Raw genomic sequence first — 96,370 nt, forward strand, 5'->3', positions numbered from 1 at the left:
CTAATGTAAAAAATGACGCATTCCAGTTAGTATCATTACCAAACCTAACTCATTTGCAGCAGCAATAGAATCTTTATCTCGCATACTACCTCCAGGTTGAATAATCGCAGTTATTCCCGCTGCTGCTGCTGTTTTTACCGAATCATCAAAAGGGAAAAAAGCATCACTAGCTAATACTCCTCCAATAGCCTTTTCTCCTGCTTGCTCCAAAGCAATTTTTACTGCCCCAACTCGATTCATTTGACCAGCACCAATACCAGCAGTTGCTAAATTTTTAGTCACAACAATAGCATTAGATTTAACGTGCTTTACCACCTTCCAAGCAAACATTAATTCCTCCATTTGTTCCGGAGTCGGTTGTTTTTCAGTAACAACTTTCCAATCACTTGAACTTTCTACTGCATCATCAGCAGCTTGTACTAAAAAACCACCAGCAATTACCTTTATAGTTTCCGACGGACTCTGTTTTAAATCTGGCGAAATTAACACTCTTAATTTAGATTTTTTCTGAAAAATTTCCTCCGCTTCTGGTTCGCATCCCGGAGCAACTACACACTCTAAAAATGTCTTAGTCATAGCAGTCGCAGTAGGAGCATCAATAGACTTATTCAAAGCAACAATTCCCCCAAAAGCAGAAACCGAATCTCCAGCAAAAGCTTTTTCATAAGCCTCCAAAAGAGTTTCACTAATTGCAATTCCACAAGGATTTGTATGTTTAAGAATTGCCACAGTCGGAGCATCAGAAAATTCCGTAATAATACGTCTCGCTGCCTCTAAATCTACCAAATTGTTATAACTTAATTCTTTACCTTGAAGAATTTTACTTGCCGCCCACCCACTAGCATTAATTCCGCTTTGATACCAAGTAGCAGATTGATGAGGATTTTCTCCATAACGCAGAGATTTAATATTTTTACCAGAGAGGAAAAATGTTTCTTTTTCCTGTTCAGAAGTTGTTTCTTGCTCTTGTAAATAAGTAGCGATCGCCTGGTCGTAAGTTGCTGTATGTTTAAATCCTGCTAATGCACATTTTTGACGAAATTCTAATGATATTTCACCATTATTTTTCCGTAGTTCTTCCAAGTATGAATTATATTGATTAGGGTTACATAAAACTGTTAGATGAGCAAAATTTTTAGCTGATGCTCTTAACATTGCTGGTCCGCCAATATCAATTTTTTCAATTGCTTCTGCTAGGGTAACTCCTGGTTGAGAAATTGTTTGTTCAAACGGGTATAAATTAACTACAACTAAATCAATGGGTCGAATATTATTAGCATTTAAGTCTTCAATATCTTGCTCTAAATCTCTTCTTGCTAATATACCTCCATGAATTCGAGGATGTAAGGTTTTAACCCTACCTCCAAGAATTTCTGGAAATCCCGTATAGTCAGATACTTTTGTCACAGAAATTCCTGCTTCTTTCAGAGTTTTAGCAGTACCGCCACTACTAATTATTTCATAGTCAAATTCTGTAACTAGAGTTTTTGCTAAATCAATCAGACCTGTTTTATCTGATGTACTGAGTAATGCTAAACGTGCCATTAATTTCAAATCCTGATATAGATTAAGTGACAGTCTATATTTTAAGAATCAAAATTAAGATATTGAAACTCTGCGGATTCTTTTAATATTTTTGAGCATTCAGCGGTCAGCTATCAGCTTTCAGCTTCCTAATAATTACTTAGTATGTTACAGGATAAATTAGTATCAAGAGGTTTCATATACTCCTTAAAAATACTTTTTCAGCAAACCCTAATTAGGTCTAAAAAATTGCTTCATTTCTGAAAGCTCGAAATAAAAATACTTCAACGAAATAGAATTTTAGGATAAAGTGAAAAATTGTGATAAGGTAAAAGTAATTGTGGTTGCTCGCCCATTAAGTTGATTTTTTTGTTGAAAAAAAAATGGTTTACATTAACATTAACTCTAGCAGCTATTGGACCTCTGACCTTAACTGAGACCTTAGCACAAAGCCAGGATAAGTCATTCCCCAGAGGAAAAGTAGCTTTGCAAGTGGCTGACCAAGGGACATTTATGGATCGCTGTAGAGACTGCCAGTCAACTGTGGTTCCTATTCCTGATACTGTGACATTGCGAGATGAATATAATGTTGGTCATGCTCACTTCACAGTTGTTCCTGTCAGTGGTGGGAAAATTGCTCTTAAGGCTGACATTGGACAATATGTCGCTCGGTTTGACTACTCCCCGGAGGTCAGTCACGGGGATTCTAAGCAGATACTACGCAACAGGATAAATCCGTGTTGCTTCGTTTTTTCTTAGCTGACCAAAGATAAACTCTCTGGGGACAAGTCAAAGTGCCCCTACACAGTTGGCCTAAGTCTAAACTTAGCCTTCTGCTTACTTTTGTGATTATATTTGCAGCCCCGTTACAGTCTGCATTAATTAACCAATTATTACTACTTCTATACAAACCACGCTTTATTCTTTTTCCTGACGGTTTCCAATCATCGGGTTTTTCACCATAAATAGGCAGATAGTCACCATCTAAAAACGAAGCAATACTTGTATAACTTTCTTCGGTTTCTATCAATATTATTCCATATTCATCACACAACTGAGCTATTCTTTCTTTGAGTCTAGCTGTGGGAATTGGTACAAATTCTGAATTACTTTTATGACCTAATTTTATTTCATTTTTCTGACCTTTATTCCAACCAAATACAATTTTACCAATAGAATTTTTGTGCGCAATGATTAATGACTATTCTGGCTGCTTTATTTATACCGTCACGAATTTGGCGGTTACGCTTTTCTGTAATAGCAGCTAGTTTATTTGACCAAAATCCAGTCGGTTTATTTTCTTTAATAGTTGATACCTGTTTGTTGTACCAACGATTCATTGATTTGAGATGTTTACCATCTACAACCCGCGCTTGTACCTACATTAGATACACAGGTCAACCAATTATTTACACCATGGTCTATTCCTAATACATTTTCTTGATTTAATAGAGGTTTAACTACTATTTCTTTTTCATAGACAAATTCCAAATAAAAATATCTGTTCCTCGGTAATATCCTCAGTTCTTTAATAGAAGCAAAGTTGAGATTACTCGGCATTGGAATTAAAAAGCAATCTAGACCAAACCAGCGCTTACAGGTATTTCCTAGTGGGACTCTAATTTTATTATCTTTAAGCTTTAATGCTTGTTTGGGGTAACTAACTGTAGCCATTCCCCCTTTTTTTCTGTAGTTAGGAATCCTTGGTCTGTCTGAGATTTTACCTTCATTGTAGGCTTTCATTAGACCATAATAAGAGCGTATGGGATTCAGCTACAGTTCTCAATATTTGTTGTGCCGCTTGTGAATATAAAACTTTATAGTGATTGTTCTTTTTGTAGACCTTTTCCAAGTCAAACTTGCCGAGAGTTTTGTGAGACTTAAAAAATAATTGCCGACCATAATATATTCCCATGTTAGTAAGCTTGTGAGACTGTTCACACAAGAATGTTAAAATAGCAATTAATTCGGGATTTTTACCTACTAAAACTTGCTGACAAGAGTACATTTGAAACGGTGGTTGGATGGCTTTATAAACGGTTGTTGGATGGCTTACCCCTGAGTAATAATAACACAGGACCACTTTAGTTGTCTAGTCTAAACGACTCGGTTGTTTTCATCCCCCGGTTCAAACACGGGGGCCTTCAACGTGGCTTTTCGGTCAAATAAAATACATCGGATTAAAATCCGACTCCTCGCCTTTCATCCATCGCTTAAAAGACGATGGCTTTCATGCTCCCATGTTATTTAGGTAATGGTTGTATTGTGGATGGTGCAACTCGTGACTTTCTAGTTATTAGGAAAGACGATCCAAATAACCCTAATGTTCAGTTCACTCCAGAGTTACTGCCTAATGGCAACTACGCTCTCAAGTCTAACTCAGGTCAATATTTAGCTAGGTGTAATGGTTGTTCTCCCACTGCTGCTGCTAGGGGTGTCACGCAGGATACCGTGACAGTTCATGTTGAGAATCCAACGAGTAAACTTCATGCACAATGGAACATAATTTCTATTCCTCCTGAATATTAGAATGTAGCGAGGGATAGTATCTTTTGATTGATATATAGCAGAAGGCTTTGGTTATCGAAACATAGAAGATTTACTCTCAAAGCTATAGCAACTGCTATATTTCATTTTCAAAAGCTCAAAAAAATCCTGAAATTCAGGTTGTAAGTATTGAAAATTTCTGGTACTGTAATGTTATTGGGGGTAGCTCGGCTATACGCATGACTTTTTATTCAACACAAAATATACTTTATTTATAGTAAATAGAATAATTATCAATTAATTAGCTATCAAAAAACTTTCTTCATTTTTCAAAGCTCAAAAAAAATCCTGAAATTCAGGTTGTAAGTATTGAAAATTTCTGGTACTGTAGTGTTAGTGGGTGAAACTCGCCTATATGCATGACTTTTTATTCAACATAATAATATGTACTTTGTTAATAGTTAATAGGAAAATCATTAATTATTAATAATCCATTGACAAATTAAACTGCAATCATAATTCCTTTCCCTAATTAACTATTTGCAAAAGCTTAGCCGTTATGCAATCCTGCTTTGATAGACTTTTTTAGGGTCTCTTCTAACTGAATAATATTAATTTTTAGCATTCTACACGATAAATAAATTTACGCAATTCAAGATATGAAATCAACAATTTTATCTCCCCATTCCCTATTTCCTATTACCTGAATTATTCCCGAAGTCTAATGAATATCAAATCTATTTAATTAGTTCTAATTAATTAGTTCTAATGAACCAAATTGTGAGAGTCTAAAACTTAAATTTCTACTAATGTAAACTTCATAAACGATAATGGTCAATTACTTCCTTAATTCTATTCGGAGCAGGAATACCTGATACAATAATTTCAATATCCCCTGTTCCCGCGCTAGCTATTTTGATAGTACCAGTATTGAACAAACGTTCCATCATACTCTGTTGAACTTGAATATTACGGATATGAGCGTGCATTACTTCATTAGTGTATCTACTAAGTAGACCTTGCTGTAAAATTGTACGCTTGTCAGTCACTATTAATGTTGTATTTTTACTTTTAATCCACCATACCAATAAGAATATAAGTCCTATTCCAAACAATAAAATCAAACACAAATAAGCAATAAATAAAAGTGGATTACTTCTCCACATACTCGGGTTAATTCGGCAACTTTCTACTTCCATCTACTAACTCCTTCAAAATTAAAAAGTCAAAAGTATAGCAATGTGCGCTGGCATATTTACAAATTACAAAAACTGTCTAATAGCTAAAAATCTTATATTATTCCAACGGAGATGCTGCGCAAACGGTTTTTTATTGCGCCAGATGAGCTGTTACCTTCCGGAGCTTTTGCTTGAGCACAGCGCTATAAGATTTTGTAGCCCAAAAACTTTTGAGAAGTTAAAAGTCAAAAGTCATGCATTAAGATTTTGTAGTTAAGTTTAAGGATGGGGTTTGTTAAGCGATCGCCACTAATAAAAAGTTTCTATAACTGGAAAAATCTAGTTATTTTCAAAGAAGCGACCGCTATTATTTATAAATCAAATTATCAGCTAGTTAGTCATATAAATCAGGACAAATATCTTTACCCCACGCTGGTAAACCTGCCTTTTTATCTTTCAATTTACGGTTAGGTAAATCAATTATACTAGGCATTTTATTCAACAAATCAAATCAAACAATATTGCATGGTTTTGAGTTTCTATCTGTAAAGGAATTTGCATTACCATCAAGCTTTAAATAAAACACCAATTTGCGATTAACATCACTGCAAAATCCAATAATTACAACTTTTAATAGGAGCTAAAAAACTATTAGTATTGGGTTAATTTTATTCAAATAAAGCAGGTACTTGAGAGTAATCTTTAATAGGACGAATTACTTTAGAAAAATGATTTGGAATGAAGTGGGAGCATCTTGCTCCCATGCCAAGCACTCCTTTAGAAAGCTCTATCTAAGGCTCTCCAATAGATAGTTTGCCCATTCTAAAGCTTTAGTTGAACTAGAGGGGTGACTTACCATAACAGTTACCCGACCACTTTGAGAGACTTCAGAACAATCAATGATTGCGGTAATTTCTGAGTTCTCTCCACTAACAAAAGCTGTGTTATTTACATTAATTGTATTACTAGGGGTTGGCAATTGTGCCTGTCCTAAAACATTCGCACTTTTCTCCAAACACTGAGATTGACTTAAGCCAAGATAATCAAACCTAAATGACAAGGCAGGTCCTGCATAAGCAACTGCTAATGTTGCTATGTAGATAGACAAAGTACTTGAAGCTACAGATATAGTCTTTACAATTTTAGAACCAAACCTCATATCACTCATAATGAAACTCCTCAAAACTCAATCAAATATCAATTAAATTGTTAGCTAGTTAATCGTACAATTCAGGACAAAACTCTTTACCCCACCCAGGTAAACCTGCCTTTGGATCTTCCAATTGACGGTTAAGTAAATCAATTATACTAGGCATTTTATTTAACAAATCAAATACAATAATGTTGCAAGGTTTTGAATTTTTATCTGTAAAGGAATTCGCATTAGCATCAAGCTTTAAATAAAAACTTGGATCGCGATTAACATCACTGCCAAATCCAATAATCACAATTTTTAATTCGTCTTGACTGTTAAGTTTGCCACAAGTTTCTTGAATAGAGTTAACAAAGGTATCGCGGTCGTCAAGTTCCCCATCTGTATAGATAATTATAAATCCTCCTTCATTTGGCATTCGTGTCCCAAACCATTGTCCGACAATTTGTTGAAAAGTAGGAGCTAAAAAAGTGTTACTATCAGGTTGATTTTCTTCAAATAGAGCAGGTACTTGAGAGTCATCTTGAATAGGACGAATTACTGTAGAAGAACGATTAGGACTAAAAAATGTTACAGTAATTTCATCGCAAATTCTTTCACCATTCATACCTTCTTGATTAAGAATATTATAAACATGACCTTCTATAACTTCTGCAATAGCTTTCCAACGACGTTCGTTATTGAATAAAGAGTCTCTTCGCACCATTGAACCGCTTTGGTCAATTAACATATAAACTTTACGGTCATAAATTTTTTTGTTAGGCATAATACTTCTCCTTTTTGTATTTGTAACTATTTGCTTTGTTTCTTCTGTGGGAGTAGAAACTTCAGAAGTTTCAACAACATTATAAGTCTTCCCACTGCTATATTTTTGGACGTAAGTAGACGAGTTCTTTGCCCTATGCTTTTCCTCATCATTTTTTTCTGTTCTAGGTAGTTGTTTAACTACACTTTGTAGTAATTTGATTACTACATCTTGCAGAAATTTCAACATGAAAAATTGGCTAAATTTATCTCTATTTTATTGTTGGTTGTTTTGCTAGCTCCCTTCATCTTTACTTTTCTCCTCTAAATTTTCTGAACTTTTGAAGTTTACCATTGGTTCGACCAGAGATTTCAACCATTTAAACTGTGCTGAAACTAACTCTATCATCACAGATAAAGACAGTTTAACCTTGGATTTTGCTTGAGGAATTTCTATCCAACCATCGGTATCTACAAGTTTTGATAAACCACGCCATATTTGAGCTTCTATCAGAATTTCCATTTTTTTAAATCCTGTAACTACTAACAGAGGAGCTATTTCTGATGGCAATTTAGAATTGTTAATTTCCTCTGCAAGTTGCTCTCTTAATTCTGGTATATTAGGGCCGATTTTCTTGATAGAATCTGCTGCTTTACTTGCTGGAGTTTCTTCTGTTTTCTCTGCAGAAATAACTTCTAATAGTTTTGAAAAAGAAACATAGAAACCGTAATTGACAAAACTGGAATAAATATTATCCTCATTGGGAGAATATTCCACATCTGGAGGCAAATAAATTTCTTTAGGTTTAATCGAATCTAGTTCCAATGTATTGTAAATTTTGCCAAAGTCTAGAGAATTAATAGCTTTTCCCTCAAAAAAATTACTGACTATTTCCTCTGGCAAATTTAACTCTACTGCCAACTTTTGTTGATTCTGAAAATTGCTTTTTTCCAGACTACTTCTGACTCGCTCAACATCTTCTGGATTGACCTGTAACAAGTCTGGATTTTTTAACAACTCCACATACAAACTAATATCTTTAGTTAGTTCCTTACATTTTTCATCCACCAAAGCACGAGCAACTAACTGACGTAAAATCAGTTCATTATCATCAGTATCTTTGTCTACAAATGCCAGATCGATTCTAATTTGCCGACCAATAATATCCAGACGTTTCTCTGGTTCAAGACCAGTTATTAATAGCAACAAAGAGGACTCCGGGAGTCTTTCTAAAACTACTGATGGAGAGCTACTTTCAATTAAAGAAATAGAATTTTTTGACAGAGGAGGTATTTCTTCTTTAACTATTCCATCTGCAATGACTTTTATCCAACGGTAATCTTTATCTTGGTCATAACCCCGACTTTGAACATAAATCTCCATAGTTTTTTTACCCTCCGTAAGTTATCTCTAGTCTGATTAATAAAGAAAATTCAGTGTTTCAAGTCTCCCTATTCCACTGAGATACTGATAACTGAAATTACCCTCCATAGCTTATCTCCAGTCTGATTAAATTAGCCATCATAAAAATCTTCTTTCCTCAAGAGCGAGAATATTTTTTAGGTGGGGAATGAGGTATTTATTCTTTAACTCCTCCATCTGCAATAACTTTTATCCAACGGTAATCTTTATCTTGGTCATAACCCCGACTTTGAACATAAATCTCCATAATTTTTTGACCAGAAAAAAAAGCATAAAATCTTCCCTTTAAAGGGGATAAAAAAAATAAAATTCAGTGTTTCAAGCCTCCCTATTCCACTGATAACAGATAACTGATAACTGAAATTACCCTCCATAACTTATACCAATTCACTTTAAAGATGTCACAAATAGTTTCAGAATTTAGATGTGAAATAATTTCCTGAAATTACTGTGGCATTAAAATTTTAACTTCCGCGAAAGTGAGGAATGCTGCTTAAACAAACTTCCCCTTGTTCACTACTCCCTACTCCCTAAATTTTTGATTTTTTCACAGAGAGAGGAGGTATTTCTTCTTTAACTATTCCATCTGCAATAACTTTTATCCAACGGTAATCTTTATCTTGGTCATAACCCCGATTTGAGCATAAATCTCCATCGCTGTTTTTACCGAAAAATTATGGGTATGCGCCTCCCCTTTTAAGGAGATAAAAAAAAGAGAATTACGTATTTTCTTGCCTCCTTATTGCAGAGGTACTGATAACTGATAACTGATAACTGATAACTGATAACTGAAATTACCCTCCGTAACTTATCTATATTCTGATTAAATTAGCCATAATAAAAATCTTCTTTTCTCCAGAGCGAGAATATTTTTTCGGTGGGGAATGAGGTATTTATTCTTTAACTCCTCCATCTGAATATAAATCTCCATAGTTGTTTCTACCAATGGATAATGGATAATTGATAATGAGGTAATTAGGGTTTGCTGAAAAAGTATGAGTGGTAAGGGTAGTAAAAGCTTGCACTTTTTAAGGGAAAAAAAATGATGAAACTTTTACTTTGAAAGGCTTTTATATTTAATCAGCAAGTCCTAATTATGGTTTGCGTATGGAAAGTCTTTTTGCTGAGGTAGGAGACAGGAGACAGGAGACAGGAGAAATGGGAATTTAGAAGAAGTAGGAGTAAGAATTGTAAGAGTGATTTTTCAGCCCAACTTTTGCCTAAAATACGCTCCTTTTTGAGCATGAAGAGCTGAAAACCAGGTACTTTTTTCGACCCCAAAAAGGCACTTGTCTTTATATGTCAATGCTTTTATATTTAATCAGCAAGCCCTAATTATTCATTATTCATTATTCATTATTCATTAATTTATACCTCTAACAATTCATTTCCCTGTAAGATAGTAAAACCATCCGTAGTTTTCCTAGTTTTGACAAATTGTTTAATAGCTTGCTCGAACATACTTTCTTGCTGAAACACACCACGGACAGCACTTAAAATAGGCGATCGCTTATAAATTTGCTGATCGTTATGTCGCTTTAATAAAAAGCTCAACAAATATCGGAGTAAATGGTCATTATCTTTAGGGTTGTAAGTATCCATACTGCTATTCTTTTTAAATACAAACTGGGGTTTATTAAAGTCTTCAATAAAGTAGCGGGAAAAAAACAAACATCCCACTGTTTGTATTGGCGTAGTAACTACAGCGATATTATTACTCCGACTGGGGTCGCTGAGAAACTTCAGCAAAGGTGAATACTTATCTTTTATACATCCTAAAAGTTTTTTAGCAGATTCTGAAGTTTGAACGTAAGTTTCACATTTTACAGGAGCTAAAATTACTAATTTAGGCTCCTTTAATCTTGTATAAGCAGCTTTAAATAAATCCAAAATTTCTTCTGGATGATTTTTAGCATCATGCCACCTGCCACTTCTGCCTTCTAGTAAATCCCAATTTTTACTATTTAAAGGATCGAGTTTATGAGGTTCAATCATTGCTGGAGTATCTATAGAAATAATTACTGCGGCAGATTTTTTCAGCAAACCTTTCAAATATTCTCTACCCACAGGATTATCTTTTAAAACATAACTTCCTGGATAATCTCGAAAACTCAATTTAAGTAATTGCCGTTCTGTTTTAGACAGATAAAATGCAAATTCTGGTAAAGATTCTGGTCCTGCAACTGCAGATGTTCCTGCTATTCCTCCAGTACCTTCTGTAGCGATAATTTCATCTCCCATACTCTGGAGGTCTTGGAGATTTTTTTGCAGAATTTCTTCAGTAGCAGAATCTGGTTTAAACTCAAAATTTACCTCTTGAATCTTACTAAACTGTTCGTAAATTGAGGTTAAAAGTGTAGTTTTACCAACACCACTTGCTCCTAACATTGTAGTAACAATTTCAGGCATAGCCATAATTTTATTCCTCCTAATTAATTTGAATTAGCTGTTAGCTTTTCACAAACAACTACCAGCTTTTTGAACTTGGATTAAAATTCCATGCTTCTATAAATAAGATAGTTTAAAATGAGGTTTAAATCCCCTTCGAAACGTAAAAAAAAACTTACTCCTACTGATTGCTGACTGCTTCTTTAATTACTAGACCTCTTGCAAAAGTTCTAATTAAATAAATTTAAGATATGAAATCAAGAATTTCATCCTCACTATTCCCTATTTCCTATTCCCTATTCCCTGACTTCTGGCAGAATCTGGTTTAAACTCAAAATTTACCTCTTTAATTTTACTAAACTGTTCGTATATTGAAGTTAAAAGTGTAGTTTTACCAACACCACTTGCTCCTAACATTGTAGTCACAATTTCTGGAATAGCCATAATTTTAGTCCTCCTAATTAATTTTAATTAACTGTTAGCTTTTAACAAACAGCTACCAGCTTTTTGAACTTGGATTAAAATCCCATGCTTCTATAAATCAGATAGTTTAAAATGAGGTTTAAATCCCCTTATAAAAGTAAAAAAAACTTACTCCTACTGATTACTGACTGCTTCTTTAATTACTAGAAATCTTGCAAAAGTTCTAATTAAATCAATAATTTCATCCCCACTATTCCCTATTACCGAATAATTAAGGTAAAAATCCTCTCATGAGCAAGGAGAAACAAGAAAAAATTTTCCTTTTATTCAATCCTTTTCCTTTTAGGGATAGGTAATTATCAATTATCCATTATCAATTATCAATTATTGAACTATTCCCTATTCCCTGACTTCTGCAAGAAGTCTATTGTAAGAATTGTAGTTTTTCTATCTTATTTATTTCAACAGTTTCTTTAACCAAGTCCTGCCATTCTTGTCGATAGCGACTATCTGGATCTTGTCCATATTCTTTCGGCCAAATAAAATCTTTATACTTATAAATAAAGGTTTGCCATTCCTCTTTTGCATTTTCAGAACGCAACACGCGGTCTATAAAATCTTCTACTTCATAAAAAGCAGTTTTTCCTGGTTCTGCGAAGATATTATCTAAATTATTTTCACACCGATAAACAGCTTCCCCATGCAATTCTTTTAAATAGTCAGATATTTCCTTAGCCATTTTTTTTCTAGTCTCTGGATTTTCTTTTTCTACACGAGATATTTGCACTTCGTTCCGATTAGGGTTGAGATTGTTTAAAAGGGGACGAATCATATAACGAAGATTTGCTTTGTAAGACATTTCAAATTTATAAAGACTCGTAAAAGGTTGTTTGAGATTTATAAGTCCGTCATCTATTTCTGCAACCATAACTTTGAGAAACTTACTTCCCTCAAGACCCCTTAAAGCTGGAATATCACCCAAATTTGCCTTTTCTATCAGCACATTTGTCAGACGGACTTTGATTCGTTCCACAGAATTATTTAAACCAGTATCCATGGCTTCAAAATGTTGAGTTAAATGAGTCCGAATATCATTTAAACACCTGTTAAAAGTGCTTTGCCAATCCCCAATATCTGCTTTTTTTCCCATTATATCCTCAATTTCAGGTAATCCCGAATCTTCCTGACATTGTTGAATAACGGCTTCAGCTTGTTCTTTAAAACCATCATCTTCAGAATTTTTTGATTCTTGTTCCGCATCTATTTCATAAAGAAAATCTTCTAAAGCAGATGCTAAATCTATCCAAAGTTTGTTAAAGAGTCGCAAAAACTTACCCATCTCATTGATATCTGCTTCCTGGGATTTTTGCATCCAATCTTGACTTGCTTTATTCAATTCATCACTAATATTTTTGTGCAGTTGATTTAGACTTTCTTGATAAGTTCTGGCATATTTATCATCCAGACTTTTAATATTACTTGCCAAATAATCTAATACCATATCTAAAACTCCATTAGCTGCTGTATCATTAGAACAATCAGCAATCCTACATTCAACCACATTAATATGTTTATCTCGGTAAGTAGATTGATGTTTTTGACAAGCATCTATATTGTCATTATTCCCACTAACATGATTGAGAATCATAAAAGAACGATTCTCTAAATTATTTAATGCTTGATAGGCAGTTTTATACAAATCCGTATCTCGTCTTTCCCACCCATAACGCAAAGGATCGGGGCGACGAATAAACAAAACTAAATCAACTTCTTGCCCTAATGTTTCTAATATTAATTGTTCATCTCCTAACCTTGTATCTCCCAAACCAGGAATGTCAACTAAGGCAACTTTACCAACATCTTGATTAGGAAATTTACAGTAAATTTTCACTTCTCTAACTGGCAAATGATCGAAGGTTTTGAGTTTGCCATTATTATCTCTAGGTTGAGAAACATACTTATCAATTTCTGCTTTAGAAACTCTTTGCGTTGTAGGAGAATTAGGCTTTAATAAATTTCTGTAATGAGACAAATTTTCGTGATAATCTCCCTTCAGATGTTCATACATTGACTCCCCAGTAGAATTACTACCATCAAAATTAGTATTAGGCAGTGGTTTAGCAAAATCATCAAGAGTTTCTGGTACTACCCCTAAACCTAATTCCTGATAGTAAGGTCCGATTACTTCCTGGATAAAAGAATTTTCTGAATGTAATATAACTTCAGCATAAGTTTCTCCTTCGTGATGATAAATAGTGCTGCGAACTGCCGTGCAAGCACCCCCTTTCCGAGCAGGAATTACATCATCCTCCAAACCACTAATTCTTTGTAAAAATGTACTTTTTCCTTGCCCCATCAATCCAACCACACCAATATTTAAAGTATTACGAGAAAGACGCTTCCTTAAAAACTCTAATTGGCTTAAATGTTCTGTAATATTTCCCCTAAGATTGAGAAAATCAAGACCACTTAAAAAATCTTTTGCTTGAGGATTATTTACGCTTCCAATTAAACGAATGCGACGCTCTTCAATATTGAATAAATTACTTGCTAGTTCCCCTAAATGTTCCTCAACATTTTTGATTTTCGCAACTAAAGGAACTCGTTGTTGAATAATTTCAGCGATTTTTTTCGATCTTGTTGACATAGTGTTAATTTCCTTTTCTTTAGCTAAACTTATTTTTTCTTGCATTTGTTCTTGAATATATTCAATCCATTCATAGTCAAATATTTGGGCATAAATAGGATTAGCAACTTTTAAAATTTTGCTCGACTGGGTAGTTTTTTTTGTAAGCATTAAGCCGTCAGCCATCAGCTATCAGCTAACCTCCTATGGTCGTAACTGCGTTAACAGCTATTGCTTTTAATTTAGGATAAAAGCTTTATTAATTGTGTTACTACAAAAGTTTGCTCCATTACCTTTAAAGTCAGTTGTTAATTTAAACACTGTCCTATATGAGAGAATCTTGTTGCTGATAGCTGACAGCTAATAGCTGTTTGTGCAGCATTTTGCAGGAAATGCCTACGCTTTTTTAATAACCAAACCAGAAGTTAACAAATCCCAATGACTATTATCTATTTCTGCAAAATTAATTCCACCATCCCTTAAAATTTTACCGAATAATTAAGGTTTAAAGCCTCTCCTTTAAAGGAGAAACAAGAAAATATTTTCCTTTTATTCAATCCTCTCTTTGAAAAGAAGAGGTAATTATCCATTATCAATTATCAATTATTGAAGATAGTTACCCAAACTATCAATATCTGCAATCCTCCAAAAATAATTTTCAATCTCTGTAAAATGAGACTGCAAATCATCATTTTTCCATTTTGCAACTATTTCATTCTTCACTATTTGTTCTATATACTTTTCCCAACTTACTGCTGCATCTTTTTCCCCTTGAATAACAACCAAATGACAGATAAATTGAGTTAAAAAAGGTTGCTCTCCCGTCCATTGGAGAATAAGCTCAATAACCAGTTTTGGCTCAGTGGTAATTTCCTCTATTCCACCCCAGAGTTCTTGACAATTTCCAACTAGAGGCTCAATTTCCAGATAATTACCTATATTAAAAGCTACACCTTTATCCGTTAAAATTTCGGAAGGTTTTGCTACTCCCAGAATCACAAAATTTAACTTTCTGAAAATACTATTATCAACTTCACTAGATATAGCATTTCTCAAAAAGCGTGAGATACAGTTGTTTTTGTTTTTTCTATCCCCTGTTTCTCGAATTACTACTCCCTACTCCCTACTCCCTACTCCCTACTCCCTACTCCCTACTTCCTACTTCCTACTTCCTACTCCCTAAAACAAACGAATTTTGCGCCTCACCAATATGAGAATTGCTATAAGCTCTTAATAACTCCCATAAACTCATTTTGTAATCCCCAATTAATCAGAGATTGAATTTCATCTAAAAAATCACTAGATGACTGTCAATTTTAGATAAAATTTCCCCTTTAAGAAAGTCACAAAACCTTTTACCCGGTGGAGAATTATATTTACCAAAAAATAGGGTCTAAAGTCTCCCCTTTTAAGGGGATGAAAAAAATATTCGATTCAGTATTTTCAATTCACTTTGCTTTCCTAGGTCATGCTGCGCAAACAGACAGAGGTACTGATAACTGATAACTGATAACTGATAACTGAAATGACTTTCCCAATATTTTTCCAACTTAAATAAAACAGAATTTTCGTGACTATCCAAAACTAAAAGCTCATCTATCTTCTTACAAACTTCATCTAGAACACTGTACCAAAATGAACCATCAGAACTAACCACACCAAACCCTTGCAAATTAATTTGAACACATACTATTCCTTCATCTGTTAAAAGTTTAGCAGTTCTAACCATCAAGCTAGACTTTCCCATTTGTCGGGGAGCTAAAATAGAACAAACTCGATTATGAGTATGAACATTTTTAGCAAAATCAAATAATTCCCGATCTATAGAACGCTTGACATAAGTTTCAGCTTCGTAAGGCAAAGTTCCACCTTGAATCTGAGTAAAAACTGCTCCCCTCAGAACCAGTCATAAAAAATTTACCTCACCATTTATAAATCTAAATTTTCCTCAAAAAACCTTCTATATAACTCACAACTTACTTCTTCTTGATTACCCCTATATTTAATTAAACCAATTTGTTCTAATTGAAATTTTGCAAAAGCATCTTTACACTTTTCACCACGCATAATTTTCTGAAAACAAACCATAAGTTGCTTATTTTCAGGAGCTTGTAATTTCTCTAAATGAGATAACAAATAATCACTAAAAGCTCCACTAATTTTTGACGCCTCCCCTTCTAACTCCTCCAAACTAATATTAGTTTGACTGATTTTATAAAGCGCCCTTTGAACCAAACTAGGATGACCCCCAATTAATTTCATCAAACAATTTATATTGTTTTCATCCCAACTTAAACCATAAATTTTAGCCAAACTTAAAATACATTCTGGTGTAAATTCTAAAAGTTCTATAGGAGTACCTACATTCTGCAATGGAGACCCCTTAAACTTAGCATCTAGATATGGTTCAGTTGAATAAGCAATTACCACACTAGGCCAAATAACTTTTTTACTTGAAACCAACTTCATTTTTTCTTCATTCCAAGTTCTTAATACCAGCAAAAAATCAGTTTGAGTCCGTTTACCTAATATTGAATCAATACCATCTATTAATAAAGTTTTTCCTGTTGCCGCAAATTTTGGTACTTCAGCAATCTTTTAAAGATATATTCTTCCAGATAATCTGTACAATTTTTGCCAGAAGCTTTGTGTTTATTCCAAGCAATTTCTAAGTCTGGCGGTTTCAGACCTGGAATTAACTTAGTAAAACCTGTTACCGAATAATTAAGGTTAAAAGCCTCTCCTTTAAAGGAGAAACAAGAAAAAATTTTCCTTTGAGTCAATACTATCCCTTTTCAAGGATAGGTAATAATTAATTATTAATTATTAATTATTAATTATTAATTATTAATTTTTGAAGACCTCTTCTGTAAACCTCCGAAACAGCTTTTCTGAGTCATTCAAAGTATCATCTCCAAAAGCATCTGTTGCCAAATCTATACGAGCAACAACTTCCTTTTTTTCCTTTTCTAAAAAATGACTAATTCTATCTAACAAAGAAGATTTTCCCATTCCCTTTGCTGCTTTTACTCTAATAAAAGGAACAGATTGATTTACCGAAATATTGTGGTTTAAAGCCTCCCTTTGAAGGGGATAATAAATAAAAATTTTCCTTTAAGTCAATCCTCTTCTTTTCAAGGAAAGGTAATTCTAAATTCTAAATTATAAATTCTAAATTCTTGAAATCTCTTGCTAAAGTTAATTCTCGCTGGCACTTTTCATCAGCATCTCGTTTGATATATAAAATAGAATCCAAAGGAACTATCCCCGTTGGTAAAGTACCTTGATAAACAAAAGACTTCAAAATAATTGTATTCGCTAGTTTCTTTCCTCGTTCACCATTTGTTGGAGGAGTTGAATTTCTTTTAATCTCAATCAAGTTAGATTTTTGAAATTTTTTTAACCTTTTTTCTGCATAATTATTATCAATTTTCAGGGAAGTATAACTCCTCAAAAGTTCGGCAAAACCAGCATAACTAAGGTTACCTTTCCATCCAAGAAGTATAAGGTAGCGAGCCAAAATTTCAAATTCTTTTTGCTCTTGTTTGTCTAACTGTGAAAGAAGTAAATGGTGGGAGTTCATCAAAACTTACTCCTATACTTAAGTTTTTCCGTATCATAGGTACTACGCAAATACCTTAGGACATCCTTCTTTTCCCTATTACCTTACAATCTAAATTTATTGTCCTAACCAAAAGACGTAGTGCTATAAATCTACTATGGCATCTATAACTCCAAGATAAGTAACTCAAATTTAAGTTTTAATACCTTGTTAATAAGTCAGTAGGTATACGAGAAAATTTATAAAGATGATGCAAATTATTGAGACTCAGTGGTCTACAAAATAAAAAAAGAACTCTTAAGCAGCTTTGGAAAAAGGATATGTGTCAATCTAGTGCAGGATGGCAGAAATAACTAACCAGTTATAAAATCCTAAAAACCTTACCAATCAATACTTTTGACTTTTAACTTTTAACTTTTGACTTTTGACTTCCGCGTAGCGGTACTAGTAGCTTCTTTAATCGTCAAATAATACGATCAGAATTGTGATACAATAAGTATATTGGGGGCTACTCGCCTATACGCATGATTTTTTATTCAACAAAAGTAGGATGTTCTAAAGCCTAATATGCAAATATCCTGGTTTGATCGACTAAAAACAATCCTCAGTTACTTATTAACCACAGGAATTATTATTACCACTCTGTTTTCTCTAGGAGGTTATTGGCAAAAAGGTATCATTTTCGAGCTAATTTCTCATTTTAAAGTTCAATATTTTGTAATTAGTTTAATTTTATTGTGTTGCTTAGGTATAACAGGCAAAAAGAGATTATTGTTAGTAGGTCTATTTTGCACAATTATTAACCTCACCCCAATTTTGCCTTGGTATATTTATCAAAAAGGTATTAGCCAAGAAACTCCTAACTTGCGAATTTTAGTTTATAACCTTTATGGAGGTAGAAATTCTCAATATTCACAAGTTACCAAAATGGTAAGACAAGAAAATCCAGATATAGCAATTTTTTTAGAACCTACTAATAAATGGTTTCAAAATCTACAAACATTATCTGATATTTTACCTAATTCAATTGCCTCTCAGTCTACCGATGGAATTCCTCCCCATGGAATTGTTGCAGTTTACAGCAAATTTCCTCTCAATAATTACTCAATAGAATTTTTTGCTCCCAACAGACCTACTATTATTACTGAATTCAAAATTAATCAAAAAGTCATTAATTTAATAGCAACCCATACTACTGTTCCTATATTTAGAAGCACTTTTAAACAACGCAATCAAATTTTAGAAGCACTTAGTAAATATATTCAACAATTAAATAATCCAGTTATTCTTGCAGGAGATTTGAATATAACCATGTGGTCTCCTTATTATCAAAAATTAGAACAAGAAACTGGATTAAGAAATAGTCGTTTAGGTTTTGGTATTATCCCTACTTGGCCTGCAAAATTTAATAACTCTGTATTTTTGTATATTTTATCTAGATTTTTCAAATTCCCATAGATCATTGTTTAATCAGTTCAGAAATTAAAGTCGTAAATGTTGAAACAAGAGCTAATTTAAGTTCTGAATTAGGTTCTGATCATCTCCCCTTAATTACAGATTTACTGATTAGCAAACCAGGAAATTAATAATATCATGCCCGGATAATTAGTTATCAAAAAAACTATCCTTTCACTAGCGATCGCAAATCTCTTTTTATCAAAATAACATGAATCTAAAACCCCGCCTTGACTGGCGCAATATTTTTGGAGAGTTGCTCAAAATTCCCGTTACAAAAATAACTTCTGAGTTCTGAGTTCTGACTTCTGACTTCGTTAACCCTACTCTCTAATCATTTATTTAGGGTTTGCTGATTAAATCTTAAATAATTACCAGATAAAGGTTTTAGCCTTTTTAGGTATTGAAAAAGTACATGGTTTTCAGCTCTTCATGCTCATGCATGGAGCGCATTTTAGCGCATAGTTGGGCAAAAAATTCTCCCCTACTCCCCTACTCCCCTACTCCCCTACTCCCCGCTCCCCTACTCCTTAAAAAAGACTTTTTCAGCAGACCCTAAGTAGGGCTTCCTGATTAAATCTAAAAGTATTTACAGATAAAGGTTTTATACTTTTTGGGGTGGAAAAAAGTGCCTGGTTTTCAGCTCTTCACGCTCAAAAAGTTAGTATTTTAGGCGCATCGTTGAACAGAAAAATCAAGAGAGAATTCTTACTCCTACCTTCTCGCTCATTCCCTTTTCTCCTGTCTCCAGTATAGCTGTCTCCTGTCTCCTACCCTCACCTATAAGACTTTTTCAGCAAACCCTAGTTATTCAACCGGACATGATATAAGGTTCAGTTTTCTGCTCCGTTTCCAATGAATTTTTCCTACAATACATCAAAGCTTATATTCAATATCTAAATCTAAATTTTTATTGATTTCATAGCAAATTAGCATTAGTTAAACCAGAATAAAAAGCTATTAACTTACCATCTTAAGTCAGTATAGCCTCTTTCATTTTGTCTCGCTCATTTTGTATTAAATTAAGTATAAGTAGCGGTCTTTGTAGATTAATTCTTAATAACTAAGGATATATGCTAACTAATATCACTACTTTGACAAGACTAACTATAATCTACCTCTAGAAATAAAATAAATTTAGCTAAAAAAAAATATCAATGTTAATTTTCAAAACTAACTCAAAGAAAGTAAGTATATTTTAGTTAACCAATATCTTATGTTTTTCTTTCAGAGAGAATTTATTACCGAATAATTAAGATTTAAAGCCTCTCGTTTAAAGGAGAAAAAAGAAAAATTTTCCCTACCGCTTCAATCCTCTACTTGAAAAGAAGAGGTAATTATTAGTTGTTAAACTTAGTTCCACTATCAAACTAATATCAAATAAATCAATTTTTTGACTTATAGTCTTCAATTTGTTGTGCATTAATCTCAACAGCAGATACATCAATAGTACCAGGAGGAGTCAACCTACTAAAACTACCCCCTTCAACCTTAAGTGGTTCCCCACAACTAGGACATTGAAATTGAGTCTGATTTAAAGCAGTAAATTCATAACTACAAACAGGACATTTATCTATAATTAAATTACGATTTAACCACCAACGTAACCCAATAAATGCAATTATAGGTGCAATCAATATAAAACCAATTAATATCAGAACAGAATTAACTAACCATCCTAAACCTATAGACCCTAAAAGCCAAACAACAGCTAAAATAATTATCCAATTACCAATATTGGCCAGTATTAATTGAAATACTTTTGAATTGCCTTGATTCACTTCATTATCTCCTTAAATATCCATCCTTACTTATATCGTGACATACTCCCACACTCAGCTGGCGCTATAGTGTCGGCTTCTCGTTTCCCTGCCCTGCCATTGCATCGGGCTCCACGAGCTTTAAGAACGGAATGCCCTACCGCCCTATTTTTGATATTTATCGCTGCATTCCAGTCGCGGTCTATGACAATACCGCAATGCGGACAACAATGAGTTCGTATGTTTAATTCTTTGGGGACTTTTTCCCCACAATTTGAGCAATCTTGGCTAGTATTTTTGGGGTTCACTCCTATAGTTTTCTGTCCAGCATTTCCGGCTTTGACAGTTAAAATAGACAGGAATTGACCCCATCCTGCATCGTTAATTGATTTACTCAAATGAGTCTTTGCTAGCCCTTTAATGTTTAAGTTTTCGTGGGCGATAATTTCAGCTTTTAATAACAATTCATTGGCTGTTTTAAAATGAAAATCTTTACGTTTATCGGCAATCTTTTTATGTTGTTTGGCTACAGCTAAAAGAGCTTTTAACCATCTTTTACTACCTTTCTTTTTACGGGATAAGCGTTTTTGTAGAATCTTTAATCGCTGCTGAAATTTTCGATAGTATTGAGGGATGGGGACAGATTCTCCTTCACTTGTTACTAAAAATTCCTTTAGCCCCATATCGATTCCCAGAGTGTTTTTTAATGTAGGTTCAACTTCAGTTGTTAAAGCTGGAACTGATTTGTCTTCTAGGGATAAAGTTACATAATAACCATCTGCTTTACGACTAATTGTCACTGTTTTAATTTGAAAAGCATTAGGTAACGGTCGATGTTGAATCAACTTTATATTGCCTATTTTTGGCAAGTTTATCTTGTTTTCTTCTATGCAGTCTTGCTTGATTTGAGGATAAGTAAAACTGCGATAACGTCCTTTTCCCTTAAACCTTGGCTTTCCTAATTTATGTCCATTTTTATCTACTTTCAACCATCTGTCAAAGGCAAGTTTTACTCGTTTTATGCAATCTTGCAGGACCTGAGAATGAATTAGCTTGTACTCAGGAAATTTGTCTTTGGTATTGACCAAATCTTTTTTTTGAGAGTAATAATCTGGATTATCTCTTAGTTGAGGAATTGGCATCACCAAGGGGCAGGCGTTAACTGGACAACGGTTTTCTTGCCACCATGAGAACCTTTCACCCAAGCGATAGTTGTACTGCCGACGCAACAATTCCAACCACATTTCTATTGTGGCTAACTGTTCTTTGTTTGGCCTTAATTTATATTGGTAGGCAGTCCGCATGGTGGAAAATTTCCGGGGTGATAGCTAGATAATAATACAAATTTTTCAACCAGGGCGAAAGCTTCTGCTGGGATATTTAAAAATTGAATGGGCATCGAACCTATTCAACTTGCCACCTATTCATCTCACACCAAATCTGCATATTATGGTATGAGGCTTCTCGGCGATTCAGCTAAAAGTTGTTTTACCCTTTCAGTAAAGGCAACCCTACCAAACACTTTTATGCTTTCTTCTCGCAACCAATTACCATCACACCTCCGGTCCTCTCCCTTCAACATCTCAATACAAGCATTAGCAACTGCTTCTGGGTCTCTATAGGGTACGCGCCATCCTAATTTTCCATCCTGTAAAGGGTCTGCCGATCCATCCGCATCACCTGATAAAACTGGTATTCCACAGGCCATTGCCTCTAAATACACAATACCAAACCCTTCCTGAGAAGGCATCACATAAGCATCAGCTACTTGATAATGTTTGACCAAATCTTCTGTAGGCACAAACCCAGCAAATATAACTTGTTTCTCCACCCCTAAATCTTGAGCTAACTTGGCTAACCGGGGTTGGTCGTCTCCTCTTCCAATGACTAAATACTTTACTTCTGGGAATATTTGTAGTATCATGGGTATGGCGCGAATTGTAACATCAACACCTTTATAGGGGTCTCCTGACCAAAGTCTAGCTACAGTCATTAATACTTTTGCTCCGTCCAGGTTGTAACGCTCAATCAAATCTTGAGGTTTAGGCTGAGGAATAAAAATATTCTCATCTACCATACAAGGTAACAACTCAAACTTTTCTTGGTCTATATGATTATTTTCACAACAGCGATCGCGACTATAACGACTAATAGTTAAAATATTAGCTGCTTGTTTTAATGCCTGTTGATATTTATTTGGTAGTGGTTCCCACACTTCTTTACCATAAGTGAAAACTGTGTAGGGAATGCCGAGAGGTACACACAAAATTTGAACTAATGGAGCTAAATTAATATGACCACAAAAAACTTGTTTAGGTCGTTTTTTTAGTAAACACCATAATAATGTTGTTGCTAACCTTAATCTCCCTAACCAAACAGACTGACTTTTCAAATAATAGAAATTTAGATTCTTCGACTGATAGGGATTTTCACAATCTTTACCATCTCTTAGTAACAAGATATCTGATTCTAGAAAAAGTCATCAGATTTTTCAGAATTTGTTAAGTCTTGGTAAGCCTGAAAAATATCTCTAACATAAGATTGAATGCCGCCTTCACGAGATAAAATTTCCAGAAAAACGAATATATTTCCTTTTTTTATCAATTTTTTTATCCAATTTTATCTCCAATTGTTTAGATTCTTAAGAAAATTCACAAAGAGTTTGATACTCTCCATCCACTCATTCCTTAGTTATATCTTAAACTATTTATTCGTCAACTTCATTACCAAAAAAAAATGTCTAAAGCCTCCCCTTTTAAGGGGATAAAATCAAGAGAATATCCTTATCCTTATGTCAAGCCTCTGGGTTTCCTAGGTCATGCTGCGCAAACAGCCAGAGGTACTGATAACTGATAACTGATAACTGATAACTGATAACTGAAATTACCTAGTTTTACCTGCATTAAAGTCAGTAAAAACATACGCATTTAACCATAACTCATCAATTCTATCTTTACAAAAAAGTAAAGTATACTTTCTATTCCTTGAAATTCTGGTTGATAGTGAAATAGTTGAACTGAATTTTTTCAAATTTATTAATTAACTCTCTACGAGTAAGAGCTTCTTTACCAGAAAAAGGTTTTTCGGGAATAAAAATAATAATCAAATTACTTGGTTCTGGTTGAGCAGAATAAAAACATTTAAAGGGTCTATAACTCATACATAAATTATCAGGGAATGATTTTTCGGCTTTCATAAGTAAAAATCTATCTCTAAAGTGTTTATGATTTTCGATTAAAATAGGAAAGTTTTTATAATTTAGAAAAGCAGAAAATTCCATCATCGTATACTCTAAATTTTCAGGAAAAATAACTCCACATTATTAAATTTATTGTTACTAACATACCCTTCTAGAAAATGGGTTGTTTGTACTCTTGAATCTATCATTTTTTTTCGAGCTAAAATGGAATACGAAGAATAGTGTATATTGTTTATAAATATAATAATAACCAAGACTACAATGCCTAATACCTTATATCTATGCCTATTAATAAAAACTTTTGAAGAGATATTTGCTAAATATAAAGTGGCAATAAAATCTACTGGAGCGGTATAATAATTCTTGAAAATATTAAGTTTAATATAGGCTAAAAAATATAATAAATTACCAATTGCCAAAGTATCCCATATCAAGTTGAGACGATATTTTCCTAAAATTAACCCACGGATACGACCAATGAATACCAAAAGAAAGATTAATAAGATTGGATTCGCTTTTAGATAATTAACAAAAGTAGATAATCTACTATCTCTTGCGTGTGCGCTAGCATAAGAAGTTCCAACTTGACCATAAGTATTTGAGATGTATAAATACATAAATACTAAGGAGAGAATAATTAAACCTAAATCGAGCCAATTATTTTTGACAAATCCAAATATTCTTTCCTGTAACTTATGCCAAAGTTTATCATTAAATGCTGTTATTATTAATCTGCTACCAGCAAAGCCTAGTATTAACAGAAAAATAGGTTCTTTATAATAAAGTAAAAATTGAGTAGCAATAAAAATCCCAAAAATATAAAATAATGATTTGTGTTTCTCCAGTTTCTCCAAACAAAAAATGAAAATTGCCAACCAGAAAATTATGTTTCTTTCAGGAAAAATGAGACCAAAAAAGAAGTAACAAAGCTAGGTATTATTAATATCAGAGTAGCCAAAATAATTTTATGGCTCAATTTAATTTGCGGTAAGATTGACAAACAAAGAAGAATTGTAACCAGTAATTGAAATATTGAAAAAGAATGATATGCTAGAGGAGTTTTGTTGAAAAGACTAATGATATTATATTCCTGAAGTCCTAAAGGCCAATATCTACCCTCTCTCGGCCAAATTGGCATTTTATAAAACCTACCTAGTAACGAAAAAAATGTAAATTGAGAATTATCATGGTAGGCAAATTCAGCTTTATTAAATATCAGATAAATATATATACCTACAAATATTAAGAAACAGATGCTTCCTAGATACAGAAAGTAATTTTTACTGAAGTTTTGAGAAATATTATTTCTCTGATTAAAAATAGGATTAACTTGTTTTAATGAAGTCGAATTATTAGAGTGAAAAATAACAGCAAAAACAATCACGATAGTCAGATAAATTATCCAAACACTTAGAAACTCTCTATGACTATTACGTTGTAAATAACTTACAATTTCCGAAAAGTTAGTCTCATTCATATTAATAACTACAAATAACTTTCAACTTGGAAATTATTCAAACAGTAGAAAACTATGATTAGACAATATCAAACAAAGAAAGGTTCGTGGCTATAATACTTCTACTGCTTGCTTAACCCAACGCCATGATAGTCATTATTGATTTGAGTTACTATAGCTATAGCTCTGAATCCCATACCATTTAAATACATTTTGAGACGTAGTGGTTTAACTTCAGGGTGATATACTTTGGGGGTAGGAAATTCAACAAATTTATGCCCACAATCGTGATAACTATAAGATTGTTTTTGCCGTGATGTTAACCATTTTTCTTATGACGAGAAGATTGGCATTTAGCTAAATCGTCGAGAAGCCTAGCGCCATAATCTCTGATTTGGCGCGAGATGAATAGGCGGTAAATTAATGGGCTTCAATGCCCCATTAATCTACAAATATTGCTTTTTGCTCAAGACTCAAAAGTTTATGTTATCATAACGCTGAAGTTATCGCCCATGTAGACGCGGAGCGACGTGCCGGAGGCAAACTTAAATATTAAAGGGCTAGCAAAGACCGGTTTGAGTAAATCAATTAATGATGCGATTTGAGGGTCAATTCCTGTCTATTCTTGCTGTCAAAGCCGTTAGCGCAGCTCCTCCGGAGAAGGCAAATGCTGGAGGTGAAAACTATAGCTGTAAATCCTCAAAATACCAGCCAAGATTGCTCGAATTGCGGTGAAAAAGTCCCGAAAGAATTATCTTAAAGAACTCATTCTTGCGCACACTGCGGTATCGTCATAGACCGCGACTTGTTTGCGTAGCATTCCGTAGGAAATGTGGCAATAAATATAAAAAATAGGGCGGCGGGGCATCCCGTTCTTAAAGCTCGTGGAGTCCGATGCAGTGGCAGGACTGCGAAACGAGAAGCCCACACTATAGCGTCAGCTTAGTGTGGGAGTATGTCACATATCCAAGTCTTACAACTTAGATATCTGAAGTCTTAGAATAGACCAAAAGTCAAAGATTTTTCAATTGGTAAAGTAGCACCAATACCCAACCACAGAGTTACTGCTGTACCAAACAAGAAAACAGCAGTAGCTACTGGACGACGGAAAGGGTTTTGGAACTTATTGACACTTTCAATGAAAGGAACCAACATTAATCCCAGAGGAATAGAAGCCATTGCTACAATACCCAACAACTTATTAGGTACAGTACGCAAAATTTGAAACACTGGCCAGAAATACCATTCAGGCAGAATTTCTAGAGGTGTAGCAAATGGGTCTGCTGGTTCGCCAACCATAGCAGGGTCTAGTACCGCTAGACCTACACACAAAGCAAATGTACCAACAATTACTACTGGAAAGATATAGAGTAAGTCATTAGGCCAAGCAGGTTCACCATAATAATTGTGACCCATACCTTTAGCCAACTTAGCTCTTAATTGAGGATCGCTCAGATCCGGCTTTTTTAAAGTAGACATAATCTTTTTTTTTCTCCGTAATCACCGAGAGCTAGTATTTGATTATTTTTGACACTCTCACCTGAAAATCAAGGTCAGTATCTGTTTTGATTTTGGTCGCGATTCATATCCCGGTAAATCGGAGATTATACCGGGAGTCCTCTCTAGCCATTTTTAGATAGCTTAACTTACAAAGGTCCAGAGATGCCTTGCTTACGAATCATCAAGAAATGCAGTAGCATAAAGACTGCAATTAACCAAGGTAGTACAAAAGTATGAAGACTGTAGAAGCGAGTTAAAGTTGCTTGACCAACACTTGTACTACCACGCATTAGTTCTACAATGAATGGACCAACAAATGGAATTGCATCAGGTACGCCAGACACAATTTTTACAGCCCAATAACCAATTTGGTCCCAAGGTAGAGAATAACCTGTAACACCAAAACTAACAGTAATTACAGCCATCACTACACCTGTTACCCAAGTAAGTTCGCGAGGCTTCTTGAAACCGCCTGTGAGATAAACTCGGAAAACATGAAGAATCATCATCAGCACCATCATACTGGCAGACCAACGATGGATAGAACGAATTAGCCAACCGAAGTTAACCTCAGTCATAATATATTGAACTGATGCCAGTGCTTCTGTTACTGTTGGCTTGTAGTAGAAAGTCATAGCAAACCCAGTAGCAAACTGGATGAGGAAGCAAACCAAAGTAATACCACCCAAGCAGTAAAAAATATTTACATGGGGTGGAACATATTTGCTAGAAATATCGTCAGATATCGCTTGAATTTCTAAGCGCTCATCGAACCACTTATAAGTTGCTGAATCAGTTACCTGTTTTGTGAACATGAAGCCAAAAATCCTAGATGAATATTGCTGTTTTTTAATTTATGTTTTGGGGTAGTTAGGAAGATATACTTACCTCAAACTTTTGACCAGCAATATAAGTATGATACCAACTGGCAAAGGAATTCAGAGACAAGTCTACTATAACTTAGGAAATATATATTCATTACTTGCCTACCCTCCAGTTATAAAATTTAACATAACTTGTGGATAATTTTCATCTAGGTGTCAGCTTTCTATAAAGTTTGGAATATTAAGTATTTTTCACATATACTATAAATTTTACCCAATAATGCTATATGGCAATAAGTGTTATATATATGAAAAAAGATTTATCCAAATTGTATTTCTCTTAATATTACCAGTGATTCTGAGTTGTGGACTTTGGACATCATCTGCATCAGCATTAACAGAGGAACAGAGTTTATTAGGCGAAGCTTGGCGGATAGTTAACTTGGCTTATGTTGATGATTCTTTCAATCATCAGAATTGGTGGTTTGTACGTCAAAAATTGATTAAGAAACCCCTAAAGAACAGAGACGATACTTATAGTGCCATTCAGGAAATGTTGGCCAGTCTGGAAGACCCCTTCACCAGACTTCTCAAACCAGAACAATACAATAATTTGCAGGTTAATACTTCTGGAGAATTAACAGGAGTAGGTCTACAAATCGCTTTGGAACCTCAAACAGGAGAACTAATAGTCATCTCTCCCTTGGAGGGTTCTCCTGCTGAAGCTGCTGGTATTCAACCTCGCGATCGCGTCCTCAAAATTGATGGCCAAGCAACTTCAGGATTTACTCTGGATGAAGCTGCAAATAGAATGCGAGGTCCAGTTGGCTCTTCAGTAGTATTGACAATTTTGACAGAAAGCAACAACCAACCTGAAGACATCACCCTAATTAGGGATACTATTGAAATTAACCCAGTCTATGCTGAATTAAAGTCTAGCCCGGAAACAGGAAAAATTGGTTATATTCGTCTGAGTCAATTTAATGCAAATGCGGCGACAGAAGTCAGCCAGGCAGTAGAAAGTTTTGAGCAGCAGGGGGTTATTGGTTATGTGCTTGATTTACGCAATAATCCAGGTGGACTATTACAAGCTGGCATAGAAATTGCTCGTCTATGGTTGGATGATGGTACTATTGTTTACACGGTCAACAGACAAAGATTTCTTGATAGTTTTTATGCTGAGGGACTAGCCATAACTGATTCTCCGTTAGTTGTATTAACTAATCAGGGAACTGCTAGTGCTAGTGAAATTCTTGCAGGTGCTCTTCAGGATAATGGTCGTGCTTTGTTAGTAGGAGAAAGAACTTTTGGCAAAGGGTTAATTCAGTCTTTGTTTGATTTGTCTGATGGTTCGGGATTGGCTGTGACGGTGGCCAAGTATGAAACACCAAACCATACAGATATCAATAAACAGGGAATTATGCCTGATATTGTGGTGGAACAAGACCCGATTTTGCCTTACCAAGTTACCACAGAAGATGACAAACAATATCAAGCTGCAGTGGAACTTCTCACATCTCAAATTGCATTAACGAATGCAGTTTAATTAGACTTTTTATCCATATCTAATTAAGGTTTGTGTTTCTAGATAGTATTCAATAAATATAACCTACATTCGGAACTGCAAAATGTAGGAAAAAATAGTTTAACGGGGCGATCGCTATTACAGCGGTTTTCATTTAAGTAGACTACAAAATTCTTTTTGCTTAGGGAGTAGGCAGTAGAGAGTAGAAAAATGCTTTGGCCACTGTACTCTATCTATTTGAAAACCGCTATAATTTAGGTATGAATACAATTTAGGACAGATTTTAGACTAATGTGGTACAACTGACGGGTCAATATTTTGTGCTTGTTCATATCCTACTCTCTGCTCTGTACGGACGTTATTGCAGCTTGTTTTGAGAGGCGATCGCCCTTAGTTTACTTTTAGATGAATGACTAATGTTTCTCTCTTCATTTTTCAACTGGTTGATAGATTTGCCGTTTTATGATAGCGGAGTTTTTATCTCAACGTTGGTTGAAGACCCGCGCTCTCCCGAAGGGGAGCGTCGGGATGTTTGCGCAGCATTCCGCAGGAAAAACCAATCAATTTTGCGGCGCATGTCAATAGTGTGTTAAACTTAAAATATGGCTGCTGGGCTAGCAGTGTCAGTCTGTGGAGCGACTGTAAGACCGAAAAGAGGCTCGACCTTGGAGGCTAGTGCATTGTTAGCGCAGCTCCTCTGTCAAGAGGCAGCAGAAAGGCCTAAGAGCGCGATGGTTAGGAATCCCGCGCTGTCTCGTAGAGCAGCGTCGGGAGGATGTCAAAGTAAGATACCAATACTTAAATTTGAGCAATACTATTGTGAAACGCTGTCCACCTAATTTGTTGAATAAAAAATCATGCAAGGATACGAAAAACAGAAACATTTTAAAGTGTATCGCGATTTTTTGGGGAGTGCAAGGGCAAAAATCTTGGCGACGCGGTTTTTTTTTAGAGCTTCACAGAATGAATTTTTCCTCTCTTTTAACCTCAGCGTACACTGAATCTTAATATAGAAGAAGAGGACAATTATGCTGTTTGCGCAGCATGAACTAGGAAAGGAAAAATTCTGCTTTGTCTAGGTTTTAAGCTTTTTGATAAACTGTAGCTGTTTTGCATTTAAACCATATATCCAATTTTTGTCAAAGGGAATATAGAATCTAAATGATTCAAAGAACAAAAGGAAAATAGCAGACCGGAAAAATACTAGAATGACAAGCAAACCACCCGGAAACCCACATTGTTAATGCAGATGTTTGTATTATCCCAGTCACGATCAGCGCTCCGACACCACCAGGGATAGTCATTCCAACTGCCACCACAGAGCACTCGTAACTCATTATTTTCGCTACTTTCCCAAGTACTGTCATCAGTGGACACACCTTCATAGCTATTATGCCAAATATCCTGACACCACTCGTCTACATTCCCATGCATATCATATAAACCAAAAGCATTGGGAGGAAAACTTCCCACATCAGTAGTATGTTCTCGATATAGACCTTTAGGCGCATTGCTATAAGTATACTTGCCATTGTAGTTAACTAAATCAGTCGTAATAGTAGGGCCAAAATAAAAAGGAGTAGTCGTACCAGCGCGACAAGCATATTCCCACTGATTCTCACTAGGTAGTCTATAGGTTTTCCTAGTCTTCTCAGATAGCCTTTGACAAAATTCTGTAGCGTTATGCCATGTTACTCTTTCTACTGGGCGATTTCCTCCTTTAAAGTGAGAAGGATTTTCCCCCATAATGACTAAATATTGGTCTTGAGTAATGGGGTATTTACTCATACAAAAAGGTTGAAGAGTTACTTGACGCTGGGGACTTTCTTTATCAGTTCTTCCAGCTTCGTTTTTCGGTGAACCTATGAGAAAACCACCACCAGGAATATAAACCATTTCTAATTTAATACCATTACCTAAATCTTCTATTTTTTGCCTAGCATTTCTCTGGGTGCGCTTGATGATTTTGCCAGAGTTGTTGACCGTCACAACCTCAAAAGTAAACGTTTCTCCTTTTGCTGCTTCTTTTGTAAATATTGGAAATATTTTTGGTTTATAAATAGAGTTGATTTTTTTTTGAGATTTAGGGTTAACAACCGATAATATCTCTCCTACATTTTGAAACCTTTTCTTAGTCGCTCCCATAATCATTCGATCTAACAGTTTAGCAACTTCATCACTTACGGTAAACTTTAAATATTCTCGCCACACCCATTCACCTTCACTCACATCAAATAAATCAAAAGGTTCTACCTGAGTTAATAAATGAATACAAGTTACACCCAAACTATAAATATCACTAGCAAAAGTTGCTTTTCCTAATGCTTGCTCTGGGGCAGCATATCCTGCCGAACCAATTACAGTTCCTGTCACAGCTAAAGCAGTCTTTGTTGCATATTTAGCTGCCCCAAAATCTACTAATAATAATTGGTTATCTTTCCTTCTCCTAATTATATTCTCTGGTTTAATATCTCGATGAATTACCTGTCGAGAATGAATAAATTCCAATACGGGCAATAAACTTTTTAATAACTCCCAAATTTGCCTTTCATCAAAAGTTCCTGACAACTCTAACTCCTGTTTTAAATTTTGCCCGTCGATAAATTCTTGCACTAAATACTGTCGGTTATCCTGAGTAAAATATGCCAAAAGTTCGGGTATTTGTGGATGTCTACCTAAACTATCTAAACGTTCAGCTTCTTGGGCAAATAATAAGGCGGCTTTTTCTAGGTTTTTGGTTCCTTGAGCTTGAGGAAAAAATTGTTTAATTACACAAAAAGGTTTTGATGGTCTGTACTCATCTACAGCTTGAAAAGTTCTGCCAAAACCACCTTGCCCAATAATTTTTAGAGCGCGATAACGTTCGACTAAAATTAATTTTTCACCGCAGCTTTGACAAAATTTTGTTTCTGGTGGGTTGGTTTTTAAACAATCTGGGTTTAGGCATTGGGTCATGGTTGCTCTCCTGATTTTATCTAAGTGTTGCGAGAAGACCCGCGCTCTGCGGTTACGGGAGCGTCGTATGGGAATCGCAATCAATGCTGATATTTCAAAGACTTTGTGTTAAACTGTGGAAAGTTAATTAGCTAGTAGTAAATGGTCGAGAAAGCATACAAATTTAGAGTCTACCCAACACCAGAACAAGAAAACTTGTTGCGGAGGACTTTAGGCTGTGTACGCCTCATCTACAACAAAGCTTTAGCTGCGAGGACTCAAGCTTGGCATGAGAACAAAGAACGGGTAGGATATACTCAAACCTCAGCCATGCTTACGAATTGGAAGAAACAGGAAGATTTAGATTTTCTGAGTGAAGTTAGTAGTGTCCCATTGCAACAAGGCTTGAGGCATTTACAAACTGCATTCACTAACTTTTTTAGTGGGCGTGCTAAATACCCTAATTTTAAGAAAAAGCGGAATGGTGGTAGTGCAGAGTTCACAAAATCCGCATTTAAGTGGAAAGATGGTCAAGTCTACCTAGCTAAATGTGCTGAACCATTACCGATCAGATGGAGTAGGCAACTTCCACAAAACTGTGTACCAACGACAATTACCGTAAAACTTGACCCAAGTGGTAGATGGTCAGTGTCTTTGAGAGTCAATGACCCTAGAGATTTAAAACTGAACCCAGTAACCAAGCAAGTTGGTATTGATTTAGGAATTACCAGTTTAGTTACTACCAGTGATGGAGAAAAAATTGCTAACCCAAAAAAACTCAACAAGTTACACAAAAAATTAAGGTTAGCTCAGAAGTCTCTAAAGAGAAAAACCAAGGGGTCTAATAACTATCAAAAGGCCAGGCTGAAAGTAGCGAGAATACATGCAAAAATCAAAGATTCAAGACTTGACTTTACTCACAAGCTGACTACTCAACTGATTCGTGAAAATCAAACGATAGTAGTTGAAGATTTAGCTGTAAAAAACATGGTTAAGAATCACAAGTTAGCCAGAGCTATCAGTGATGCTAACTGGGGAGAGCTGGTAGGACAATTAGAGTACAAGGCTGAGTGGTACGGAAGACAATTGATAAAAATCGACCGATATTTTCCTAGTTCTAAGCGTTGCTCTAATTGTGGTCATACAGTAGAAAAGTTACCTCTAAATATTAGAGAGTGGGATTGTCCAGAGTGTGGTAATCACCATGACCGCGATATCAACGCTTCGATAAACATTTTGGCTGCGGGACTCGCAGTGTCAGTCTGTGGAGCGACCGTAAGACCTGAAGGGAGTAAGTCTCGGAAGGCAGGTGCTAAGAAACAGAAAGCCCCTAACAGCAATGCTAGGGAATCCCACGCTGTCTCGTAGAGCAGCGTCGGGAGGATGCCAACTTCTTAGTTTCTACTTCTTTCTACTTCAATAGAATTCCCGATAGGTAGTAAGGATAATAAAAAGTATGGAGATATCTGTTTTATTTGTAGGTAGGGTAAAGATTTTCTCACCCTAACATTAAAAATCATCTTGGTTTTGTAATTTGGAGTAAAAATGTGAATCAAGGAGATAGCTTCCTCAAAAAAAATCGCCACTTGCTGAGGCGAGAATGAAAGAGGGAAAAACAGGAAACTAAAAACCAGGTAAACAAACAATACGAAAACCAGCCCGGGAATTACGTTCATAGGTATAGAAGCTATGGCGACAGGCACTCCGACAACTCCTAGTAAGGTTGCACCAACAACCACCACGAATCACTCTTTTATTACTATTCCCTGGACTTTCCCAAGTACTTCCGTCAGTAGGAGAACTATCATAGTTATCGTGCCAAATATCTAGACACCACTCCCAGACATTTCCATGCATATCATATAAACCAAAAGCATTGGCAGGAAAAATTCCTACTTCGGTTGTTTTTTGTCGATACTCACTTTGAGGAGCTTTGCCATAAGTATAGTTGCCATTGTAGTTGGCTAACTCAGACGTTATAGTTTCTCCAAAATAGAAAGGAGTAGTTGTCCCGGCGCGACAAGCATATTCCCACTGACTCTCACTGGGCAGTCTATAAATTTTTCCAGTTTTTTCAGATAGCTTTTGACAGAACTCTTTGGCGTTATGCCATGTTACTCTTTCTACTGGGCGGTTTTCTCCTTTAAAGTCAGAAGGATTTTTTCCCATAATGGCTAAATATTGGTTTTGAGTAATGGGGTATTTACTCATATAAAAAGGTTTTAGGATTACTTGATGCTGAGGGCTTTCTGCATCATATCTGTGTAGTTCATTTTTCGGGGAACCCATGAGAAAACTTCCGCTAGGAATATAAACCATTTCTAATTTAATACCATTACCTAAATCTTCTATTTTTTGTCTGGCATTACCAGGAGTACGGTTGATTATTTTGCCAATATTATTTACAGTTACTACTTCAAAAGTAAATATTTCTCCTATTTCTGTTTCTGGTATTGATTCTGGAAATGTTTGTGGTGGAGGGGTCTGGTTAATAACGGGTGGTACTGTTAAATTTTGAGATTTTTGTGGTGGAGGGGTCAACTTTTTTTCCGTTGGATAAGTCTGATTAATAAGGGAGGATATTTCCCCAGGATTTTGAAATCTTTTGTTAGTTGTACCCACCTCCTAATAATATTTTCTGGTTTAATATCTCGATGAATTACCTGTTGAGAATGAATAAATTCCAATACGGGCAATAAACTTTTTAACAACTCCAAAATTTGTCTTTCATCAAAAGCTCCTGACTCTTTTAATTCCTGTTGTAAATTTTGCCCGTCGATAAATTCTTGTACTAAATATTGTCGATTATCTTGAGTGAAATATGCCAAAAGTTCGGGAATTTGTGGATGTCTACCTAAAGTATCTAAACGTTCAGCTTCTTGAGCAAATAATAGAGCAGCTTTTGATAAATTTTTCGGTTCTTGTAATTGGGGTAAAAATTGTTTAATTACACAAAAAGGTTTTGAGGGTTTAAATTCATCCACAGCTTGAAAAGTTCGACCAAAACCACCCCTTCCAATAATTTTTAGGGCCCGATAACGTTCGACTAAAACTAATTTTTCATGGCAACTCTGACAGAATTTGGTTTCTGGTGGGTTTAATTTTAAACAATCAGGATTTAGGCATTGAGTCATTTCAGTTAGCCTCCTCCGGAGGAACTTCGTTAACAGTTATCAGTTAGCCTCCTATGGTCGGAACTGCGTTATCAGTTATCAGTAGTTCGTGCAATAGGGAGGCTTGAAATACTGAAGTTTATTATTTTCATCCCTTTAAAAGGGGAAGTCTGAGACCTTATTTTTGGGTCATAGTTTATAATCTGATTTTATCTTCTTAGTTTTTCGCGATTGTAAATATTTAGCTTCTGCCATAGCTCTAAGTATTTCTTTTCCAAAATAATACTTTCAGATAGATAAATTTGAGCTATAAAAGTTGCTGGTCTATTTCAAGCAAATTTTTCTATTGTTTCTAGGGTTTTGATAATTTTTTCACTGAATTAATGACAGAAAAAATTGGTAGAATGTCAAAAAATCTGACATTTGCTCTAGTAGCTACTAATTTTTATCTAGTTCAATCTTCGGTATTTTCATGCTTTAGTTCAGCCAGCTATATAGCTAATGTGTGGTAGAAAATTTTCATCTTAAATTTCAAATATTGCTTCAACATAAGTCAAAGCTTTTAGAACTTGATTTTTTCCCAAATATCGGTCAATCAAGAAAATAATTTATGATTTTTTTAGCTTGGTTCGATAATATTTTGTTTTTTAAATAAGAGAATTTTCACAAAAGTTTTTATAAGTTTCACTGTAAATTTCAAATATTACTTTAACATAAATCAAAGCTTTTAGAACTTGACTTTTTCCCAAATATCGGTCAATCAAGAAAACAATTTATGATTTTTTTAGCTTGGTTAGACAATGTTTTGTTTTTCAGAGAAGAGAATTTTTACAAACGTTTTTTAGAGCTTTCACTCCGGCAAATATAATCTAATTCCTTCGGGTTAAATAGTTAAATATTAGCCAAATTATAGCTCTATTTCAAGATTAGCTTTCCTCTACTGAAATGACCGATAATTATATTGATATTCTCTATATTATTCTGGCAAAAAAATCAACATAACCTTTTGATTTTCAGTTTGCATTTGCACCAATAACTATCACCAATTTTCACTTAATTTTTTCTAAAACATCAGTGAATAAAGAAAACGATTTATATTTCTTGAGCTTGGTTCAATAATGTTTCGTTTCTCAGGGAAGAGAATTTTTACAAAAGTTTTTTATAGCCTTCACTCTGACGAATATCATCTAATGGTGATTCAGGTTCAATAGTTAAATCTGGGGAAAATTCTAGTTCTATTTTAATTTCTGATTTTGGTTGGTTATCTTTGCTTGCTGGTTGCCAAGAATTATAATTGAATCCTCTATTGTCTCCCGGTAAAAAATTAACATAAGTTTTGACTCTAAGTCTACCTTTTTGCCAACCACTATCACCAGGTTTTAAGAGTTGACATTCTATTTCTTCACTCACTGATTCCCATTTGCTACTATTTAATCCTATATGTACTTTCTTATCCACAATAAACCCTCCATTTAATCTGGCAAAAATTACCAAAAATCGATTATTGCCATTCTGCTGCGGTGAATAAATTGTGGCTTTTATTGGCTCTAAACACAATTCTTTAAATCTGCAAACTGTAAATGTATCTTTGCCAAATAATAAAACATCATCGTCATTTTTAAGTAATTGAAAATTATCACTCATATTAACTAACTCATCTAAACTAGCAATCGTTACTATATCAACTTAACTACTTACACTTATTTTTAGTGATACTTTTATACTTTATTTAAAATTTAACTTTCTCTTCTTGATAACTAATACCAAATCTGGTTATTATAGACTGATTATAAGGTAAGGCATAACATAGATATCTATCACCAACTTTTCTAAATCCGATTTAGTATAAAGTATTCTCTCTTAGATAACTAAAACCTTCTTCCTTCTTACTTTTTCCTTCTTACTTTTTCCTTCTTACTTCTTACTTCTTCCTTCTTCCTTCCTTATGAAAATATTAATAGTAGGTAACGGCGGTAGAGAACACGCGATCGCCTGGAAATTATCCCACTCTCCCCAAGTTCAACAAATATTTTGTACCCCAGGTAACGGCGGTACTGCCACTCTGCAAAAATGCCAAAATATACCCATCCCTGTTGAAGACTTCCCAGCCCTCAAACAACTTATTGCTGACCAAAATATTTCCCTAGTAGTTGTCGGCCCAGAAGTACCCTTAGCCCTGGGCATTACTGACTATCTACAACAACCAAACCTCAAAATATTTGGCCCCACCAAAGCAGGCGCAGTCCTCGAAGCTAGTAAATCATGGGCTAAAGATTTTATGGCCGAAGCAAATATTCCCACGGCCAAATCAGCCACCTTTACCAACGCCGAAACGGCCAAAGCTTACATCAAAGAAGTTCCCATAGTGGTCAAAGCAGATGGTCTAGCTGCTGGAAAAGGAGTTACCGTTGCCACTACAATTGAAATGGCTCATCATGCCATAGATGCCATCTTTCCAGGAGAATTCGAGAAAGATACCCATTCTGTGGTAGTCGAAGAATTTCTCACAGGTCAAGAAGTATCGGTTTTAGCCCTCACTGATGGATTAAGTATTCGTCCCCTATTACCAGCTCAAGACCATAAACAAGTAGGTGAAGGAGATACTGGACTCAATACTGGAGGTATGGGCGCTTATGCTCCCACTCCTATCATTATGCCGGAACTAATGACTAGAATTCAACAAGAAGTTCTAGAACCAACTTTGACTAATTTGCAAAAACGTGGTATTGACTACCGAGGCATTGTTTATGCTGGATTAATGATTAGTCCTCAAGGAGAGCCAAAAGTATTAGAATTTAACTGTCGGTTCGGCGACCCAGAAACTCAACCTATTCTCTCTCTGCTAGAAACTCCATTGGAAGAGTTATTGTTGGCCTGTTGTGAACAGCGTTTAGCTGAGTTGCCCCCGATAAATTGGAAACCAGGAGTAGCAGTGTGCGTAGTTTTAGCCTCCGGGGGTTATCCAGAAGCTTATGAAAAAGGTAAAGTAATTTCTGGAATAGAAAAAGCTGAAGCTACTGGAGTAACTGTATTTCATGCAGGAACTAAATTACAGGAACAACAGTTAGTGACCGATGGTGGCCGTGTATTGGGAGTAACAGCAATAGGGTCTGATTTTTCTGAAGCTAGGGCAAAAGTTTACAATGCTGTAGATTCTATAGAGTTTGACCGAATGTATTATCGGCGGGATATTGGTAGTCGAGTTTTTGGGTTTGTTCATTAATGGATAATTGATAATTACCTCGGGTTTTAACCGTTACGGAATTGAAGATCAGGAAATATTATTTCTTCTCTTGGTCCATTGGATATGGCGAGGGGACCCGAAGAGTGACAGAGCCGCTTTCCTAGCGGAATGAAGGGCGCAAACGTGGTCCGCCATCCCTCGACGGCTTTTTTCCCCTTAAAAGGGGAAGCTTTAAACCATAATTATTTAATTATTAATTATTCGGTAAATCGGGTGCATCTCCATTTTGAATAAAGCCAAAAATTTATCGCTTTTAGGCAACAGGCAACAGGGAATATATAGGGTCTGCTGAAAAAATTGGTTGGTGGGGGTAGGACACGGGGACACGGAGACACGGAGACGCGGAGACGGGTTGATTTGGGCGGGAACAGGCAACGGTTTCGGCCATCTTATGTGAAGAAATTTTCTTGAATTTCAGTATTTTGAGGTAAATAAGAACCATAAACGTAGGAGATAAACTTAATATAAAAAGTTCAATTAGCTCTATTACCGCAAGCTATTGTGACTTTTAGCTTTATGAGCGCTAGTCCGATATAGGAAAAAAGTATTTTTGCAAATATTGAGATGCACCCGGCAAATCAAAATATAAATAAAATAAATCTAAGCTTTCAAGAATTCTTAGTTATCCTAATTAATAATATAGTCAAAAATGCCTACTAAATTTTGACTTTTAAATTTAAACTTTTGACTTTTGACTTTTAAATTTAAACTTTTGACTTTTGACTTTTAAATTTAAACTTTTGACTTTTGACTTTTGACTTAAAAATGCTTGCCCTCCTAAAAAAATCGGAGAAATTATCGCTAACTGGTGGTCTGAGTTTACCCTCCAGACCAAACTCATGGCAGTTGTCACCCTCATGGTGTCTTTGCTAATGAGTAGTTTTTCTTTCTGGGCGGTAAATACTATTCAACAGGATGCTCGTCTCAATGATACTCGCTATGGTCGAGACCTGGGACTATTATTGGCTGCAAATGTCGCTCCTCTAGTGGCAGAAGGCGATCGCAACGAAGTAGCGCGTTTTTCTCGACTTTTCTACAGCAGCACCTCTAGTGTACGTTATATGCTCTACGCCGATGAGGAAGGAAAAATTTTCCTTGGTCTGCCTTTCTCAGAATCAGAGGTAAAAACGTCCCTGACTTTACGCCGTCGCATTCAACTACCAGAAGATTTTATGGCCAATGTAGAGGCAGGAAATTTGTCTGTCCTACCAATGGTGCGACAACATTTAACTCCGAATGGAGAATTAACGGATGTTTTTGTACCTTTAATTCAAGAAGGTAAATATTTAGGAGTTTTGGCAATAGGAATTAATCCTAATCCTACTGCTGTTATTTCTTCAAATCTTACGAGAGATGTTACTTTGGCAGTGTTTGTTTCGATTTGGGCAATGGTAATTTTAGGGGCAGTATTTAATGCTTTGATTATTACTAAACCGATTAAGGAATTATCAGAAGGTGTGAGAAATATTGCTCAGGGAAATTTTAAGCAAAGGATTGATTTACCATTTGGAGGAGAATTGGGGGAATTGATTTTTAGCTTTAATGAAATGGCAGAGCAGTTAGAAAGTTATAAGAAGCAAAATATTGAAGAATTAACAGCAGAAAAAGCTAAGTTAGAGACTTTGGTTTCGACTATTGCTGATGGTGCTTTATTGTTGGATGCTAATCTACAACTTATGTTAGTTAATTCTACTGCTAGGCGAATTTTTAGTTGGGAAGGAAAGGATGTTGTGGGTGCAAATGTTATTGATTATTTGCCTGTAGCTGTACAAATGGAAATTAGTAGACCGCTTTATCAAATAGCTGGAGGAGAAATAGAAGGTGGTGAATATTGCTGCACTTTGGATGAGCCAAATAAACGTACAATTAGAGTGTTATTAACAACGGTTTTATTACATAGAGCACCAGGTAAAGAGTCTCTTTGTCAAAGTTGTATTTATGATGCAGATGATACTTGTAATTCTACTGAACGCCCTGAAGTTATTGAATGTACTCTTTATGAGCATCAATTAGAAAAAGGTTTAAATTCTCAGTACCGAGATAGTCTGAAAGGAATTGCGATGACTGTGCAGGATATTACTCGTGAAGTAGAGTTAAATGAGGCAAAAAGTCAGTTTATTAGTAATGTATCTCATGAGTTAAGAACTCCTCTATTTAATATTAAATCTTTCATCGAAACTTTGCATGAATATGGGGAAGATTTAAGTGAAGTAGAAAGAAGGGAATTTCTGGAAACTGCTAATCATGAAACAGACCGTTTGACTCGTTTGGTTAATGATGTTTTAGACCTGAGTCGTCTAGAATCTTGTCATATTTATCATCTAGATGCTGTTGATATTGCTCTACCTATAGAACAAACTTTGAGAACTTATCAACTCAATGCTAAAGATAAGGAAATAGAGTTAAATTATGAGATAGAATCTAACTTGCCTTCTGTAGTGGGTCATTACGATTTATTGTTACAAGTATTTGCTAATTTAGTGGGCAATGCTATGAAGTTTACTGAAGCAGGGGGAAGAATTATGATTCGAGCATATACATTAGAATCTGACTCAGAAGTTTGCAATATTGAAGCTCAACAAATTGAAGAGGGGGGATGGATAGTTTCTCCTCCTCCTCCTCGACCAATAGATTTACATTTACCCTCAGAACCAAGTTGTCAAAAGTTTGTCAGAATTGAAGTTTCAGATACAGGAAGTGGCATTGAACCTGAAGACCAAGAGGCTATTTTTGAGAGGTTTTTCCGAGTAGAAAATCGAGTTCATACTTTGGAAGGAACTGGTTTGGGTTTGTCTATTGTGAGGAATATTATGGATAAGCATCATAGTAAGGTTCAGTTAGTTAGTGAATTAGGTGTGGGTACAACTTTCTGGTTTGATTTACCTGTATTTGAGCAAAATATAGTATCACAAGAAAGTCAATTAGTAGATGTAACTCAACTTTAGAAGAAGGAAGAAGGAAGAAGGAAGAAGGAAGAAGTAAGAGGGAAGAAGTAAGAGGGAAGAAGTAAGAGGGAAGAAGTAAGAGGGAAGAAGTAAGAGGGAAGAAGTAAGAGGGAAGAAGTAAGAGGGAAGAAGTAAGAGGGAAGAAGTAAGAGGGAAGAAGTAAGAGGGAAGAAGTAAGAGGGAAGAAGTAAGAGGGAAGAAGTAAGAGGGAAGAAGTAAGAGGGAATAGGGAAAAATATTACGTTGTATGAGTTTTAAGTTTTGGATATTTTCTAACCTTTCCTTCGACTGCCATACCAGTTTTTGAGTCAGATATAGTATCATAAAAAAATTAATTATTAGATGTAACTAAACTTTAGAATAATTCAAAAGTAAAAAGTCAAAATCTTACGTTTTATGAGTTTAAAACTTTGGAGATGTTCTAACCTTTATTTCCACTGCCATACCAGTTTTTGAGTCAGATATAGTATCAGAAAAAATTAATTATTAGATGTAACTAAACTTTAGAACTAGGGAACAGGAACCAGAGTTTTAAACTTTTTATATGTTGGGCGATCGCTTCCTCGGAAATAGCTGCGGGGAATTTCAAAAAGAAATTATCAAACTGATAAGAACTAAACTTAACAATAACCACCAAATAGTATTTCTTTGAAGCCAAAATTTGACAGTTCCAAACCAACTAATATGATTAAAATTAGTAGGAGGTACAAGGGGTTCAGACTGGTCATGGTAAAGGGTACAATTTTTAGCATAGGGACGTTGAGGAAAATTACAGGTATCATCAAAATGGTAGATACAGCTATTACACAAATATTCTTCTGTTTGAGTGTGATAAATAGGAATTCCTGGATGACCAAAAGCTTTAAGAGAAACTCCACAATGGGGACAAGCGATCGCCTGACTATCAATTGGTTGATGACAACGAGGACAATTTGACATTTTGATTATGCTAGATATGTTAAATTCAACAACTTTTTTCATCTACAGTTTAAATTTGTAGCTTAATTCTAAGTTAGTTGCTCGTTGATACCTATAAATATGGAAATAGGAAAAAATATGAATAATACTGAAAATCTACTTAAACAACTTTTAATGATAGGCATTGGTACAACTTCCCTGGTGGCCGAAAAAATACAGGAAGTCACTAACCAATGGGTTAAAGATGGTACTATCAACCCAGACCAAGCTAAAACTTTCGTTGATGATATAATGCAGCAACTTAGGTCAGAGCAAGGAAACTGGGAAACTCAGATGCAGCGACAAATGCGGAATGTCATGCAGGATATAGGTGTTCCTCGTCAATCGGAATTGGACGAACTCCGGGGTCGTTTGGACCGTTTGGAGCGTCAGATCCGAGATTTAGAAAATCGCAATTGGCGTTAGATGAATTTAGAATTTAGAATTTAGAATTTAGAATTCAGAATTCAGAATTTAGATTTGCAGCAGTGATTAAGTTTGAGAGGCGTGAGTTAGAATTTAGAATTTAGAATTCAGAATTCAGAATTTAGAATTTAGAATTTAGATTTGCAGCAGTGATTAAATTTGAGAGGGGTGAGAATGTCCTAACTTCCCTGATGAGTGCTATGTCATTTAACAATATCTGGAATCTTAGTTAGAGTTAAACTTTCATATTAATTTTTGGTTTTTGACTTAATTATATGGAAGATTGATTTTAGTATCAAATATTATAGTTATTAACTTTTCAGTTGTTACGTTCTGTTTTTTCTGTTTGATTTTTTTCAAAAATACAAATTAGAGAAAATGGGAGGTTGTTTAGAATGTTTATAAAGTTAGCTGCGAGATTGGAAAAATTACAACTGACGCTAGTGTAGCTGCAAAATATAGTAGTTATAATTTAAACTTCAACTGATAATTTTTGACTTTTAACTTAAATTAGGAGGATTAATTTTGCGAGGAATTATTATTAGTCTGGCAGTAGTAATATTCTGTGGTTTAGTTTTGATTGTTGCTCAAATCACAGGTTCGGAAAAAGGAGCAGTTGCTTCTCAAAATACACCAGGTACTATAAATTCTACTGAAGTTCAGGAACAAGTGGCAGAAAATATTATGACTGAAAATAACGAAGAAACTATTACTACTGAATCTGGTCTTCAGTATGTGGTCTTGAAAGAAGGAGATGGCGCTACTCCTAAAAAAGGTCAAACAGTTGTGGTTCACTATACTGGAACTTTAGAGGATGGTTCTAAGTTTGATAGTTCTCGCGATCGCAATCAACCTTTCCAATTTCCAGTTGGTGTAGGTCGAGTTATTAAAGGTTGGGATGAAGGGGTCGCTAGTATGAAAGTAGGTGAACGTCGTAAGTTTATTATTCCACCAGAATTAGGGTATGGTGCTAGTGGTGCTGGTGGGGTTATACCTCCTAATGCTACTCTGATTTTTGATGTGGAATTATTGAGAATTGCTGGATAAATTCAGCATTCAGCATTCAGCATTCAGCAATTATAATTATTAAAAGGGGATAGAGACTTGTTCTCTATTCCCTTTATATATTCTTTAATTCCTAAAAATTATATGTCAAATCTCACAGTTAAAGACTTAGAAATATTGCAAGGTACTCTTGATAAATTAGATTTAGATTATCAATTAGAATTAGATGAAGGAAAGATATTAGTCATGGGTCCGTCAGATATTATTTCTAGTGAAGTTGGTGTTCAGTTAATTAGATTATTAGGTAATTGGGTTTACCCACGTCGTCTCGGACGTTTGTTTGATTCTAGTGGTGCTTTTATTCTTCCAGATACTAATTTAAAGGTTCCTGATGTTTCTTTTGTTCGTGCCCAACGTTTGAAAAAAAGTGTTCGTTATTTTGGGGAATTAGTGCCTGATTTAGTAGTAGAAATTAAGTCTCAAGGTGACAGAATTAAACCTTTAAAAAAGAAAATAAAGAAGTATTTGGAATTAGGAGCGGAAGTAGGAATATTGATAGACCCTTTAATCAGTTATCAGTTATCAGTTATCAGTTATCAGTTGAAGATTTTTTCTAGTTTTATCAAAATAACAAAGTCAGAATTTAACTTCTAACTTCTGATTTCCTTAATAATTAGCTTGATATGTCTAAATTCAATTTATCTTACACTCAATTTTTTCGACACAAATTTAACCGACTGATTTCGATTAGTTTATTTATACTAACGTTAACTATTATATTGTCTTGGAGTTGGATATTACCTAGTTATACTCAGACACCTACTCCTAATATTAAAAGTCGGGAAGTTATTATTCAAGAAATTAAAGATTATGCCGAACGTCATGTTGAAAATGATAAGGCGATGGATAGTAGGTTAATGATTGATTTATATGAGAAAAATTCTGTGGGTTTAACTACTCCAGAAATTACTAAAATTTATGAGGAAGAATACACAAAACTGAAAGAGGCAAAAGATAGTAATCTCTGGGAAAAAATAAATGACGATCTATTTTATGGGTTGGGATGGTTTGCTGCTTTAGCACTTTTGATTCTGTTAGTTTTTAAGCAAGCTATAGACAATTGGGTAACTCATTTCATTAATAGCTTTGGGAAATGGTTATACAATCAAATTTCTGGTTTTGAATTGTTTTGGAATTTCTCTCTAAAACGCTATAAAAAAGGTCTCATTAATAAACACGAACCACTAAAAATTCCTTTTCGTCCTCATAGTTCTTTAAGTCTGCAAGAAGTTTATGTGGATTTGCAATTCTTGGAAAAAGCTAATAATGAACCAATTAATTTTTCTGAGATTAAAAATATAATCGTTTGGCTATTAAGGGGCAACCTGGAGCTGGAAAAACACTTTTATTAAAATATCTTGTTCTCTCTTGGGCGAGGGAAAAATTAAATAGTTCCTCTAATGAGTATGTGCCGATTTTATTGGAGTTATATCGCCTCAATGAAATAGAAATTTCTGGCCTCAACATCGAAGTCTTAAAACAGAAATTAGTAGAAGCTTTAGATAGGGATGATTTTCCTAAAGCTAATTCTTTTGTCGAACAAAGTCTGGAAAAAGGCAAATTATTTCTGTTATTTGATGGATTAGATGAAGTGAAAAGTTTGATTCGTACTCAAGTTGTACAAGCTATTAATGACTTATTAGATAAGTACGATAAATGTCGAGCGATTATTACTTGTCGGGCAGCAGTTTATCACAATGATTTTGCTGAGTCGGTGGATAAAACTTTAGATATTAAAGAATTTAGCGACAGACAAATGCGACTTTTTTTAGAAGCATGGAAATCTGAAATGCCACCGGAAAAATCTATCGATCAACTCATACAAACTTTGAGGGATAGACCGTTAATTATGGAATTAGCTAGAAATCCTTTAATGTTGACTATTGTTGCTCATCTTTATACTCAACCTGCTTTTGTTTTGCCTCAGTCTCGGTCAGATTTTTATCAAGAATCTACTCATATTTTATTGAATCAATGGCAGAATAATTTTAATCAATATAAGGAGAGCGCTCATAAGCGGAGAGTACTACAACATTTAGCTTTATTTGCTCAGGATAATGCTAGTAAACAACAAAAGGATGACTTAAGTTTGGATTATCAAATTGTCTTGGAACAAATTCAAAAAGTTTTACCAGATTTGAATCTCAATCCTGAAACAGATACTCAACCAATATTAAGATAAATTGTGGAACGTAGTGGATTATTATTGGAAATTGAGAGGGGAGATAAATATCAGTTTGCTCATTTAACTTTGCAAGAATATTTTGCAGCAACAGCTTTGAGAGATAGAGAAAATGAGTTAATAGAAAGGTTTAAAAATGACCCGGAACGTTGGCGAGAAACGGTGAAACTTTGGTGTGGGTTTGCGGGGAATAGTACAAATTTAATAGAGGTTATCTATCAGGAAGATTCTCCGACAGCTTTTGAATGTTTAGCGGATGCTCAAGAAGTTTCTCCTATTTTAGCAGAGAGAATTATTGAAGAATTTAAGGATAAATTGGCAGAAGCAAATTCTGATGAAAATTTAGCTAGAGCTTTTGGAGCAGTTGCTTCTGATGTTCGGGATAGAGGTAGGGGAAAAGTTGTTTTTGAGTTTCTAGAAAATGCTTTGAATAATTCTGAATCTCTGGAAGTTCGTCAAGCATCTGTTAAAGCATTATCTAAAACAAATTTGCCACAAGCAGCGGATATTTTGTTTAGGTATTATGACGATATTAATTTCGTGGATGCTCGTCAAGCAATTATTAATATGGGAGATATTGCAGTTTCTTTATTAAGGGGTTTGGCAGAGAAAGGTTCGGAAACGGCAATGAAGAATTTAGTGAAAATTGGTACTCCCTATGCTAGAGAAATTTTGGAAGGTTTATTAAATCATTCTGATGAAAGTATTCAGATATTAGCCGCTTTAAATATTGCCGAATTTACGAGTCTAAATAATTAGGTGTTTTAGGAGCGAGAAATATGGCAAAATTTGACGATGAGTTTAATTTAAAAGATTGGGAATGGATAGCAGTTCCTTTTCCGCCGTCGGAAAGAGAGAGTATGGCAAGGGTAGCTTGGTCTATTTGTTGTAGATGTACTCCTAAAGAAATTTCTCGATATAATAATCTCGATCCAAGAATAGTAATTCCTTTGTGCGCGATAGTATTGCTTGATAAAAAATATTTTTTACAGTTAAAAAAGTTTGCCAAAGAAAAAGAAATTGGTAACTATAGATTCACACAAGAATTCATTAATCTAGCAATTAATTCGATTGATCCTAGCAAAAAGTGGCTATCTCTATTTAAAACTTTAGACATAGAGTTACAATCTTCCTTGCTATATGGTCTCATAAAATACCGTTCTCCAGTTCGTGATGACTGGCGTAATATCTTTCTAGATATACAACCTATTCTAAACATAGAAATTGAACTTTTACTAAAATTGTCTTTAATAATATATTTAACAACATTACATTTATTTATAGTATCATTTTTACCTATTTTGCGTGTGGAATATCTTTATTTAAGTTCTATACTTATAGTTCCTTTGATTGAAGATGAAGAACTCAGTTTCTTAACATATATTATCCTAACTATAAATTTGTTATATGCTCTAGATTTACGATTTATTTTTTCTAATAAAATAACTTTATTAATTTCGGTGCTCATGTCAGTGCTTTGCTCAATTTTATGGATTATTTTATGGATTGACGAACAAAAACAACAACGCAAAGACACTAACCCGCTAAAAAATATTTTAAAATCTGATAGTTTAGCAAATTTGATAAATTTAACTCAGAGGAGAATCAGAAAGTAAATATTACTATTGGGAAATGAAAATTACTACTATGAAGATATTGTTTGATTTAACTAACTTTCCCAAAATATTGAATAAGTGATCGCTCTTTAAATCTCACTCTTTATTTATTCCTAAAATCTAACTTTCTTTGATATATAGAAATAGCGATCGCCCTCAAAACTATACTATCTTTAGTTGAATAAAAAGTCATGCGTATAGGCGAACAACCCCTTATATGTTTTATATTATCACAAAAATTGTGAGGATGGAACCGAAAATTCTTTGACGCGGCGATTTTTTAGAAGCTTCATAAAATGAAAACATTGGTGCTTTTCCACGCTAGTAGGGATGGATGGAAAAATTTAATCAGGGAAAAACAACCTTTTCTTGGAGCTTCACGAGATGAAAATATTTTTGGTATTGCTCCGGGAAAAAAAATGGATTGAGCGATCGCTCTCTAACATTTCATCCTTTAAAAATTGCTAATTTATATAGAAAGCTGATAACTGATAACTGATAACTGAAGAGGCGATCGCCCTCGAAACTATACTATTTATAGTTGAATAAAAAGTCATGCGTATAGGCAAACAACCCCTTATAGTACTTACTATATCATAAAAATTGCGAGGATAGAACTGAAAATCTTTTGACGCGGCGATTTTTTAGGAGCTTCATAGAATGAAATATTTTGTGGTTTTCCACTCTAGGAGGGATGAATGGAAAGATTTAATCAGAGAGAAACAACCATTCCTGAGTGCTTCACAAGATGAAAATATTTCTGATATTGCTCCTGGAAATAATTCCTCAATATTTGATTGTCTTTGAGCATGGAAATTACGTTGAATAAAAAGTCATACTTATAGGCGAACAAGCGCTTATAGATTTTATGATATCAGAATTTTTGTGAGGCAGCAACCGAAAATCCTTTGAGGCGCCGATTTTTTGTGCGCTTCATAGAATGAAAGTGTTGGCAATTTTCCACTGAGGAGGGATGGATGGAAAAATTTAATGATGGGAAAAATGGATTGAGCGATCGCTAATAGATGACTGCCGAAAGCTGATTATAGGAGCTTCACAAGATGAAAACATTGATGGCATTGCTATTGGGAAAATTCTGAAATATTGAAAAGTCTCTATAGACTGGGAAATTTAGTTGAATAAAAAGTCATGCGTATATACGAACAACCCCTTATAGTTTTTATGATATCAGAATTTTTGTGAGGCAGCAACCGAAAATCCTTTGACGCGGCGATTTTTTCAGAAGCTTCAGAGAATGAAAATGTTTTTACCTTTCCACTGAGGAGTTACTAGATAAAAAAGAGCGATCACTTTCTAAGATTCACACTTTTTATTTGACGCGCTGAATTTTTTTGAGCTTCAGAGAATGAAAATATTGGTGGTTTTTCAATGAGCAGAGATGGATGAAAAGATTTAATCAGGGAAAAACAACCGTTTATTGGAGCTTCACAAGATGAAATTATTTCTGATATTGCTCCTGGGAAAATTCCTGAATATTCGATTGTCTCTGAGCGTGGAAATTACGTTGAATAAAAAGTCATGCGTATATACGAACAACCCCTTATATGTTTTATATTATCACAAAAATTGTGGGGATGGAACCGAAAATCCTTTGGCGCGGCGATTTTTTATGAGCTTCATAAAATGAAAATATTGGTGCTTTTCCACGCTAGTAGGGATGGATGGAAACATTTAATCAGGGAACAACAACCTTTGTGAGAGCTTCACAAGATGAAAACATTTCTGGTATTGCTCCTGAGAAAATTCCTGAGACTGATAACTGGTAACTGAAGAGGCGATCGCTTTCCAATCTTTCATTCTTTTAGTGCACTCTAACTTTCCTCATAACTGATAACTGATTTATCTGTTCCCTGTTCCCTGTTCCCTGTTCCCTCTTATTGCCAAATTTCTAAACTTAGTAAACTGGGGGTCAAACAATAACTTAACCGTACCAGTTGGCCCATTCCGATGCTTAGTAATAATCACCTCAGCAATACCCTGGTCTGGAGTATCTGGGGAATAATACTCATCCCGATAAAGCATAATAACTAAATCCGCATCTTGTTCAATAGAGTTATGAACAACAATCTCATTCGCCACAAAATTATGTAAACCAGGCACAGTTAAGTCAAAAACCTCTGCCTCACCATCTGGTCTTATTTCCACAATTTCATCCCAATTAACATCAATTTGAGTAGGTTTTTCCCACTCAGGAGACTTAACTACAGACCCTAAATTTCCACCATATTTTTGCCCAAAATCTACTTGAGACAGAAATTGCCCACAATACAATATTGAATATTTAAGCATTTTTTGGTTCAAAATAGCAAGAGAATCCCCAATATTCAGAGTATTTAACTGTTTCCAACCCCCCATAGAAAAGAAAGGATGATTAGCCGTTGCCCTAATCAATTTTCCTGAAGAAGTTTGCAAAGAAAATATAGGTTTAACCCCAGTAGAAAAAACCCTACTAACAATAGCCGACTCAAATTTCCTAGTATTTTCATTCAACGCCAAAACAGCAAAATTAGACTTACCAACCAGACGATAAATAGGAATTTGTTTACCATCAGCTAAACAAATTAAAGTATCCCCAGTCAAACAACCAGACTCTCTTAAGTCAGACATCATAGGTCTTTTATTAGTTCGAGACTCCACACTTCTACTAAGTTGAGACAAAGCAATAATCGGTACCGAAAGTTCTCGCGCCAAACCCTTCAAACTCCGAGTAATTCTTGCCAACTCCAACACTCGATTATCAGTATTACTCCCCTCCATTAACTGTAAATAATCTAATAAAATTAATCCTAACGCCCCACCTTGTTCGCTTTGTAATTGTCTGACTTTTGAACGAATTTCATTAACAGTAATATTAGGAGTATCATCAATAAAAATTGGCATCTCAGCAAGATTACCAATAGCGGAAGTTAAAGGTTCCCATTCACTCTGACTAATTCGCCCAGACCGCAATCTATTACTTTCAATTCTTGCTTCACTTGCTAATAGTCTTAATACCAATTGTTCCTTAGACATTTCTAGGCTAAAAATTGCTACTGGTAATTTGAGATTAGCTGCAATACTATGACCAATATTTACAGCGAAGCTAGTATTGTGAAGGCAAATATCATTAGCTACAAAATTATGAGTTTCTGGTATGGTCAGATCGTATACTTGTTTTTCTCCTACTGGTTCTATAGAAACAATTTCATCCCAGTAAATATCGCTATTTTCTAAATGCTCTGTGCAGAAATGCTCTGGTCTGACTAAATTTAATCTGTCTGAGTAAAAATCCAGATTTTCTGATGGAAGATTTCTCATATCTGTCAGAATATTTTTCCCATAGATAGTATCAGTAGTAGTTAAATTATCGGCATTTTTATCTGACTTTCTTTTGACAGTTCTACTTTGGAGCAACTGATTTTGAGATTCGACAAATTTTTCCACCAGACAGACCAATTTCTTCCAGAAAATTCCTGTATTTTCTAATTGCCCGCTCCAGGAATTCTCTGGTCTGACTAAATTTAATCTGTCTGAGTAAAAATCCAGATTTTCTGATGGAAGATTTCTCATATCTGTCAGAATATTTTTCCCATAGATAGTATCAGTATCTGCCAGAAAATTTCTTCCACATATAGTATTAGTAGTAGTTAAATTCTCTGAATTTTTAGGAGAGGTTCTTTTCCTAGCTCTACTATTTACCGACTGACTTTTAGATTCAGCAAATTTTTCCATCATACTCACCAATTTCTTCCAGAAAATTCCTGTATTTTCTAATTGCCCGCTCCAGGAATTCTCTGGTCTGACTAAATTTAATCTGTCTGAGTAAAAATCCAGATTTTCTGATGGAAGATTTCTCATATCTGTCAGAATATTTTTCCCATAGATAGTATCAGTAGTAGTTAAATTATCGGCATTTTTATCTGACTTTCTTTTGACAGTTCTACTTTGGAGCAACTGATTTTGAGATTCGACAAATTTTTCCACCAGACAGACCAATTTCTTCCAGAAAATTCCTGTATTTTCTAATTGCCCGCTCCAGGAATTCTCTGGTCTGACTAAATTTAATCTGTCTGAGTAAAAATCCAGATTTTCTGATGGAAAATTTCCTATATCTACCAGAATATTTTTCCCATAGATAGTATCAGTATCTGCCAGAAAATTTCTTCCACATATAGTATTAGTAGTAGTTAAATTCTCTGAATTTTTAGGAGAGGTTCTTTTCCTAGCTCTACTATTTACCGACTGACTTTTAGATTCAGCAAATTTTTCCATCATACTCACCAATTTCTTCCAGAAAATTCCTGTATTTTCTAATTGCCCGCTCCAGGAATTCTCTGGTCTGACTAAATTTAATCTGTCTGAGTAAAAATCCAGATTTTCTGATGGAAGATTTCTCATATCTGTCAGAATATTTTTCCCATAGATAGTATCAGTAGTAGTTAAATTATCGGCATTTTTATCTGACTTTCTTTTGACAGTTCTACTTTGGAGCAACTGATTTTGAGATTCGACAAATTTTTCCACCAGACAGACCAATTTCTTCCAGAAAATTCCTGTATTTTCTAATTGCCCGCTCCAGGAATTCTCTGGTCTGACTAAATTTAATCTGTCTGAGTAAAAATCCAGATTTTCTGATGGAAAATTTCCTATATCTACCAGAATATTTTTCCCATAGATAGTATCAGTAGTAGTTAAATTATCGGCATTTTTATCTGACTTTCTTTTGACAGTTCTACTTTGGAGCAACTGATTTTGAGATTCGACAAAATTTTCCACCAGACAGACCAATTTCTTCCAGAAAATTCCTGTATTTTCTAATTGCCCGCTCCAGGAATTCTCTGGTCTGACTAAATTTAATCTGTCCGAGTAAAAATCCAGATTTTCTGATGGAAGATTTCTCATATCTGTCAGAATATTTTTCCCATAGATAGTATCAGTAGTAGTTAAATTATCGGCATTTTCATCTGACTTTCTTTTGACAGTTCTACTTTGGAGCAACTGATTTTGAGATTCGACAAAATTTTCCACCAGACAGACCAATTTCTTCCAGAAAATTCCTGTATTTTCTAATTGCCCGCTCCAGGAATTCTCTGGTCTGACTAAATTTAATCTGTCCGAGTAAAAATCCAGATTTTCTGATGGAAAATTTCCTATATCTACCAGAAGATTCTTCACACAAATAGTATCAGTAGTAGTTAAATTATCGGATTTTTCTTTGGTCTTGACTTTTCCATTTCTACCCTCTGCTCTAAGACATCTATATTTGGCAAACTTTTCCATTACAACAAGAACTTTATCCCAAAAAATCTGAGTATTTTTTAGTTGCTCAACCCAGAAATTATCCTGTCTGAGTACATTTAATCTGTAGGAATGTAAATCTAGATTTATAGATGGAAAATTTTTCATATCTGCCAGAATATTTTTCCCGCAGAAAGTCTTAGTAGTAGTGAAATTATCGAAATTTTCCTCGGTCTTGACTTTTCCATTTCTACCCTTTGCCTCAATAAATTTAGATTCGCCAAACTTTTCCATCACATCAACACTTTCATTCCAGAAAATCTGAGTATTTTCTAATTCCTCAACCCAGGCATTTTCGTTTCTGAGTAAATCCAAACTTTCTGATGGAACACTACCAATATTTGCCAGAAAGTTTTGTCGAAATAAGGCATCAGTAGTAGTTAAATGCTCGATTTTTTTCTCTGTATTGACTTTTCTATTTTTGCCCTGTTCCGAAATCATTATAGATGCAGCAAATTTTTCCATCACAACAAGAACTTTATCCCAGAAAACCTCTGTATTTTCTAATTTATCAACCCCAAAATTCTCCTGTCTGACTAAATTTAATCTGCTAGAGAGTAAATCTAAGTTTTCTAATGGAAAATTACCAATATCTACCACCAAATTTTTGACTGATACTTTATCCGTAATAATTAAATGCCACAAATTTTTCTTCGTCTTTCCTTTTCTATTTTTACCCTCTTCAACCTTTTCAATAGCAGCAATAATTCCAAATCTGAGTAAAAGATGTTGTACTTGCCTAACCAACTTTTCACTCACCACATAATAACCAAAACATACTCCCCTGCTCTCCAATATTTTTACCCATCCATCCTGGGAAAATAAATATCTAATGAATAAAGCTAATTGTGACTTTTCTAATTTAAAGACAATAGGAAAAAGACATAAATTCTCAGAATCAATCAGAGAAACAAACTGATTTTCTGGAAGAGTTTCATCACCAAAAATATCTAACCGACGGGGTACAGCTATTTTTTCTCCTACCTGCAATTTTGCCAAAGGTTTCCAACCGTTTACCGTTAGAAAAGGATGAGTAATTGTCGTCTCTACAAATCTTCCTGATTTTGTCGTTACTCTAAAAACTGGCTTAATTCCATCATCAATAAAAGCAGAAGGTTTAGTAATCTGAAACTTCCAATTTTTGCCTAGAGTTAATAACTCCGTTTCTTGCCTTTGATAAACTTCTGTCAAAGTAATTAAACTGCCATCTTTTTGCAAAACTAAAGTATCATAAGCAGCACATTTTCCCATTGACGGACGACCAGCAACAATAATTAAATCCGAACGTTGAAAACCTCCAGTCATCGCATCCAAATCGTAAAAACCACAAGCAAGACCAGGTAAAGCAATTCCCTCATTTCTATCTTCAATTTCCTGAAAAGTATTGATTAAAGTCTCAGAAATAGGAACTAAATCTTGTTGTGGTTTATCCTGAGTCAGAGCAAATATTTTTTGTTCAGCTTGGTCAAGAATAGTTTTTAATTCAGTAGCTGTTTGAAACCCTAAATCAAAGATTTCATTTCCCGCTTGAATTAATTTTCTGCGGATATATTTATCAACAACTAAAGCAGCATATTGGTCGATATTAACTGCCGAAACAGTTCGTTCTAATAGTTGAACTATTTTTACTTGCCCGCCAATTTTTTCTAATTGATTATAGTCAGTAAGCCAACTGGTAACAGTCATTAAATCCGTAGGTTTGCCCTGATTATAAAGTTGCCACATTGCCTTATAAAGAATTTGATGAGCTTCAATGGCAAAAAACTCTGGACGCAATAACTCTGTTACTCGACTAATAGCTTCTGGATCGAGGAGAATACCACCTAAAATAGCTTCTTCCGCTTCAATATTTTGGGGAGGTAGGCGATCGCTAGACATCTATGATTTACCTACAATTATTTAAAATTTATTTGAAAAGGGAATAGGGAGTAGGGACTGGAGTTTAAATTACTCTGGTAGAAAAATCCATACTCAATCCAATTGCTGAATATTACAGTTGGACTAAAGTCAAAAGTCAAAGACTGTAGATCAAAAGATACTTACGCATTTTCGAGTCATAAAATCTAGATTTAGTGTGGCACTAGAGTATTTTTTTGCATAACTTCTAATTTCTTTTTAACTTTTAACTTTTGACTTTTGACTTTTGACTTTAATTAGCTACCTACTACTTGAATCTCTACTTCAGCAGTTACCTCGGGATGAAGTTTAATTTGAGCTTTGTAGAATCCAACTTTACTAATTTCTGGCAAAGTCACGCCACGTCTATCAATTTCTTGACTCGTATTTTCCTTAATTACATCCACTAATTCTCTATCAGTAACGGTACCAAAAATCGCATCATTTTCACCAACTTGTTTGGCAATTTTAAAGCGACCAACTGTTTCCAAAGCTGTCTTTTGAGCTTCTGCTGCTTGCTTCAATTCTATTTGTCTTTGTCGTTCTTGTTCTTTACGGCGTTCTACTTGTTTAAGAACACCTGGAGTAGTACGAAAAGCAATTTTCTGAGGAATCAAATAGTTACGAGCATAACCAGGAGCTACTTCTACCACATCTCCCGATACTCCTAATTTTTTGACATCTTGATTTAGGACTACCTGCAATTTTTTGGCCATGATTTTAATTGGAAAATTTTTACTACAAACTTTAATTATATAGCAGTTCTCATAAGTCGTGAGGTATATCATTCCTTTTCTTTAGGAAATAGGGAACTAGAAAAGAAAAAATATAGGTGTACCTCCAAAGCTTGAGAAACTCTATATCTTCAATAATTTAGAATGCGCGAATTAAGAATGCGCGAATTAAGAATTACCTCTCCTTTAAAACGGAATTGATTGACTAATCATGAAATTTTTTCTTCTCTTGGTCGATTGGATATGGCGAGGAGACCTGCTCTTATCAGAGCCGCTCCGAATTGCGCCATCCCACCCTACGGGAAGCTCCGCTACGACCGCTTTTTATCCCCTTAAAAGGGGAGGCTTTATACCACAATTTTTCGGTAATTAAAAAAAAACAACAGAAAGCCAGAAGAGATAATTTACAAAATGAATCAATTCATTTAAGCTACAGTCTTAGCTGATAGTAACTAGGGAAAATAACTAGAATTAACAATTAAGTCCTAATTCTTCTTACTTAACCAGAAAATGTTTAGCCTGAATCAAGCTAAAAATTATCAGATTTATTGAGTATAATTTTTTTTTAATCAAGTCAAAATGAAACCAAAATTATTCAAAATTATTTTAGGAACAATCCTGACCAGCTTGTTAATAGTTTTTACTTCCTGTCAACAAGTTCCTACTGCTCAAATTATTACTATTAGGAGTGCTTACAATACTGGTTGGGTAGAAGAGTTATTTCAAACTTCTGTCGTTAATATAGGTTTAGAAAAACTGGGTTATCAGATAGAAAAGCCAAAAGAAATTGATTATCCGGCGCTTTATATTTCCATAGCTAATGGAGACTTAGACTATAGTGTTGTTTACTATCAACCAGGACACAAACAATTCTTTGAAAATGCTGGTGGTGAAGAAAAGTTAGAGGGAGTAGGAATTTTAACTGCTAATGGCATCCAAGGATATCAAATCGATAAAAAAACCGCGGATAAATATAACATTACTAACATTGAACAATTAAAAGATCCAGAAATAGCCAAGCTTTTTGACTCAGATAAAGATGGTCAGGCAAATTTAGTTGGTTGTAATCCTGGTTGGGGTTGTGAATTAGCCATAGACCATCACATTGAAGATTATGGACTAGAAGATACTGTAGAACATAATCGAGGCCAATATACAGTACTTTTGGCAGATGCTGTTACTCGTTATCAGAGAGGTGAATCTATTCTTTATTATGCCTATAATCCTCACTGGATATCTGCAGTTTTAAAACCAGGAGAAGATGTAGTTTGGTTAGAAGTTCCTTTTACTTCTTTACCAGAACCTATGGAAAATTTTACTGAAAAAGATACATCAGTAGATGGTAAAAATCTTGGTCTTCCTAAAAGCGATCAGGGTATTGTTGCTAATAAAAAATTCCTAGAAAATAATCCAGTTGCTCAAAAATGGTTTGAATTAGTTGAGATTTCAGTTGCTGATATGAATAAGGAAAGTTTACGCATCAAAAATGGAGAAGATAAACCAGAAGATATTTTTCGTCATGCTCAAGAATGGGTAAAAAATCATCAGCAAAAATATGATAGTTGGTTGGAATTAGCAAGACAAGAAGCTAGTTCAACAATTAATAATTAATAATTAATTATTAATTATTACCTCTTCTTTTCCAGGAGATGATTGACTAGAAGTTAAAAGCAGTGACAATAGGTTCCAGGACGGTTCCAGACGCACCGATGGTAAAACGGACTGTGCAAATGTTTCGGGTAAACTTCGTGGTAGTCATACCCTGGATAACTTCGTTCATTCTGAATTCTGTTTGCGGACCATGACAAACGGAAATTCTAAATTCTTAACCGTCAACATTAGTACCTCATAACTTCAGAACTTGCTGTAAATATTTAGTATTGAGAGTAGTAAAATACTATTAATGAATAATGAAAATTTTCTCAATCAAACAACAATGAAACAAAAACATATCAAAATTATTTTGGGAACCATCCTGACAAGCTTATTAGTAATTTTTACTTCCTGTCAACAAGTGCCCACTTCTTCTGAAAATGTCACTATTCGTAGTGCAAATAGTACCTGGATACAAGAATTATTTCAAACCGAAGTAGTAAATATAGGTTTAGAAAAACTCGGCTATCAAGTTGAAAGACCAAAACAAATTGAATATCCAGCAATTTATATTTCTCTTGCCAATGGAGATTTAGAATATAGCACTGTTTACTATGAACCACAACACAATGAATTCTTTGAAAATGCTGGTGGTGAAGAAAAGTTAGAGAAAGTTGGAAAATTAACTCCCGATGGAATACAAAGATATGAAATAGACAAAAAAACAGCCGATAAATATAATATTACTAACATTGAACAATTAAAAGATCCAGAAATAGCCAAACTTTTTGATTCCGATGGAGATGGCAAAGCAAATTTAGTTGGTTGTAATCCTGGTTGGTCTTGTGAATTAGTTATCAATCATCATCTTAAAGCTTATGAATTAGAAGATACTGTAGAACATAATCAAGGACAATATGAAATTCTCTTGGCAGACGCAATGACTCGTTATGAACAAGGAAAACCAATTCTTTATTATGCTTACGAACCTCATTGGATATCGACAGTTTTAAAACCAAATGAAAATGTAGTTTCGCTGGAAGTTCCTTTCACTTCCTTACCAAAATCTATGGGAAATTTTAGTGAAAAAGATACATCAGCAGATGGAAAAAATCTTGGCTTTCCCTTGCTCCAACAGCGCATAGTAGCTAATCAAAAATTCCTAGAAGCTAACCCAGTTGCGAAACGATGGTTTGAGTTAGTTGAAATTCCAATTGTGGATATGAATGCTGAAAGTTTACGCATCAAAGAGGGTGAAGATACACCAGAAGATATTTTGCGCCATGCTCAAGAATGGATAAAAAATAATCAACAAAGATATGATAGTTGGTTAGAAACAGCAAGACAAGGGAAGGAACAAGAAATAAACTAAAAAAAAGGGTTTCAGTATTTCAATAAATCTGAAAAGCCATAAATCAAAGCTGAGACTATAGCAATTTCATTTGAGTTGTGTAAAAAATGTCGCTTTTAGGTAGTAAATTAAAAGGCTTTGTAGGGTTTTTTACTATTACTAAATTGCCAAATCTTGTTTGATACTAAATCTGGCGATCGACATAACCAATATTTATGAAGGTAAGGCCCTTATGCTAAGGACATCTATGCTTAAGGGTTAGAGAATAATTTTAAAAAATTCCTTTTGAAAACCGGATTTTGTATGACATCTCATTTGAAAATACTATAGACTAAAATAATTAATACCATTTCTCTAGTAAGCTACATTTTATATTAAATATGACAATCGTCGATCAAATTAAGGTCTGAGACATAATTATTCAGCGCATTTTTATACAAAAATTGTATAGGCAAAAACTCAGAAAAATAAAATTTTAAATCCTTTGTTATTTCTATAGCACTAGGTTAATTAGGGTTTGCGTATGGAAAATCTTTTTGCTGTGGTAGGAGTCAGGAGTCAGGAGTCAGGAGTCAGGAGAAACGGGGAATGAGCGAGGAGGTAGTCGGAAGAATTATAAGAGTGATTTTTCTGCCATAGTCAGCCCAAAATCCTAAATTTTTGGTCATTCCAGCTTAAAAAGTAGCACTTTTTTTCGACTTAAAAAGGCTAAAACCTTTACCTGTAAAAGCTTTGATATTTAATCAGCAAGCCCTAATTACTTAGGACAATAAATTTGGGCTGAAAGGGAACAGGGAATAGGTAAATTTCCTAACCTTAATACCTAACACTGTAGTAATTTAAAGATAAGTTTTTCATGAAAAATTGACTCAAAAAACATGAGCAACTTCTGAATATACAAGAATTAATAACTAAATTAATAACGCATTTTAATCCACACTACGAATTTAAGTTCATAAGCAAAATTAATTACACATCCTATTGACTTCCTATCCCCAGTTAAGTGTTCCCTCTCTCAACTAGGAAATTTACTTTACACAACTACTTATAAATCAATGAAACAAAAATTCCTCAAAATTATTTTAGGAACTATCCTGAGCAGCTTATTAATAATTTTCACTTCCTGTCAAAAATCTCCTCCTGAAATAGTTAGCATTCGTAGCGCTCATAGTAACTGGATAGTAACTGGATAGAAGAGTTATTTCAAACTAATATTGTCAATATAGGTCTAGAAAAACTCGGCTACACAATCGAAAAACCTAAAGAAATTGGATGCCCCGCTATTTATATTAATAAATATAGACTGTTTCAGCCAGCTTTTAGGCGTAAATATAAATTATGATTCAATTAGTAAAGCTTTGATTTCCAACTAAAAGGAATAGCGGATGGCTGAGAGCTGATAGCTGGATGCTTACAAAAAATAAGCCGAGGTGAAATTTAAAACATTGAGTTCTCAGCTTATTTATAAATAAGTATAAAGAAGGTAAAAAACGGAATTCAATAGATTTTAAAATTCTGAAAAAGGATGATACTAATTTATAAAACGCTATAATTTTGTAATCAATCGAGTCGTAAACTACCAGATATTAAATATTTTTCAATCAATCAAACCACAATGAAACAAAAATATCTCTAAACTGTTTTAGGAACAATCCTCACCAGCTTATTAATAATTTTTACTTCCTGTCAACAAGTTCCTGATTCTGAAACAGTTACTATTCGGAGTGCTAATAGTACCTGGATATAAGAGTTATTCCAAACCGAAGTAGTGAATATAAGTTTAGAAAAACTCGGCTATAAAGTTGAAAGACCAAAACAAATTGAATACCCAGCAATTTACATTCCTCTTGCCCATGGAGATTTAGAATATAGCACTGTTTATTATGAACCACAACACAATGAATTCTTTGAAAATGCTGCTGGTGAAAAAAATTTAGAGAAAGTTGGAAGATTAACTCCTGATGGAATCCAAAGATCTGAAATTGACAAAAAAACCGCCGATAAATATAAAATTACTAACTTTTAACAATTAAAAAATCCAGAAATAGCTAAACTTTTTGATTCTGATGGAGATGGCAAAGCAAATTTAGTTGGTTGTAATCCTGGTTGGTCTTGTGAATTAGCGATCGATCATCATCTTAAAGCTTATGAATTAGAAAATACTGTAGAAAATAATCAAGGACAATATGAAATTTTTTTGGCAGATGCAATGACTCTTTATAAGCAAGGAAAACCAATTATTTATTTTGCCTACGAACCTCATTGGATATCTACAAAATTCAAACCAAATAAAGATGTAGTTTGGTTAGAAGTACCTTTCACTTCCTTACCTCCATCCATGGGAAATTTGAGTGAAAAAGATACGTCTCTAGATGGAAAAAATTTTGGCTTTCAGATAATGCAACAGCGTATAGTAGCTAATAAAAAATTCTTAAAAAATAATCCACTTGCTAAACGATGGTTTGAATTAGTACAAATTCCAGTTGCTGATATGAGTGAGGAAAGTTTACGTATTAAAGAGGGAGAAGAAAAACCAGAATATATTATGCATCATGGTCAAGAATGGATAAAAAATAATCAAGAAAAATATGATAATTGGTTGGAAAAAGCAAGACAAGAGACTGATTCATTAGACATCTCCAATAAATAATAAAAAATAAAATTAATTAACCGACAGAAATTATTGATTATTTCTGCCTACTCCCTACTTCCTCTTTTCTGAAGATGTCTATTTTAAACAATTAATAATTAATAATTATTACCTCTCCTTTAAAACGGATAGGATTAACTCAAAGGATTTTTTTTTATCCCCTTAAAAGAGGAGGCTTTCAACCACAATTTTTCGGTAAATAGAATTTAAGTAAAACACTATCCGTAATATAATTAATATAATGGTATATAGTAGTCAAAAACTATAACGTTTTATAATATGCAGTGTTAAAGTCGCAAAAACCCCTAAATGATGATTAACTGAACTAAAATTTCAGTATTCCTCTGTTCCTGTGAATCAGGATTTATAAAAAAACACTAGATATAGTAATCAAAAACTATAACGTTTTATATATGTAGCGTTAAAGTCGCAAAAATCCCTAAATAATGATTCACCGAACTTGAGTAGAGCTTTCCTCTTCTCCCGTAAATCAAAATTGAGAAAAAAACACTAGATATAGTAATCAAAAACTATAACGTTTTATATATGTAGCGTTAAAGTCGCAAAAATCTCTCAATAATGATTAACTAAACTTGAGTTAAATCTTTCTCTGTTCCTATGAGTCAAAATTGAGAAAAAACACTAGATATAGTAATCAAAAACTATAACGTTTTATATATGTAGCGTTAAAGTCACAAAAATCCCTAAATAATGATTAACTAAACTACAATAGAGTATTCCTCTGTTCCTGTGAGTCAAAATTGAGAAAAACACTAGATATAGTAATCAAAAACTATAACGTTTTATATATGTAGCGTTAAAGTCGCAAAAATCTCTCAATAATGATTAACTAAACTTGAGTTAAATCTTTCTCTGTTCCTATGAGTCAAAATTGAGAAAAAACACTAGATATAGTAATCAAAAACTATAACGTTTTATATATGTAGCGTTAAAGTCACAAAAATCCCTAAATAATGATTAACTAAACTACAATAGAGTATTCCTCTGTTCCTGTGAGTCAAAATTGAGAAAAAACACTAGATATAGTAATCAAAAACTATAACGTTTTATATATGTAGCGTTAAAGTCACAAAAATCCCTAAATAATTATTCACCGAACTTGAGTAGAGCTTTCCTCTTCTCCTGTGAGTCAAAATTGAGAAAAAAACACTAGATATAGTAATCAAAAACTATAACGTTTTATATATGTAGCGTTAAAGTCGCAAAAATCCCTAAATAATGATTAACTAAACTACAATAGAGTATTCCTCTGTTCCTGTGAGTCAAAATTGAGAAAAACACTAGATATAGTAATCAAAAACTATAACGTTTTATATATGTAGCGTTAAAGTCGCAAAAATCCCTAAATAATGATTAACTAAACTACAATAGAGTATTCCTCTGTTCCTGTGAGTCAAAATTGAGAAAAAACACTAGATATAGTAATCAAAAACTATAACGTTTTATATATGTAGCGTTAAAGTCGCAAAAATCCCTAAATAATTATTCACCGAACTTGAGTAGAGCTTTCCTCTTCTCCTGTGCAAATATAAAAAAAACCAAGAAGAAATATTCAATGTCTAGGCCAGAATCTAATCCTTCCCCAGAACAACCAGAAAAAATCCATTTACCTCGCACCAGCGAGTCAGAAACCCTCAAAAAAATTCGTCATACCACATCCCATGTCATGGCCATGGCAGTACAAAAGCTGTTTCCCAAGGCACAAGTAACAATTGGTCCTTGGATAGAAAATGGCTTTTACTACGACTTTGATACCCCAGAACCATTTACAGAAGCTGACCTAAAAGCCATCAAAAAAGAGATGGTCAAAATCATTAAACGGGATTTACCCGTAATTAGAGAAGAAGTCAGTCGCGAAGAAGCCAAACGTCGAATTGAACAAATTAAAGAACCATATAAATTAGAAATCCTCGAAGACTTAGAAGACCCAATTACTATCTATCATCTCGGTGAAGAATGGTGGGATTTATGTGCTGGCCCTCATATTGAAAGTACAAAGCAACTTAATCCCAAAGCAATTGATTTAGAAACTGTTGCTGGTGCTTATTGGCGCGGAGATGAAACCAAAGCCCAATTACAACGTATCTATGGTACTGCTTGGGAAACTCCAGAACAACTAGCCGAACATAAAAGACGTAAAGAAGAAGCTCTCAAAAGAAACCATCGTAAACTAGGTAAAGAATTAGGACTATTTATGTTTTCCGACCTTGTAGGACCGGGATTACCTCTCTGGACTCCCAAAGGTACAATGTTAAAGAATTCACTGAAAGACTTTCTCCAACAAGAACAACAGAAACGGGGTTATTTACCTGTAGATACTCCCCATATTGCCAGAGTCGATTTATTCAAAACTTCCGGACATTGGCAAAAGTATAAAGAGGATATGTTCCCGATGATGGCTGAGGATGAACAAGCAGCAGCTATAGAACAGGGTTTTGTTATCAAACCGATGAACTGTCCTTTTCATATCCAAATCTATCAAAATGAATTACGTTCTTATCGGGAGTTACCAATACGACTTGCCGAGTTTGGCACTGTTTACCGCCATGAAAAGTCTGGGGAATTAGGTGGTTTAACACGAGTCCGGGGTTTCACTCAAGATGATTCTCATTTGTTTGTGACACCCGAACAACTTGATTCCGAGTTTCTCAGTGTGGTAGATTTGACTCTATTTGTCTTTAAAAATTTACAACTAAAGAATTTTAAGGCTAGATTAAGTTTCCGAGACCCTAACTTAGATAAGTATATTGGCTCTGATGAAGCTTGGGAAAAAGCTGAAGGTGCTATTCGTCGCGCTGTAGAAACTTTGGGTATGGAGCATTTTGAGGGTATTGGTGAAGCGGCGTTCTATGGTCCAAAGTTAGATTTTATTTTCCAGGATGCTTTGGAGCGAGAATGGCAGTTGGGTACTGTACAGGTAGACTATAATTTGCCCGAACGGTTTGATTTAGAATATGTGGCAGAAGATGGGACTAGAAAACGCCCAGTTATGATCCATCGCGCACCTTTTGGTTCCCTGGAAAGGTTGATTGGGATTTTGATTGAGGAATATGCAGGAGATTTTCCTCTGTGGTTAGCTCCTACTCAAACTAAACTTCTACCAGTTAATTCTGAATTTTTGCCCTTTGCTCAAGAAGTTGCTGCTCAGATGCGTAAAGTAGGTATTCGTGCTGAGGTGGATATTAGTAATGAACGTTTGGGTAAGTTGATTAGAAATGCTGAGAAGGCCAAAATTCCCGTAATGGCTGTAGTTGGAGCTAAAGAAGTTGAGTCAAATAGTCTGAGTATTCGGACTCGTGCTGCTGGGGAATTAGGCTCTATACCTGTACCAGAGGTAATTGAGAAGATGACTGGGGCGATCGCTAATTATGAAAATTTTTAGACTTTTTTCTCAATTTTAGTTGAAGACTACCCCTATTCTACCTATGCTTTATAAGGGATAGCTCTCCTCCAAGGGAAGGGAGTGTCGGGATGTTTGCATAGCATGACCGAGGAAAAAAATAAATATTTTTGTCGTTATGAGTTTTGTGCTATGCTAGATTACTTTAGGTTGCTAGAGTAAGAGTGGGGGATGAAAAAATATTCAGTTCAGTATTTTCGTAACCTCCAGCTTTAGTGGTCGGTACTGATAACTGATAACTGATAACTGATAACTGATAACTGAAATGACCCCGCTTTCTGATAAATTGAGAGCGGGTTTATTTATTTGAATTGTTATTTGGTAAGCTCTTGATAGTATTTAAAAGTTTTGAATTTAAGAGCTGCTGAATGGCCATAAATTAACGACCCCTAATTCCAATTTCCACCATTAAACTATGCCAAATTGAATTTAATCGTCTATCTATAGAAAGTAAAACTTTTCTTTGAGGACGACTAACAAGTCTAGACCAAGTGATACTTTGCAGGGATCATAAATATACATAAATATAGATGATTGACCAATAAGTTATTAGGTATAAGTAATTAAACTGGTAGCTGATAGCCCAAAGTGGTAGTATTCTCTTTCAAAAGGTAAATCAGATTGTTATATTATTGATAGGTATCATGCCGCCATCAAAGGGTTAATTGATGAGGTGCGTGAACGGTTCTCTAAACATAATGAGAAAAGCAGATCCCTTTTGTCTTTGACCATGGGATATTGGGTGTTGTAGTTCACCCAGCCGGAGTAACACCTGCAAAATAAGGATATGTCTTATGTGACTATATTTTTATGAACTATTTTACCTTCCTTATATCTAGAGCTAAGGTCGGCGATAATCTGATATATTTTGTTTGCGAAAGGCGCTAGAACATGAAAGCATCTAATTTAAAGGAACTATATGAGACCAAAAGGTTTCACAATAATAAAATTTAGAGATAAAAATGATTAATATCTTAAAGGTTCCTCTAAGAGGGGATGTGTTTTTCGCTTTTTTATGCTGGGAAAGTGCGAAAACGCAAACCACCAGATGTCGCTGTCCAATGGCTCATGTACAGCTAGGAACAGTGACTTAATAATATGAACTTTATGAATACCGCTAAGAAAAAAGTAGAATCTCTATTAAGTAAATTGCCAGATAATTGCTCCCTTGAAGATGTTCAATATCATTTATATGTAATTGAAAAAGTTCTTCATGGTTTAGAAGTAGCTAATAAAGAAAGAAAAATTACACAAGAAGAAGCTGAAGGGCTTTTGAGTAAATGGGTTATAAAGTAGTTTGGTCTTCTAAAGCTATAGATGATGTGGACGCGATCGCCTCCTACATAGCGCGTGACTCTGTTTCTTATGCTGCAGCAGTAGTCCATAGGATAATTAATGTCACTAAAAATTTGCTTCATAATCCTTTACAAGGAGAAGTGGTCAAAGAGTTTGGAGATGAAAGTTACCGACAAGATTATGCTTATAGTTACCGAGTCCTTTATCAAGTTAAAGGCGATATAGTAACTGTGGCTGCGGTTATTCATGGAAAAAGGTTACTAGATTTATAGTTGAAGCGCGACGCGTCCAATCAAATTATTAGCTCAGAACCGAGTTTCATTGGAAGCTCGGTTTTCTAACTTGAGGGAGTAGTAATTTCAGTTATCAGTTATCAGTTATCAGTACCTCTGCAATAAGGAGGCTTCAAATATAGAATTATGTTCTTTTCTCTTGATTGATTGGATATGGTTAGGAAACCCATCCATCCCTCAACCACTTTTTATCTCCTTTTATACCAGTTTGATAAATCTTTGCTACAAATATTTAGGGTTTGCTGAAAAAGTCTGATGGTGATGATAGGGAACAGGGAACAGTTTAGACTATCTGCTACGGCCAATTTTTCTGATAGTAAGGATAAAAATATTGGCATTTTGAGGCAAAAAGAGCCAAAAACCTTTAGGAGGCTAACTGATAACTGATAACTGATAACTGATAACTGAAATTACCAATTTTCCCATTTTGCTCTACTTTCTGTATCCCAATCATTAATATAATTATCTTGCTTTGTAGTCCCTTGAGGTCGATAATTTATTTCCTCTTCTTCATCAGATTCTTTTTCCATTTCAAATTCTTCATTCTGGGAATAAATATTAGTCAAAGGCTCTACAACTTTAGCCAGCGCATCTTGAATAAACAACTTAACAAACTCATCTTTTCTTGTTAATTGAAATTGTTTTTGTACTACCTCTGTAATGCCACCATCTCCCCAATCTTGATTATGACTAAAATACTCAATAAAACTCTTTCCAGCAATTCTAGTTAAATAAGCTGCACTTACTCCTTGAATTGCCTTCCCAATTAAAAAAGTTGCTACAGTTAATTGTAAAGCTGTAGAAATTAATTTAATCGCCCCTTCAACAATACCCAAACTAGCAAGTGTTTTAGCTAAAGACATTGCTAACTCTTGCCCTCTTTCAAGGTTTAATTCACAACCATAAACTTTGCCAATTTCTATCACCATTTGAGCATTAACTGCTGCTGTGGCCAAAACATCTACTACAGGCAAAGGCGTAACAGCAATAACCCCTGCTCCTATCCACTGAAACCTTTCTACAACCTTCTCTGCTTGTCGTCCTCTTTGAGCATCAATTAAACATCTTGCCTCCTCCCCTAAACGTTGAGATTTGAGCAAAATATTATCAGCAATCAAATCTTCTCCCTCAGCCCGCAAAATAGCAGCCATACGTCCCATCAAAGCCATAATATCAGGTTCTGGCTGATATATTTCTCCATTCTCAAGCTTAACAGAATGAGGATGAGCAGCGATCGCCACAATATCCATCTTGCTAAACCCTACTAACCTTTCCCTGAGCTTAACAATAATTACTTCTCGGTCCTCTTCAGTGTAGAGGTCAATCTTATTAAAGACCACAAGCGATCGCTTACCAATGTCCACCAAACCGTTCAAAGCAGTATATTCAGACTGCTGTAAATCATTATCAACTACAAATAATAATAGATTAGCCTCTGTCGCCAAAATTCGTGCCAGTTGACCCCTTTCTGTTCCTGCGACTCCCGCTTCTAGAATTCCTGGAGTATCAGTAATCAAAATTTCTTTTTCCAATCCTGGCATTTTTAAATGATAGGTTTCTCCGACTGTAGTTGACCCCATCGGTGCTTCTACCCTACCCACCATCTGACCCATTAGTGCATTAACCACAGAAGTCTTACCAGCGGAACCCGTACCAAAAACAACAACTTTTACATCACCTCGTGCTAGACTAGCTTCTATTTCTTGTGAACGGTTCAATAATGCTTGGCGAGCAACTTCATCTTGAATTAATATTACCTGTTGTCTTACTGCCTTTAGAGATTCAGAAGCAACCTCAGATTTCACCACCGGAATCTTAACTTTGACTTTCGACCCTCGTCGCGGTTGATTTTTTTGAATGGTATATAGTCTCAGATAATATATGAAAGCAAAAATGACTATCCCAATTAGGATAATTAATAGTAGTAGTAATAAATTGGCCACAAGTGGAGGAGCAGACCATGAAACTTGACTATATAACCATGATAAAGAACCAATCAGCCAAATTATAAGCAATAAAATGAGGCTTAAACCTAGAATCAATATTAACAGGCGGGAAGTAGGCATTTTCAGTTATCAGTTATCAGTTATCATTTATCAGTTAACAGTATCTCCTACTGAGTAGGAGGCTTTAAATACTGAATTTTCTTTTAGTCAATCCTCTTATTTTCAAGGCTATGCTTTATAAACATCTTTCTTAACATAAAACGTAGACATTATAGACAAGTTATGTGCTTGTGTTTCAGAGACTTTTTCCTCAAAAATAATGTATTGAAAAGTAGATTTTTTTGAGAACTTAAGTAGTTTTGCCTAGCTAAATTGACTCTTTCTCCCTTCTCCCCTACTCCCTACTCCCCTGCTCCCCACAAGGTTTTCAGAAGTTCCTTATAAGGGATAGTTTTTAGGGAGAGGTAATTGTTAATTATTAATTATTTATTAATTGTTGAACTACATCATTTAATATAAAACTTGACGTAAGTATTTCCTGCGGAATGCTGCGCAAACAGCTATTAGCGGTCAGCTCGAGGGCAATAAGACCCTGCTTTTAAGGACATAGTTTAAATGAATATAGACTTTAACAACTTTTGTAGTAAGATTAATTCTAGCTCAATTAATACAGCTTTAAAGCCACAGGAAAAGCAATAGCTATTAGTAGTCAGCTCGAGGGCAATAAGACCCTGCTTTTAAGGACATAGTTTAAATGAATATAGACTTTAACAACTTTTGTAGTAAGATTAATTCTAGCTCAATTAATACAGCTTTAAAGCCACAGGAAAAGCAATAGCTATTAGTAGTCAGCTCGAGGGCAATAAGACCCTGCTTTTAAGGACATAGTTTAAATGAATATAGACTTTAACAACTTTTGTAGTAAGATTAATTCTAGCTCAATTAATACAGCTTTAAAGCCACAGGAAAAGCAATAGCTGATAGCTGAAGTCCGCAGTTCCGACCATAGGAGGCTAGCTGACGGCTGAATGCTTACAACATTTTCGTAAGTATTTCCTGCGGAATGCTGCGCAAACAGCTATTAGCGGTCAGCTCGAGGGCAATAAGACCCTGCTTTTAAGGACATAGTTTAAATGAATATAGACTTTAACAACTTTTGTAGTAAGATTAATTCTAGCTCAATTAATACAGCTTTAAAGCCACAGGAAAAGCAATAGCTGATAGCTGAAGTCCGCAGTTCCGACCATAGGAGGCTAGCTGACGGCTGAATGCTTACAACTTGACAAAGTAGACAAGTTATATGTATGTATTTGAGAGGCTTTTTCCGAAGAAAAGTGTTTTGAGAACTGTAAACAAGATTGTTATTCCCCACACCTCCCACACCTCCCACACTCCCCACACTTCCCACACCTCCCACACCTCCCACACCTCCCACACCTCCCACACCTCCCACACTTCCCACAGCCATATAGCGGGCAATAGCTAATAGTGAAAAAAAAGTGGACTGTATTCGATTCATCATCAGTCTATTTCCTAAGCACTATGGCTTATATATCTAATACCATTAAAAAAGAATGTTACAAATAATAGGGGCAATTAAAAGACTTTACAGGAGATGTCCCTTTGACTAAAAATATAACTTACGACCTAATAAATGATATTGAAGCTATTGATTATGACTACTGACTCCTAGGAAATAACTTAGCTATTTGTAGCAAATATTGATAAAAATGGTATAAAATATCTTTGCTTTACAAGCTAATGGTCGGGAGTTTTTTGACTCTAGAAATTAAATTAATCGAGAAAAATAACATCGGCTTTAAAAATCCCTATTATTTATTGGTATGGAATATTTTGAGTTGAAACACTATCTAAAATCTAAAACTTGAAAGCTAAGACATAAAGCAAAAATAGGTATTTAATTAAATGTATAGATAACTTGAAACAGAAGTTTAAATATTAAAATTTTGTATGTATGAAGCTATTTAAAAAACCATCAGAAGAAACACAATCAACTTCAAAAGCTGCTTCTGACAATAGTAATGAAACAGGTTTAGGAACATTTGGTGGTGTCTATACTCCCTCAATTTTGACAATTTTGGGTGTAATTATGTACCTCCGCTTTGGGTGGGTAGTAGGTAATGTTGGTTTATTGGGGACTCTGACCATCGTCACTTTGTCCACAGCAATTACCTTTCTCACTTCTTTGTCAGTCAGCGCGATCGCTACAGACAGAATAGTCAAAGGAGGGGGTGCCTACTATATGATTAGTCGGTCTTTAGGTATTGAAACAGGTGGTGCAGTGGGAATACCCCTATACTTTGCCCAAGCTCTATCAGTAGCTCTCTATACTATTGGTTTTGCAGAAAGCTTAGTAGATACCTTTGGTGGCCTTAACCAACTATATGTAGCTCTGATTACAACTATAGCAGTGGCCGTCTTAGCCATAACTTCGGCAGAAATTGCTATTAAGGCCCAGTATTTTATTATGGCTGCAATAGTTCTATCTCTAGTTTCATTTGCATTAGGACATCCCCTCGAAACAACAAACATAGAAATATCTGGAGTTTCAGAGATAGTATCAGAACCATTTTGGACAGTTTTTGCTGTCTTTTTTCCAGCCGTAACAGGTATTATGGCAGGGGTGAGTATGTCTGGAGACTTGCGAGAACCTAGTCGTTCAATTCCTGTAGGTACTTTGGCAGCTGTTGGTACAGGGTATTTAGTATATATGGTACTACCAATTATCCTGGATATGCGGGCCGATGCTACTACTTTAATTGAACAACCTCTGGTGATGAAAGAAATCGCTTTTTGGGGGCCAGCAATTTTGTTGGGAGTTTGGGGGGCCACTCTTTCAAGCGCGATCGGTAGTATTCTGGGAGCACCAAGGGTCTTACAAGCTTTAGCAAGAGATGGAGTTTTACCTAGTTGGTTATCTTTTCTAGGTAATGGTAATGGGCCAAATGATGAACCCAGGATTGGTACAGCGGTAACTTTAGGTGTCGCTACTGCCACAGTTTGTATTGGTGACTTGAATCTTATTGCCCCAGTGCTGACAATGTTCTTTTTGACAACCTATATGGTTTTAAATGTTTCAGCAGGTATAGAAGGCTTTTTAGAAAGCCCCTCTTTTCGTCCTACATTTAAAGTCCATTGGTCATTATCAATGTTGGGAGCGCTTGGTTGTCTGGCAGTGATGTTTTTGATTAATGCTGTGGCTACAGTTATTGCTGCTTTGATAGTGCTGGCAATATTTATCTGGCTACAGCGTCGGGAGTTAGAGACAACTTGGGGGGATGCTAGACGTGGAATATGGATGGCGTTGGTGCGGGAAGGAATTCTTCAATTAGGTGAGGAAGATACTAAGAATTGGCGGCCACATATTTTAGTTTTGTCTGGGATAGCGAAAAAACGTTGGCTGTTGATTCAGTTTGCAGATGACCTGACTCATAACCGAGGTATGATTACTATTTGTAGTGTTCTGCCTAGTGCGTCTCGTGATGTGTCTCAGCAAAGTGATATGCAAGATACGATTCGCGAGTATTTGGACAAGCGAGGGGTACAAGCTTTGGTGAGAGTAGTTACTGCTACAAACTTTTTTGATGGTGCTAAACTCTTGGTGGAAACTTATGGCATTGGGCCACTAACGCCAAATACTGTTGTACTTGGAGATAGTCAGGAACCTTCTAGGCGCGATCGCTACTGTCAGTTAATTGGTCATATTCATAAGGCTAAGAAAAATGTGGTGATTTTTCGAGAAGATAGCGAGCGTGGTTTTGGTCAACATCGTCAAATTGATGTCTGGTGGGGTGGTTTACAAAATAATGGTGGCTTAATGTTACTTCTTGCATATCTGCTGCGTACAGATATTGAATGGCGGAATACGGAAATTTACTTGAAATTGGTAGTACCCGAACAAGCTGCTATTCAACCAACTCAGGCAAATGTCGATCGTGTGATTCGAGGTTTACGAATTAGCGCTGTATCTCAAATTTTGGTTTCTAATGGTCGTCCTTTCTATGACATCTTGCATGAGTCTTCTCAAAATGCTGACTTGATTTTTCTGGGTATTCGGACTCCAGGGGAGAATTTTACTCAATATTATGAGGATTTACAGTCGAAAACGGCAGGTCTTCCCACTACAGTATTTGTTTTAGCAGCACCAGGTTTTTCTTATGGTGAAATTCTCAGCGATCGCTAATTTTTACAGAAGTCAGTTCAACAATTAATAATTAATTATTAATTATTAATAATTAATAATTAATTATTACCTAATCCTTGAAAAGAATAGGATTGACTAAAAGGAAAATTTTTTCTTCTCTTAGTCGATTGGATATGGTTAGGAAACCCATCCATCCCTCAACCGCTTTTTTCTCCTTTAAAGGAGAAGCTTTAAACCTTAATTATTCGGTAACTAGGGAGTAGGGAGATAAAATTATTGATTTCATATCTTGAATTTATTTAATGAAAACTTTGGCAAGAGGTCTATTAGATATTTTAGCTATCAAGGTAGACTACAAAACTTCTACCTTCTGCTTTTAAGCAAAAATTTCTGTATTCTATGGTTAATGAAAGCTGCTATAGTATAGCAGTCGAAGCAAAGGGTGCCGACAGTTCAAAAGTTTAAAACTTAGACAAAGTAATACTTTTCTTTCTTCCTTCTTCCTTCTTCCTTCTTCCTTCTTCCTTCTTCCTTCTTCCTTCTTCCTTCTTCCTTCTTCCTTCTTCCTTCTGCTATAAAATATATCCCGCTCCAAAAATGTAAAAATTGGAGCAGGATTATCATCTTAGAGTTCTATGCTTATTCTAGTAAAGTTTGTGGTCATTTTTTAGACGATCGTTAATCAGGAGGTAACAATGCCTTAATCTGACTGACAAATTCTTGATGATCCACTACTGGTTTAGAAATATAACTATCTGCACCACTTTGCTTCAAAAAAGATTCTCGATCGCCTGCCATAGCATGAGCTGTCACTAATATGATTGGTATTTTATCTGTTTTAGGGTTAGCTTTAAGAATTTGAGTAATTTTAATCCCATCAACAGATTTACCCTGGTAAACACTACGAGCTAGAGAAACGTCCATCAAAATCAAGTCTGCTTCTCCTGAGTTAGCCATTTTTACTACTTCTTCCACATCTTCTGTGTGCTTAACAGCTAAACCACCTCTTTTGGTCAAAATCTTGGAAAAAACTCTAGCATTAACTTGATCGTCTTCTACAATCAAAACAGTTTTCATATAAGTCTCCCGCTAAATACTCGTAAGTTTAAAAACCCCATTATAAAGTTTAGACTAAATTTTTTTATAGATAGGGAAAGTCAATTTATACCGTTTCACGCTTAGTCAAAAGTCATGCATCGAGTGCGTAATTCTGAGGGGACCTCAGAATGTAAGACGCACATCTGACAGTCAAAAGTCAAAAATGAGATTTTAAGTACTTAAAACGTCTATTATCCAGCAATTTCAGCTTATTATTTGACTTCATCAGTTACCAACTATTTGTGACATTTTTTAAGTGAAATGGTATTAGTTAAACTACTTTCAGTTTAATCAATTAAAAATTACACAATGATTTACTCAACTGACTAAATAGCTATTGTTTTAAATTTTTCTAATAGTTATCTGTAAGTTTTTGAACGTTTATCTCACCAGGGAGAAGCTTAATAGTCCAATCTTATTGGGATAAAGATAAATTATGACCTAATAAATGGTATCAAAGCTATTCATTCTGTACATAGCCAATTCCATAGCTCCCCTACCTGTACGGGTAAACGGCCGTTTGCCCTTACCACTGACTCCTAAGAAATAACCTAGTTATTTGTAGCAAATATTTATCACTCTTGGTATTAGTTACTATCTTCAAAAAATCTTGTGTACATTAAAAAAATAGAGAAAAAAAGCTACGACTGTGAGGGTCTTTCATTAATGGATAATGGATAATAGATAATGGATGATTACCTCTCCCTTTTAGGGAAAGGATTGATCCTTAAGGAAAAAATTTATTTTTTCCCCTTGAAAGGGGAGGCAGAGTAAGCTGAATTATTTAATTATTAATTATGTAAGCATTCATTACTTCTAAGGTTTTGTCCAGAGACTTTGGCAGTAACTTTTTATTATTTTTCAATTTCAAAGGTTGCTTTTACGCGGACCCAAAATTAATAGCTGATAGCTAATAGCTGACGGCTGTTTGCGCAGCATGACAAACGGAAATGCTTACTTAATTATTAATTATTCGGTAAAAATATTAAATTTACTTTGCCTGAATTAGAAAAAAACATCCTTCAATACACTCCAATTAATAAACTAATGTGCATATTAAGTTGGGTACTCCTTGTTACCTTTGAGAAAATTTAGGTATTCCATGCTGAAAATCTTAAATTGTCATAACATTTGGACTTAGTCTCTCAATTGTGCTTTGTCATTTGACATTGCTGAATTAAGGTATGAAAGTGGGTTTATAGGGAATAGGGAACAGTTAATATTAATAAGTAGTTCAAACCATCCAAAATACAAAATCCAAAATTATCAAATCATACCCAGAATCAGCAACGCCTGTCATTTTTTATAAATAGTAATATAAATAGCAACTCATGGCCAAACAATTAAATCTACTTTCCGGACAAGTCATTACTGCAGCGCTGCATATTGAAATGCAGCAATCATATCTTGAATATGCCATGAGTGTGATTGTTGGTAGGGCTTTGCCAGATGTCAGAGATGGACAAAAGCCAGTGCATCGTCGAATTCTATATGCTATGCATGAACTTGGTCTCGCCCCAGACAGACCATTTCGTAAATGTGCCAGGGTGGTTGGAGATGTTCTGGGAAAATATCATCCTCACGGCGACCAAGCTGTTTATGATGCTATGGTACGGATGATTCAAGACTTTTCCAGTCGTTATCCGTTAATCGATGGACATGGTAACTTTGGCTCCATCGATAATGACCCTGCTGCTGCTATGCGCTATACAGAAAGTCGTTTGGCATCTATTAGCAATGAAGGCTTACTTACCCAAATTAGTGAGGCTACAGTTGATTATACCAACAACTTTGATGGTTCTCAGCAAGAACCTACTGTATTACCGGCACAGTTACCTTTTTTATTACTTAATGGCTCTTCTGGTATTGCAGTGGGAATGGCGACTAATGTTCCGCCACATAATCTGGGAGAAGTAGTGGATGGCCTGATTGCTTTGATTGATAATCCTAATCTTTCTGATGAAAAGTTATTTAGATTGATTCCTGGGCCTGATTTTCCTACTGGTGGGGAAATTGTTAGTACTGATGGCATTATTGATGCTTATACTAAAGGTAGAGGTAGTATTCCTATTAGGGGAGTGGCCACTATTGAGGAGGTTCCTACAGCTCGTGGGCGTCGCACAAAAAGGGCTATTGTGGTGACAGAGTTGCCTTACCAGGTTAATAAGGCGGGTTGGATTGAAAAAACTGCAGATTTGGTTAATGCTGGTAAAATAGAGGGTATTTCTGATTTGCGAGATGAGAGCGATCGCTCTGGTATTAGGGTTGTAATTGAGCTTAAACGTGAAGCTGACCCTAGTGTTGTACTTCACCACCTCTATCAGCATACTGATTTACTTTCAAAGTTTGGTGCTATTATGTTGGCTTTGGTTGATGCACAACCACGACAGTTATCTCTACGAGATTTTTTACAGGAGTTTATTAGTTTTAGGGAGCAAACTTTAACTCGTCGCTACAGTAATGATTTGGAAATAGCTCAAGGGAGGTGTCATATAGTTGAGGGTTTGCTCAAAGCTTTAAAAGATTTGGATACTACGATTGATATTCTCAGAAATGCTCCTGATGGTAGTAGTGCTAAGGTTAGTTTCCAAGAAGGTTTGGGTTTGAGTGAAAATCAAGCTGATGCTATTCTGGCAATGCCAATGCGCAGACTGACTGGTTTGGAAAGGCAAAAATTAGAGGAAGAATATGAGGAACTTAGGGGGAAAATACAAGAGTTACAGGGTTTATTGAGCGATCGTCGTTTACTTTTAAGATCGCTGAAAAAAGAATTACGGACTCTAAAGCGCAAGTATGGCGATCCTAGACGTACTCGAATTATTGTTCAAGGGGAATCAAATGTTTCTGTTTCTCAACAAAAAGGCAATGTAGAAATTGGTAGTCAAGAAATAAATAAGGAAGCTAAAGGTAGAGGTAGAAAATCAAAAGGTAAAGCTGTTGAATCACAATTTTTGACTTTGGAAGCTGCTCCACCACCGACTGAAGAGGTTGTTATAGAATTTACTCACCGAGGATATGTAAGACGATTAGCTGCTAAAGAATTTGAGAAGCATCAAATTGATAAAAAATCTAATATTACTGTTGAAAATAGTGATGATTTTACTATTAATATTATTGAGGCAACTACGGACCAAACTTTAGTGGTATTGACTCGTACTGGTAAAGCTTATCCTCTGAAGGTAAATGATATTCCTTCTGGTTCTAATCGTTCGACAACACGACATGAATATAAGGGTGTACCTTTAGTAACGTTATTATCACCGTCAGCAACTAAGGAAATGACAGATGCTCGTCAGGAATTTATTATTGCTCAGTTTGTTTTACAGGAAGCTGAAGAAAATAAATATTTAATCATGTTGACTCAAAATGGTAAAATTAAGCGTTTATCTTTGTCTGATTTAAGTGATATTACAAATCGCGGTATAACAGTAATTAAACTAAAGGAAGATGATGAATTACGTTATGCTAATTTGGCTCAGGTAGGGGAACAAGTAGTTTTGGCAACTTCTGGGGGGAGATTATTAAGATTAGAAATAGATGAGGAACAGTTACCTTTAATGGGACGTACTGCACAGGGGTCTCAAGCAACAAGGTTAAGAAAACAAGAGGAGTTGGTAGGTTGTGTGACTTTGGATGGAGAAAGCAATTTATTTTTAGTTTCTGAACAGGGTTATGGAAAGCGTATTGCTATTGGTTCGTTGCGAGTTGCTAATCGTGGTGGTATTGGTCAGAATGCTTTTCAGTTTACGAGACAAACTGATGTTTTGGCGGGAATAGTTGTTGGTGGGTCGGATGTAGTAGCTCAGATGTTAACAACTGATGGTAAGGTGTGTGGAATGATGGTGGGTTCGGTTAAGGTTTGTGGACAGGATGATAGGGGGAGTAGGTTGGTGAAGTTGGGTGCAAAAGAGAGGATTATTAAGGTGGTTGGTTATTGATAGCAGAAGGAAGAAGGAAGAAGGAAGAGGGAAGAAGGAAGAGGGAAAGTTTAATATGAGGGAAGAAGGAAAAAGGAAGAGGGAAGAAGAAAGAAGAGGGGAAGTTTTAACATGAGGTTAGATGTTTCCCTAGCTTTTACACAAACTATACCAACGGACATGATATTATTAGGTCTTAATTTACCTTTTTAATTCAAGGAAAACCTCCTGAACGTGTCTTTTAACTGCCTTTATTATTAATAACATTCTTTTTCCAAATTACTATTATTTATAAATCTCGAGGAAGTCCTTGAAATAATGGTTTCTTTATTTTTATGCTCAACTCTTACCTAAAATACTAACTTTTTGAGTGTTTTAGACGTGATACCAGGTACTTTTTTCGACCTCAAAAAGGCTAAATTCTTTATATTTTAATGCTTTTATATTTAATCAGCAAGCCCTAATTATTCTGAGTTTATATGATAGTGCTTTTCACTTTTAAGTTCTACATTCTGAACTTCATCTTATTGCATAAAAGATTATCTTTTAAGAAACAGAGATTTAGATTAGTCTGTATTCAAATAAGTAATACCAAATTGATAAATTTTTGCTACCAATAGCTAGGGTATTTCTTAGAAGTCAGGATTCAGGAGGAAATAAAGAATAAGATCAATTCCAATTTAGACTTCTTTTGAATCAGTCATGTCCACCCATTTAATTTCCCTGTTATTATAGTGAATCTCAAGAATGTGTAACAATGTTTCATGCTGGAGTACAGTGTAAGCTTTTTTAAGTAAATTGTAGGCTCTCTCAGAATATTTTTCACCACCCCAGTACCATAAAGATCGACCTGCTTTTAAAGCAGGTACTACGTTATCATCTGTACATTTATCAAGAAGTGCTTTGTATCCTTCATTGCTACGTTTACTATAAACCTTTGATAATTCATTTCTGCGGAACTTTTCAGGTACACAAAGTCCCAAACCAGTATCTGATGAAACGTTCTCTACTCAATTTTCGACAATCTCTATTGAATTCTTGCCTATATAATCTTGAATGCGTTCTAAAAATCTATTAATTATTCTATTAATTATACTTTTAGTCTCTAGATAATCTTCATCCTCATCCTCTGGAAAATCTACAAGACATTCATCACAATATTCCAGCTCTTCCTTGCACCGATCAATAAGTGCTGAGAAAATGCTGCTGTAGACCGTTATTTCATCACCATCATTGTTATAGTATGACGCAGCACCTCGAAAACCAACAGAAGGGTCATCAAGTAGAAGTCCCCAGTGCAAACCATCACAATCTCCATGTAAGTATGTAAAAAATTCTGGTAAATCTCGATAGTAGCGAAAATGAAGAAGTGCTAATTTCTTAAAATTTTCAGTTAGTAATTTTGGGTTTAATATCAAGCTCAATAGTCCAGAAGGAGATACACGAACTGTACCTAAATCAATCTTCAATTCTTCTTCAGGATAGTTTTGTAAAAAATCAGCTAATTGAAAGATTGAAGTTGGAAAATCTACATTATAATAACCTTTTAGCAAGCTTTGAATATCTGCAAAATTTTCCATAATTTTTTTTCGCTCTCAAGATAGAATATTCCAAAATTACCTCTATTTGCTATTATCTTATTATAGATATTCAATCAAGATACGATGTTAGTAACTAATAATCTCTGCCTCAAGTCTTATAGCCTTAAAACTATTAATAGTTTTCTCCCCGTCTTCAACCCAAAATTGCCTACCAAACTGTACTAAATTTTGTTGTTTTCCATCAGATATTAATGCTCCTATTGCTACCTTTGCTTTTTCCTGATCGCCAGAAGATTGTTCTTCAACAATTGCTTTAATTTGTTCAAATAAAGAATCATTGTTAGGAATAGTATTTACTGGTATTTGCAAGATAATTATTTTTCTTTGTTTAGCATAACCATTTTCAGTTATTAATAATTCAGGGTCTTTTTTCGGATAATTTCTTTGACTTTCTAATTGCTCTATTGGTTTTTCTACTTCTGCAATAGGTTGGTTAATTTCTATCTCTTCATTTCTCGATTTATTTTGATAATTCTCTAGTTCTGTCACTGGTTTTTCCTGTTGTTCAACTGCATCTGCCATTACCTTTTCTAATGCTTCAGCACTGTCTACTAATAACTGACTTTCATCATCCTTTTTATCAACTTTTCCAGTTAAGACTAAAAGAGAATTTTCTGTTAGTAACTCTTTAATTTCTTCATATGCTTTTTTGTTTTCTTCATCTACTTTTTTAATTTCTTCATATACTTTTGGAAAAACTACCGCATCTACTTGTCCAGTCATATCCTCTACTTGCAGAAATGCCATTCGGTCTCCTTTTTTAGTAATATGAGGTTTAATTCCAGCCAACATTACTACTAATTTTATCTTGGAATTAGATTTCTTTTCCTTCATTTCAGCAATAGAAATAGCATCCGGAATTTTATTTTGTTCCCGTGCATATTTGAGAGGATGGTCAGATACATAAAATCCTATAATTTCTTTTTCATACTGCAATTTTTCTTTGGCTGGAAAATCTGAAACAGGTGAAGATTTAGGAGCAGAATCAAAAGCTGGCATTGTTGCTTCAGGTAGATCAAATAAACTTTTTTGCCCCATATCTCGGTCTTTATTTCTCTTTTGCGCCCATTTCATTACACCTTCTAAATCTTCAATTAATTGGTGACGGTTTGGTTCAATTTTATCGAAGGCTCCACATTTAATTAAAGATTCTAAAGTACGACTATTCAGAGCATTAAGATTAACACGGTCACATAAATCGGCTAAAGATTTAAACTCCCCACTTTCTTTTCTTGCTTGTAAAATTGCTTCTATTGCTCCTTCACCTACATTTTTTACTGCGGATAATCCAAATAAAATTTTACCTTTTGTTTCCTCTTTTGCTTCTTTTAAATTTGGCAAGGGTGTAAAATCTACTTCTGACTTATTAATATTCGGCGCTTCGACTTCGATATTTAACTTTTGACAATTAGCAATATATTTCTGTACTTTATCTTGGTCGCCACTATTAGCAGTAATTAGAGCTGCCATATATTCAACTGGATAATTAGCTTTTAAATAAGCAGTTTGATAAGCTACATAAGCATAAGCTGTGGAATGAGATTTATTAAAACAGTTAGAGGCAACTAACCCATTTGCTAAGACAAAGTTATGGTCTTTTTTTTACACCAATATCGTAAACATTTTCTGTTTTTGCTAGCTTGCGAGAAACAATTTTTACCACTACTATTGCTCCTTTTTCAAAGTCAAGAATTAAAACTAAATAGAACTCATTTGGTATCTTTGACATTAACATTCGCGATGTAGTTGCCACTAGGCTCCGCCAAAGCGTTTGACACAATACTATTTTTTATGTTGAATAAAAAATCATGCGGATAGGCGAACAACCCCCAATAACAGTTATGATATCAGAAAAATTGCGAGGATGCAACGGAAAATCCTTTGACGCGCCGTTTTTTTTTGGATCTCCACAGAATGAAAATGTTGGTAGTTTTCCTCTGAGGAGTTATGTATGGAAAGATGTAATTGAGGAAAAATAAGCATTTATGAGAGCTTCACAAGATGAAAATATTTCTGGTATTGCTCCTGGGAAAAATTCCTTAATATTGAAAAGTCTTTTAACTAATAACTCAAGAGGCGATCGCTCTCTAACTCTAAATCTCACCCCTTTTACATTTATTTTCCTTTCTACAACCTTAGCGATCGCCCTGGAAACTATAACTATCTTTAGTTGAATAAAAAGTCATGCGTATAGCCGAACAACCCCCAATAACATTTATGATATCAGAAAAATTGTGAGGATGCAACGGAAAATCCTTTGACCCGCCGTTTTTTTGGAGCTTCACAGAATGAAAAAAAAATCTGATATAGCTCCCAGAAAAAAATCCTGAATCTTTTGATTATGTTTATTTCTTCCTTCTTCCTTCTTCCTTCTTCCCTCTTTCTTCTTCCCTCTTCAAATCCAAATTACGCTCAAAAATTTCATCAATAGGCAACATTTGACCATCTTCAGTCATAAACTTATGTTCTGGCGTTGCCCGAATAACTGTTCCATCTTCTAGACTATATTCATAAACTTCCTGCACACCCCGATTATGCCATTGAGCGACTGGCTGTGTATAAATATATCCATTCTCATCTACCGTATAAACAGTACATTCAATCTGGTCTTCTACAATTTTACCAATAGGAATAGCACCATATTCCACAGTCATAATTTCTGTCTCATAAGCCAAACAATATTCAGCGAACTTAATCATCTGTTCAAACAAATCTTGTGCCACCCCGGAACTAACACCTCTTTGAGTCGCACCATCAATAAATATTTCTCGGTGCTTTTCCATTTCCGAGACCTTCTTTTTACCCATGCAGTTGTGAACTATAAAATCATTGGCAATGAAGTTATGAGTTTCGGGAATTGTCAAATCAAAAACTTCTTCTTTGCCAATATATTCTATAGAAGTAATCTCATCCCAAAACACTTCAGAATTAGCTATTGCTTTTAATTCTTCATCTGCAAAAGCTGTCGCAAAATTATGAACTTTATGACGGGATAAACTCCTAGTTGGGGTGTTTTGAAAATTCAAATCTGACGACATTGTGCCACGACATACACCGACAGCTTTGTCTATTTCTGTCCAAGTCATTCCACTAGCTTTTTTAGCTTGTGCAATTAGGGTAAGAATTTCTGGAGGTAGGCAATGTTTGGATTGATTTTTTTGTTTATCTTTGATGACTAAATAACAACTTTGACAAAGCTCCTGTTTATAACTACTCAAATATGGCTGTATCAATTCACAAAACTTGAGCATATCCTCACGTCCTGTAATTTGAACTCGATAAGAAAGATAAGGCTTACCTTGATATTTTATCTTTTTAATATTGAACAGAGAAACTATACCTAAACGCAGAAGTAAATGTTGGATTTGTCTGACTAAAACTTCTGAGGTAGAGTTGTAATCTGTATGACCAATTTTTTTGTCAAAACTACCATCGGTTGACCATAAAATTCCTAAGAAAAGTTGTAACTGACTCTTAGACAAAGAAAATATCCAATTAGGAATTTCTTTATCCGGTGAATTAGCACGTTTGAGATGATTATCTACCCAATTATTAAAAACTGACAGAAAACCTATACGGACATAAATAACTGATTTTTTTCCTGGATGTAGTTGTTTATCGACAGGTGCTGAAGAGCCAAATAATTCTTCTGCGCAGCGATTAAAATCAGTAATTAATTCTGGATCACTATTACAGAAATAACTTCTGACTTCTGACTTCTGACTTCTAACTTCTAGATGTCCGTCACCTATTAAATAAGCAGTAAGTTTAATTTGAGCATCAGATATTTGACTACTATGATTAATCGGAATTTTTTTTGGTAAACCTAAGCGATCGCCTAGGTCAAAATCTTTTAAAGGTTTCCATCCTAAAACTGTATAAAAAAGGTGGTCGTTTGTAGCTCTAATTTTCCTATTTGTACGAGTGGTAATTTCCCAAACATCTCGGACACCATTAGCATGAATTTCTGTTATTGGTTTTTGAACAATTTGTTGACTTTTGATGTCTAAAGAAAAGACTTTTCGACTCAACCAATACTCAGGTTTGACAGCTATTTCTTTGAGACTAATTAAGTTGCCTGTTGCTGCATCTATTACTTTTGTGGAACCACTTAGACAACGACGTAATAAATCTGCTTCTCCTAAAGAATATCCTGCTAAATCTTGAGCCATTTTCATAATTTGCTCTTGGTAACAATTATGAACAACTACTCCTTCTGCTAGAAAGTATGGTGAGTTTTGGTCTTCCATTTCTAAATCAAAACATTCCGCTTTTCCTGCTTCTTCCACAGAGACAACATAAACAAGTCTGGCATCCTGAAAATGAGTTTTTTCGTAGATTTCTTGGTTAGACTCTTCCCGATTTTTATGACTCGAAGTATCTGTCTTATAAATGGAATCTTCTGAAGGAGTTGCCCAAGAAAAATCTGATAAATTTGTCTGTCTGAATAAGGTTTGTTTTGAGAAGGAAAACTCCAGATTTTTCTGAATCGAAGTATCTGTCTTATAAATGGAATCTTCTGAAGGAGTTGCTAAAGAGAAAGAGGAAATCTCTAGATGGCTTTCTCGGAAATTTTCCCAATTTTTCAGCTTCCCTGTATCTGAAAAATTTGTCGGTTTAAATAAGGTACCTTTTTCCTGGGAAAACTCTAGATTTTTCCGACTTGAAGTATCTGTCTGAGAAATAGAATTTTCTGAAGGAGTTGCTAAAGAGAAAGAGGAAATCTCTAGATGGTTTTCTCGGAAATTTTCCCAATTTTTCAGCTTCCCTGTATCTGAAAAATTTGTCGGTTTAAATAAGGTACCTTTTTCCTGGGAAAACTCTAGATTTTTCCGACTTGAAGTATCTGTCTGAGAAATAGAATTTTCTGAAGGAGTTGCTAAAGAGAAAGAGGAAATCTCTAGATGGTTTTCTCGGAAATTTTCCCAATTTTTCAGCTTCCCTGTATCTGAAAAATTTGTCGGTTTAAATAAGGTACCTTTTTCCTGGGAAAACTCTAGATTTTTCTGACTTGAAGTATCTGTCTGAGAAATAGAATTTTCTGAAGGAGTTGCTAAAGATAAAAAGGAAATCTGTGGAGTTGCCAAAGAAAAATTTCTTAGATTTTTCTGTGTGAATAAGGTTGATTTTGACAAGGAAAACTCCAGATTTTTCCAAATCGAAGTATCTGTTTGACAAATGGAATTTTCTGAAGGAGTTGCCAAAGAAAAAGAGGAAATCTGTAGATAATTTTCTCGGAAATTTTCCCCATTTTCCTGCTGAGGTTTATCTGAGAAATTAGTCGGTCTAAATAAGGTAGCTTTTTCTGGGGAAGACTCCAGATTTTTCCGACTCGAAGTATCTGTCTGAGAAATAGAATTTTCTGAAGGAGTTGCTAAAGAACAAGAGAAAATCTGTAGATGGTTTTCTCTAGATTTTTCCCAACTTTCTAGTTTCTGTCTATCTGAGAAATAAGCTTCATTTTTACCTAGTTTTTTCTGATTACTAGAAACTTGCCATTTTTCATAGACCGCAGAACCATAAATATTACCCTTCTTAACTTCCCCCACCCCAGGTTTCAACTCCCAGGCAAACTTATCTCCTTCCGGAGTTAAAAAGCGATGGTTTTTTCCCGCATAAATTACCGTTCCGCTAGACAAAGTAATCTTTAATATTTCCCTAACACCACTCCGCCACTGTTTAGCAACTTTTGCCTGCCAAACTTTCCTACCATCCGAAGTTAAAATTATCTCCCCACTCTTAATATTTTCGATCGCCACTCTCGAACCATCTGGTTTATCAATTAAAGTTCCCTTTGGCAAACAAAGAACCCCATAAGTTTCTTGCAAAATCGGTTCTAACTTTGGATGTTGATATTTAATTTCTTCCCGCCCATGTTTTCGGTCAATAAACTTCGGAATTAAACCAGCATCCAAAGGTCCGGGGCGATACAAAGCCAAAATAGAAGAAATATCTTCAATAGAAGTAGGCTTCAATTTTTTCACAACATCAACCATCCCAGAAGATTCCAATTGAAATACCCCTTCCAAATCTCCAGACTTAATAAGTTCATAGGTTTTTTTCACATCCTCTGGCATTTTCTTAATATTGCCTCTTGCCAAAATTTCCATTGCCTTTCTTTCATTAGCTGGCAACTCATCTGGAACCAAAGGAAGATGATGATTTTGCTCAATCAAATCGGCAGTATTCTGAATAATCGTTAAATTTTTCAATCCCAAAAAATCCATCTTCAACAAGCCAAGGGATTCTATATCTTCCATGTGATACTGAGTAATCACCGAGCCATCATTATTTCTTTGCAAAGGCACAATTTCATCCAGAGGTTCTTTAGAAATTACTACCCCTGCCGCGTGTACTCCAAAAGTTTTATTAGTACCCTCAATTCTAATTGCCATCTCGATCCATTGTCGGACAGAAATTGTATTAACTTCTCCCCCTTCATTATCTTCTATTTGTATTTCTTTATTCTCAAAAGCTTCCTTAAATTCTGGGGAAGGAGTTTCATCACAAATCATCACCTTTAACTTTGCAGGTTTACCCCGTGCAACAGGAATTAACTTTGCCATTTTATTCGCTTCCCCAAACGAAACTCCCAACACTCTTCCCACATCTTTTAATACTGCCTTAGATGTCATCCGGTTAAAAGTAATAATTTGAGCAACTCTCTCTTCTCCATACCGTTCAGTCACATAATCAATCATTGCATCTCGGTTTTCAATACAAAAATCTGTATCAATATCTGGCATTGATTTCCGTTCAGGATTCAAAAATCTTTCAAATAATAAGCCATGATGTACCGGATCTATATTAGTAATCCGCAGAGAATAAGCAACTAATGAACCAGCCGCACTTCCCCTACCCGGTCCGACAGGAATATTGGCATCTCTTGCGTGTTTAATGTAATCCCAAACCACTAAAAAATATGTAGAAAATCCTTTTTCCTGGAGAACTTTCAATTCAGTTTCCATTCGTTCCTTATAAGCTACAGGAAGTTCATTTTTTTGTTTCAGTTTCAGTCGTTTTAATAACCCATCCCAAGAAAGCTCTTCTAGATAAGTATCAGCATTATGTTCTGGTGGAATCGGATAGTCAGGAATTCGTGGTTCTCCTAATATTCCTTCGTAGGCTTTAACTTTATTTGCTACTTCTAATGTATTAGCGATCGCCTCCTCTATAACTTTATCTTCTAGATGGTCTCGAAATAATAATTTCATCTCTTCAGCAGACTTTAAATATTCGGTGCCACTATACCGCATCCTTTTTGTTTCAGCTATTAATTTTTGAGTGTTAATACACAACAAAGCGTCGTGAGCTTCTACATCTCTACAGGAAATAAAATGAGAGTCGTTTGTCGCTACTATTTTTATGTTTAATTTATCGGCAATTTTAGCTATTCCAGTATTAACTACTCTATCTTCTTGGAAACCGTGGTCTTGAATTTCTAGATAATAATCTTCCCCAAATAAGTCTTTGTACCACTTAGCTATTTTCTTGGCTTCCTCATATTTTCCCTGCATAATATTTTGCGGTACTTCTCCTGCCAAACACCCGCTAGTTACTATCAAACCTTCGTGATATTTTTCTAGTAATTCTTTATTAATACAAGGTCGAGCAAATATACCTTTTCCTTGAAAACCATGTAGGTGAGAAAGGGTTGTTAGTTTGACTAAATTTTTATAGCCTTGAGTATTTTTTGCTAATACTACTTGGTGAAACTTTTTGCCTTTTTGTTGTTTCTCAATTTCTCCTTTTATCACATACATTTCATTGCCAATTATGGGTTTAATTCCTTTATTTCTACAAAGTTTAATTAATTGAATCGCCCCATACATTACTCCGTGGTCTGTTAGAGCAATGGCTGGCATTCCTAGTTCTACCGCCCTATCTATTAATTGTGGTAATTGGGATGCTCCGTCTAATAGGCTGTAGTCGCTATGAATATGTAGGCCAACAAATGACATTTTTTTTAGATTTTAGAATAAATATTATATGTAGCTTTATTTTATAAGGAAGAAGCAGGAAGGAAGAAGGAAGAAGGTTTATATTTAATTTTTGGTGCTGTTTATTTGAGTGAAAATCTTTACCTATAAGCTTTTTAGGGTTTAATCAATGGTTAATATAAATTAAGTTTATAAATTATTGCTAAATATATTTGAAATTTAAACTTAATTTTCCAAAAAAGTTCAAATGAGCTATTTAGGAGGAAAAATGGGGAAATTTAGGTGCGATCACGCTCTAATTGGCCATTTATCAAAAGTATTGATATGTAAGAGATATAGGGTGGTTGCTGGGAAATAAATTTTCGTGTATTTTGGAGTTAAGTCATTCGCTCTGCGTAGGTGCTTATTAAGATGAGTAAAGAATTTTTGAGTGGGAGTGCGATCGTGTCAAGGAAGAAGTAAATTGTTTAATTATTAATTATTCGGTAAGAGGAAAGAAGGAAGAAGGAAGAAGGAAGAAGATTGATTTTGGCTGCTGTTAGTTTGACTGAAAGTCTTTACCTGTAATGTTTTTAGGGTTTAATGAATGGTTATTATAAATTAAGCTGATAAATTATTGCTAAATATATTTGGAATTTAAACTTAATTTTCCAAAAAAAGTTCAAATGAGCTATTTAGGGGGAAAAATGAGGGTAATTTGGGTGCGATCGCGCTTTCGTAGGCCATTTATCAAAAGTATTGATATGTAAGAGATATAGGGTGGTTGCTTGTCAAGAATTTTTCGTGTATTTTGGAGGTAAGTCATTCGCTCTGCGTAGGTGCTTATTAAGATGAGTAAAGAATTTTTGGGTGGGAGTGCGATAGCGCAGCTAAACGTAGTTATCGCGCTAGTGTAACGTAGTTTTATCGCGTAGTGAAACGGAGTTCTATAATTTTTAAATATCTTTTGCTGCAATGGAAAATTTCTAGAAAAAGAACTATCTGAATTGTTAATCAGACTATAGACATTGAGAATCTAGGCATCAAGAAGACTTTCAGAATATTTATCACAACTGCTATAAAATTAATAGTTAAGCAGCTTTCAAGCAAGTAAAAATATGACTGATATACCTTATTTATTGTGTGATGAGTAAATTAGTTTCATCTGTTTCGTCTATAAATATATGGGCAATTGGAGTCATAATTATGTGTATAGGAATATTGATAACTATTGTTCCTATAATCGGAGCTTTTTTAAAGAAAATTGATTTAGATAGTGCTGGGACCTGGTTTGATAATGCCAATAATCTTGGAGAAGAGCAAGAGAGGTTGAAAGAACACTTTAGTAGAATTAAAGGAACTTTAGTTTACTGGAAGAATCAGGCAGCAGCTTACCAAAGGCTTGACTCAGCACGAGTAATTTGGAGTTTGATTTCAGCCGTTAGTTTGCCTGTTCTTATCCAATTTTATGATGCAGCAGATAAATGGGCTGTCATCTTTATGACTTTACTGACAACATGGACAGGGTTGATTGTAACTTTAGCTTACACTTTTAAAGCAGAGCAAAAATATCAAGGATTTCGTCAACAGGAATCTGATTACTATGACATTAGTCGTACTTTGCTTGACTTTCCAAATTCAGATCCTCAACTCCTAAAACAACAAGTTGATGAATACATACAAAAGGTAGCAGATATTCGGAAGTTTGCTCGTAGAATTGAAACCGGGAGTCCTCAATCTGCTCTTTAGGAAATACCAGTGGTGTTGATTATCTTTAGCTGAAATAGCAACATTTCCATGACCGAGCTACAATTGATTTAAAGTTATTTCTGCTTCTTTAATGAACTATGAAAAAGATTATCCATCAAAACATAAACTTAAAGAAAGTTTTAAGCAAGGCTCAAGTTAGAATAAAATTACCAATACCATTTATAAGTTATGAAATTCCTCTAAATGAGGTGATCGATCCCCAAACTATAGATACCCGAATTACTAGATTAAGCGATATTAAAAAAGAGCTAGAGTCTGCAATATTTGCTGTAGAACAATTACAAAGTGAGGCTCAAGAAAACAAAGAAGAAGTTAGTAGATTACAAGAACGTATTCGTGAGTTAGAAGAGGATAAAAGTACTGCAGAAACTGTCCTAAAAGTTCCTCAAGAATCGTTTGCTCGTCTGATCGAAAATGCTAGTTCTAAGGGAAGAGTGCGAGGATGGATTGAAGGCTTAATTCTTGGCTTACTATCTGGAGTTATTTCTAGCCTTACAGTTTGGGTTTTCACTGAAAATATTATTGCACTACCTCAAAAACTTTCCATTCAGGAACAACCAAACCCTATTCCTTTAAAACCAATAGTAAATTATGAGGATTAATCCTTCAAAATGCTGTTTCAGGGTCATAATCTACCAATTGCAGTCGATTTAAACTCTTCAAAATTATCAACCGTTTCAAAAGTTTCTTTACAATAACTTTCCCAAGATAGAACCATAAAATAATTCTGCTTTGACTACAGAACAAACCGCATTTTTTTCAGCCTCTAAGTTATCAATACGGCTCTTAATATTTAGTACTTTTCCCTTCAGATACATGACACAAACATTTGTATCTAGTAAATAAATTAAAGAACTATTACTCATTAAAAGCTCCAACTAAATCATCATCCATCTCATCACAAATTTCCAGATTATCCTCTACCAAATCAAAATCGGTACAAGTACCATATAAATTAAGTATCCCCTGAGAATGAAGCATATTATTTTGTTTGAAAAATTCAATAAGTTCAACATCAGAGAAAAAATTCAGCAGCTCTTTTAGTTCATCAAAATCAATTAATCCTTCTCGAAAATCCTCTAATACAAGATTAGCAATAATCTTTTGTTGTAAATTATCCCATTTACCTTGAACTCTTTCCGTTAACTTATCTGGTAAATTAATTTTAATTTGCATAATTTAAAAATATCCTCACTCTACATTTGACATTTTTTCTAGGTTTTAGATTAAATATTTGGCGTTAGTGAATCAAGCTATGAAACCTAAATTTGGCAAAATCTAAAATAATTAGGGCTTGGTGATTAACAATCAAAGTATTCACATATAAAAGTTTCAGCCTTATTAGGTTGAAAAAAAGTACCATATTTTCGGCTAATACCAATTTCCTAGAGTCAGATTACACATAACTTGACAGCTTAGTTTTCAAGTTTGATAGATACTTTTACAAGTGTTGTTTCAGTTTATGAAATTGGTATAAGAAGGCTCAAAAAGTTAGTCTTTGTATAAGAGTTGGGCAGAAAAATTAAGGGATAATTCTTACTTCTACCTCCTCTAAATTCCCCATTCCTCCTGTGTCCTGTCTCCTGTATTCTCCCCCCACTAAAAGACTTTTTCAGCAAACCCTAATTAGGGGTGAAGTAGATTTGAGTTGAAACTGAAATAATATCACCTCAATGTTTGTAAGCATTTCCTACGGAATCCTGCGCAAACAGCTATTAGGAGTTAGCTATCAGCAATTAGTAATGAATAATTACTTCTCAGGTTTATAAACGGGACTTTTGCAGTAAATTTTTATTCTTTCTCAATTTCAAAGGTTGCTTTTACCTTGTCAAAAATTAATAACTGATAGCTAATAGCTGACAGCTGAACGCTTATCAATATTTAGGGTTTGCTGATTAAATATCAAATAATTAATTGCCAGATAAAGTTTTTAGCCTTTTTAGGTATAGAAAAATTACATGATTTTCAGCTCTTCATGCTCAAAAAGGAGCGCATTTTTAGCCCATAGTTGGGCAAAAAAAATCTTCCACACTCCCCTACTCCTTAAAAAAGACTTTTTCAGCAAACCCTATTTATCTTTAAACTCGCCCCTATAACTCAGATATCTCAGCCAAATATTCCAAATTCTATAGATAACTGAAAACTAACTACGGTCAATTTCTGCCAAAATTTCATCTAAGATTTCTTGGGCACCCTGTTTTCTCAATTTCTGAGCTAATCCAATACCTATTTGTTCCGCATCATTAACACCACCAATAACAACATCCTTAACTAATTTCTGACCATCTAAACTAGCAACAATACCAGTTAAAGTCAGTTGTTCCCCCTCTACTTTAGTATTGACACCAATAGGAACTTGACACCCACCTTCCAACTCTCTCAAAAAAGCACGTTCGGCATAACATCTCTGAGCCGTAGAAGTATGTTCCAAACTCTTCAATAGATCGAGAATATCATTATCTCCAGCACGACATTCTATTCCCAAAGCACCTTGCCCAACAGCATGAAGAGAAACCTCTGGCGGTATAACCTGATGAATCCGATCGCCCATACCCAATCTATGCAAACCAGCAAAAGCTAGGATTAGGGCATCATACTCTCCAGCATCCAGTTTTGCTAGTCTAGTATTGAGATTTCCACGAACATCCTTAAATTCAAAATGTGGGTAATGGTGACGGAGTTGTGCCAAACGTCTCAAGGAAGATGTACCAATAACAGCACCTTCTGGCAAAGCTTCAAGTTGTTTATCTTTGAACTTTTCATGGACGACTAGAGCATCTGCCGGGTTTTCCCGTTCGGTGACACAACCTAAAACTAAACCTTCTGGCAGATTTGTAGGTAAGTCTTTGAGAGAATGAACTGCTAAATCAGTTTCGTTTTGCAGCATTCCCAACTCTAGTTCTTTGGTAAAAAGCCCTTTATCCCCAATTTTTGCTAAGGCTACATCTAGAATTTTGTCTCCTTGAGTAGACATAGTGTGGACTTCAAATGTGATATTTGGGAAATTTTTCTGGAGTTCTTCTTGTACCCAGTAGGTTTGAACTAAAGCGAGTTGACTTTTGCGGGAACCGATCCTAACGGTACGAGTAGGGGCAGATACTGTCATATCTTAATAATTTCCAGTAAATAATTGTGGTCATTCTTTCTAGAGTACAGTAAAAAGGGGCCTAATTTTAGAAGTCAAAAGTTAAAAGTCAAAAGTCAAAAGTTAGAATTTGGGAGTCAAAAATCAAAAGCTAGAAGTTAAAATTTAGAAGTTAAAATTTAGAAGTTAGAAGTAATCCCTGACTGAGTTTAAGTGTTTATATATTCATTCAGGAATATTAATATCTTCATTTTGTGAAGCTCAAAACATAGGGTCGAATCTTTCCATCTGTCTCCCCCCTCAGTGAAAAGCCAGCAACATTTTCATTTTAATAAGCTCTTATAAAAAACAGCGGGTCAAAGGATTTTCGGTTCCATCCTCACAAAAATTGTGATATGATAAAGACTATAAGGGGTTGCTCGCCCCTACGCATGACTTTTTATTCAACTAAAATTCCTTGTTCATAGAGAATATAGAGAATCAAGTATTCAAGAATGTTTCCCCAGGAAAAATACCAGAAATATCTTCATTTTGTGAAGCTCAAATTGTGAAGTTCAAAACAGATGTGTTTTTCCCGCAGTTGAATCTTTCCATCTATCGCCCCCTCAGTGAAAAGCCAGAAATATTTTCATTTTAGTAAGCTCTAAAAATCAGCGGGTCAAAGGATTTTCGGTTCCATCCTCACAAAAATTGTGATATGATAAAGACTATAAGGGGTTGCTCGCCCCTACGCATGACTTTTTATTCAACTAAAATTCCTTGTTCATAGATAATCAAGTATTCAGGAATATTTATCAAACCCAGAAATATCCTCATCTCGTGAAGCTTAAAACAGATGTGTTTTTCCCGCAGTCGAATCTTTCCATCTATCACCCCTCCGTGAAAAACCAGCAATATTTTCATTCTGTTAAGCTCCAAAAAAAATCAGGGGGTGAAAGGATTTTCGGCTCTATCCTCACAATTTTTGTGATATCATAAGTAGTATAAGGGGTTGTTCGCCCCTACGCATGACTTTTTATTCAACTAAAAAAAGTTTATAGTATCTTAGCGATAGAACTCCGTTCCGCTCCGCGATCGCGAATGCTGTAGAAAGGAAAATCAATGTAAAAGATAGCAAATGGAGAAAGGGAACAGGAACGGACAAGATGCCCATTCCACAAAACTGTTAAAATATCAAATCCAGTAGCATTGGTGTCAAGTGTGACCCCCTACTCCCCTACTCCCCTACTCCCCTACTCCCCTACTCCCCTACTCCCCCACTCCCCTACCACCGAGGACTTACCAAGGACTACCAACCATAGTAAATCCTGCCCAATAATAAGGATGAGATAAATTCTTATTCTCAAACTTTCTTAGTGCCGACGGTAACATTACAGAGCCATAGGAACCAGTACCCTTTAACTGACCTTCTGCAATAACTACTTCCCCTCGCAACATTGCTAACTGTGCTTGCCGTAAAGCTTCTGATTTAATCTTAGACTCATTTAAGTGAGCGTAAAATTCTGTCATTAACCCTAATGTCCCTTCATCACTCACATACCACACACTAGCTAAAGCTGACTTGACTCCTGCTGCGACTGCCAACCCGGCAAAACCTAATTCGGCATTTTTATCACCAAAGGCAGTACGACAAGCTGACAATACCAACAATTCTACTGGAGGTTGATTCCAGCCTAGTTCTCGCATTTGGTCTAGCCTTAATTGTTCGTCTCCCCATAATTGAATATATGATTTATTAGCTTTTCCTGCTCGAAATTCTGCATGAGTTGCCAGGTGAATTATGGGATAAGGATAATTTTGTCGTTGAGCTAATAGGTTGTTGTAAGTGAATTCTTGATTGAGAAATTTTTTACCTTTCCACAATTTTTGAGAAATAGTTTCTAATTCTACGGGTACTGCTGGTAAGGGAATCTTTCCAATAAACTCACTAGCTCCCATTGCTAATACTTGGGTATCTTCAAGAGTTCGATAGTTACTATCCATTAAGCTGATACTAGGAATCAAACTCAGACTATATTTTTCCACCATAAATTGTTTACCGTCGTGTAATGCAGCTACAGGTAATGTCCGTAAACCTTCATCCATACTGAATAGTAAAGTATTGACATTAGCTGCTTCTATTTCAGTTGATAGGGGTGCAATTAGCAAATCATATAATTTTTGTGCTGGCAACAGATAGTTTTGAGTAAAGCGTTCCTCTGGATTAGTAATATAGAGGCGTAACTGTAGCACAAGTTTCATCAATTCCTCGCGCTTGACACCGGGAATAGTTTTCACGATGGGGGTATTACCTGGTGTATATAATACTAACTGCAATTCTTCTGGGTAAACCGTGACATAGATAATTGCTGAATTATTTTCTGTTTGACGGTCAATTTCTGCCAGAACTTCTCTAATATTTTTTGTAGATGTTTTTTGCCGTGAGAAGTTTTTTCCAAAATAGTCGGCAAATGTATCGCTGCGACCTTTTTCTATAGTTGCTAATTTTTGGAAGTTGGCGAGGGTATTTTGGGCTGTTCTATTGAGACTAGAGATTTTCGGTATAGTTGCCTCTCTATTACCATCAATTAATAGTTGGTCGATACTAATAAAATCAGTAAAATTAATACCGCCTTCAATTTTGGTTTCATAACTTTCTAGTATAATTAGAAAATCATCATCTTCTAGATTTGCTCCCTTTTTTATTCCTGGAGGAGTAGTTTCAGAACTAATTAATATAGTTCCCGTTTCTCCTGTTATGACATTAACATCGATATTGCCCTCAACAATTATTGCCTCTTTTCCAAATATATTTACCTCTCCAGCATTACCAGAAAATTCTCCTCCAGTAGCACTAATATTTCCGGCAAAATAATTTTTTCCATCTGACAAAATTATGACTTTTCCACCCTCTCCATTCTCAACAGTATCAGCAGAAATAATCGTCTTTTCATTAATCAAAATTTCCACAGAATTAGGAACAACTTCATTACCTTGAAAATTACCTCCAATTGATACTATATCGCCTCCATTTACACTATTGGCGTTAATATTGGCATCAATAACTGCTACGCGATCGCCTAACACATTAATTTGTCCCCCAATATTATATCCCCCCCTGACCCCCCTTTGAAAGGGGGGGGGAGTTGTGGACACATCAAGACTTCCAGAGGCAATAACCGTTCCTGGTACGTCATCTATTATGGTATTTGAACCGTCTAATACTACATCACCTTGAGAATTAATGCTAACAGATGTGGCATGATTTATTTCCCCTCCTGTCAATAATTCAGGTAACAATAGTACAGGCAAAAAACTAGGAATAGTCACCCTATTTCCAACTGTTGGAGATACTTCCAAACTTAATAAATTCCCTGGTTGAGAAATTTTTATGGTACTATTACCTTCTACTGCTGCGATATTAATGTTACCACCAGCAGTGGAGAGCTGCCCAATATTAATGACTGTACCACCAAGTAAAGTGAGATTATTTTCGGGTTTTAAACGTAGGTTGCCTTCATTAATTATAACGCCTGGGTCTGAGGTGTTAAATCTATATCCACTAGAGTTTCCTACTAGATTTGAGTAATCATTGTTTCCTATCGCTGTAAACCAGGAGTTGTTGTTGTTAAAGCCTATGTCTGTAGCTGTGGTGACGCTGAATGAAGCAGGAATATTCAGACTGGCATTTTTACCAAATATCACACCTACGGGGTTCATTAACAAGAGATTGGAATTACCGCCAATTACTTGTATCTGACCGTTAATAATTGAGGCATTTCCACCCGTAACTCTACCGAGAATATTACGGGTGTCTGGGGTAGTCAGGAAATTAGCAGTTTGGCCTGAATTTAGGTTGAATTGGTCAAAGCTGTGGAAGAGGTTTGTCCCGTCTCTACTGCGAGTACCTCCTTGAATATTAAATTGATTGCCATTTTGGTTAACTGTTGTATTTGTGCCATCGTTAGCTGGAGTGATAGATTCAGCTTTTGTCTTGGTTGTAACTACTATTGCTAGTAGAGGTATTAATAGGGATAAGAGATAGCGCTTAACTGTTAAACTTTTCATGGTTGAGTTAAATAAATCAGCTCTGATTGAAATGGTCAAATACTATTTTATTCCGGTAAAATTGGAGTTATATCATGTCCGGATAATTAGTGATAAAAAAACTTTCTCCTTCTTCTCCTGTTCTTGTTCTTCCTTCTTCCTTCTTTCTTCTTCCTTTTTTCTTCTTCTTTCTTCTTTCTTCTTTCTTCTTTCTTCCCTCCTGACTCCTGACTCCTCGGTCGTTATTTATAACTGTTCAACCGGACATGATATTAGAGAAAGTTTATCCAGAGATGCAGATGTGACAACTGACAACTATGTTGCGATCGCAAAGTAGAACAGACCTTAGTTGTCCTGCTCCCCTAATATTAAATCCGTTGGTTTCTCGTAGGGGGGCCATTCGGAGCTTTGCGGAACGCATAAGGCATTCGCCCTCTTATATTCTGATCGCCATTCATGCTCAAAACTCAGGGTTTGTAGGGGGTTTGGAGACCAAACCCCTAAAGGGTGTAAATTGTACCAATGCTACCGGATTTGATATAATCAGGACTTACGCAAATTGACTTTTAAACCGCTATCTGTAGGAGCGAATGGCATTTGCG

At 35.1% G+C, this 96,370-nt stretch carries 75 protein-coding genes and 1 pseudogene; 29 read left to right on the forward strand and 47 right to left on the reverse strand.

From position 1 onward, the window contains the following. A complete protein-coding gene (gene purH / locus SAGCYANO_RS27535; protein ID WP_202222987.1) occupies nt 1-1,545 on the reverse strand; it encodes a bifunctional phosphoribosylaminoimidazolecarboxamide formyltransferase/IMP cyclohydrolase in 1,545 nt (514 codons plus the stop codon). Between the two features lie 348 nt (nt 1,546-1,893). On the opposite strand from purH, the gene SAGCYANO_RS27540 reads away from it, so the two are divergent. Next, nucleotides 1,894-2,283 carry a hypothetical protein gene (locus SAGCYANO_RS27540; RefSeq protein WP_202222988.1) on the forward strand — a complete coding sequence of 130 codons (390 nt, stop codon included), beginning with the start codon at nt 1,894-1,896 and terminating at the stop codon, nt 2,281-2,283. On the opposite strand, the gene SAGCYANO_RS45750 is transcribed toward SAGCYANO_RS27540, so the two are convergent. The 4 genes from SAGCYANO_RS45750 to SAGCYANO_RS45765 all read right to left on the reverse strand — a co-directional run bounded on the left by SAGCYANO_RS45750 (nt 2,231) and on the right by SAGCYANO_RS45765 (nt 3,532). Beyond that, a complete protein-coding gene (locus tag SAGCYANO_RS45750) occupies nt 2,231-2,554 on the reverse strand; it encodes a hypothetical protein (RefSeq protein WP_237396751.1) in 324 nt (107 codons plus the stop codon). The two genes, SAGCYANO_RS27540 and SAGCYANO_RS45750, sit on opposite strands and share 53 nt — an antisense overlap. A 136-nt stretch (nt 2,555-2,690) precedes the next feature. Further along, nucleotides 2,691-2,864 (reverse strand): hypothetical protein, encoded by a 174-nt coding sequence (locus tag SAGCYANO_RS45755; RefSeq protein WP_237396752.1) that lies wholly within the window; start codon nt 2,862-2,864, stop codon nt 2,691-2,693. A 13-nt stretch (nt 2,865-2,877) separates the two neighbouring features. Beyond that, a complete protein-coding gene (locus SAGCYANO_RS45760; protein WP_237396753.1) occupies nt 2,878-3,198 on the reverse strand; it encodes a hypothetical protein in 321 nt (106 codons plus the stop codon). A gap of 52 nt (nt 3,199-3,250) precedes the next feature. Further along, entirely contained in the window at nt 3,251-3,532 is a 282-nt protein-coding gene (locus SAGCYANO_RS45765; RefSeq protein ID WP_237396754.1) for a hypothetical protein, read from the reverse strand. Between the two features lie 224 nt (nt 3,533-3,756). On the opposite strand from SAGCYANO_RS45765, the gene SAGCYANO_RS27550 reads away from it, so the two are divergent. Beyond that, nucleotides 3,757-4,053, forward strand: a complete 297-nt coding sequence (locus SAGCYANO_RS27550) for a hypothetical protein (RefSeq protein WP_237396755.1) — start codon at nt 3,757-3,759, stop codon at nt 4,051-4,053. Nucleotides 4,054-4,829: 776 nt separating this feature from the next. On the opposite strand, the gene SAGCYANO_RS27555 is transcribed toward SAGCYANO_RS27550, so the two are convergent. The 13 genes from SAGCYANO_RS27555 to SAGCYANO_RS27615 form a co-directional block, all read right to left on the reverse strand. Next, nucleotides 4,830-5,210, reverse strand: coding sequence for a PH domain-containing protein (locus SAGCYANO_RS27555; RefSeq protein ID WP_202222990.1), 381 nt, complete (start codon nt 5,208-5,210; stop codon nt 4,830-4,832). 766 nt (nt 5,211-5,976) lie between these two features. Then, nucleotides 5,977-6,357 carry a hypothetical protein gene (locus SAGCYANO_RS27560; RefSeq protein WP_202222991.1) on the reverse strand — a complete coding sequence of 127 codons (381 nt, stop codon included), beginning with the start codon at nt 6,355-6,357 and terminating at the stop codon, nt 5,977-5,979. Nucleotides 6,358-6,406: 49 nt separating this feature from the next. After that, complete coding sequence (locus SAGCYANO_RS27565; RefSeq protein WP_202222992.1) at nt 6,407-7,336, reverse strand: hypothetical protein; 930 nt, start codon at nt 7,334-7,336, stop codon at nt 6,407-6,409. A gap of 45 nt (nt 7,337-7,381) precedes the next feature. Then, nucleotides 7,382-8,470 carry a hypothetical protein gene (locus SAGCYANO_RS27570; protein ID WP_202222993.1) on the reverse strand — a complete coding sequence of 363 codons (1,089 nt, stop codon included), beginning with the start codon at nt 8,468-8,470 and terminating at the stop codon, nt 7,382-7,384. Nucleotides 8,471-9,877: 1,407 nt separating this feature from the next. Continuing rightward, nucleotides 9,878-10,924 (reverse strand): hypothetical protein, encoded by a 1,047-nt coding sequence (locus SAGCYANO_RS27575; RefSeq protein ID WP_237396756.1) that lies wholly within the window; start codon nt 10,922-10,924, stop codon nt 9,878-9,880. A 255-nt stretch (nt 10,925-11,179) separates the two neighbouring features. Then, nucleotides 11,180-11,341, reverse strand: a complete 162-nt coding sequence (locus tag SAGCYANO_RS27580; protein WP_202222994.1) for a hypothetical protein — start codon at nt 11,339-11,341, stop codon at nt 11,180-11,182. A gap of 403 nt (nt 11,342-11,744) precedes the next feature. Further along, nucleotides 11,745-14,117: a dynamin family protein gene (locus SAGCYANO_RS27585; RefSeq protein WP_202222995.1), complete on the reverse strand. Its 2,373-nt coding sequence runs from the start codon at nt 14,115-14,117 to the stop codon at nt 11,745-11,747. A 432-nt stretch (nt 14,118-14,549) separates the two neighbouring features. Beyond that, complete coding sequence (locus SAGCYANO_RS27590) at nt 14,550-15,002, reverse strand: hypothetical protein (RefSeq protein WP_202222996.1); 453 nt, start codon at nt 15,000-15,002, stop codon at nt 14,550-14,552. A 352-nt stretch (nt 15,003-15,354) separates the two neighbouring features. Continuing rightward, complete coding sequence (locus SAGCYANO_RS27595; RefSeq protein ID WP_202222997.1) at nt 15,355-15,807, reverse strand: AAA-like domain-containing protein; 453 nt, start codon at nt 15,805-15,807, stop codon at nt 15,355-15,357. Between the two features lie 68 nt (nt 15,808-15,875). Then, nucleotides 15,876-16,448: an AAA-like domain-containing protein gene (locus SAGCYANO_RS27600; protein ID WP_237396757.1), complete on the reverse strand. Its 573-nt coding sequence runs from the start codon at nt 16,446-16,448 to the stop codon at nt 15,876-15,878. Between the two features lie 47 nt (nt 16,449-16,495). Next, nucleotides 16,496-16,729, reverse strand: a complete 234-nt coding sequence (locus SAGCYANO_RS27605; RefSeq protein WP_202222998.1) for a hypothetical protein — start codon at nt 16,727-16,729, stop codon at nt 16,496-16,498. A gap of 64 nt (nt 16,730-16,793) precedes the next feature. After that, nucleotides 16,794-17,054: an AAA-like domain-containing protein gene (locus SAGCYANO_RS45770; RefSeq protein WP_202223052.1), complete on the reverse strand. Its 261-nt coding sequence runs from the start codon at nt 17,052-17,054 to the stop codon at nt 16,794-16,796. 49 nt (nt 17,055-17,103) lie between these two features. After that, on the reverse strand, nt 17,104-17,529 hold the full coding sequence (locus tag SAGCYANO_RS27615) for a hypothetical protein (RefSeq protein WP_202222999.1): 426 nt from the start codon (nt 17,527-17,529) through the stop codon (nt 17,104-17,106). A 546-nt stretch (nt 17,530-18,075) separates the two neighbouring features. Between SAGCYANO_RS27615 and SAGCYANO_RS27620 the strand changes: the two genes are divergently transcribed. After that, complete coding sequence (locus SAGCYANO_RS27620) at nt 18,076-18,966, forward strand: endonuclease/exonuclease/phosphatase family protein (protein WP_202223000.1); 891 nt, start codon at nt 18,076-18,078, stop codon at nt 18,964-18,966. A gap of 1,382 nt (nt 18,967-20,348) precedes the next feature. Here the strand turns inward: SAGCYANO_RS27620 and SAGCYANO_RS27625 are convergent. From SAGCYANO_RS27625 to SAGCYANO_RS27650, 6 genes are all read right to left on the reverse strand, one after another. After that, a complete protein-coding gene (locus tag SAGCYANO_RS27625; protein ID WP_202223001.1) occupies nt 20,349-20,744 on the reverse strand; it encodes a hypothetical protein in 396 nt (131 codons plus the stop codon). 26 nt (nt 20,745-20,770) lie between these two features. Next, a complete protein-coding gene (locus SAGCYANO_RS27630) occupies nt 20,771-22,027 on the reverse strand; it encodes a transposase (RefSeq protein ID WP_237396759.1) in 1,257 nt (418 codons plus the stop codon). Nucleotides 22,028-22,170: 143 nt separating this feature from the next. Next, nucleotides 22,171-23,181: a glycosyltransferase family 4 protein gene (locus SAGCYANO_RS27635; protein WP_375340004.1), complete on the reverse strand. Its 1,011-nt coding sequence runs from the start codon at nt 23,179-23,181 to the stop codon at nt 22,171-22,173. A 519-nt stretch (nt 23,182-23,700) separates the two neighbouring features. Continuing rightward, on the reverse strand, nt 23,701-23,919 hold the full coding sequence (locus tag SAGCYANO_RS27640) for a hypothetical protein (RefSeq protein WP_237396760.1): 219 nt from the start codon (nt 23,917-23,919) through the stop codon (nt 23,701-23,703). A 95-nt stretch (nt 23,920-24,014) separates the two neighbouring features. Continuing rightward, on the reverse strand, nt 24,015-24,797 hold the full coding sequence (locus tag SAGCYANO_RS27645; RefSeq protein ID WP_202223003.1) for a hypothetical protein: 783 nt from the start codon (nt 24,795-24,797) through the stop codon (nt 24,015-24,017). 8 nt (nt 24,798-24,805) lie between these two features. After that, nucleotides 24,806-25,399, reverse strand: coding sequence for a hypothetical protein (locus SAGCYANO_RS27650; RefSeq protein ID WP_202223004.1), 594 nt, complete (start codon nt 25,397-25,399; stop codon nt 24,806-24,808). 646 nt (nt 25,400-26,045) lie between these two features. Here SAGCYANO_RS27650 and SAGCYANO_RS50705 point away from each other — a divergent pair. Beyond that, entirely contained in the window at nt 26,046-26,138 is a 93-nt protein-coding gene (locus tag SAGCYANO_RS50705; RefSeq protein WP_375340005.1) for a zinc ribbon domain-containing protein, read from the forward strand. A 236-nt stretch (nt 26,139-26,374) separates the two neighbouring features. On the opposite strand, the gene petD is transcribed toward SAGCYANO_RS50705, so the two are convergent. Both petD and petB read right to left on the reverse strand, forming a co-directional pair. Next, nucleotides 26,375-26,857, reverse strand: a complete 483-nt coding sequence (petD, locus tag SAGCYANO_RS27660) for a cytochrome b6-f complex subunit IV (protein ID WP_124145046.1) — start codon at nt 26,855-26,857, stop codon at nt 26,375-26,377. 167 nt (nt 26,858-27,024) lie between these two features. After that, on the reverse strand, nt 27,025-27,693 hold the full coding sequence (gene petB, locus SAGCYANO_RS27665) for a cytochrome b6 (RefSeq protein WP_202223005.1): 669 nt from the start codon (nt 27,691-27,693) through the stop codon (nt 27,025-27,027). Nucleotides 27,694-27,982: 289 nt separating this feature from the next. Here petB and ctpA point away from each other — a divergent pair, with 289 nt between their 5' ends. Then, a complete protein-coding gene (gene ctpA, locus SAGCYANO_RS27670) occupies nt 27,983-29,248 on the forward strand; it encodes a carboxyl-terminal processing protease CtpA (protein ID WP_202223006.1) in 1,266 nt (421 codons plus the stop codon). A gap of 1,182 nt (nt 29,249-30,430) precedes the next feature. Here ctpA and SAGCYANO_RS27675 read toward each other — a convergent pair. Beyond that, nucleotides 30,431-32,182, reverse strand: coding sequence for a bifunctional serine/threonine-protein kinase/formylglycine-generating enzyme family protein (locus SAGCYANO_RS27675; RefSeq protein ID WP_202223007.1), 1,752 nt, complete (start codon nt 32,180-32,182; stop codon nt 30,431-30,433). Between the two features lie 141 nt (nt 32,183-32,323). Here SAGCYANO_RS27675 and SAGCYANO_RS27680 point away from each other — a divergent pair, with 141 nt between their 5' ends. Next, the gene (locus SAGCYANO_RS27680; RefSeq protein ID WP_202223008.1) at nt 32,324-33,529 is read left to right on the forward strand and encodes an RNA-guided endonuclease TnpB family protein; all 1,206 of its coding nucleotides are present in this window, start codon (nt 32,324-32,326) and stop codon (nt 33,527-33,529) included. A 255-nt stretch (nt 33,530-33,784) separates the two neighbouring features. Here SAGCYANO_RS27680 and SAGCYANO_RS50710 read toward each other — a convergent pair whose 3' ends face one another. The 3 genes from SAGCYANO_RS50710 to SAGCYANO_RS27695 form a co-directional block, all read right to left on the reverse strand. Beyond that, nucleotides 33,785-34,702: a formylglycine-generating enzyme family protein gene (locus tag SAGCYANO_RS50710; RefSeq protein ID WP_375340006.1), complete on the reverse strand. Its 918-nt coding sequence runs from the start codon at nt 34,700-34,702 to the stop codon at nt 33,785-33,787. Then, entirely contained in the window at nt 34,699-35,295 is a 597-nt protein-coding gene (locus tag SAGCYANO_RS50715) for a protein kinase (protein WP_202223009.1), read from the reverse strand. The genes SAGCYANO_RS50710 and SAGCYANO_RS50715 overlap by 4 nt, the downstream gene beginning before the upstream one ends. 1,125 nt (nt 35,296-36,420) lie before the next feature. After that, entirely contained in the window at nt 36,421-36,918 is a 498-nt protein-coding gene (locus tag SAGCYANO_RS27695) for a KGK domain-containing protein (RefSeq protein ID WP_202223010.1), read from the reverse strand. 301 nt (nt 36,919-37,219) lie between these two features. Here SAGCYANO_RS27695 and purD point away from each other — a divergent pair, with 301 nt between their 5' ends. Then, nucleotides 37,220-38,497: a phosphoribosylamine--glycine ligase gene (purD, locus tag SAGCYANO_RS27700; RefSeq protein WP_202223011.1), complete on the forward strand. Its 1,278-nt coding sequence runs from the start codon at nt 37,220-37,222 to the stop codon at nt 38,495-38,497. Nucleotides 38,498-39,357: 860 nt separating this feature from the next. Next, nucleotides 39,358-41,463, forward strand: a complete 2,106-nt coding sequence (locus SAGCYANO_RS27705) for an ATP-binding protein (RefSeq protein WP_202223012.1) — start codon at nt 39,358-39,360, stop codon at nt 41,461-41,463. A 585-nt stretch (nt 41,464-42,048) separates the two neighbouring features. Here SAGCYANO_RS27705 and SAGCYANO_RS27710 read toward each other — a convergent pair. Continuing rightward, a complete protein-coding gene (locus tag SAGCYANO_RS27710; protein ID WP_202223013.1) occupies nt 42,049-42,402 on the reverse strand; it encodes a zinc ribbon domain-containing protein in 354 nt (117 codons plus the stop codon). Nucleotides 42,403-42,519: 117 nt separating this feature from the next. Between SAGCYANO_RS27710 and SAGCYANO_RS27715 the strand changes: the two genes are divergently transcribed. The 9 genes from SAGCYANO_RS27715 to SAGCYANO_RS27750 all read left to right on the forward strand — a co-directional run bounded on the left by SAGCYANO_RS27715 (nt 42,520) and on the right by SAGCYANO_RS27750 (nt 48,516). Continuing rightward, nucleotides 42,520-42,846: a phasin family protein gene (locus SAGCYANO_RS27715; protein ID WP_202223014.1), complete on the forward strand. Its 327-nt coding sequence runs from the start codon at nt 42,520-42,522 to the stop codon at nt 42,844-42,846. Between the two features lie 525 nt (nt 42,847-43,371). Further along, nucleotides 43,372-43,893, forward strand: a complete 522-nt coding sequence (locus SAGCYANO_RS27720; RefSeq protein WP_202223015.1) for an FKBP-type peptidyl-prolyl cis-trans isomerase — start codon at nt 43,372-43,374, stop codon at nt 43,891-43,893. A gap of 102 nt (nt 43,894-43,995) precedes the next feature. Continuing rightward, nucleotides 43,996-44,505 carry a Uma2 family endonuclease gene (locus SAGCYANO_RS27725; protein WP_237396762.1) on the forward strand — a complete coding sequence of 170 codons (510 nt, stop codon included), beginning with the start codon at nt 43,996-43,998 and terminating at the stop codon, nt 44,503-44,505. 29 nt (nt 44,506-44,534) lie between these two features. Beyond that, nucleotides 44,535-45,263, forward strand: a complete 729-nt coding sequence (locus tag SAGCYANO_RS27730; RefSeq protein WP_202223016.1) for a hypothetical protein — start codon at nt 44,535-44,537, stop codon at nt 45,261-45,263. Next, complete coding sequence (locus tag SAGCYANO_RS27735) at nt 45,218-46,093, forward strand: NACHT domain-containing NTPase (protein WP_202223017.1); 876 nt, start codon at nt 45,218-45,220, stop codon at nt 46,091-46,093. Before SAGCYANO_RS27730 ends, SAGCYANO_RS27735 begins: the two co-directional genes overlap by 46 nt. Before the next feature lie 3 nt (nt 46,094-46,096). Beyond that, the gene (locus SAGCYANO_RS27740; RefSeq protein ID WP_202223018.1) at nt 46,097-46,852 is read left to right on the forward strand and encodes a HEAT repeat domain-containing protein; all 756 of its coding nucleotides are present in this window, start codon (nt 46,097-46,099) and stop codon (nt 46,850-46,852) included. A 20-nt stretch (nt 46,853-46,872) separates the two neighbouring features. Beyond that, nucleotides 46,873-47,709: a hypothetical protein gene (locus SAGCYANO_RS27745; RefSeq protein ID WP_202223019.1), complete on the forward strand. Its 837-nt coding sequence runs from the start codon at nt 46,873-46,875 to the stop codon at nt 47,707-47,709. Between the two features lie 296 nt (nt 47,710-48,005). Next, nucleotides 48,006-48,137 (forward strand): hypothetical protein, encoded by a 132-nt coding sequence (locus SAGCYANO_RS48135; RefSeq protein ID WP_255502730.1) that lies wholly within the window; start codon nt 48,006-48,008, stop codon nt 48,135-48,137. A 232-nt stretch (nt 48,138-48,369) separates the two neighbouring features. Next, entirely contained in the window at nt 48,370-48,516 is a 147-nt protein-coding gene (locus SAGCYANO_RS27750; protein WP_202223020.1) for a hypothetical protein, read from the forward strand. An 885-nt stretch (nt 48,517-49,401) separates the two neighbouring features. On the opposite strand, the gene SAGCYANO_RS48140 is transcribed toward SAGCYANO_RS27750, so the two are convergent. From SAGCYANO_RS48140 to rplI, 3 genes are all read right to left on the reverse strand, one after another. Next, nucleotides 49,402-49,527, reverse strand: a complete 126-nt coding sequence (locus tag SAGCYANO_RS48140; protein WP_255502731.1) for a hypothetical protein — start codon at nt 49,525-49,527, stop codon at nt 49,402-49,404. 42 nt (nt 49,528-49,569) lie between these two features. Then, nucleotides 49,570-54,885, reverse strand: coding sequence for a replicative DNA helicase (gene dnaB / locus SAGCYANO_RS27755; protein ID WP_202223021.1), 5,316 nt, complete (start codon nt 54,883-54,885; stop codon nt 49,570-49,572). Between the two features lie 275 nt (nt 54,886-55,160). Continuing rightward, nucleotides 55,161-55,619 carry a 50S ribosomal protein L9 gene (gene rplI, locus SAGCYANO_RS27760; RefSeq protein WP_202223022.1) on the reverse strand — a complete coding sequence of 153 codons (459 nt, stop codon included), beginning with the start codon at nt 55,617-55,619 and terminating at the stop codon, nt 55,161-55,163. 597 nt (nt 55,620-56,216) lie between these two features. Between rplI and proX (SAGCYANO_RS27765) the strand changes: the two genes are divergently transcribed. The 6 genes and pseudogenes from proX (SAGCYANO_RS27765) (at nt 56,217) to SAGCYANO_RS27795 (ending at nt 66,220) form a co-directional block, all read left to right on the forward strand. After that, entirely contained in the window at nt 56,217-57,248 is a 1,032-nt protein-coding gene (proX, locus tag SAGCYANO_RS27765) for a glycine betaine/L-proline ABC transporter substrate-binding protein ProX (protein WP_202223023.1), read from the forward strand. 292 nt (nt 57,249-57,540) lie between these two features. Next, nucleotides 57,541-58,602 (forward strand): glycine betaine/L-proline ABC transporter substrate-binding protein ProX, encoded by a 1,062-nt coding sequence (gene proX, locus SAGCYANO_RS27770; RefSeq protein ID WP_237396764.1) that lies wholly within the window; start codon nt 57,541-57,543, stop codon nt 58,600-58,602. A gap of 1,744 nt (nt 58,603-60,346) precedes the next feature. Next, nucleotides 60,347-61,231, forward strand: a pseudogene (gene proX, locus SAGCYANO_RS27780) (glycine betaine/L-proline ABC transporter substrate-binding protein ProX); the annotation flags it as partial. Between the two features lie 1,576 nt (nt 61,232-62,807). Continuing rightward, nucleotides 62,808-64,634 carry a threonine--tRNA ligase gene (gene thrS / locus SAGCYANO_RS27785; protein WP_202223025.1) on the forward strand — a complete coding sequence of 609 codons (1,827 nt, stop codon included), beginning with the start codon at nt 62,808-62,810 and terminating at the stop codon, nt 64,632-64,634. A 1,125-nt stretch (nt 64,635-65,759) separates the two neighbouring features. Beyond that, nucleotides 65,760-65,948 carry a hypothetical protein gene (locus tag SAGCYANO_RS27790; RefSeq protein ID WP_202223026.1) on the forward strand — a complete coding sequence of 63 codons (189 nt, stop codon included), beginning with the start codon at nt 65,760-65,762 and terminating at the stop codon, nt 65,946-65,948. Then, nucleotides 65,933-66,220, forward strand: coding sequence for a type II toxin-antitoxin system RelE/ParE family toxin (locus SAGCYANO_RS27795; RefSeq protein WP_202223027.1), 288 nt, complete (start codon nt 65,933-65,935; stop codon nt 66,218-66,220). The genes SAGCYANO_RS27790 and SAGCYANO_RS27795 overlap by 16 nt, the downstream gene beginning before the upstream one ends. A gap of 431 nt (nt 66,221-66,651) precedes the next feature. On the opposite strand, the gene SAGCYANO_RS27800 is transcribed toward SAGCYANO_RS27795, so the two are convergent. Then, complete coding sequence (locus tag SAGCYANO_RS27800; RefSeq protein WP_202223028.1) at nt 66,652-68,307, reverse strand: YcjF family protein; 1,656 nt, start codon at nt 68,305-68,307, stop codon at nt 66,652-66,654. 1,009 nt (nt 68,308-69,316) lie between these two features. Then, nucleotides 69,317-69,709: a hypothetical protein gene (locus SAGCYANO_RS27805; protein ID WP_202223029.1), complete on the reverse strand. Its 393-nt coding sequence runs from the start codon at nt 69,707-69,709 to the stop codon at nt 69,317-69,319. Nucleotides 69,710-70,162: 453 nt separating this feature from the next. On the opposite strand from SAGCYANO_RS27805, the gene SAGCYANO_RS27810 reads away from it, so the two are divergent. Next, nucleotides 70,163-72,391 carry an amino acid permease gene (locus tag SAGCYANO_RS27810; RefSeq protein WP_202223030.1) on the forward strand — a complete coding sequence of 743 codons (2,229 nt, stop codon included), beginning with the start codon at nt 70,163-70,165 and terminating at the stop codon, nt 72,389-72,391. A gap of 429 nt (nt 72,392-72,820) precedes the next feature. On the opposite strand, the gene SAGCYANO_RS27815 is transcribed toward SAGCYANO_RS27810, so the two are convergent. Together SAGCYANO_RS27815 and SAGCYANO_RS27820 are read right to left on the reverse strand one after the other, a co-directional pair. Next, nucleotides 72,821-72,976 carry a hypothetical protein gene (locus SAGCYANO_RS27815; RefSeq protein ID WP_202223031.1) on the reverse strand — a complete coding sequence of 52 codons (156 nt, stop codon included), beginning with the start codon at nt 72,974-72,976 and terminating at the stop codon, nt 72,821-72,823. Nucleotides 72,977-73,030: 54 nt separating this feature from the next. Then, complete coding sequence (locus tag SAGCYANO_RS27820) at nt 73,031-73,429, reverse strand: response regulator (protein WP_202223032.1); 399 nt, start codon at nt 73,427-73,429, stop codon at nt 73,031-73,033. Between the two features lie 1,352 nt (nt 73,430-74,781). Between SAGCYANO_RS27820 and SAGCYANO_RS27825 the strand changes: the two genes are divergently transcribed. Then, entirely contained in the window at nt 74,782-77,388 is a 2,607-nt protein-coding gene (locus SAGCYANO_RS27825; RefSeq protein ID WP_202223033.1) for a DNA topoisomerase (ATP-hydrolyzing) subunit A, read from the forward strand. Continuing rightward, nucleotides 77,378-77,503, forward strand: coding sequence for a hypothetical protein (locus SAGCYANO_RS48145; protein ID WP_255502732.1), 126 nt, complete (start codon nt 77,378-77,380; stop codon nt 77,501-77,503). The genes SAGCYANO_RS27825 and SAGCYANO_RS48145 overlap by 11 nt, the downstream gene beginning before the upstream one ends. 544 nt (nt 77,504-78,047) lie before the next feature. Here SAGCYANO_RS48145 and SAGCYANO_RS27830 read toward each other — a convergent pair. The 4 genes from SAGCYANO_RS27830 to SAGCYANO_RS27845 form a co-directional block, all read right to left on the reverse strand. After that, nucleotides 78,048-78,350 (reverse strand): hypothetical protein, encoded by a 303-nt coding sequence (locus tag SAGCYANO_RS27830; protein WP_202223034.1) that lies wholly within the window; start codon nt 78,348-78,350, stop codon nt 78,048-78,050. Nucleotides 78,351-78,377: 27 nt separating this feature from the next. Then, on the reverse strand, nt 78,378-78,947 hold the full coding sequence (locus tag SAGCYANO_RS27835; protein WP_202223035.1) for an ADP-ribosylation family protein: 570 nt from the start codon (nt 78,945-78,947) through the stop codon (nt 78,378-78,380). Nucleotides 78,948-79,034: 87 nt separating this feature from the next. Further along, complete coding sequence (locus SAGCYANO_RS27840; RefSeq protein WP_202223036.1) at nt 79,035-80,438, reverse strand: OB-fold nucleic acid binding domain-containing protein; 1,404 nt, start codon at nt 80,436-80,438, stop codon at nt 79,035-79,037. 118 nt (nt 80,439-80,556) lie between these two features. Continuing rightward, on the reverse strand, nt 80,557-80,721 hold the full coding sequence (locus SAGCYANO_RS27845; RefSeq protein WP_202223037.1) for a hypothetical protein: 165 nt from the start codon (nt 80,719-80,721) through the stop codon (nt 80,557-80,559). Nucleotides 80,722-80,953: 232 nt separating this feature from the next. On the opposite strand from SAGCYANO_RS27845, the gene SAGCYANO_RS27855 reads away from it, so the two are divergent. Continuing rightward, nucleotides 80,954-81,142, forward strand: a complete 189-nt coding sequence (locus tag SAGCYANO_RS27855) for a hypothetical protein (RefSeq protein ID WP_202223039.1) — start codon at nt 80,954-80,956, stop codon at nt 81,140-81,142. A 171-nt stretch (nt 81,143-81,313) separates the two neighbouring features. On the opposite strand, the gene dnaE is transcribed toward SAGCYANO_RS27855, so the two are convergent. Further along, nucleotides 81,314-86,929 (reverse strand): DNA polymerase III subunit alpha, encoded by a 5,616-nt coding sequence (dnaE, locus tag SAGCYANO_RS27860; RefSeq protein ID WP_202223040.1) that lies wholly within the window; start codon nt 86,927-86,929, stop codon nt 81,314-81,316. Between the two features lie 1,164 nt (nt 86,930-88,093). On the opposite strand from dnaE, the gene SAGCYANO_RS27865 reads away from it, so the two are divergent. Beyond that, nucleotides 88,094-88,636 (forward strand): hypothetical protein, encoded by a 543-nt coding sequence (locus tag SAGCYANO_RS27865; protein WP_202223041.1) that lies wholly within the window; start codon nt 88,094-88,096, stop codon nt 88,634-88,636. A gap of 98 nt (nt 88,637-88,734) precedes the next feature. Continuing rightward, entirely contained in the window at nt 88,735-89,259 is a 525-nt protein-coding gene (locus SAGCYANO_RS27870) for a hypothetical protein (protein ID WP_202223042.1), read from the forward strand. Between the two features lie 87 nt (nt 89,260-89,346). Here the strand turns inward: SAGCYANO_RS27870 and SAGCYANO_RS27875 are convergent, their stop codons facing one another. The 4 genes from SAGCYANO_RS27875 to SAGCYANO_RS45785 form a co-directional block, all read right to left on the reverse strand. Then, complete coding sequence (locus SAGCYANO_RS27875; RefSeq protein WP_202223043.1) at nt 89,347-89,523, reverse strand: type II toxin-antitoxin system VapC family toxin; 177 nt, start codon at nt 89,521-89,523, stop codon at nt 89,347-89,349. Then, on the reverse strand, nt 89,516-89,833 hold the full coding sequence (locus SAGCYANO_RS27880) for a hypothetical protein (protein WP_202223044.1): 318 nt from the start codon (nt 89,831-89,833) through the stop codon (nt 89,516-89,518). Before SAGCYANO_RS27880 ends, SAGCYANO_RS27875 begins: the two co-directional genes overlap by 8 nt. 967 nt (nt 89,834-90,800) lie before the next feature. Then, entirely contained in the window at nt 90,801-91,763 is a 963-nt protein-coding gene (gene hemC / locus SAGCYANO_RS27885; protein WP_202223045.1) for a hydroxymethylbilane synthase, read from the reverse strand. Between the two features lie 1,257 nt (nt 91,764-93,020). Further along, a complete protein-coding gene (locus tag SAGCYANO_RS45785) occupies nt 93,021-95,828 on the reverse strand; it encodes a CHAT domain-containing protein (protein ID WP_237396765.1) in 2,808 nt (935 codons plus the stop codon). Nucleotides 95,829-96,370 lie beyond the last annotated feature (542 nt).

Source organism: Okeania sp. KiyG1 (assembly GCF_014132355.1).
GTDB lineage: Bacteria > Cyanobacteriota > Cyanobacteriia > Cyanobacteriales > Microcoleaceae > Okeania.

What these genes read in the sequence shown, in the direction of transcription:
- purH (WP_202222987.1), bottom strand. Translation starts at nt 1,545, where the DNA reads ATGGCACGTTTAGCATTACTCAGTACATCAGATAAAACAGGTCTGATT.
- SAGCYANO_RS45755 (WP_237396752.1), bottom strand. Translation starts at nt 2,864, where the DNA reads ATGAATCGTTGGTACAACAAACAGGTATCAACTATTAAAGAAAATAAA.
- SAGCYANO_RS45760 (WP_237396753.1), bottom strand. Translation starts at nt 3,198, where the DNA reads ATGGCTACAGTTAGTTACCCCAAACAAGCATTAAAGCTTAAAGATAAT.
- SAGCYANO_RS45765 (WP_237396754.1), bottom strand. Translation starts at nt 3,532, where the DNA reads ATGTACTCTTGTCAGCAAGTTTTAGTAGGTAAAAATCCCGAATTAATT.
- SAGCYANO_RS27550 (WP_237396755.1), top strand. Translation starts at nt 3,757, where the DNA reads ATGCTCCCATGTTATTTAGGTAATGGTTGTATTGTGGATGGTGCAACT.
- SAGCYANO_RS27555 (WP_202222990.1), bottom strand. Translation starts at nt 5,210, where the DNA reads ATGGAAGTAGAAAGTTGCCGAATTAACCCGAGTATGTGGAGAAGTAAT.
- SAGCYANO_RS27560 (WP_202222991.1), bottom strand. Translation starts at nt 6,357, where the DNA reads ATGAGTGATATGAGGTTTGGTTCTAAAATTGTAAAGACTATATCTGTA.
- SAGCYANO_RS27565 (WP_202222992.1), bottom strand. Translation starts at nt 7,336, where the DNA reads ATGTTGAAATTTCTGCAAGATGTAGTAATCAAATTACTACAAAGTGTA.
- SAGCYANO_RS27570 (WP_202222993.1), bottom strand. Translation starts at nt 8,470, where the DNA reads ATGGAGATTTATGTTCAAAGTCGGGGTTATGACCAAGATAAAGATTAC.
- SAGCYANO_RS27575 (WP_237396756.1), bottom strand. Translation starts at nt 10,924, where the DNA reads ATGGCTATGCCTGAAATTGTTACTACAATGTTAGGAGCAAGTGGTGTT.
- SAGCYANO_RS27580 (WP_202222994.1), bottom strand. Translation starts at nt 11,341, where the DNA reads ATGGCTATTCCAGAAATTGTGACTACAATGTTAGGAGCAAGTGGTGTT.
- SAGCYANO_RS27585 (WP_202222995.1), bottom strand. Translation starts at nt 14,117, where the DNA reads ATGCTTACAAAAAAAACTACCCAGTCGAGCAAAATTTTAAAAGTTGCT.
- SAGCYANO_RS27615 (WP_202222999.1), bottom strand. Translation starts at nt 17,529, where the DNA reads ATGAACTCCCACCATTTACTTCTTTCACAGTTAGACAAACAAGAGCAA.
- SAGCYANO_RS27620 (WP_202223000.1), top strand. Translation starts at nt 18,076, where the DNA reads ATGCAAATATCCTGGTTTGATCGACTAAAAACAATCCTCAGTTACTTA.
- SAGCYANO_RS27630 (WP_237396759.1), bottom strand. Translation starts at nt 22,027, where the DNA reads ATGCGGACTGCCTACCAATATAAATTAAGGCCAAACAAAGAACAGTTA.
- SAGCYANO_RS27640 (WP_237396760.1), bottom strand. Translation starts at nt 23,919, where the DNA reads ATGAAAGCCGAAAAATCATTCCCTGATAATTTATGTATGAGTTATAGA.
- SAGCYANO_RS27650 (WP_202223004.1), bottom strand. Translation starts at nt 25,399, where the DNA reads ATGAATGAGACTAACTTTTCGGAAATTGTAAGTTATTTACAACGTAAT.
- SAGCYANO_RS50705 (WP_375340005.1), top strand. Translation starts at nt 26,046, where the DNA reads ATGCTGGAGGTGAAAACTATAGCTGTAAATCCTCAAAATACCAGCCAA.
- petD (WP_124145046.1), bottom strand. Translation starts at nt 26,857, where the DNA reads ATGTCTACTTTAAAAAAGCCGGATCTGAGCGATCCTCAATTAAGAGCT.
- petB (WP_202223005.1), bottom strand. Translation starts at nt 27,693, where the DNA reads ATGTTCACAAAACAGGTAACTGATTCAGCAACTTATAAGTGGTTCGAT.
- ctpA (WP_202223006.1), top strand. Translation starts at nt 27,983, where the DNA reads ATGCTATATGGCAATAAGTGTTATATATATGAAAAAAGATTTATCCAA.
- SAGCYANO_RS27675 (WP_202223007.1), bottom strand. Translation starts at nt 32,182, where the DNA reads ATGACCCAATGCCTAAACCCAGATTGTTTAAAAACCAACCCACCAGAA.
- SAGCYANO_RS27680 (WP_202223008.1), top strand. Translation starts at nt 32,324, where the DNA reads ATGGTCGAGAAAGCATACAAATTTAGAGTCTACCCAACACCAGAACAA.
- SAGCYANO_RS50715 (WP_202223009.1), bottom strand. Translation starts at nt 35,295, where the DNA reads ATGACTCAATGCCTAAATCCTGATTGTTTAAAATTAAACCCACCAGAA.
- SAGCYANO_RS27695 (WP_202223010.1), bottom strand. Translation starts at nt 36,918, where the DNA reads ATGAGTGATAATTTTCAATTACTTAAAAATGACGATGATGTTTTATTA.
- purD (WP_202223011.1), top strand. Translation starts at nt 37,220, where the DNA reads ATGAAAATATTAATAGTAGGTAACGGCGGTAGAGAACACGCGATCGCC.
- SAGCYANO_RS27705 (WP_202223012.1), top strand. Translation starts at nt 39,358, where the DNA reads ATGGCAGTTGTCACCCTCATGGTGTCTTTGCTAATGAGTAGTTTTTCT.
- SAGCYANO_RS27710 (WP_202223013.1), bottom strand. Translation starts at nt 42,402, where the DNA reads ATGTCAAATTGTCCTCGTTGTCATCAACCAATTGATAGTCAGGCGATC.
- SAGCYANO_RS27715 (WP_202223014.1), top strand. Translation starts at nt 42,520, where the DNA reads ATGAATAATACTGAAAATCTACTTAAACAACTTTTAATGATAGGCATT.
- SAGCYANO_RS27725 (WP_237396762.1), top strand. Translation starts at nt 43,996, where the DNA reads ATGTCAAATCTCACAGTTAAAGACTTAGAAATATTGCAAGGTACTCTT.
- SAGCYANO_RS27730 (WP_202223016.1), top strand. Translation starts at nt 44,535, where the DNA reads ATGTCTAAATTCAATTTATCTTACACTCAATTTTTTCGACACAAATTT.
- SAGCYANO_RS27745 (WP_202223019.1), top strand. Translation starts at nt 46,873, where the DNA reads ATGGCAAAATTTGACGATGAGTTTAATTTAAAAGATTGGGAATGGATA.
- SAGCYANO_RS48135 (WP_255502730.1), top strand. Translation starts at nt 48,006, where the DNA reads ATGAAAACATTGGTGCTTTTCCACGCTAGTAGGGATGGATGGAAAAAT.
- SAGCYANO_RS27750 (WP_202223020.1), top strand. Translation starts at nt 48,370, where the DNA reads ATGAAATATTTTGTGGTTTTCCACTCTAGGAGGGATGAATGGAAAGAT.
- SAGCYANO_RS48140 (WP_255502731.1), bottom strand. Translation starts at nt 49,527, where the DNA reads ATGAAAGATTGGAAAGCGATCGCCTCTTCAGTTACCAGTTATCAGTCT.
- dnaB (WP_202223021.1), bottom strand. Translation starts at nt 54,885, where the DNA reads ATGTCTAGCGATCGCCTACCTCCCCAAAATATTGAAGCGGAAGAAGCT.
- rplI (WP_202223022.1), bottom strand. Translation starts at nt 55,619, where the DNA reads ATGGCCAAAAAATTGCAGGTAGTCCTAAATCAAGATGTCAAAAAATTA.
- proX (WP_202223023.1), top strand. Translation starts at nt 56,217, where the DNA reads ATGAAACCAAAATTATTCAAAATTATTTTAGGAACAATCCTGACCAGC.
- proX (WP_237396764.1), top strand. Translation starts at nt 57,541, where the DNA reads ATGAATAATGAAAATTTTCTCAATCAAACAACAATGAAACAAAAACAT.
- thrS (WP_202223025.1), top strand. Translation starts at nt 62,808, where the DNA reads ATGTCTAGGCCAGAATCTAATCCTTCCCCAGAACAACCAGAAAAAATC.
- SAGCYANO_RS27790 (WP_202223026.1), top strand. Translation starts at nt 65,760, where the DNA reads ATGAATACCGCTAAGAAAAAAGTAGAATCTCTATTAAGTAAATTGCCA.
- SAGCYANO_RS27795 (WP_202223027.1), top strand. Translation starts at nt 65,933, where the DNA reads ATGGGTTATAAAGTAGTTTGGTCTTCTAAAGCTATAGATGATGTGGAC.
- SAGCYANO_RS27800 (WP_202223028.1), bottom strand. Translation starts at nt 68,307, where the DNA reads ATGCCTACTTCCCGCCTGTTAATATTGATTCTAGGTTTAAGCCTCATT.
- SAGCYANO_RS27805 (WP_202223029.1), bottom strand. Translation starts at nt 69,709, where the DNA reads ATGATGAATCGAATACAGTCCACTTTTTTTTCACTATTAGCTATTGCC.
- SAGCYANO_RS27810 (WP_202223030.1), top strand. Translation starts at nt 70,163, where the DNA reads ATGAAGCTATTTAAAAAACCATCAGAAGAAACACAATCAACTTCAAAA.
- SAGCYANO_RS27815 (WP_202223031.1), bottom strand. Translation starts at nt 72,976, where the DNA reads ATGATAATCCTGCTCCAATTTTTACATTTTTGGAGCGGGATATATTTT.
- SAGCYANO_RS27820 (WP_202223032.1), bottom strand. Translation starts at nt 73,429, where the DNA reads ATGAAAACTGTTTTGATTGTAGAAGACGATCAAGTTAATGCTAGAGTT.
- SAGCYANO_RS27825 (WP_202223033.1), top strand. Translation starts at nt 74,782, where the DNA reads ATGGCCAAACAATTAAATCTACTTTCCGGACAAGTCATTACTGCAGCG.
- SAGCYANO_RS27835 (WP_202223035.1), bottom strand. Translation starts at nt 78,947, where the DNA reads ATGGAAAATTTTGCAGATATTCAAAGCTTGCTAAAAGGTTATTATAAT.
- SAGCYANO_RS27840 (WP_202223036.1), bottom strand. Translation starts at nt 80,438, where the DNA reads ATGGCAGCTCTAATTACTGCTAATAGTGGCGACCAAGATAAAGTACAG.
- SAGCYANO_RS27855 (WP_202223039.1), top strand. Translation starts at nt 80,954, where the DNA reads ATGAGAGCTTCACAAGATGAAAATATTTCTGGTATTGCTCCTGGGAAA.
- dnaE (WP_202223040.1), bottom strand. Translation starts at nt 86,929, where the DNA reads ATGTCATTTGTTGGCCTACATATTCATAGCGACTACAGCCTATTAGAC.
- SAGCYANO_RS27865 (WP_202223041.1), top strand. Translation starts at nt 88,094, where the DNA reads ATGTGTATAGGAATATTGATAACTATTGTTCCTATAATCGGAGCTTTT.
- SAGCYANO_RS27870 (WP_202223042.1), top strand. Translation starts at nt 88,735, where the DNA reads ATGAAAAAGATTATCCATCAAAACATAAACTTAAAGAAAGTTTTAAGC.
- SAGCYANO_RS27875 (WP_202223043.1), bottom strand. Translation starts at nt 89,523, where the DNA reads ATGAGTAATAGTTCTTTAATTTATTTACTAGATACAAATGTTTGTGTC.
- SAGCYANO_RS27880 (WP_202223044.1), bottom strand. Translation starts at nt 89,833, where the DNA reads ATGCAAATTAAAATTAATTTACCAGATAAGTTAACGGAAAGAGTTCAA.
- hemC (WP_202223045.1), bottom strand. Translation starts at nt 91,763, where the DNA reads ATGACAGTATCTGCCCCTACTCGTACCGTTAGGATCGGTTCCCGCAAA.